The 115343-nt window shown below is 39.1% G+C and carries 118 protein-coding genes, 2 riboswitches and 4 other annotated features (2 of these 124 running past the window's edge); of the genes, 41 read left to right on the forward strand and 77 right to left on the reverse strand.

Annotated features, from left to right (window positions below):
- The 21 genes from cobU to ACAN53_RS10925 form a co-directional block, all read right to left on the reverse strand.
- Positions 1–158, reverse strand: the 5' portion of a protein-coding gene (cobU, locus tag ACAN53_RS10825; RefSeq protein ID WP_379969817.1) for a bifunctional adenosylcobinamide kinase/adenosylcobinamide-phosphate guanylyltransferase. The gene continues 367 nt to the left of window position 1, outside the view; 158 of the gene's 525 nt are visible here — the first part of the coding sequence; its start codon is at positions 156–158; the stop codon falls past the left edge of the window.
- Positions 155–1255 (reverse strand): threonine-phosphate decarboxylase CobD, encoded by a 1101-nt coding sequence (gene cobD, locus ACAN53_RS10830; protein WP_379969819.1) that lies wholly within the window; start codon positions 1253–1255, stop codon positions 155–157. The genes cobU and cobD overlap by 4 nt, the downstream gene beginning before the upstream one ends.
- Positions 1255–1812: a cob(I)yrinic acid a,c-diamide adenosyltransferase gene (gene cobO / locus ACAN53_RS10835; RefSeq protein WP_379969821.1), complete on the reverse strand. Its 558-nt coding sequence runs from the start codon at positions 1810–1812 to the stop codon at positions 1255–1257. Before cobO ends, cobD begins: the two co-directional genes overlap by 1 nt.
- Positions 1813–1824: 12 nt before the next feature.
- Positions 1825–2394, reverse strand: a complete 570-nt coding sequence (locus ACAN53_RS10840; protein ID WP_379969823.1) for a nitroreductase family protein — start codon at positions 2392–2394, stop codon at positions 1825–1827.
- A gap of 1 nt (position 2395) precedes the next feature.
- Positions 2396–3181, reverse strand: a complete 786-nt coding sequence (gene cobA, locus ACAN53_RS10845) for a uroporphyrinogen-III C-methyltransferase (protein WP_379969825.1) — start codon at positions 3179–3181, stop codon at positions 2396–2398.
- Between the two features lie 47 nt (positions 3182–3228).
- On the reverse strand, positions 3229–4269 hold the full coding sequence (gene cobT, locus ACAN53_RS10850; RefSeq protein WP_379969827.1) for a nicotinate-nucleotide--dimethylbenzimidazole phosphoribosyltransferase: 1041 nt from the start codon (positions 4267–4269) through the stop codon (positions 3229–3231).
- Complete coding sequence (locus ACAN53_RS10855) at positions 4266–5780, reverse strand: cobyric acid synthase (RefSeq protein WP_379969829.1); 1515 nt, start codon at positions 5778–5780, stop codon at positions 4266–4268. Before ACAN53_RS10855 ends, cobT begins: the two co-directional genes overlap by 4 nt.
- Positions 5773–7137, reverse strand: a complete 1365-nt coding sequence (locus ACAN53_RS10860) for a cobyrinate a,c-diamide synthase (RefSeq protein ID WP_379969831.1) — start codon at positions 7135–7137, stop codon at positions 5773–5775. Before ACAN53_RS10860 ends, ACAN53_RS10855 begins: the two co-directional genes overlap by 8 nt.
- 26 nt (positions 7138–7163) lie before the next feature.
- On the reverse strand, positions 7164–8285 hold the full coding sequence (locus ACAN53_RS10865) for a cobalt-precorrin 5A hydrolase (protein ID WP_379970308.1): 1122 nt from the start codon (positions 8283–8285) through the stop codon (positions 7164–7166).
- Positions 8285–9058, reverse strand: coding sequence for a precorrin-4 C(11)-methyltransferase (gene cobM, locus ACAN53_RS10870; protein ID WP_379969833.1), 774 nt, complete (start codon positions 9056–9058; stop codon positions 8285–8287). The genes ACAN53_RS10865 and cobM overlap by 1 nt, the downstream gene beginning before the upstream one ends.
- Entirely contained in the window at positions 9055–9756 is a 702-nt protein-coding gene (gene cobI, locus ACAN53_RS10875) for a precorrin-2 C(20)-methyltransferase (RefSeq protein ID WP_379969835.1), read from the reverse strand. The genes cobM and cobI overlap by 4 nt, the downstream gene beginning before the upstream one ends.
- 2 nt (positions 9757–9758) lie before the next feature.
- Positions 9759–10949 carry a precorrin-6y C5,15-methyltransferase (decarboxylating) subunit CbiE gene (gene cbiE / locus ACAN53_RS10880; protein ID WP_379970309.1) on the reverse strand — a complete coding sequence of 397 codons (1191 nt, stop codon included), beginning with the start codon at positions 10947–10949 and terminating at the stop codon, positions 9759–9761.
- Positions 10949–12031, reverse strand: a complete 1083-nt coding sequence (locus tag ACAN53_RS10885; protein WP_379969837.1) for a cobalt-precorrin-5B (C(1))-methyltransferase — start codon at positions 12029–12031, stop codon at positions 10949–10951. Before ACAN53_RS10885 ends, cbiE begins: the two co-directional genes overlap by 1 nt.
- Before the next feature lie 2 nt (positions 12032–12033).
- The gene (locus ACAN53_RS10890; RefSeq protein WP_379969839.1) at positions 12034–12681 is read right to left on the reverse strand and encodes a precorrin-8X methylmutase; all 648 of its coding nucleotides are present in this window, start codon (positions 12679–12681) and stop codon (positions 12034–12036) included.
- Between the two features lie 27 nt (positions 12682–12708).
- Positions 12709–13482 carry a precorrin-6A reductase gene (cobK, locus tag ACAN53_RS10895; RefSeq protein WP_379969841.1) on the reverse strand — a complete coding sequence of 258 codons (774 nt, stop codon included), beginning with the start codon at positions 13480–13482 and terminating at the stop codon, positions 12709–12711.
- Complete coding sequence (locus tag ACAN53_RS10900) at positions 13479–14390, reverse strand: sirohydrochlorin chelatase (protein WP_379969843.1); 912 nt, start codon at positions 14388–14390, stop codon at positions 13479–13481. Before ACAN53_RS10900 ends, cobK begins: the two co-directional genes overlap by 4 nt.
- A 25-nt stretch (positions 14391–14415) precedes the next feature.
- Entirely contained in the window at positions 14416–15987 is a 1572-nt protein-coding gene (gene cobJ, locus ACAN53_RS10905; protein ID WP_379969845.1) for a precorrin-3B C(17)-methyltransferase, read from the reverse strand.
- A gap of 2 nt (positions 15988–15989) precedes the next feature.
- Complete coding sequence (locus tag ACAN53_RS10910) at positions 15990–16682, reverse strand: HoxN/HupN/NixA family nickel/cobalt transporter (protein WP_379969847.1); 693 nt, start codon at positions 16680–16682, stop codon at positions 15990–15992.
- 10 nt (positions 16683–16692) lie between these two features.
- The gene (locus ACAN53_RS10915; protein WP_379969849.1) at positions 16693–17064 is read right to left on the reverse strand and encodes a (2Fe-2S) ferredoxin domain-containing protein; all 372 of its coding nucleotides are present in this window, start codon (positions 17062–17064) and stop codon (positions 16693–16695) included.
- Between the two features lie 114 nt (positions 17065–17178).
- Positions 17179–17367: riboswitch (cobalamin riboswitch) on the reverse strand.
- 145 nt (positions 17368–17512) lie between these two features.
- A riboswitch (cobalamin riboswitch) is annotated at positions 17513–17687 on the reverse strand.
- 82 nt (positions 17688–17769) lie between these two features.
- Positions 17770–18411 (reverse strand): 5,6-dimethylbenzimidazole synthase, encoded by a 642-nt coding sequence (bluB, locus tag ACAN53_RS10920; protein WP_379969851.1) that lies wholly within the window; start codon positions 18409–18411, stop codon positions 17770–17772.
- A gap of 147 nt (positions 18412–18558) precedes the next feature.
- A complete protein-coding gene (locus ACAN53_RS10925) occupies positions 18559–19242 on the reverse strand; it encodes a uracil-DNA glycosylase family protein (protein WP_379969853.1) in 684 nt (227 codons plus the stop codon).
- A 300-nt stretch (positions 19243–19542) separates the two neighbouring features.
- Positions 19543–19755: a binding site (T-box leader), on the forward strand.
- A gap of 84 nt (positions 19756–19839) precedes the next feature.
- Here ACAN53_RS10925 and proB point away from each other — a divergent pair.
- The 3 genes from proB to ACAN53_RS10940 all read left to right on the forward strand — a co-directional run bounded on the left by proB (position 19840) and on the right by ACAN53_RS10940 (position 22630).
- Entirely contained in the window at positions 19840–20940 is a 1101-nt protein-coding gene (proB, locus tag ACAN53_RS10930) for a glutamate 5-kinase (protein ID WP_379969855.1), read from the forward strand.
- Positions 20941–21113: 173 nt separating this feature from the next.
- Positions 21114–22361: a glutamate-5-semialdehyde dehydrogenase gene (locus ACAN53_RS10935; RefSeq protein ID WP_379969857.1), complete on the forward strand. Its 1248-nt coding sequence runs from the start codon at positions 21114–21116 to the stop codon at positions 22359–22361.
- Between the two features lie 41 nt (positions 22362–22402).
- Positions 22403–22630, forward strand: a complete 228-nt coding sequence (locus ACAN53_RS10940; protein ID WP_379969859.1) for a hypothetical protein — start codon at positions 22403–22405, stop codon at positions 22628–22630.
- Positions 22631–22812: 182 nt separating this feature from the next.
- Here the strand turns inward: ACAN53_RS10940 and ACAN53_RS10945 are convergent, their stop codons facing one another.
- The 5 genes from ACAN53_RS10945 to cysK form a co-directional block, all read right to left on the reverse strand.
- Positions 22813–22974 (reverse strand): hypothetical protein, encoded by a 162-nt coding sequence (locus tag ACAN53_RS10945; protein WP_379969861.1) that lies wholly within the window; start codon positions 22972–22974, stop codon positions 22813–22815.
- 132 nt (positions 22975–23106) lie between these two features.
- Positions 23107–24471 carry an aspartate kinase gene (locus ACAN53_RS10950; RefSeq protein WP_379969863.1) on the reverse strand — a complete coding sequence of 455 codons (1365 nt, stop codon included), beginning with the start codon at positions 24469–24471 and terminating at the stop codon, positions 23107–23109.
- A 95-nt stretch (positions 24472–24566) separates the two neighbouring features.
- Positions 24567–24959, reverse strand: coding sequence for a large conductance mechanosensitive channel protein MscL (gene mscL, locus ACAN53_RS10955; RefSeq protein WP_379969865.1), 393 nt, complete (start codon positions 24957–24959; stop codon positions 24567–24569).
- Between the two features lie 232 nt (positions 24960–25191).
- Positions 25192–26352 (reverse strand): MFS transporter, encoded by a 1161-nt coding sequence (locus tag ACAN53_RS10960; protein WP_379970310.1) that lies wholly within the window; start codon positions 26350–26352, stop codon positions 25192–25194.
- 52 nt (positions 26353–26404) lie between these two features.
- Positions 26405–27322, reverse strand: coding sequence for a cysteine synthase A (gene cysK, locus ACAN53_RS10965; protein ID WP_379970311.1), 918 nt, complete (start codon positions 27320–27322; stop codon positions 26405–26407).
- A gap of 570 nt (positions 27323–27892) precedes the next feature.
- Between cysK and ACAN53_RS10970 the strand changes: the two genes are divergently transcribed.
- The 3 genes from ACAN53_RS10970 (at position 27893) to ACAN53_RS10980 (ending at position 30950) form a co-directional block, all read left to right on the forward strand.
- Positions 27893–28303 (forward strand): NUDIX hydrolase, encoded by a 411-nt coding sequence (locus tag ACAN53_RS10970; protein ID WP_379970312.1) that lies wholly within the window; start codon positions 27893–27895, stop codon positions 28301–28303.
- 351 nt (positions 28304–28654) lie between these two features.
- Positions 28655–29959 carry a sensor domain-containing diguanylate cyclase gene (locus tag ACAN53_RS10975; protein WP_379969867.1) on the forward strand — a complete coding sequence of 435 codons (1305 nt, stop codon included), beginning with the start codon at positions 28655–28657 and terminating at the stop codon, positions 29957–29959.
- A gap of 79 nt (positions 29960–30038) precedes the next feature.
- Positions 30039–30950, forward strand: a complete 912-nt coding sequence (locus ACAN53_RS10980) for a DMT family transporter (RefSeq protein ID WP_379969869.1) — start codon at positions 30039–30041, stop codon at positions 30948–30950.
- A gap of 142 nt (positions 30951–31092) precedes the next feature.
- On the opposite strand, the gene ACAN53_RS10985 is transcribed toward ACAN53_RS10980, so the two are convergent.
- From ACAN53_RS10985 to trpE, 11 genes are all read right to left on the reverse strand, one after another.
- Positions 31093–31227: a YrzI family small protein gene (locus ACAN53_RS10985; protein WP_379969871.1), complete on the reverse strand. Its 135-nt coding sequence runs from the start codon at positions 31225–31227 to the stop codon at positions 31093–31095.
- A 333-nt stretch (positions 31228–31560) separates the two neighbouring features.
- Positions 31561–33237: a PAS domain S-box protein gene (locus tag ACAN53_RS10990; RefSeq protein WP_379969873.1), complete on the reverse strand. Its 1677-nt coding sequence runs from the start codon at positions 33235–33237 to the stop codon at positions 31561–31563.
- Between the two features lie 156 nt (positions 33238–33393).
- Entirely contained in the window at positions 33394–34887 is a 1494-nt protein-coding gene (locus ACAN53_RS10995; protein WP_379969875.1) for an L-lactate permease, read from the reverse strand.
- 152 nt (positions 34888–35039) lie between these two features.
- Positions 35040–36458, reverse strand: a complete 1419-nt coding sequence (locus tag ACAN53_RS11000; RefSeq protein ID WP_379969877.1) for a putative bifunctional diguanylate cyclase/phosphodiesterase — start codon at positions 36456–36458, stop codon at positions 35040–35042.
- A gap of 229 nt (positions 36459–36687) precedes the next feature.
- A complete protein-coding gene (trpA, locus tag ACAN53_RS11005) occupies positions 36688–37467 on the reverse strand; it encodes a tryptophan synthase subunit alpha (RefSeq protein ID WP_379969879.1) in 780 nt (259 codons plus the stop codon).
- A 2-nt stretch (positions 37468–37469) separates the two neighbouring features.
- Positions 37470–38663, reverse strand: a complete 1194-nt coding sequence (gene trpB, locus ACAN53_RS11010) for a tryptophan synthase subunit beta (protein ID WP_379970314.1) — start codon at positions 38661–38663, stop codon at positions 37470–37472.
- A gap of 4 nt (positions 38664–38667) precedes the next feature.
- Entirely contained in the window at positions 38668–39276 is a 609-nt protein-coding gene (locus ACAN53_RS11015) for a phosphoribosylanthranilate isomerase (protein WP_379969881.1), read from the reverse strand.
- On the reverse strand, positions 39273–40034 hold the full coding sequence (trpC, locus tag ACAN53_RS11020) for an indole-3-glycerol phosphate synthase TrpC (RefSeq protein WP_379969883.1): 762 nt from the start codon (positions 40032–40034) through the stop codon (positions 39273–39275). Before trpC ends, ACAN53_RS11015 begins: the two co-directional genes overlap by 4 nt.
- A complete protein-coding gene (trpD, locus tag ACAN53_RS11025) occupies positions 40035–41060 on the reverse strand; it encodes an anthranilate phosphoribosyltransferase (RefSeq protein ID WP_379969885.1) in 1026 nt (341 codons plus the stop codon).
- Positions 41061–41087: 27 nt separating this feature from the next.
- Positions 41088–41681: an anthranilate synthase component II gene (locus ACAN53_RS11030; RefSeq protein WP_379969887.1), complete on the reverse strand. Its 594-nt coding sequence runs from the start codon at positions 41679–41681 to the stop codon at positions 41088–41090.
- The gene (trpE, locus tag ACAN53_RS11035) at positions 41678–43096 is read right to left on the reverse strand and encodes an anthranilate synthase component I (protein ID WP_379969889.1); all 1419 of its coding nucleotides are present in this window, start codon (positions 43094–43096) and stop codon (positions 41678–41680) included. Before trpE ends, ACAN53_RS11030 begins: the two co-directional genes overlap by 4 nt.
- Positions 43097–43157: 61 nt before the next feature.
- Positions 43158–43401 (reverse strand) — a binding site (T-box leader).
- A gap of 39 nt (positions 43402–43440) precedes the next feature.
- Positions 43441–43676: a binding site (T-box leader), on the reverse strand.
- A 281-nt stretch (positions 43677–43957) separates the two neighbouring features.
- Between trpE and ACAN53_RS11040 the strand changes: the two genes are divergently transcribed.
- Positions 43958–44356, forward strand: coding sequence for an Ig-like domain-containing protein (locus tag ACAN53_RS11040; RefSeq protein WP_379969891.1), 399 nt, complete (start codon positions 43958–43960; stop codon positions 44354–44356).
- Here ACAN53_RS11040 and ACAN53_RS11045 read toward each other — a convergent pair whose 3' ends face one another.
- Positions 44357–45238 (reverse strand): DMT family transporter, encoded by an 882-nt coding sequence (locus tag ACAN53_RS11045; RefSeq protein WP_379969893.1) that lies wholly within the window; start codon positions 45236–45238, stop codon positions 44357–44359. It lies immediately after the preceding gene.
- Between the two features lie 117 nt (positions 45239–45355).
- Between ACAN53_RS11045 and ACAN53_RS11050 the strand changes: the two genes are divergently transcribed.
- From ACAN53_RS11050 to ACAN53_RS11060, 3 genes are all read left to right on the forward strand, one after another.
- The gene (locus tag ACAN53_RS11050) at positions 45356–46069 is read left to right on the forward strand and encodes an alpha/beta hydrolase (protein WP_379969895.1); all 714 of its coding nucleotides are present in this window, start codon (positions 45356–45358) and stop codon (positions 46067–46069) included.
- Between the two features lie 77 nt (positions 46070–46146).
- The gene (locus ACAN53_RS11055) at positions 46147–46659 is read left to right on the forward strand and encodes a 2'-5' RNA ligase family protein (RefSeq protein WP_379969897.1); all 513 of its coding nucleotides are present in this window, start codon (positions 46147–46149) and stop codon (positions 46657–46659) included.
- Positions 46660–46785: 126 nt separating this feature from the next.
- The gene (locus tag ACAN53_RS11060) at positions 46786–49050 is read left to right on the forward strand and encodes an ATP-dependent helicase (RefSeq protein WP_379969899.1); all 2265 of its coding nucleotides are present in this window, start codon (positions 46786–46788) and stop codon (positions 49048–49050) included.
- Between the two features lie 27 nt (positions 49051–49077).
- On the opposite strand, the gene ACAN53_RS11065 is transcribed toward ACAN53_RS11060, so the two are convergent.
- Positions 49078–49221 (reverse strand): cytochrome C oxidase subunit III, encoded by a 144-nt coding sequence (locus tag ACAN53_RS11065; protein WP_379969901.1) that lies wholly within the window; start codon positions 49219–49221, stop codon positions 49078–49080.
- 70 nt (positions 49222–49291) lie between these two features.
- Positions 49292–49657 carry a DUF1360 domain-containing protein gene (locus ACAN53_RS11070; protein WP_379969903.1) on the reverse strand — a complete coding sequence of 122 codons (366 nt, stop codon included), beginning with the start codon at positions 49655–49657 and terminating at the stop codon, positions 49292–49294.
- 122 nt (positions 49658–49779) lie between these two features.
- On the opposite strand from ACAN53_RS11070, the gene ACAN53_RS11075 reads away from it, so the two are divergent.
- Positions 49780–50184: a CotY/CotZ family spore coat protein gene (locus tag ACAN53_RS11075; RefSeq protein WP_379969905.1), complete on the forward strand. Its 405-nt coding sequence runs from the start codon at positions 49780–49782 to the stop codon at positions 50182–50184.
- 86 nt (positions 50185–50270) lie between these two features.
- Here the strand turns inward: ACAN53_RS11075 and ACAN53_RS11080 are convergent, their stop codons facing one another.
- Both ACAN53_RS11080 and ACAN53_RS11085 read right to left on the reverse strand, forming a co-directional pair.
- Entirely contained in the window at positions 50271–50834 is a 564-nt protein-coding gene (locus ACAN53_RS11080) for a CotO family spore coat protein (protein WP_379969907.1), read from the reverse strand.
- Positions 50835–50921: 87 nt separating this feature from the next.
- Positions 50922–51635, reverse strand: a complete 714-nt coding sequence (locus tag ACAN53_RS11085) for a glycosyltransferase (protein ID WP_379969909.1) — start codon at positions 51633–51635, stop codon at positions 50922–50924.
- Positions 51636–51777: 142 nt separating this feature from the next.
- On the opposite strand from ACAN53_RS11085, the gene ACAN53_RS11090 reads away from it, so the two are divergent.
- The 3 genes from ACAN53_RS11090 (at position 51778) to ACAN53_RS11100 (ending at position 54343) form a co-directional block, all read left to right on the forward strand.
- Positions 51778–52752: an NAD-dependent epimerase/dehydratase family protein gene (locus ACAN53_RS11090; RefSeq protein ID WP_379969911.1), complete on the forward strand. Its 975-nt coding sequence runs from the start codon at positions 51778–51780 to the stop codon at positions 52750–52752.
- A gap of 82 nt (positions 52753–52834) precedes the next feature.
- Positions 52835–53524 (forward strand): class I SAM-dependent methyltransferase, encoded by a 690-nt coding sequence (locus ACAN53_RS11095; RefSeq protein WP_379969913.1) that lies wholly within the window; start codon positions 52835–52837, stop codon positions 53522–53524.
- Positions 53525–53572: 48 nt separating this feature from the next.
- Complete coding sequence (locus ACAN53_RS11100; protein ID WP_379969915.1) at positions 53573–54343, forward strand: glycosyltransferase family 8 protein; 771 nt, start codon at positions 53573–53575, stop codon at positions 54341–54343.
- A gap of 85 nt (positions 54344–54428) precedes the next feature.
- Here ACAN53_RS11100 and ACAN53_RS11105 read toward each other — a convergent pair whose 3' ends face one another.
- Together ACAN53_RS11105 and ACAN53_RS11110 are read right to left on the reverse strand one after the other, a co-directional pair.
- Positions 54429–55418, reverse strand: a complete 990-nt coding sequence (locus ACAN53_RS11105; protein WP_379969917.1) for a glycosyltransferase family 2 protein — start codon at positions 55416–55418, stop codon at positions 54429–54431.
- A gap of 47 nt (positions 55419–55465) precedes the next feature.
- Positions 55466–56509: a glycosyltransferase family 61 protein gene (locus tag ACAN53_RS11110; RefSeq protein ID WP_379969919.1), complete on the reverse strand. Its 1044-nt coding sequence runs from the start codon at positions 56507–56509 to the stop codon at positions 55466–55468.
- A 697-nt stretch (positions 56510–57206) separates the two neighbouring features.
- Here ACAN53_RS11110 and ACAN53_RS11115 point away from each other — a divergent pair.
- On the forward strand, positions 57207–57536 hold the full coding sequence (locus tag ACAN53_RS11115; protein ID WP_379969921.1) for a galactosyltransferase-related protein: 330 nt from the start codon (positions 57207–57209) through the stop codon (positions 57534–57536).
- 231 nt (positions 57537–57767) lie between these two features.
- Here the strand turns inward: ACAN53_RS11115 and ACAN53_RS11120 are convergent, their stop codons facing one another.
- The 5 genes from ACAN53_RS11120 to fabI form a co-directional block, all read right to left on the reverse strand.
- Complete coding sequence (locus ACAN53_RS11120; protein WP_379969923.1) at positions 57768–58964, reverse strand: Kelch repeat-containing protein; 1197 nt, start codon at positions 58962–58964, stop codon at positions 57768–57770.
- 556 nt (positions 58965–59520) lie between these two features.
- Positions 59521–60507 (reverse strand): UDP-glucose 4-epimerase GalE, encoded by a 987-nt coding sequence (galE, locus tag ACAN53_RS11125; protein ID WP_379969925.1) that lies wholly within the window; start codon positions 60505–60507, stop codon positions 59521–59523.
- Between the two features lie 50 nt (positions 60508–60557).
- Positions 60558–61838, reverse strand: a complete 1281-nt coding sequence (locus ACAN53_RS11130) for a UDP-glucose dehydrogenase family protein (protein WP_379969927.1) — start codon at positions 61836–61838, stop codon at positions 60558–60560.
- Between the two features lie 29 nt (positions 61839–61867).
- Complete coding sequence (locus ACAN53_RS11135) at positions 61868–62674, reverse strand: UTP--glucose-1-phosphate uridylyltransferase (RefSeq protein ID WP_379969929.1); 807 nt, start codon at positions 62672–62674, stop codon at positions 61868–61870.
- A gap of 173 nt (positions 62675–62847) precedes the next feature.
- A complete protein-coding gene (gene fabI, locus ACAN53_RS11140; protein ID WP_379969931.1) occupies positions 62848–63624 on the reverse strand; it encodes an enoyl-ACP reductase FabI in 777 nt (258 codons plus the stop codon).
- Positions 63625–63812: 188 nt separating this feature from the next.
- On the opposite strand from fabI, the gene prpE reads away from it, so the two are divergent.
- Positions 63813–64559 carry a bis(5'-nucleosyl)-tetraphosphatase PrpE gene (gene prpE / locus ACAN53_RS11145; protein ID WP_379969933.1) on the forward strand — a complete coding sequence of 249 codons (747 nt, stop codon included), beginning with the start codon at positions 63813–63815 and terminating at the stop codon, positions 64557–64559.
- A 10-nt stretch (positions 64560–64569) separates the two neighbouring features.
- Here prpE and ACAN53_RS11150 read toward each other — a convergent pair whose 3' ends face one another.
- The 4 genes from ACAN53_RS11150 to ACAN53_RS11165 form a co-directional block, all read right to left on the reverse strand.
- Positions 64570–65469 carry an RluA family pseudouridine synthase gene (locus ACAN53_RS11150; protein WP_379969935.1) on the reverse strand — a complete coding sequence of 300 codons (900 nt, stop codon included), beginning with the start codon at positions 65467–65469 and terminating at the stop codon, positions 64570–64572.
- A gap of 8 nt (positions 65470–65477) precedes the next feature.
- On the reverse strand, positions 65478–66275 hold the full coding sequence (locus tag ACAN53_RS11155; protein ID WP_379969937.1) for an NAD kinase: 798 nt from the start codon (positions 66273–66275) through the stop codon (positions 65478–65480).
- A 22-nt stretch (positions 66276–66297) separates the two neighbouring features.
- Positions 66298–66924, reverse strand: coding sequence for a GTP diphosphokinase (locus tag ACAN53_RS11160; RefSeq protein ID WP_379970315.1), 627 nt, complete (start codon positions 66922–66924; stop codon positions 66298–66300).
- Positions 66925–67030: 106 nt separating this feature from the next.
- Positions 67031–67402, reverse strand: coding sequence for a UPF0738 family protein (locus tag ACAN53_RS11165; protein ID WP_379969939.1), 372 nt, complete (start codon positions 67400–67402; stop codon positions 67031–67033).
- A 133-nt stretch (positions 67403–67535) separates the two neighbouring features.
- On the opposite strand from ACAN53_RS11165, the gene ACAN53_RS11170 reads away from it, so the two are divergent.
- The 4 genes from ACAN53_RS11170 (at position 67536) to ACAN53_RS11185 (ending at position 70018) form a co-directional block, all read left to right on the forward strand.
- Positions 67536–68108, forward strand: a complete 573-nt coding sequence (locus ACAN53_RS11170) for a CYTH domain-containing protein (RefSeq protein WP_379969941.1) — start codon at positions 67536–67538, stop codon at positions 68106–68108.
- 225 nt (positions 68109–68333) lie between these two features.
- Positions 68334–68729: a globin domain-containing protein gene (locus tag ACAN53_RS11175; RefSeq protein WP_379969943.1), complete on the forward strand. Its 396-nt coding sequence runs from the start codon at positions 68334–68336 to the stop codon at positions 68727–68729.
- A complete protein-coding gene (locus ACAN53_RS11180) occupies positions 68729–69619 on the forward strand; it encodes a ClpXP adapter SpxH family protein (protein WP_379969945.1) in 891 nt (296 codons plus the stop codon). Before ACAN53_RS11175 ends, ACAN53_RS11180 begins: the two co-directional genes overlap by 1 nt.
- A gap of 228 nt (positions 69620–69847) precedes the next feature.
- The gene (locus ACAN53_RS11185) at positions 69848–70018 is read left to right on the forward strand and encodes a hypothetical protein (protein WP_379969947.1); all 171 of its coding nucleotides are present in this window, start codon (positions 69848–69850) and stop codon (positions 70016–70018) included.
- Positions 70019–70300: 282 nt separating this feature from the next.
- On the opposite strand, the gene pepF is transcribed toward ACAN53_RS11185, so the two are convergent.
- The 4 genes from pepF to mecA form a co-directional block, all read right to left on the reverse strand.
- A complete protein-coding gene (pepF, locus tag ACAN53_RS11190; protein ID WP_379969949.1) occupies positions 70301–72124 on the reverse strand; it encodes an oligoendopeptidase F in 1824 nt (607 codons plus the stop codon).
- 84 nt (positions 72125–72208) lie between these two features.
- A complete protein-coding gene (locus ACAN53_RS11195) occupies positions 72209–73411 on the reverse strand; it encodes a competence protein CoiA (RefSeq protein ID WP_379969951.1) in 1203 nt (400 codons plus the stop codon).
- 92 nt (positions 73412–73503) lie between these two features.
- Positions 73504–75039 carry a cardiolipin synthase gene (gene cls, locus ACAN53_RS11200; RefSeq protein ID WP_379969953.1) on the reverse strand — a complete coding sequence of 512 codons (1536 nt, stop codon included), beginning with the start codon at positions 75037–75039 and terminating at the stop codon, positions 73504–73506.
- Positions 75040–75093: 54 nt separating this feature from the next.
- Positions 75094–75762 (reverse strand): adaptor protein MecA, encoded by a 669-nt coding sequence (gene mecA / locus ACAN53_RS11205; RefSeq protein WP_379970316.1) that lies wholly within the window; start codon positions 75760–75762, stop codon positions 75094–75096.
- Between the two features lie 348 nt (positions 75763–76110).
- On the opposite strand from mecA, the gene ACAN53_RS11210 reads away from it, so the two are divergent.
- The gene (locus ACAN53_RS11210; RefSeq protein ID WP_379969955.1) at positions 76111–76785 is read left to right on the forward strand and encodes a TerC family protein; all 675 of its coding nucleotides are present in this window, start codon (positions 76111–76113) and stop codon (positions 76783–76785) included.
- 155 nt (positions 76786–76940) lie between these two features.
- Here ACAN53_RS11210 and spxA read toward each other — a convergent pair whose 3' ends face one another.
- Positions 76941–77336 carry a transcriptional regulator SpxA gene (gene spxA, locus ACAN53_RS11215; protein ID WP_379969957.1) on the reverse strand — a complete coding sequence of 132 codons (396 nt, stop codon included), beginning with the start codon at positions 77334–77336 and terminating at the stop codon, positions 76941–76943.
- A gap of 346 nt (positions 77337–77682) precedes the next feature.
- On the opposite strand from spxA, the gene ACAN53_RS11220 reads away from it, so the two are divergent.
- Positions 77683–77886 (forward strand): hypothetical protein, encoded by a 204-nt coding sequence (locus tag ACAN53_RS11220; RefSeq protein WP_379969959.1) that lies wholly within the window; start codon positions 77683–77685, stop codon positions 77884–77886.
- A gap of 79 nt (positions 77887–77965) precedes the next feature.
- On the opposite strand, the gene ACAN53_RS11225 is transcribed toward ACAN53_RS11220, so the two are convergent.
- The 4 genes from ACAN53_RS11225 to opp3b are packed head-to-tail and all read right to left on the reverse strand — an operon-like array spanning position 77966 to position 81903.
- Entirely contained in the window at positions 77966–78901 is a 936-nt protein-coding gene (locus ACAN53_RS11225) for an ABC transporter ATP-binding protein (RefSeq protein ID WP_379969961.1), read from the reverse strand.
- Positions 78894–79937 carry an ABC transporter ATP-binding protein gene (locus ACAN53_RS11230; protein WP_379969963.1) on the reverse strand — a complete coding sequence of 348 codons (1044 nt, stop codon included), beginning with the start codon at positions 79935–79937 and terminating at the stop codon, positions 78894–78896. Before ACAN53_RS11230 ends, ACAN53_RS11225 begins: the two co-directional genes overlap by 8 nt.
- Positions 79938–79957: 20 nt before the next feature.
- Complete coding sequence (gene opp3C / locus ACAN53_RS11235) at positions 79958–80974, reverse strand: oligopeptide ABC transporter permease (protein ID WP_379969965.1); 1017 nt, start codon at positions 80972–80974, stop codon at positions 79958–79960.
- Positions 80974–81903 carry an oligopeptide ABC transporter permease gene (opp3b, locus tag ACAN53_RS11240; protein ID WP_379969967.1) on the reverse strand — a complete coding sequence of 310 codons (930 nt, stop codon included), beginning with the start codon at positions 81901–81903 and terminating at the stop codon, positions 80974–80976. Before opp3b ends, opp3C begins: the two co-directional genes overlap by 1 nt.
- A 943-nt stretch (positions 81904–82846) precedes the next feature.
- Here opp3b and ACAN53_RS11245 point away from each other — a divergent pair.
- Both ACAN53_RS11245 and trpS read left to right on the forward strand, forming a co-directional pair.
- Positions 82847–83233 (forward strand): DUF3899 domain-containing protein, encoded by a 387-nt coding sequence (locus ACAN53_RS11245; protein ID WP_379969969.1) that lies wholly within the window; start codon positions 82847–82849, stop codon positions 83231–83233.
- 104 nt (positions 83234–83337) lie between these two features.
- Positions 83338–83564: a binding site (T-box leader), on the forward strand.
- An 84-nt stretch (positions 83565–83648) separates the two neighbouring features.
- On the forward strand, positions 83649–84638 hold the full coding sequence (gene trpS, locus ACAN53_RS11250; RefSeq protein ID WP_379969971.1) for a tryptophan--tRNA ligase: 990 nt from the start codon (positions 83649–83651) through the stop codon (positions 84636–84638).
- A 65-nt stretch (positions 84639–84703) separates the two neighbouring features.
- On the opposite strand, the gene ACAN53_RS11255 is transcribed toward trpS, so the two are convergent.
- The 6 genes from ACAN53_RS11255 to ACAN53_RS11280 form a co-directional block, all read right to left on the reverse strand.
- Entirely contained in the window at positions 84704–85453 is a 750-nt protein-coding gene (locus ACAN53_RS11255; protein WP_379969973.1) for a YjbA family protein, read from the reverse strand.
- A gap of 119 nt (positions 85454–85572) precedes the next feature.
- A complete protein-coding gene (locus tag ACAN53_RS11260; RefSeq protein WP_379969975.1) occupies positions 85573–86361 on the reverse strand; it encodes a DUF2268 domain-containing putative Zn-dependent protease in 789 nt (262 codons plus the stop codon).
- Between the two features lie 105 nt (positions 86362–86466).
- Positions 86467–87708, reverse strand: coding sequence for a beta-ketoacyl-ACP synthase II (fabF, locus tag ACAN53_RS11265; RefSeq protein ID WP_379969976.1), 1242 nt, complete (start codon positions 87706–87708; stop codon positions 86467–86469).
- Positions 87709–87731: 23 nt separating this feature from the next.
- A complete protein-coding gene (locus ACAN53_RS11270; RefSeq protein WP_379969978.1) occupies positions 87732–88670 on the reverse strand; it encodes a beta-ketoacyl-ACP synthase III in 939 nt (312 codons plus the stop codon).
- Positions 88671–88791: 121 nt separating this feature from the next.
- On the reverse strand, positions 88792–89586 hold the full coding sequence (locus tag ACAN53_RS11275) for an NAD-dependent epimerase/dehydratase family protein (protein ID WP_379969980.1): 795 nt from the start codon (positions 89584–89586) through the stop codon (positions 88792–88794).
- Positions 89587–89654: 68 nt separating this feature from the next.
- Positions 89655–90380, reverse strand: coding sequence for an alpha/beta fold hydrolase (locus tag ACAN53_RS11280; protein ID WP_379969982.1), 726 nt, complete (start codon positions 90378–90380; stop codon positions 89655–89657).
- 150 nt (positions 90381–90530) lie between these two features.
- On the opposite strand from ACAN53_RS11280, the gene ACAN53_RS11285 reads away from it, so the two are divergent.
- The gene (locus ACAN53_RS11285; RefSeq protein WP_379969984.1) at positions 90531–90713 is read left to right on the forward strand and encodes a YjzD family protein; all 183 of its coding nucleotides are present in this window, start codon (positions 90531–90533) and stop codon (positions 90711–90713) included.
- 41 nt (positions 90714–90754) lie between these two features.
- On the opposite strand, the gene clpB is transcribed toward ACAN53_RS11285, so the two are convergent.
- The gene (gene clpB / locus ACAN53_RS11290) at positions 90755–93358 is read right to left on the reverse strand and encodes an ATP-dependent chaperone ClpB (protein ID WP_379969986.1); all 2604 of its coding nucleotides are present in this window, start codon (positions 93356–93358) and stop codon (positions 90755–90757) included.
- Between the two features lie 118 nt (positions 93359–93476).
- On the reverse strand, positions 93477–93656 hold the full coding sequence (locus ACAN53_RS11295; protein ID WP_379969988.1) for a YjzC family protein: 180 nt from the start codon (positions 93654–93656) through the stop codon (positions 93477–93479).
- Positions 93657–93958: 302 nt separating this feature from the next.
- On the opposite strand from ACAN53_RS11295, the gene ACAN53_RS11300 reads away from it, so the two are divergent.
- The 3 genes from ACAN53_RS11300 to ACAN53_RS11310 all read left to right on the forward strand — a co-directional run bounded on the left by ACAN53_RS11300 (position 93959) and on the right by ACAN53_RS11310 (position 95222).
- Positions 93959–94771: a Cof-type HAD-IIB family hydrolase gene (locus ACAN53_RS11300; protein ID WP_379969990.1), complete on the forward strand. Its 813-nt coding sequence runs from the start codon at positions 93959–93961 to the stop codon at positions 94769–94771.
- Positions 94772–94872: 101 nt separating this feature from the next.
- Positions 94873–95025, forward strand: coding sequence for a competence protein (locus ACAN53_RS11305; RefSeq protein WP_379969992.1), 153 nt, complete (start codon positions 94873–94875; stop codon positions 95023–95025).
- Positions 95025–95222: a DUF3813 domain-containing protein gene (locus ACAN53_RS11310; protein WP_379969994.1), complete on the forward strand. Its 198-nt coding sequence runs from the start codon at positions 95025–95027 to the stop codon at positions 95220–95222. Before ACAN53_RS11305 ends, ACAN53_RS11310 begins: the two co-directional genes overlap by 1 nt.
- Positions 95223–95250: 28 nt before the next feature.
- Here ACAN53_RS11310 and ACAN53_RS11315 read toward each other — a convergent pair whose 3' ends face one another.
- Positions 95251–96111, reverse strand: a complete 861-nt coding sequence (locus tag ACAN53_RS11315; protein ID WP_379970317.1) for a YitT family protein — start codon at positions 96109–96111, stop codon at positions 95251–95253.
- Between the two features lie 87 nt (positions 96112–96198).
- Here ACAN53_RS11315 and ACAN53_RS11320 point away from each other — a divergent pair, with 87 nt between their 5' ends.
- A complete protein-coding gene (locus ACAN53_RS11320; protein ID WP_379969996.1) occupies positions 96199–96330 on the forward strand; it encodes a DUF3941 domain-containing protein in 132 nt (43 codons plus the stop codon).
- A gap of 91 nt (positions 96331–96421) precedes the next feature.
- Here ACAN53_RS11320 and ACAN53_RS11325 read toward each other — a convergent pair whose 3' ends face one another.
- On the reverse strand, positions 96422–97273 hold the full coding sequence (locus ACAN53_RS11325) for a CvfB family protein (protein ID WP_379969998.1): 852 nt from the start codon (positions 97271–97273) through the stop codon (positions 96422–96424).
- A gap of 179 nt (positions 97274–97452) precedes the next feature.
- On the opposite strand from ACAN53_RS11325, the gene ACAN53_RS11330 reads away from it, so the two are divergent.
- The gene (locus tag ACAN53_RS11330; protein WP_379970000.1) at positions 97453–97944 is read left to right on the forward strand and encodes a YajQ family cyclic di-GMP-binding protein; all 492 of its coding nucleotides are present in this window, start codon (positions 97453–97455) and stop codon (positions 97942–97944) included.
- A 229-nt stretch (positions 97945–98173) separates the two neighbouring features.
- Here the strand turns inward: ACAN53_RS11330 and ACAN53_RS11335 are convergent, their stop codons facing one another.
- Positions 98174–100477: a glycoside hydrolase family 65 protein gene (locus tag ACAN53_RS11335; protein ID WP_379970002.1), complete on the reverse strand. Its 2304-nt coding sequence runs from the start codon at positions 100475–100477 to the stop codon at positions 98174–98176.
- Positions 100478–100658: 181 nt separating this feature from the next.
- On the reverse strand, positions 100659–101702 hold the full coding sequence (locus ACAN53_RS11340) for a LacI family DNA-binding transcriptional regulator (RefSeq protein ID WP_379970004.1): 1044 nt from the start codon (positions 101700–101702) through the stop codon (positions 100659–100661).
- Positions 101703–102117: 415 nt separating this feature from the next.
- Between ACAN53_RS11340 and ACAN53_RS11345 the strand changes: the two genes are divergently transcribed.
- From ACAN53_RS11345 to ACAN53_RS11355, 3 genes are all read left to right on the forward strand, one after another.
- On the forward strand, positions 102118–103866 hold the full coding sequence (locus ACAN53_RS11345) for a glycoside hydrolase family 13 protein (protein ID WP_379970006.1): 1749 nt from the start codon (positions 102118–102120) through the stop codon (positions 103864–103866).
- A 512-nt stretch (positions 103867–104378) separates the two neighbouring features.
- On the forward strand, positions 104379–105611 hold the full coding sequence (locus ACAN53_RS11350) for an ammonium transporter (protein WP_379970008.1): 1233 nt from the start codon (positions 104379–104381) through the stop codon (positions 105609–105611).
- A 20-nt stretch (positions 105612–105631) separates the two neighbouring features.
- Positions 105632–105994 carry a P-II family nitrogen regulator gene (locus tag ACAN53_RS11355; protein ID WP_379970010.1) on the forward strand — a complete coding sequence of 121 codons (363 nt, stop codon included), beginning with the start codon at positions 105632–105634 and terminating at the stop codon, positions 105992–105994.
- A 66-nt stretch (positions 105995–106060) separates the two neighbouring features.
- Here ACAN53_RS11355 and asnB read toward each other — a convergent pair whose 3' ends face one another.
- Positions 106061–107908 carry an asparagine synthase (glutamine-hydrolyzing) gene (asnB, locus tag ACAN53_RS11360; RefSeq protein ID WP_379970012.1) on the reverse strand — a complete coding sequence of 616 codons (1848 nt, stop codon included), beginning with the start codon at positions 107906–107908 and terminating at the stop codon, positions 106061–106063.
- A gap of 190 nt (positions 107909–108098) precedes the next feature.
- On the opposite strand from asnB, the gene ACAN53_RS11365 reads away from it, so the two are divergent.
- The gene (locus ACAN53_RS11365; RefSeq protein ID WP_379970014.1) at positions 108099–108653 is read left to right on the forward strand and encodes a DUF2777 family protein; all 555 of its coding nucleotides are present in this window, start codon (positions 108099–108101) and stop codon (positions 108651–108653) included.
- Positions 108654–108722: 69 nt separating this feature from the next.
- On the opposite strand, the gene ACAN53_RS11370 is transcribed toward ACAN53_RS11365, so the two are convergent.
- Entirely contained in the window at positions 108723–109622 is a 900-nt protein-coding gene (locus tag ACAN53_RS11370; protein WP_379970016.1) for a fumarylacetoacetate hydrolase family protein, read from the reverse strand.
- Between the two features lie 241 nt (positions 109623–109863).
- Between ACAN53_RS11370 and ACAN53_RS11375 the strand changes: the two genes are divergently transcribed.
- The 7 genes from ACAN53_RS11375 (at position 109864) to ACAN53_RS11405 (ending at position 112197) form a co-directional block, all read left to right on the forward strand.
- Positions 109864–110076, forward strand: a complete 213-nt coding sequence (locus ACAN53_RS11375; protein ID WP_379970018.1) for an aspartyl-phosphate phosphatase Spo0E family protein — start codon at positions 109864–109866, stop codon at positions 110074–110076.
- Positions 110077–110251: 175 nt separating this feature from the next.
- A complete protein-coding gene (locus ACAN53_RS11380; protein WP_379970020.1) occupies positions 110252–110473 on the forward strand; it encodes a spore germination protein in 222 nt (73 codons plus the stop codon).
- Positions 110474–110486: 13 nt separating this feature from the next.
- The gene (locus ACAN53_RS11385) at positions 110487–110696 is read left to right on the forward strand and encodes a spore germination protein GerPB (RefSeq protein ID WP_379970022.1); all 210 of its coding nucleotides are present in this window, start codon (positions 110487–110489) and stop codon (positions 110694–110696) included.
- Positions 110697–110720: 24 nt separating this feature from the next.
- A complete protein-coding gene (gene gerPC / locus ACAN53_RS11390) occupies positions 110721–111335 on the forward strand; it encodes a spore germination protein GerPC (RefSeq protein WP_379970024.1) in 615 nt (204 codons plus the stop codon).
- A gap of 5 nt (positions 111336–111340) precedes the next feature.
- Positions 111341–111529: a spore gernimation protein GerPD gene (locus ACAN53_RS11395; RefSeq protein ID WP_379970026.1), complete on the forward strand. Its 189-nt coding sequence runs from the start codon at positions 111341–111343 to the stop codon at positions 111527–111529.
- Positions 111530–111545: 16 nt separating this feature from the next.
- Complete coding sequence (locus ACAN53_RS11400) at positions 111546–111911, forward strand: spore germination protein GerPE (protein WP_379970028.1); 366 nt, start codon at positions 111546–111548, stop codon at positions 111909–111911.
- 70 nt (positions 111912–111981) lie between these two features.
- The gene (locus ACAN53_RS11405; protein ID WP_379970030.1) at positions 111982–112197 is read left to right on the forward strand and encodes a spore germination protein; all 216 of its coding nucleotides are present in this window, start codon (positions 111982–111984) and stop codon (positions 112195–112197) included.
- A 47-nt stretch (positions 112198–112244) separates the two neighbouring features.
- Here the strand turns inward: ACAN53_RS11405 and addA are convergent, their stop codons facing one another.
- Positions 112245–115343: the 3' portion of a helicase-exonuclease AddAB subunit AddA gene (gene addA / locus ACAN53_RS11410; RefSeq protein ID WP_379970032.1), read on the reverse strand. It continues 591 nt past the right edge of the window; only the last 3099 of its 3690 coding nucleotides appear in the window; its start codon lies off the right edge, out of view — the gene reads right to left on this strand; its stop codon occupies positions 112245–112247.

Raw genomic sequence — 115343 nt, forward strand, 5'->3', positions numbered from 1 at the left:
CTGCGATCCTTATGCTTCTGAATTCTGTTTTTCATTTCTTCATCGGTAACAACACCAAAGGCAACATATAACACGGAACCAGGTTGTGAGGATGCAAGTTTTTCCGCAAAGTCGCTCTTTCCGGAACGCACTCCTCCTGTAATATACGTGATTGTCAACGGATTTCCTCCTTTTCTACTTCTTGCAGTGCTTGTAGAAGACGGTCATTTTCATGCTTCGTCCGAATTGCAATGCGAACATCATGGGAGGTTAAGCCAGGATACATGCTACAGGAACGAATTAAAATCCCCTTTTTTCCAAGCTTCCACTGTAAATCTGCTGCTTCTAACTCATTCGGAAGACGAATTAATAGGAAATTCGCTTGTCCCGGAAACACAAACCAACCTAAGCGTTCTGTAATGAAACGTGTTACGTAGCTTCGTTGCTCTTCAATTAAAGTAATTGTTTGTTGTTCGTATTCCTGTTCTTCTAGACAAGCCTCTCCTGCTGCAAGGGCTAGCTGATTTACACTCCAAGTGACTTGCTTTTTTTGTAATTTTGCAATAATGTCTGGTTGTGATATGGCATAGCCGAGGCGTAAACCCGGTATAGCGTAGAATTTTGTCATAGAACGGATGAAAACAATGTGTTGAAACGCTTTCATTTTTGTAAGTAAAGTGACTTGCTTATCGACCGGAATAAAGTCGATAAATGCTTCATCCATGATGACATACGTATGTGTTTGCTGAGCAAAGGATGCGATTTGCATGAGCTCTTCTTTTGTATAGAGAATGCCAGTTGGATTATTCGGATGACCGAGGAAGACAAGATCCGTCTCTGCTAGTAACATCTGTATAGACGACATATCTGGTTTATAATTATACTCCCGTTTGCCGTAGATGGACTTAACTTTTGCACCATAGGATCGCGTCAGCTGTTCATATTCTGAAAAACAGGGATACACAATGCCGACTGTTTCTGGCTGCAATCCTAAAATTGCTAGTGCCATGCACTCCGCTGCCCCGTTTCCAATCAAAATATTCTCAGGAAGAACGGATAACTTTTCCGCTAGCTTTTGCTTTAAAAGGCGCTGCGCTGGATCCGGGTAGTGGATAATCGTTTTCAGTTGATCCTGTAGTCGTTTCATGACAAATGCCGGAGGCCCGAGCGGATTAATATTGGCACTAAAATCTAAAAAATCTCCCGCCGGCGTATCGAAGAGTTTCTCAGCTGTGAGCAAATCACCGCCATGACCGTATGTTTCAATCCATGCCATTAAAATTCAATTCCTTTCACAGCTGGTACGCCTTCCTTATAATAATGCTTCACTTCTTTCATTTCTGTAACCAAATCAGCGCAAGCAATGATCTCTTCTTTTGCTGATCGTCCGGTAATAATAAGATGCATCCCCTCTTGACGGGTTTGGATTAAGCGAATCACCTCTTCAAGGGGAAGAACGTCATCAACAGGGAATTTTGAAATGGCAAGTGCATTGTTTAACTCATCTAAAATAACAACGTCATAAGAGCCGGAAAACACCTTTTCTTTCGTAAACGCCCATGCTTTCTTTAGTGCCAAGCGATGTTCTTCTGGTGTTTTCGTCCACGTAAAGCCGACTCCTGTTTGATGCATTTCAATACCGATCTTATCAAATGTGATGTTTTCGCCGTATGTACGGTTCGGTGATTTAATGAACTGAATGACTAATACCCGTTTCCCGCGGCCAGCAGCACGTACTGCAAGACCCATAGCTGCAGTCGTTTTTCCTTTTCCATCACCTGTATACACTAACGTAAGTCCTCGTTGTTTCTTATTTTCTATTGTTTCTTCCATTCTTTCACACCCCTATAACCAAGTTGTTTTCTCTTCAAAAGGTGTCCGGGTAGGTGTCTTTTGCTTTTTCAATGACTCCTCATCCGGATAGCCGATAAACACATTTCCAATAATTTTTTTATTTTCTGGTGAACCGATGAATGCATACATACGTGCGTCTCTGACAAGACCGACACCTCTTGTTCTCCATACAAATCCTAAACCTAGTTCTTTCGCAGCTAGCCACATCGAATGAATGGCGCAGCATACAGCATACTCATTATCTTCCGATGCTTCTTCATCTCCATCGACTACATCAGACGTCACAATAATATTAACAGGCGTATGTTTCAATACTTTCAACGAACTCTCTACAAGATGAGGTTTTGTCGGAAAACGCTCCTGCAAATAAGATGTTGCGAGCTCTTCATACCGTTTCTTTGCTTCTCCCTTTATTACATAAAAACTCCATGGCTCCCTCATCCGGTCGTTTGGCGCCCATGTGGCAGCATCAAGCAAAACTTTAATTTTTTCATCTTCTACATCGCGCACTGCATAGTCTCGAATTGCTCTTCTATTTTTCAATTCTTCTACCAATGACATATTAATAACTCCCTACCTGCATTTCTTTATTTGCTTGCAAATCTTCAAACCACTGAATCTTCTTTCGTAGCCCGACCACTTCTCCGACAAGAACAATCGCTGGATGTGTTATCTTGTTCTCTTCTGCGACTGCTTCTATCGTAGTTAAATCCCCTGTTACCGTCTTTTGCTTTTCCGTTGTGCCCCACTGAATAATCGCAACAGGTGTGTGCGGATCTTTTCCATGCTCGGTAAGCTTGCTGCATATATGATGTAAATTTCCGATTCCCATGTAAAAGGCAATCGTATCAATTCCCTGGGCAAGAGCTGACCAGTTCAGATGATCTGCTCCTTTTTCCTCACGACCGTGTCCGGTTACAATAGCGAAAGAGGATGCATGATCACGGTGCGTAACAGGAATGCCGGCATAAGCAGGTGCTGCAATTCCTGCTGTAATACCTGGCACAATTTCATAGCAGATTCCCTGCTCAGCAAGTACTTCCGCTTCCTCGCCAACTCGGCCAAATACGCAAGGATCTCCTCCCTTTAAACGGACAACCGTCTTTCCTTCAAGTGCTTTTTCTACCAAAAGCTCATGAATTTGCTCTTGAATCAATGCGTGTTTACCTGGAAGCTTGCCACAAAATATTAACTCGGTATCCTTTTTCGCATAATCCAATAATTTGCTGCTTGCCAAACGATCATATAAAATGACGTCAGCCTTCTGTATACATTCCATTCCGTACACGGTGATGAGTTTCGGGTCACCAGGACCCGCACCGACCAAATATACTATTCCCTTTGTCACTATTACCCCGCTCCTCTTTATCCAACTGGTTTACTCGTACTATCAATCTATTCTTTTGAGATATTCGCAGAATCGAATGTTGCCATTTCTTTTAGCATGAGCGTTGCAGACTCTAAAATAGGAAAGGCAACTGCAGCTCCACTTCCTTCTCCTAAACGAAATCCTAAATCAAGGATTGGTTTCTTTCCTAACAGCTCAATTGCAATCTTATGTCCGATTTCAACAGAATGATGTCCGACAATCATATAGTCACCTGCATACTCACATATTTCTTTTGCAAGAAGAGCAGAAATCGTACAAATAAAACCATCAACTAAAATAGGAATGCGGTGATAAGCAGCAGCAAGCATGGCGCCTGTCATCGCACCAATTTCCAAGCCGCCTACCTTTGCAAGTACATCAATTGGATCTGATTTGTCAGGTTTTCTTGCTTCAATCCCGCGCATAATAACGTCCTGCTTATGCTGTACCTTTTCTGGTACAATTCCAGTTCCGCGTCCAACCAATTCGCTAATATCACGTCCACTTAAAACAGCTAAAATTGCACTACTAGGCGTCGTGTTTCCTATTCCCATTTCTCCAACAATCAAACATTTCACGCCTTGCTTAATCAAGTTTTCTGCTCGTTCATAACCGACTTCGATAGCCCGTTCTGCCTCATCTCTTGTCATTGCATCCTGCTTGCAAAAGTTTGCTGTACCAAAACGGACTTTTCGTTGAACCAAATCATCAGCTTCGATCGTCTGTGCTACACCAACATCGACAATTTCAAATTTAGCCCCGATTTGTCTACTGAATACATTGATTGCAGCTCCTCCATGTAAAAAGTTTTGTACCATTTGAACCGTAACCTCTGCAGGAAACGCGGATACTCCTTCTTCTACAACACCGTGGTCGGCAGCAAACGTAATGACCCCAGCTGGCGCTACAACAGGAAATGGTTCCGATGTAATTTCTGCAAGTTGAATCGCAAGTTCCTCTAATCTACCTAAACTACCAGGCGGCTTTGTTAACGTATCAATATATTCCTCTACACGTTTTCCCATTTGCTTATCTACTGGTCCTATGTTCTGGATTGTCTTTATCATTTTGCAATCTCCTTTGTTTGGAACTCTTCCATTTTTTTATTTATAAAAGCAAAGTCAACATGCTTTCTCACATGCTCAGCTACTCTGTCGTATTCTGCCTCTCGCAGTTCATTAAACGTTACGCGCTGATTGATTGGATCTAATCCCTTATGCTGTCTAATCGTATTTAACACCGTTTCGCGTAAGGCATCATTATGAAAAATCCCGTGAAAATAGGTGCCCACGACTCGTTCATCCTCACTTTTGCAGCCGTCTACTCCGCCCTCTGTCTGAATAAAAGTATGGTTGTCCAGTGCGATTGTTTCTCCCATATGAATCTCGTAGCCAGTTACTGCAAAGCCCTGCTGCGCGAAGGATGCCTGTCCCTTTGACAGTACGGTCGTTTTCTCCTCTGTCATCACCGTGCGAACAGGGAGCAGACCGAGACCTTCTATTTTTTCATACGGGGATTCTACCCTAAGTGGGTCGAAAATTTTCTCACCGAGCATTTGATACCCACCGCAAATCCCAAATATACATGATTTCTTTTTCTTATGTAAGTCTAGCAATTTCTCCGCTATCCCGCTTTCTTGTAAAAACATAAGGTCCTCAATCGTATTTTTACTTCCGGGCAAAAGAATCAAATCAGGCTCATGCACTTGATCTGCCCTCGTAACATAGCGAACATCACAGTCCGGCTCGGCAAAGAACGGCTCGGCATCAGTAAAATTCGAGATTCTTGGATATTGGATGACGACGATATCAATCTCTTTTTCTACATGCTTATCGGAAGTATATTGATTTAAAACGAGAGAATCCTCGGCATCAATCGCTAAATTTCGAATATACGGAACCACGCCAAGTACCTTCTTTCCCGTATACTCTTCAAACCAATCGAGCCCGGGTTGTAGCAGGCTGACATCACCGCGAAATTTATTAATAATGACACCAATGACACGCTCGCGGTCTTCTGGGTTCAGCAGCTGAAGCGTTCCAACTAAGCTTGCAAATACGCCGCCTTTGTCAATATCTCCAATTAAAATAACAGGAGCATTCGCAATTCTTGCTACACGCATATTGACAAGCTCGCGGTCCATTAAATTGATTTCTGCAGGACTTCCTGCTCCTTCTATTACAATTCGTTCGTACCCTTCAGATAAAACTTGCAGCGATTCCTGAATTAGCTTTACTCCCATTTTGAAGAAATCCTTCCGATAATCCCCTGCCTTCATCGTTTCAAATACTTTGCCGTGTACGACAATTTGTGATTCATAGTCGCGGGATGGTTTAATTAAAATCGGGTTCATATCGGTTGTTGCAGCGATTCCTGCTGCTTCTGCTTGCACGCCTTGAGCTCTGCCAATTTCTTTTCCATCAATCGTAATATAAGAATTGAGCGCCATATTTTGTGACTTAAACGGAGCCGTTTTGAAACCGTCCTGTGCAAAAATACGGCAAAAAGCAGTGGTGATGACGCTTTTCCCGGCATCCGAATGCGTTCCTTGCAGCATAATGGGGAGTGCTTTATTCATGCGTCTTCATCTCCTTGCAACGGTTGATCCAATTTACCACCATTTGCGGACAAGAACCAAAATGAAAATGAGTGTAACCAGCGATTAGATTTTCACGCATGTAACCTTCTTGCTTTCTGCCGCGCATCCCTTTTGTTTCGTAAGCATATGGAACCTCATCCTTTGGATGAAACGTCGAGTAATGAAATTCATGTCCTTTTGCTTGCAAGTTTCCTTCCAGTAAAAAGTTTGTTCCCGTTACTTCCCGGTAGCCAAGTGCTGCTAGCTTTGTTTGCATTTTAACTATTCCAGGAATAACACCAACCATTTCATAGGTTTCGCCATTTGTCGTTTCAATTGCTTCCGTTAAAAACATAAACCCCCCGCACTCCGCAAGTGTCGGAAGTCCTCGTTCTATCGCTGCGCGAATCGACTGCTTCACTTCTGATTGGCTCGCAAGTTCCTTCGCAAATTCCTCTGGAAACCCGCCGCCGATGTACAGACCATCGACATCTGCTGGCACTATTTCGCCCGCCAATGGAGAAAATTCTACTAGATCTGCGCCGTAAGCTTTCAATATGTCAAAGTTCTCCTGATAATAAAAGTTAAAGGCTGCATCTCTTGCCACTGCAATGCGAACCGACTTTTCTTCCTTCGTCTCAAACTGCGAACTTGGTACTTGTAAAGTCATCGTTTCTGCTAGCTCATAGAGTCGGTCAATCTCTACGGTTTCTAATACAGCATCTCCAAGCGTATCAAAGAATGGATTGAGTTCCCCACGTTCCACTGAAGGCACTAACCCTAAATGCCGTTCTGGAATCGTAAGCGCTTCATCTCGTTTCATATAACCGAGTACCGGAATGCCGCATTCTTGCTCAATTGCTGTTTTCACAATACGAAAATGTCCTTCACTACCGACTCGATTCGCAATCACACCAACAATATTTGTTTCTTCTAAAAAGGATTGAAATCCCTTCACAATCGCAGCGCTACTTCTAGCCATGCTCGCGCAGTTCACAACGAGAACAACCGGACTTTTTGTAATGATACTGATTTCGGCTGTCGTCCCTACATTATTGGTTGGATTCTTCCCGTCAAAAAAACCCATCACACCTTCAATTATGGAAATATCGGCGCCCGCGCTGCCCCGATTCACAATGTCTTTTACCATTTCATGACCGAGCATCCAGCTGTCCAAATTACGAGAATTCCTTCCTGTTACTGCGGTATGATAAGTAGGATCGATATAATCTGGCCCGCATTTAAAACCTTGAACGATATACCCTTTTTTTCGTAATGCCGACATAATCCCGATTGTTACTGTTGTTTTTCCAACACCGCTTCCGGTTCCTGCAATAACAAGTCTTCTATTTAACATGCCATTTTTCCTCCTTTCCCTGTCGATTAGTGGGGAATAACCGCTACAGAAATCGTAACATTCCCTGACTTTTTCTTCACAAGTTCTAATGCTTCCGCACCGCTATATAACAGTGCTGCTGGTTCGCTCACCCCATACGCTCCGGTGTATTTAAAGACTGTTTCAGAAGGTTGCTTTATTTTCACCCTATTTAGTACTTCAGGAGAATAATAAACAAATTCCCAGTCGTTCTTTCGCACTACCTCAAGTAAACCTTCTTCATCTTTTTTCAAATCAATCGTACAAAGGGCCTTCACGCTTTTGATAGAAACATGCAGTTCGTCTAACGTTTCATGAATGACGGATTCTATTTCCTCAAATGATGTACCGCGGTTACAGCCCATTCCAAGCACAATCACCTTCGGACGGTATAACACTCCGTTTTGTAAAATGGAGTTCTCCTCTGCATGAAGATTTCGATGGGTCACGACAAGGGCAGCATTATGCGGATGCTTTAACGCCTCAGCAACCGAATGGTAGACTTTCATATGTATAGGCAGCGGATGGTTGTAGTTCCACCATTCTTTTTCGCCAGATTCTTGCACAATTGCAATCTGTTCTTCATTCACAACCGCTGCGCTAACCGGCGTTAATTTTTCAGCAGATTCCCATACCCAGCCAAAGCGTTTGCCAAAGAGATCAACGGGGATCGTTTGTTGAACGTCCGAAGCAGTCGTAATGATAGCATTCGCACCTAAAGTTGCTGCTACCTCTCTCGTCAGTTCATTGGCTCCGCCGATGTGACCCGACAATACACTGATTACATTCTCACCTTTATCGTCGATGACCACAACAGCAGGATCTACCTTTTTATCTTTTAAAAGAGGAGCAATCATACGCACAACTGCACCAAGAGAAATAATAATTATGAGTCCTTGATACGATTTGAAAAGGGCGGGAAGCAACAAGCGGACACTCCCAGTAAACATTTGAATGTCCTTATCTTGCTCGTCTCCCTGTTCAAATTTGCTCATATAATATACATCCGTATTTTGAAACGAACGCCCTAGCTTTCTTGCAATCTGTACGCCGTGTTTCGTGATGGCAACAACCGCATACTCACCGCTTTGCTCGATTGCAGGCATTTGTCCTTCCAGAAGCGTATGAATCACGATTGTACCCCCCGGCGAAATCCGTGCGTAAATTCTTTATCATACAGCTTAGAACGGTACTCTTTATCATGTATATTTTCATCAAGCGCCCAGCCCATCAAAATCATTGCCTGCTTCCGTATACCATTTGTCCGCATTGCCTCATCCATGTTTTCCACTGTCGTACGGACAACTTTTTGGTCAGGCCATGATGCTTTATAAATAACCGCTACCGGCGTATCTTTGCTCCAACCGGCATCCAATACTTCTTTCATCACTTTTTTCGTTAAGGTGCTACTTAAGAAAAGAGCGATTGTACAATGATGCTTGGCTAAATCCCGCAGTTTTTCAAACTCAGGCACTGGCGTTCTTCCTTCAGCTCTTGTTAAAATCAACGTTTGTGTTAAGTCTGGAATGGTAAGTTCTGCTTGTGCCGCTGCAGCTGCTGCAAATACGGAGCTAACACCAGGCACGATTTCAACACCGACGCCAGCTTTTTTTAGTAACACCATTTGTTCCATAATCGCACCGTATACGGCTGGATCACCTGTGTGAACACGCACAACCTTTTTCCCTTGCTTGATTCGTTCCACCATAATAGAGACCATTTCTTCTAAATGCATGCCCGCTGTTTTCATGACTTCTGCTTCTGGCTTTGCTTTTGCAATTAATTCTTCATTCACAAGAGAATCAGCATACAATACTACATCTGCTTCCTCTAGAAGCTTTAACCCTTTTACTGTAATCAAATCTGGATCTCCAGGACCTGCTCCAATTATGTATAGTTTCATTTTCTCACCACCATTAATGTTAGATATTCCAATTCTGCGCCTTCAATTTCTTCTGCTTTCCAAATAATCTCTTCATCCGATGTCACTTTTGTCACAACAGAAGTATTCTGAAGCAAATCTAATTCACGTACCACTTGTAGCATCAAATCGATAACCTTTGCCACCTTGATAAAAATGACACAATCATGATCTTCAATGGCTTGCTTCATTGCTTCATAATTATCGTGCGCTGGAATAATTGCTACGTGCTCATCCCCGTCTGCAAGCGGAATACCTAGTCTTGCAGCAGCTCCGTTCACAGAAGAAATACCTGGAACAACTTCAATGATAGCTTCCGGATGGCGCTCTTGCATCAAAACCATCATATGGATGAATGTACTATATAATAGTGGATCGCCTTCTGTAACGAACGCAACATTCTTTCCTTCCTGTAGCTTTTCCCAAACGCTTTCAACCGTTTCGCTCCACTTTCGTTCTAAAATGGTCTCATCCTTTGTCATTGGAAACACAAGACCAAGCATTTCCTTTTCATTCGGATTCACATACACATCGATAATTTTTTGGGCATAGCTTTTGCTTCCCTTTTGTTTCTTCGGATACGCAATGACTGGTGATTCCTTTAATCTTCGAAACGCCTTAACGGTAATCAATTCCGGATCTCCCGGACCAACTCCTAAACCATATAATGTTCCTAGCATCTTTACTCTCCTCGCTCTGCGCTTATGATATAAATCGGATTGAGTGCATCAAACCGAGTTAGGTTCAAAATCGGCTTGCTTCGTGAAATTTGGACAAGCGTAATATTCGTCTTGAATCCTTGTTTTTTAAATGCTTTCTGAGCTTCCGCCAAATTTTCAATCGTTACCGCATTTAAAACAATCCGGCCTTTCTCTTTCAACCGACTGCAGCAAATGTCTAAAATCGCATCCATTCCGCCTGCTGTCCCGCCGATAAATACGGCATCCGGATCAGAGAATGTATCGAGTCCTTCTGGTGCTTTTCCTTGGACAACGGTTGCATCTACGCGAAACTTTGCTAAGTTTTGCCAGCAATTTTCTAAATCACCTTCATTCTTTTCAATGGCGAAGATTTGTCCTTCACGTGCTACTTTTGCTGCCTCAATCGCCACAGAACCTGTACATGTACCGATATCCCATACAATACTGTCCTTCTGCAAATGAAGTGCACTTATGCTCAGCGCTCGAATTTCCTTTTTCGTAATCAGCCCTTTCTCAGGCTTACGCTGAATAAACTCTTCATCCTCTATACCGATAGACCAAGATGGACCTTCAGCCGTTTTCTTCAAAACCACTACATTTAACGGCGAAAACTCGGCATCTTTCATCTCGTCTAACTCCATATGGCGACATCTTTCATTTTCGCTTCCTACATTTTCTGCTATAAATGCCTTATACTCCGTCATGCCAAACGACAATAAGTACTGTGCAATTCGATTCGGTGAATTCTCTTCATCTGTTAAAATAGCAATTTTTTCTCTTCCGTCAATGCGCTGGGCAAGCCCCTTCATACTTCTTCCATGAACGCTGGTCAAATACGCATCATTCCATCGTTCTCCCATTCTTGCAAAGGTAAGTTGGACGGAACTTACATACGGATAGATTTCAATTTCTATTTTGCTAGATAAATAGCTACCAATCCCATAAAATAGGGGATCACCTGATGCTAGAATGACAACGCTTCTCGTCTCTGTTTGAAGACGTTCTACTAATTTTGCAAGTCCGCCTTCAATCACAACCTTTTCTCCCGTATAATCTGGGAAAAAGGCAAGCTGCCGGTTTCCTCCTACTAGCACTTCACTTTCATAAATCCACTTCTCATACTTAGGAAGCAAGCTTTGCTTCCCATCATCACCAATTCCAATTATTTTCATCAATGGCGCACTGCCTTTCCTAAGCATTCTCCCTTTAACGTATATAAAGTCGTATCCACTTCCATACCACCATCCACTTCCTGAAGAGCAGACAGGCAACAATGCTCACTTAGCTTCGTGAAATATTCCACGTAGCCATGCTGCATCATCCAATCTCCAACCTGTGATGCTGTATTGGCAGCTTTAATTTCTTCGAGTAGCGGCTGCCCAGCCCCCACTTTGCAAGCAATCTGTGCTAAAAATTCAAAATCAACCGCTGCACTTTTTGAGTGGACCATCATAATCCCTTGGGCTACCTTGGAGAATTTCCCCATCATTCCAACCATCGAAACGCGCTTTGCCCCTTGCCGTTTGCACTGCTTTAACGTAAACCCAACAAAATCACCCATTTCAATAAACGCTTCCTCAGGCAAATAAGGAAATTGCTTCATCGCATACGCTTCACTGCGTCCGCCTGTCGTGATGACAACGTGGTCACAGTGGCTAGCTCGTGCTACCCGAATTGCCTGCACAATACTTGCTTTAAAAGCAGATGTAGAAAACGGGACGACAATCCCGCGCGTTCCTAAAATCGAGATTCCACCGATGATACCGAGCCGGCCATTTAACGTTTTTTTCGCAATTTCTTCCCCGCCTGGTACAGAAATCACAATGGTAATGCCTCGCTCTATACCATAATCCTGCAGAACATCACGTGCGGCCTCTAGAATCATGCGGCGCGGCACGGGATTAATCGCCGCTTCCCCGACAGCAACCGGCAATCCTTCCTTCGTGACGCGTCCTACTCCGGTGCCTCCATCTAACACGATATCTGGCTGATCTGACCAAGTCACAGTAGAAATAATGCTCGCCCCGTGCGTTGCATCGGGATCATCTCCACCATCCTTTATTACAACTGCCAATGCAGTTTGCTCGGTTCGTTCACAGCTTTCAATAACAAACGTGGCAAATCGTTTGATTGGCAAATAAATCGTCGCTTCAGTTTGCGTTTGTCCGGTAATAAGAGCAGTAAGTGCTGCTTTCGTTGCGGCTGTCGCACACGATCCGGTTGTATAGCCTTCGCGAAGCTTTTTCTCACTCATTTTTATTCCTTATCCGCTAGTAAAGAAAGAGCATTTAACGCTGCCACCGTTATCGTACTTCCGCCCTTTCTCCCTACATTCGTAATAAACGGAATATCTAGCTTTGCTAATTCTTCTTTGGATTCAGCTGCAGATACAAAACCAACAGGAAGTCCAATTATAAGATCAGGTTTTGCTTCTCCTTCTTTAATGAGACGGATGAGCTCCAGCAAGGCAGTAGGTGCATTGCCAATCGCATAAATACCACCTTCTGCTTCTTTAATCGCTTTTCGCATCGAAATGATGGCACGCGTCGTATTCAATCGCTTTGCTTCTTCTCTTACATCCGGATCCGAAATATATACTTTGATTTCCCCACCAAACTTTTCAATTCGTGTTTTGTTCGCTCCCACTTGAACCATTTGTACATCTGCTATCACTTTTTTCCCGCTTCGGATTGCACGAATACCAGCTTGGATTGCATCGGGATGAAATAGCAAGCTCCTTCCTAGATCAAAATCAGCTGATGCATGAATAACACGTTGCACGATAGGATATTGTTCCTCGGTAAAAGAATGTGGTCCTAGCTCTTCCGTAATCATAGCAAAGCTTCTTCCCTCAATTTGCTCGGGCTGAACCGTAACAGGTTTAAATTCAGTACGAAAATCCATATGCTCCATCTCCTTATTTAATGGTTTCTATTTTTTTAACAGCAAAGCTTCCTCTAACGCTTGTAATACCTCAGAAAAATGAGAATACACACAACCATATTCCATTTTTGGCCGTTCAATGAGAATGATGTCGATACCGAGTTCTTTTGCCGCCTCTACTTTCTCATCAACAGAGCCAACTTTTCCACTTTCCTTTGTAATCATCGTGGTGACGCCATATTGATTATAAAGAGCCTTATCCAGCTCCTTTGTAAATGGTCCTTGAATGGCCACAATATTTTTTTGCGGCAATCTAAGCTGTTCGCATTTTTCCATATTGTCTGTGCGTGGCAGCATACGGGCAATCAGGCGAACATCCGGAAGTGCTACTAATTTTTCCGTAAAGATTTGCAGGGTTTTGCTGCCAGTCGTTAACATGACAACCCCTTTTTTCTTTGCCGCTTCTATGGCCGCCTCTTCATAGCTGCTTACGACCGTCATTTTTTCATACGCAAATTTCTGAGATTCACGCTCATAGCGGATGTACGGAACTTGCGCCTGCTCAGCTGCATGGATAGCATTTTTGGATGCCTCTTCCGCAAAAGGATGGCTGGCATCCACGACAACTTGTACACCTTTTTCCCGAATGAAATCGGCCATTTCTTTATCTGTCATTCTTCCTGTCCTTACATCGATTCCCACCTGCTTCATTTCCGATGCAGCATTCTCTGTAACAACTGTGGTAAGGATCAAATAACCGGCTTTCTGGATTTCTAACGCCAATGCACGGGCATCACTTGTGCCAGCCAGCATGAAAATCATATCAATCCGCCTGCCTTTTTCTCCTCATGACTGTGATGATGATCATGGTTGTGATCGTGATCATGGTCGTGATCGTGATCATGGTCGTGGTGATGATGTTCAATATGTTCCATCGCATCCAAACGATATTGACAAATGTCACAATTCATACGCACTTCACCTTGCAGTGCTTCCCTAGCACGTTCTTGTAAAATAGTAAGTAAGTTTGGATGAAAACCAAAATAGCCTGCCAGCTCAAACGTAATGTCAGGGTGCAGCCCTTGAAACTTTGTAATCATCTCTTCCAAACGTTTTATTAAAATGCCTGTGAATAAAAAGTAAGGAAGAATAATCACTTTCTTTGCCCCAAGCTTGATGCACCGCTCAACTCCTTCTTCTACAAGCGGATCCGTCACACCCATGAAAGCTGGTTCGACAAATTTATAATTTGTTTTCTCCCAAAGTAATCTTGAAATCTTATATAAATCACTGTTTGCGTCGGGATCACTCCCACCACGTCCCAAAAGTAGAATAGCAGTGTCTGCCATTGGTTCATCTGGATTCTCACCAATTTCTACTAATCTCGTTTTCAAAATCCCGAAGATTTCTTCATGGACTCCTATTGGTTTACCATATGTAAAAGATACATGGGAATACTTTTGTTTTGCATCATCAATGGCTGCTGGAATATGAATTTTCGAATGCCCAGCAGGTAAAAGCATAATTGGAATCACAATTACTTCCTTTGCACCCTTTTCAACGCAGTTATCAATTCCTTGACTAACTGTCGGTCTTTCAAATTCTAAAAAGCATGCTTCTATTAAAAGTGACGGATCCCATCCTGACTTCATATTTTCTATAAACTGCAGAACTTGGCTGTTTCCTTCTGGATCTTTACTCCCATGCCCTACAAACAAAATAGCTTTCACACATCTTCCCCCTTATTTTTCCTACTTACTCTCCGCAAGCCGGTTCTTCTATTTTCAAATTCGGCGTCATATCCTGAAACTCGAAGCCCTGTACATTCTTAACGCGTTTAAAGAATTTGTAAAAGCGTTCGTTCGGATAACCTTTCTCCTTATATTCCTGTACGATTGCTTCTACAATACCGACAATTTTGTCAGGTGCAATTCCTTCTGCAACAATCTGGCCTGAATGTGCATTTCGTCCGGTTGTTTTTGCACCTAAAAACAAATCAAAGGCTCCTCTTCGAAAAACGATTCCGATATCTTCCTTCACAGCACCATAACACGCCATGGCACAGCCATTGAAGCCAATTTTCAGCTCTTTCGGTAGCTGTATTCCTCCTAGCTTTGTTTGAATTTCTTCAGCATAGGGAATGCTATCCTTTTTGTCTCCATCGCAAAAGTCGCATGCCTTAACTGTTAGCACCTCCCCTATCGGTGACAGTAAAAAGCCTGCTTCCTGTAAAGTAGTTGTAATTGAATTCGGATTATCGGTTGGAATCACAAGCTTGATCGCATGATCCGGTGTATATTCCATCGTGCCTTCGTCCGATACTAGCTCGGCAAGTGTCATCATCTGCTGTGCTGTAAATTTCTTATTAGCAACACCTGGACTTACAGCGAGCTCTAATAAGGATGTAATTGGTTGCTGGATAAATGACTTTTCATTATCGATTTCCCCCGAAACAGCTTGCAGCGCCTCTTCTGCTAATTCATGTGGAGACATCTTAACTTGATTCAATGACCAAGGCTCTGCTTCCTTTTGCAGACGCTTATGCGGCGCAAGCTTTTGCTCGGTTTGATCTAGCGTATACTTTCGTTGGTAGCCGCGCGGGGTAATCATGAGATTATCATAGACAAACGTCGATGAATTTCCGACAATCACCGTTGTAAGCATCCCAATTTCATGTTCTAGCATGTTTGCAAGGTTTGTAATAACAACATCTTGCCGGTCACGATACGCACTTTTCACAAGGCCGACCGGCGTATTTGGCGAGCGATACTTTAGTAAGATCCGCTGTGCCTCTTCAATTTGTCTCGTTCTTCTCCCGCTTTTCGGATTATAAAAGGCAATGACAAAGTCAGCCTGCGCCGCCGCATCAATTCTCTTTTCAATCAAAGTCCAAGGCGTTAAATGATCGCTTAAGCTAATCGTGCATGCATCATGCATAATCGGTGCTCCGAGCAATGAAGCACAGGAATTAATCGCCGAAATACCTGGAATAATTTCAACCTCAACGCCGGTTTCCTTTCGCCATCCAGCCCCTAGAAGAACTTCATAAACAAGACCCGCCATCCCGTACACACCGGCATCACCGCTTGAAATAACAGCAACATTCTTGCCCTGCTCAGCTTGTCTTACCGCTTCTTGCGCCCGGCTTACTTCTTCTGTCATACCAGTGCTCACAATCGTCTGTCCTACTAATAATCCTTCTATCAAATCGACATATGTTTTATAACCAATAACGATGTCACATTCCCCAATTGCTTCCTTTGCCCGTTTCGTAATATGCTCGCTACTTCCTGGGCCAAACCCAATAACTGCTACTTTTCCTTTCACGCTCATGCGCCGCCTTTCCAATAGGCTAGAAGCATGGAAACTCCCAGACCTATGCTATATATGCCCGTAACAGAACCTAAAATGAAGTAAAGTCGTTGTCTTGCTATCGTCTTCATAAAACCCCATGAAAAACATAAGGCAATCGTAATTGTGGAAATCAACAATCCAACAACAAATAAAATGAGTTGCAGCATCGCAGACGAGATATGATGCACGCCGACCGCATTTGTTAAGATGACGATTTGAGTCGGACTTTCTACCCCAATGCCATGAATGATGCCAATTATAAAGGCGCCAATCATCCCAAACTGTGTTGTAGATACTCTGTTTTCCCTTTTATTTCGTGCAAATAATTCATATACAATTCTGAACCTGCTTTTATAAACATAATCTTGTCTTTGCCAAACCATCGTAATCAACATATACGTTCCTAGTACAAGCAAGGAAAGGCTAACCAATAGCTCTAATGCTTCCCTTGAAGCTTTCGACAATTCTACCCCTAAAAATAAGGATAGGAGACCAATGAGAAAGACGATGAATCCATGACCAAAGGCATACATGACACCAAGTGACACTTGCTTGCGTTTCTGTCCTGCACTTCCAACCATATCGGCAATGGCTGCCACATGATCACCATCCATACCATGCTTCATTCCAAGTAAAATTGTTAAGCAAGTAAACGCAATCCATTCCAAACGAAACACCTCAATTATTTGATTTCAATATGCCAGCTTCACTTTTTGAACCTACTAGAGGGATAAAGCCATCCTCCTCATAATGATAGAGAACTGCTTCATCTAGTACATTGCCAGAGGCAAGTTGCTGCACAATCTGTCTTCCAATTATTTCGTCTACTTCCTTGTACCAAGTTCCTTGCGGGTAGGCGATGACAATAGGAGCATCCTTGCATCTTCCATTGCACCTTGTTCTTGTTGTATGTATAAGAGCATCAGCCCCAATTTTCGTAATCTCACCACGAATCGCCTGCGTTACCTCCTCTCCTCCTTTTCTCATACAGCTACTTCCGTTACAAACCAATACGTGATGCTTCGTTCCTGTTAGGTTCCAAGTCGTCATAGCAACTCTCCTTTCTACACTAAAAAAAGCACCCCTATCAACGGATAGGGGTGCGAATAAATACGATTGCTACAGCATTTTAGTCAGCACTTCCACCCATACTCCCGTAAGTTTAAGTAAGCCAAAAACAAGGCAGGTCTCCTGACTTAGGTTCATCATTTCATTGCGTCTTCCCAAGCATCGCTCAGTGACATGTACAACAAAACTCCCCTTTACAGTGGCGGGTACCGTGATGGATTTTCACCATCTTCCCTTTTAAACGCAGCTTGTAAATCACCGCGTACCTCATTTCTATCATTCTATTCAATTGTAAATTTACTATTTTCTCTTCCAAAACAAATAAGCCACTCAACTATTCATGAGTGACTGAAACGAAAGCTCGGAAAGGTAAGCGCATACAAACCTTTATCAATGCTGTCGCTTCACCTTCTCAATCCCCGAAGAATTTGAAACTTATAGAACTAAGACAGGTCTCCTGACTCGTGCATCTTCCTACTTTAGGTCCTTCCCGTATTCATTACAGTGGTTCACCTATTTCGTCCACACATACAGTTGCGGGTACAGTTCCGTTTTTTCACGGATTCCCTATTAAGCCTTTGTGGCATCTTATTTTATCGCTGAAACTATTCACTTTTAAAACAATTCTTGTTTGTAGTCATGATACCGCAAATTGTTTGACTTTTCAACATTTTTTTACAATTGCTGTTAATTCCCCCATGTTTCATGAAAAATTAAATCGGCAAGACTGCGGCGCTTTTCCCAATTAGCCGTCTCTAAAATAGGTTGCTTCGGATAATCCTCAGTATACCCAATGGAAAGCAAGGCAACCGGATCAATATGAGGCGGAATATGCAAAATATCGCGCACATCATTTTTCTTATAAAAGCTAACCCATCCCATCGCCAATCCTTCTGCACATGAAGCTAGCCACATATTTTCAATGGCGCATGCTGTCGATAATATATCCGTCTCTGGAATCGAATTTCTCCCAAGAACATGAGAACCACCTCGCGTCGGATCGCATGTCACACAAATCGTGAGCGGAGCTTGTTTGATTCCTTCTATTTTCAATTCCAAGAACTTGGCTGAACGTTCATCTTCGTAATGAATCGAAAGCGCTTTCCTTTCCTTCTCCGCTGCCCATGCTAATTTCTCTTTCACGGGCGAAGACGTAACCATAATAAAATTCCATGGCTGCATAAACCCTACCGAAGGAGCATGATGCGCCGCTTGCAAAATCCGCTCGACTGCATCTTCTGGTATCGGATTTGGGAGAAAACTACGTACATCTCTCCTTCTATAAATCACATTGTATACCGCATCTTTTTCAACTGAATCTCCAATCATTAAACCATCCCCTCTTTTCTAGTATAACATCTCACCTATATTAGATTACATATTTCCCTAATGCAATCCTTTATCTTGTATGAGGTTTTTTTCTTTTGAAATCAAAACAGCCTGAGCCCCGTGAAATCAGACTCAGGCTACTCTATACTATTGTATTCTTCCTTGTTCTATAAACTGCGTAATAACATTGATATATTTTTCCCGCCCTTGTTCTATATTTTGTGGCATAGAGCACCAATATGGGTGAGGGATACGCTCTGCAATTTTGATATCCTGAGGGAGACGCCCATCCTCTTTCATTTCGTAAAGTGTTTCCTCTACTTTCCTACTAACTGGTATAATGTAGCTTGGCATGAGCAAATTCATTTCTTTAATAAATCCTTTGGTAAACAATTTTGCTACCCATCCAGCTAAATCATAGTAATGAAAAGCACTCCGATGCCGTTGGAAACCAAACCAGGATAGATTTGTCATATATACATGCTGAAAGAATGCTGTTGGACCGAAATGTTGGATGATACTGTAGATAAATTGTGAGCTGACTTCAGATGTAGTACGAGGGACGTTTCCTAGTAACACCGATAGCGACTTAAAATCTAGAAATGGTACACCTGTTTTACTAGCGCGGTTGTTAGGATTCATGCCGACTAACGCAATTCGTTTTTCAGCTTGAGGCTTATAATACAAGGCGTAAAATTGTTTTGCTAATTCCTTAAATTCTTCACAATCCGCAATAATAGAAATGTTCCTCTCTTCTAATGTTTTCATAATCCTTCGATTTTTCCTTGCATCTCTCAAAAAATTAAAATGTTCTTCAATAATCTGATCCATTCTTCATCTCCCCTTTTCTCTGTATTCAACTTCAAAGGTATTATAATATAAACATATAGAGGTAAAAGAGAAATACACCAAATCTAAAACTATTTTTACAAAATTAGGAATCATGTAAAAGAAGGTCTAAATTTGAAATGATAACTTAATACGAAATTAGGTTGACATTTCTGTTTATTTCATGGTAAAAATCCTGGAATTATGTAGAATGTGACTTCATTTTGCTTACTAATTCAATCGTACCTTCTTATCTTGACATTCCCTCTTTTTCTAGTGCATAATAACGTCAAGTAGATACAAGGAAAAACGTGAGAAAAGGAATAGTAAGCACCTTTCAGGTGATAGAGAATGGAATCCACCGGCTGTAAGATTCCTCACCTTTGAATTTGCTGAACCTACCTTGGAGTCCTAGGCGAAAGCCATGGCGTAGCACCGACGTTACAGGTGAAAGTGGGTGTAATGATTACACCAAGTAAGGTGGTACCGCGGAACGATGACTCTTCCGTCCTTTCATAGAAAGGATGGGAGGGTCTTTTTTGCATAGAAACAGAAAATACTCTGGTACGCGCGTTTTTGATGAAGATGGAGGGAATATAGGTGAAACGGCAACGGATCGTTGTGAAAATTGGAAGCAGCTCGCTGACAACAACTAACGGAGTTTGTATGGAGAAGCTAGCCGATCATGTGGCAGCTATTGCAAAGCTTAAAGCTATGGGTCATGATGTGGTACTTATTACATCGGGTGCAGTTGCAGCTGGCTTTGCAGCACTTGGCTATCCAACTCGGCCTGTGACGATGAAAGGCAAGCAAGCGGCAGCAGCAGTTGGACAAGGATTGTTAATGCAAGCATATACAGCAGAATTTCAGAAACATAGTATTATCACAGCTCAGCTACTTTTAACGAGAAGTGATTTTTCACGAAAAGAACAATATAGCAATGCATATGCAGCATTGTCGGAGCTACTCGATCGTCATGCATTGCCAATTATTAACGAAAATGACTCAGTATCTCTCGTAGAACTCACATTTGGTGATAATGATATGCTTTCTGCACTCGTTAGTGGCCTTGTGTACGCAGATATGCTCATCATTTTAACAGATGTAAACGGCCTATATGATAGCAATCCAAGAGACAATCCAGATGCGAAGCGGTTTTCCTATCTTCCTTCCATTACGGATGAAATCGCTGCGCTAGCAAAAGGCTCAGGCACAAAAGTTGGCACAGGGGGCATGAAATCAAAGATTGATGCCGCCAAAACAGCCGTTTCACTTGGTGTAAACGTGTTTATCGGAACGGGGCAAGGCGAAGATAAATTACTAGACATCCTTCTTGGTAAAGGAGACGGTACGTACATCGGCCATACAGAACAAAAAACAGTAAATACGAATAAACAATGGATCTCCCTGCATTCCATTATTCGCGGCCGTATTTCGATTGACACCGGCGCAGCCAGAGCCGTTGTCCAGAACGGAAAAAGCCTCCTGCCTGCAGGAGTGACGACAGTGGAAGGTAACTTTGTACCTGGCGATGTTGTGGAAGTTCTCGGTCCAAAGGGAACCATCATTGGCAGAGGGCAAGTACAATATTCAGCATACGAACTAGAACAAGTCAAAGGGAAACAAAGCTTTGAAATTATGCAGCAGGAAGAACGGCACAGCTACGAAGTCATTCACCGTGACAATTGGGTTACTTTATAAAGTGAAACTTCCATCAGTGGGGGGTTTTCTTCATCCCCCACTGATGGTTAGTTGAACCAATCGGGCTTTTACGGGCAGTTAGACCCCCACTTAGCCTTTTCTGATTTTCTAATGTCTTAACGTGGGGGTCTTACTGCCCCGTTAATGCGGGATAAAATAAGGGGGCACGCAAAATGAGTGAAGTAGTGGAAAAAGGAAAACTTGCAAAAGTAGCCGCACAGCAATTCGTGACAAAAACAACCGAACAAAAAAACGCGGCACTCTCTGCTATTGCGGATGCATTGGCGTCAGAAACGTCTTATATTTTACAAGAAAATGAAAAGGATTTAACTGCAGGCAAAGAAAAAGGAATGTCTTCTTCTATGCTAGATCGTCTTCGCTTAACAGAGGAACGTCTAGCTGGAATGGCGGAAGGAATTCGTCAGTTGATTGACTTGCCAGACCCTGTCGGCAAAACGATATCCACAATCAAACGTCCAAACGGTCTTACGATTAAACAAGTAACGGTACCACTCGGTGTTGTCGGTATGATTTACGAAGCTCGTCCAAACGTAACTGTTGATGCAGCAACACTTTGTCTGAAAACAGGTAACGCGGCACTCCTTCGCGGAAGCTCATCTGCCATTTATTCAAATAAAGCCATTGTTACCGTTCTGCGCCGGGCCATTGCGAAAACAGCACTGCCAGTTGATAGCGTACAACTTATCGAAGATACATCTCGGAATAGCGCAAAGGAATTGTTCACCTTAAATGACTATCTGGACGTTCTTATTCCGCGCGGGGGAAAACAATTAATTGATACCGTTGTTCGGGAGGCATCTGTTCCCGTTATCGAAACAGGAGCTGGCAATTGCCATGTATTCGTCGATGAAACAGCAGATTTTGAAATGGCAACTGCTATTATTATTAATGCAAAAACACAGCGTCCTTCCGTTTGTAACGCCATCGAAACGATTGTTTTACACGAAGCATGGACGAAGAAATACGGAAAAACATTATTTGAAACGCTACATGACCGTGGTATAGAGCTACGCGGTGATGAAAAGGCACGCGCAATTGATAGCAGCATCCTTCCTGCAACCGAGGATGACTACTTATATGAATTTTTATCCTTAACACTAGCTGTAAAAATTGTCTCATCAGTAGAAGAGGCCATCCAGCATATTAACCATTACGGCTCCAAGCACTCAGAAGCGATTATTACAGAAAATGATGAGCACGTTGCACAGTTTTTTAATGAAATTGATGCTGCCGCTCTTTATCACAATGCATCTACTCGCTTTACCGACGGCTTCGAATTCGGCTTCGGTGCAGAAATCGGCATTAGCACGCAAAAGCTTCACGCTCGCGGACCAATGGGGTTACCAGTACTCACCACAACGAAATATAAAATTTATGGAAACGGACAAATACGGGAGTAGAACTAGCTCCCCCTCATTTATTTACTATGGAGGCCAAAGTGATGGTAAGAAAATCATTTCGAATGAATATTGCAAAAAACAGAACTATCTCCATTGAAGGATCCATTGTAAATGTAGATGTAACGCATGATGAATTTTTAGATGAATTCACCAAATGGCTCGACTCAAAAGATTGGGGATTCATGGGCTACACAAACGACACCGAAGAAGACGCAGGCGAAAGATTAAAGCATATTTTAGAAAATATGGATGAATCGGAGAAGGATTAAGGTTTTTCCCGAAGGATGATGCTTGCTTGCGTCATCCTTGTTTCGTTTGGAATGTGAGTGTATTCGGATGCGGTCCGTATTCGACACTTTGCGATCCAAACTTCAGTGCACCCGCCATTATGTGATTCCAATAAAAATCAGACCCATCCTAAGATGAATCTGCCTTACCTAGTCAATCTATACTAGTACTTAAGTAAGATATAAGCCTGTTGGCGTACATCCTCCTTACATACTTCTTTGAATCCTATTTTTCTCACTGCACGGGGATCGCTTGCCCAGTAGTAATCGAACCTTTTCGTAATTTTAGTAAGCAATACAGCCAAGCCTCTTTTTTCCTGCAACAATGCCATCCCCTCCCGTTTCTCTGATTAATTTTTTAATATTCTGATAATTATAAAATATTCTATCCTATTTGTCAATTGAAAATAAAAATGACTTCAGCTGTTATCAACGAAGTCATTTTTATTTACACTATGTTATTTCACTTGGCTTACTGTAAAGAATGCTTCATACAAAGCTTGGACTGCTTTTTTCTCATCGACACTATGAACACCAAACATCATACTTACTTCTGAAGATCCTTGGTTAATCATTTCAAGATTGACACGGGCAGCAGCAAGTGCACCTGTGGCCTTCGCCATCGTACCAACTGTGCTAATCATACCCTCGCCAACGATCATAACCATCGATAAATCATGATCAATCGTAACATTATCTACTTCCAGTTCTTCATAAATACGCTGAATGATTGCTTCTTCTTTGCCTTCACCAATCTGATCTTGACGAATAATGACAGAAATATCATCAATTCCAGAAGGTGTATGTTCATACGAAACACCGAAATCTTCTAAAATTTGAAGCAAACGACGTCCAAAGCCAATTTCACGGTGCAACAAATATTTACTTACATTTATGCTACAAAAACCATCATCACTGGCAATCCCAACAACAGGTCCGTTTGACTGCTTGCGCTTTGCCAAAATATACGTACCTGGTGCTGACGGATTATTCGTATTGCGAATGTTTACCGGAATCCCTGCGCGAAAGGCTGGAATTAACGCTTCGTCGTGGAATACGGCAAAGCCTGCATACGAAAGCTCACGCATTTCTTGATACGTTAATTCTTTAATTTCACTTGGATGGTCAATAAAGTTTGGATTCACTGCATAAACAGCATCAACGTCTGTAAAGTTTTCATATACGTCTGCTTTCACACCATTTGCAAGAATGGAACCCGTAATATCAGAGCCGCCACGTGAGAACGTAACAATCTTACCGCTCTCGGAATAGCCGAAAAATCCTGGAAAAATGACAATCCCTTTGCGGTCCCGAAGCGCAAGTAAATTGTCATACGATTGCGGCAATACTTGTGCATTTCCAGGCTCATCACTCACGAGTAAGCCTGCGTCCTTCGGATTCACATACTGTGCTTCGATTCCTTGCTTTTGGAAATAAGCAGCAACAAGCTTTGCGCTACTATCTTCCCCGTTTGCCTTAATACTATCGGTGAACGATTCCGGATTGCTTCGATCACTGTTTAGAAGCCCTGCTAAGTGCATAGAAAGTTCCTCTACAATCGATTCTCCTAATTGTAAATACGTTGCAATATCACGATACCGTTCAATTACTGCTTCAAACGCTTCCTTTGCATCGCTCGTTTCCAGCATTTGCTCTGCACATTGTATTAAAAGATCTGTGACCTTTGTATCCCCTTTATACCGTTTACCTGGAGCTGATACAACGACAACCTTTCGTTCTGGGTCATCTGTCACAATACGAAATACCTTTTCAATTTGTTCACCAGAGGCTACGGAAGATCCCCCGAACTTAATTACCTTCACATTCATCCCCACCAATTACTGAATAGTCTTAATACATATAAATTTCATTATCGCTTGTCTTGTATAAAGTTGCAATCATTTTTTGTTCTATAACCCTATCGTTCCGACTCTCTACCTGCACTCGCTTGTAACAAGTCTCGTATTTCTTCCAACAGTTGTTCCTCTTTCGGTTGCTTTGGTTCTTCTACTTCAACTGGTTTTTCTCTCTTTAGCTGCTGTAATACGCGTATGAAAAGAAAAATAGAGAACGCTACAATAAAGAAGTCAACCACTGTTTGCAAGAAGCTTCCGTATTTAATAGAGGCTTTCCCAATGGTAAATTGCAAATCAGTAAAATTAATACCACCTAGAAGAAGTCCAACTATTGGCATAATCATATCATTTACAAGAGAAGTAACAATTTTCCCAAATGCTGCCCCGATAATAACCCCGACTGCTAAATCAACAACATTTCCTTTTAACGCAAACTTTTTAAAATCATTCCACATGATAATCCCTCTCTTCTATATAACCTGCTATTATTATACAAAGAAAGAAAAGTATTGCACTACTTATTATTTGGTATGAACTAAAAAAGCATGGACTTCGAAGAATAGGTGAGATAGAAACTTATCTTTGCGGGCACGATTCCTGCTAGATTACTCCATTCCTAACTCATAAATAAGGCCACTGAAACACAGTACTGTTTCAGTGGCCCCCGCTAAGCGATTGTTTATTCTATTAGGCACGGCGATCATTTGGTAGTTTCCACGATAAAACGCCGAGCAAAGGTAAAAAGCTACATAGAATCATAATAAATGTTAAACCATATATATCAGCAAGCTTTCCGAGTGCAACTGCTCCGAGCGCGCCCATTCCAAAGGCAAGGCCGACGATCAGTCCAGAAGCTACGCCAATTTTACCAGGAAGAAGTTCCTGTGCATACACGACCGTTACACTAAAGCTACTTGATAAAATAAAGCCAATTGCAAGAAACAAAGGAATAACCACGGTCAGTGGTGCGTACGGTAATACCAAGGCAAGCGGCGCTGCTCCGAGCAAAGAAGCCATAATAATATTACGCTTTCCAAACCGGTCAGCAAGCGGACCTCCGAAGAATGTTCCGAATACACCCGCAATCATAAAAGCAAAGACAAAATACTGCGCGTGTTGAATCGACAACCCATAATGCTTGATTAAATAAAACTGATAAAAATTACTAATGCCAGCTCCGTACCATGAGCGAGCGAAAACAAGGAAAACAAGGAGAAAGATTGCAACCTTTACTTCTCTACTTATCTTGTCTGTGCCATCTTCCAGTTTTTTCTTCGCCCGCTTTGCTCCTGCAAGTAATTCCTTGCGATACCAAGTAGATACATAGAACAAAATGGCGATTCCAATTGCCGCAAGAACGGTAAAGGATAATGCCCCTCTTTGACCGAACGGAACAAATATTAACACCGTAATCATTGGTGCAAGCGCATTACCCGTATTTCCACCAACTTGATAAATGCTTTGTGCAAGTCCGCGCTTATTGCCCGCTGCCATAAATGCTACCCGCGCTCCTTCTGGGTGAAACACAGCAGATCCGAGTCCAATAAACAAAACGGACAGTAACACGAAAATAAAATTTGGTGCAAATGCCAAGCCGGCGATGCCTAGTAAACTCGATAACATCCCAAGTGGCAACAAAAAGGGCGATGGCTTTTTATCCGTATACGAGCCAAACACTGGCTGCATAATAGATGAAGTCATATTCAGCGCAAACGCAATCCCACCTATTTGTACATACGAAAGATTCATCGTATTCTCTAAAATTGGAAACGCCGCTGGCACGACGGCTTGCATGGTGTCATTTAACAAATGTCCCGCACTAATTGCGAATAAAATCGGATACATCATCGTATTCGAATAAATCTGTTTTTTTACCGCTTCCACGAAAAGCCTCCTTATCTTAGCCGAAAATTCCCATACTTAAGTACCGTTCTCCTGTATCAGGAGCCATACATAATACTCTCTTGCCTGGTCCTAATTTTTTTGCGATTTCAATCGCAGCAAAGGCAGTTGCACCTGCAGAAGGACCAACTAGAATCCCTTCTTTTCTCGCTAAATCGCGCATCGTATTAAGCGCATCTTCATCTTCAATTTGCATAATTTCATCAAAAACATGTTGATTTAATATGGAAGGAATAAAGCCTGGGCTTGTGCCGACAAGCTTATGTGGACCTGGCTTACCGCCTGATAGAACCGGAGATCCTTTTGGCTCAACAACAGTAATATGTAAGTTAGGTAAATGCTCCTTCAATACTTCTCCTGTACCCGTAATCGTACCGCCCGTTCCAGCACTTGACACAAACACATCAAGATTTCCTTCCATTTGTTCTAAAATTTCAAGCGCTGTAGTAGTACGATGTGCATCTGGATTCGCAGGATTTTCGAATTGCTGCGGAATATAGCTGTTTGGAATTTGTGCATTTAATTCCTTTGCCTTGGCAATCGCACCCGGCATCCGCTCTGCTGCAGGCGTAAGCACAACCTCAGCCCCATATGCCTTTAAAATTTGAATTCGTTCCTTCGAACTATTATCTGGCATAATCAAAATTGCTTTATACCCTTTTGCAGCCGCATTCATCGCAAGACCGATTCCTGTATTCCCGCTCGTTGGTTCAATGATCGTACCTCCTGGCAAAAGCAATCCGTTCTTTTCAGCCGTCACGATTAAATTATAAGCCGCACGGTCCTTTACACTACCAGAGGGATTAAACATTTCAAGTTTAATAAAAACATCAGCTGCGCCCTCTGGCGTAATCCGATTTAACTTCACTACAGGCGTATTCCCAATCAATTCTGTAATATCTTCATATATATGCATGACTCTCATCCTTTTTATTTGAAATAAGAAACTTACTATTTTTACGTTATCATTGTAAGGAATATCCGTCAATCCATTCGTTTCCGATTGGGATTGAAGTTGGCGGAATAGATTGAAGATAGAAAAGAAGCGGGGGGCATGATGAAATCTATCCCTTATGCGAATAGTCGATAAATTGGGATTTTCGCTGATGCATGCTTCATTGGTTACCTTAACCGGAAAAATACTACCCTCACTCACCATCATAATCCTATGCAGGGAAAACTTTTCAATCATTTCATACCCGTACGTTTCGCCTTCCGCAATAATCGCAAGTAAACAACCCTCTAAAACACCTTTTAACATTTGTGTGGATGACATGTTGTAGACCTTTCTTCACTATCTTGTATTACAAGGGAATTAAGGTATATCAAACAGTATCTTGCAAAACAATGTACTGTTTGGATATTTATTCTATTCTTATCCCACTTTTAGAACTTATAATAGAATCAAGAATATTTACAGGAGGAACTCATTGTGGCAGATTACATCTCATATCTACGAAATTTTGTTGGGCATAGCAAGGTGATTATGGTAGTCGCTGGGGTATTTATTTTGGACGAGCAAAACCGAGTTTTGTTGCAACAACGTTCAGACAACGGACTTTGGGGGCATCCGGGCGGCTATATGGAGCTTGGGGAAACGATTGAAGAAACCGCAAAACGAGAAATTTGGGAAGAAACAGGACTTACGCTTGGCAAACTCGATTTACTTGGCGTCTACTCCGGTCCAAATTTTGAACGTACCCTACAAAATGGGGATCAAGTGTCCCTTGTCAAATTTATGTTCACAACGCGCGAATTTTCCGGTAACCTCCACGAAAATAATAACGAAACACTCCAGCTTCGCTTCTATCCTCTAGATGAATTACCTGAAGTTTGGCATTTGCAGCTACCTGCATTTGAAGATTTGAAAAAGCAAGGCGGACCGTATATTCGGTAGTCGTGAAAGGAAGAAGGATTCCCCTCTTCCTTTCCCTTTGCGCTATAAAACGATGCCACCTTTCTTTCAATATCATTACAAATCTATATCGATTTAAAAACCCCGGCATGGTAACATACAATATACATAACTATTGAAAAATACGATACTTTTTTTCTGTAAAAGCTAACTAGAAATAGTGTTCCTCTAAATTTCTAACCTAGAACTTCTAATCTGTTTACAAATCATAGTAGTATGTTTCAGCTTACTACTAGTAAGCTTCAAAAAAGTATAATATGTAACTATACGTATCTAACATATCAGAATGGTTTCCGAAATGAATTTATATATACATCTAAGAGGTGAACATTTATGAACAAACAAATTGTGTCGGACTGTCGATTATTCTTTACAGCATTTTTACATGCACCCATTGGGATGGCTTTAGTAGGCCTAGATGGAAAATGGCTGAAGACAAACCCAGCTCTCTATAAAATGATCGGCTATAGTGAAGAAGAATTACTTGATATAACCTTTCAAGATGTTACGCATGAAGACGATCTAAAATTAGATAACTTCTATGTTAAACAACTGCTAGCAGGAAAAATGGATACCTACCAATTAATAAAACGGTATTATCATAAAAATGGTAAAATTATTTGGGCTCTTTTAAACGTTGCAATTGTAAAAGATAGCAAAGATGTACCGCTTTACTTCATTTCACAAATTGTCGATATCTCCGAAATGGTACGCATGGAAAAGCGATCAAATGATACATTTACACTGCTTGCTGAATATTCCAATGACATTGTATCAAAACATTCACAAACAGGCGAATTTTTGTATATCTCTCCTAGTAGCAAAAAACTGCTTGGCTATGAAACGGAAGATATACTCGAGAAATCTCTTCTTGATTTTGTTCATCCATCTGATTCTTTGTATGTGGAGGATGTGCTTCGCAGAATTATGTCTACTTCAAAAGTGCATACAGTTCGCTACCGTATAAAATGCGAGGATTATTCATACAAATGGATGGAATCGGCGTTTCGAACGATTCAAAATAAACAAGGAGACGGCATAGAAGTATTTGCTGTCACAAAAGATATTTCAGAAATTATAAATATCACGACTCAATTGCAACAAGCAAACGAAATTTCCTTCCATGACGAATTAACAGGAATTGGAAATAGAAGAGCGTTTTCAACAAGCATAGACCAACTATGTAATGAAAGTAGATTAACAAATCAGACACTAGGGGTCATACTTTGCGACATCGATCAGTTTAAACGTTACAACGATACTTACGGACATGTAAAAGGAGATACCTGTCTGAAACAAGTGGCTCACGCGCTTCAAGAAGTAAGCGAACATATTGGCGTAACAGTTACTCGGTACGGCGGAGAAGAATTTGTTATCCTTCTACCTAATACAAACAAAATACAAGCGTTGGAAGCAGGCGAGAGAATCCGTCAAAAAATAGAACAATTGCAAATCCCCCACAAAGCATCCACCGTTTCGCCCTTTGTTACGATTAGCGTAGGAATCGCTCTTACGTCCTGTCAAACTGAATCCCCAAATCAGCTCGTCGACCGAGCAGACAAAGCACTCTACGTAGCGAAACAACGGAGTCGAAATACCGTCGTACTGAGTGCATCTCCCAGTACAGAATATGTTTGACAAAGATTTGACGAAAAACAATAGATTTTTCATCTGAAATTTGAAAATAAAAATAGTAGGGGATTGTGAGGAAACATGTATGGGCTCGCACAGCATCGTTGCAACAAATGAAAGATGGAAAGGAATTGTATTTGTCATTTTAGCAGCAAGTCTTTGGGGAATTTCAGGTACTGCTGCCCAGTTTTTATTTCAAAAACAAGGATTTAATACGGAATGGCTTGTTGGGACTCGTCTCTTGCTATCGGGTATATTGTTACTTGCCTTCGATTATTCGAAACAAAAGCAACATTTTTTTGATATTTGGAAAGACAAAAAGGACCGAAACAGTCTCGTTATCTTTGGCATTTTCGGTATGCTTGGCGTACAGTATACATATTTTGCATCTATTACAGCTGGCAACGCAGCGACTGCTACTTTGCTTCAGTACATGAGTCCTGTCATTATTACACTCTACCTATCCGTTCGAACAAAGTGTCTGCCAACTTTTCAAGAAAGCTTGGCTGTGCTGCTTGCACTAGTCGGTACCTTCTTTCTTGTAACAAAGGGTGGTGGACTGCAATTATCCATAAGCACGTGGGCAATTTTTTGGGGGATATTATCAGCCCTTACTGCTGCCTTTTATACCCTACATCCATATCGTTTAATCGTAAAATGGGGCTCTATTCCGATTGTTGGCTGGGGGATGTTGATTGGCGGAGTTGGCCTTAGCCTCCTTCACTCTCCTTTTCAATTCAGTGGGCAATGGTCGACCGGAGCCGTGTTTGCCTTTCTCTTTATTGTTTTGTTCGGCACCCTTCTTGCATTTTACATGTATTTGGAGAGTTTAAAGTATATACGTGCCTCGGAGGCGAGCGTACTTGGTAGTGCGGAGCCACTATCTGCGGCCTTCGTATCCATCGTTTGGCTGAATCTATCCTTTGGCATCACAGAATGGATTGGAATGATTTGTATCATTAGTACCATTCTTATTTTATCTGTAGGAAAGAAATAATAAAGAGGGGACCCACGCGCGCGCAGAAGGTCCCCTTTCACTACCCAGAATCTACCTCTGTAATCCACACCATTTCTAAACGACGCATCATTAGCAGTCTTTTCATCGCATCTCTCTCCCTTCTTTTTAATCAATACCTATTTTATAAATTTAAAAATATGTGCCGATTTTTTAGTTCATTCATTTTCTGTTTTACTTGTTCATCGTGTTTGCATTCTTCAATCGTACGTTTTCGCTTTTCAATAATCACCGTAAAAATGAGCAGTTGTAATCGCATCGTTTTTCCTCCCTCCTTCATTCATAACTGAAAATGGCACAAAAAAGCCGCAGGATCATTCTAGCTCCTACGGCTTACATGAAAAAGCCACAAGAAACAAATCGTCCCTACGGCGTAATTTTACAAGGATTTGTGCAATTTCAGCACTCCCGCCAATTGGTCGACTGATATCGGATTGTAAATGTTATGAAATACATCATGGATGTTTTCATGCTAATCGACCTCCTTTTGGAATATTTTTCTTACATATCCTATTATAGTATATGAAAAAGTGGTTTGCAAACTGTTTTTTTCACTAAAAATTCCCATTTTTCAAAAAAGCTGCTTCCATTTCTATCCCTTACTTGTAACATTGGAAATCCTATTATTTCTGCTACCCACTCCATTTGAAATCGGTAAAGTGACTGTGGCGGTCGTTCCTTTCCCCAGCTTGCTGTCAAAAGCAATACTTCCTTTATGAAACTCAATAATCCGATAACTTACCGTAAGACCGAGTCCCGTTCCTTTCTCTTTATATGATAAGAATGGCTCACCTAAATGCTTTAAATGCTCTTGGGAAATCCCACTTCCATTGTCGCGAACCGTAACGACGATATGGGTATCATCCTGACGGTTTATCTCCACCTTTACATGAGATGCATTTGCTTCAAATGAATTCTTAATTAGGTTAATAAAAAGCTGCTTCAACTGATTTCCTTCACAATCAATAAGTGGAAGATTCTTTTCTTCCTCTTTCGTCATTTCTACACCATGAAAATTCGCCTGTGTTTCAAGCAGCGACATGACATCCTTTACAATACTACGAATATCTTCTTTCTCAAATGTTATTTTTTGCGGTTTTGCTAACACGAGAAGTTCACTAACAATATTATTAATACGATCTAACTCATTTAACATAATTTCATAATAATGCGGATCCGTCGTATCTTTTCTACGAAGCAGTTGTACAAATCCACGCAAGGCAGTAAGTGGATTGCGGATTTCATGAGCAACTCCTGCTGCAAGCTCACCAACGGTAGACAGCATTTCCGCTTTGCGTAGTTGTTCCTCGGTCTTTTTCCATTCTGTTACGTTTTGACCATAGCCGATGACACCTACCAGTTGATTCTCTACAATCATCGGAACTGTCGTACAATTTAATATCCGCTTGGACCCATCTTTATGTAAGAGCTGTACCTCGTGATTTGTCGTTCCTTCTTCATTTTTTAGCACATGCTTAAATACTTCAATCGCCTGATTGCGATATTCTTCATCGATGATGCGCAATATGGATTTCCCGATAAATTCCTCTGTTTTAAAGCCGGTAACTACTTCAAAATGGGGACTTAAATCCGTAATAACCCCATGTAAATCGACCATATACACTACATCTGGATTGTATTTAAAAAGAGATTTATAGCGTTGCTCACTTTGTGTGAGCTTCTTGTCAGCATTTTTTTGTTCCGTAATATCGCGGCCAATTACAATTAATGCTTTTCGTGCTCCGTTACTATGAAACAAGGGAGCTTTAATAACATCTAGTATTTTTGTTTTCCCATTAGGCTGGGGAATAATTTCCTCACATCGCATATTCTTACGTGCCAGCCACGTTTTTTCATCAGAAATTTCACAGTAGGAAAAAATATCTTTAAAAAAAGGGTTATGCGCTCCTAGTTCTGCATCCGTCATACCGCGGTAATCTATATTTTCAAGCTGAAACAAATGTACGCCAAAGTCATTGGTCTCGATCCATCTGCCATTCTCATCTTTAAACGTAACAAAATCAACCATGGAATGAATAAGATGACTTAATCGTTGTTCTTCCTGATGGAGCCCTTCTAGTTGCTTTTGTTTTGATAGTAAATAGTATATAAAGCCCCCTGAAATAATAATATATATCAAATCGGTAATTCTACTAAACAGCAACAGATTTTGGATTCGATTCGCAGAGGCATCCTCTAGCACGCTTACAAACAAAAACCATACAATTGTAAAAACAGCATAATAGACAACTAGTTTTTTGTTTCCCACATTGCGCTCCCCTTTACCTCTATTATTCATCATTGTAACGGAATTGTCACAATTCGACAACATGATCTGAATTACCACATTCTATGGCAGAGGAGAGCAAAATATGCCACGATTATAGAATAGAGTGGCTACTATTCCAAATACGACTCACTTTTCCTACCAGAATATACTCCATAGCATCATCTCCGCTATAAGTAGAATAATCGTTCCTCCAATTAATAGAGCCGTTTTACGAAGTAGCTCGTTTTCCCGAAATGGAATGCCGCAAATATAAGCGCCAAGCGTAATTCGGGATGGACTTGCAATCGTAGCAACGGAAGAGCTCGTATTTTGCCCCATCGTAATATATTCCCATGGCAATCCAATATGGCGTGCCGTTTGCATTTGTAACTTCATAAACATCGCATTCGAACCTGCATTACTTCCTGTTAAAAACCCACCAACCGCTCCGATGATAGGGGCAACTATAAGAAACATCCTCCCAAATGTATCACCCGCTACTTGAGCAAGCAGAGAATGCATACCAGATGCACCCATTAATTCGGATACAGAAATAAACATCGTTGTTGTAATAAAAAAGGTAATCCATTGCTTACTCGTTTGCAGTAATGATTCTTTCACAATACGAAGCGGAATCCTAAGTAAAAAAATGGTGAATATACAAGTGATAAAAAGCCAAAATCCTGGCGAATACAAAAGTTGCAGTTTATAAGAAAAGGCCGGCAGATCAACAACTGCATTGCTTACAAATATGTGCTGAAGTGCTGGAACGATCCGAGAAAGAAGAATACATACTGTTAAAAATAAGTACGGACTCATAATTTTAACAATAGATTCCCGTTCGCCTACAACGGATGCTGCTTGCTGGCCATAGGCTTTCTCATTCACATTTGATTTTGCTAGCCAAAGTCCATAGCTAGTTGTTATCATAGGGCCTAATATACCAGCTAGCTCGACACTGACATATTTACTAAATAAATAAATCGAGGATGAAAACAACAGAAAGAAGATAACGCTTTCTTTCCACTTTTGCACAACTGCAGACCAACCTCCTACGATGAAGAGTGCGGCAATGATGAAATAGGCAAAAACAGGGGTACTTAGTAGCGCTGTGCCCGCTCCCATTTTCGCTAACGGCATATTTAGAATTTGCGTTCCGATAATCGTTCCCGTGGCAAGCGCTCCCCAAGAACTTGCTAATAACCCGATAAATGAGAGCATAGCAGACTGTAATGGAGGATAACCGAGCGCCAGAAAAATCGGTGCTGCAATCATAAATCCGATTCCAAAGCCGCTTGCAGACTCGATAAGTGGACAAAGTCCGAAGCAAAGGAGAAGAGTTTGTAGCAATCGATCTCCTGTCGCATACGAAATAAAGGTAGCAATACTGCTAATACTCCCCATTTTATTCATGAGGTGAAATAATAAAATTCCAAAAAATAAAACGTAACCGACGATAAAACAAATAAGTGCTCCTTTCATTGTTGCATGCGTAATTTGTCCAACTTGTAAATGAAACGCAGGATACGAGAGTACGATACATAATGAAACGAAGTATGCAAGCAAGGAAGCTCGTAAACTCGTTTGTTTCATAACAAAAAGAAAGAAAAAGATGCTTATAATCGGCATAATTGCTAGCAAAGTTTCCACATAACCACCATCCCATGTAAAAAATAACAATTGATTTGTAAATCTATTATATAACAGTTTACCATAATATCAAATAGTATTATTACAGATTTGCAATTGCAAAAAAATAGCCCTACTTTTTCCTTTATATTTGGTAAAGGAAAGAATAGGACTTAAATAGCTCCAACAAACGAAACAAACTCGTTTGACGGAAGTGGGGGACTAAAGTAATAGCCTTGCACATGTGTACAATTTAACGAGTTGAGAAAGGCTAATTGCTCTACGGTCTCAACCCCTTCAGCAATGAGCTTTACATTACACTGCTCTGCCAAAAATGTGATAGCCGAAATAATCCATTTATTCCGGTAGCTAAATGCAAGTTCTGTAACAAATTGCGGTGCAATTTTGATCGTATGTACTTGATATTGTTGCAAGTATTGCAAATTTGAATAACCTGTTCCAAAGTCATCAATGCTAACGCGCACACCCAAGTGATGTAGCTTCTTAAGTTTTTCTATCGCTTTCGCATCTTGTTCCATACTAATGGATTCTGTTAATTCAAGCTCCAAGTCTTTAGGGTTTAGCCCCGTCTGTTTAAGCGCATCCTCAACAATTTCTATAAAATCATCTTGAACAAATTGTACAAGAGAGACGTTTACCCCTAACCTACCAATACTATACCCTTCCTCTTTCCACTGGGCACATTGGCGGCACGCCTCAAACAGCACCCATTTTCCTAATGGGATAATAAGACCCGTCTCTTCTGCAGTAGGAATAAATGTAGCAGGAGATATTATTCCCTTTTCAGGATGATTCCACCGAACTAAAGCTTCCATACCGCTCAGCTTTTGCGTACGTGTATTAATTTGCGGCTGATAATAGAGCACGAATTCTTGGTTGGTTACAGCACGCTGTAATTCTAGTGTAAGCTTGATTTGATCCGTTATTTCTTTCTTCATAGAAGGTTCGTACACGCTGATCGTCCGGCCCATTTTCTCTGCATATAGAAGGGCAAGCTCTGCACGCTGTAAGCTCTTCTCACGTTCTTCAAACGTTGATATTGCATATCCGACGCTGCAAGAAAGATAAAATAGTTGCCCTCCTATCGAAAATGGTTGTTTCAGATTGCTTTGTATCATTTCCAACGTTGGAGAAACATCTTGTACACTGCTACTTGTCACTAACAAGGCAAACCGATCTCCTGAAAGTCTTGAAAGGTAACCGATTTCACCAATTTGTTTCTTTAATCGTTCTCCTACGCTATAAAGCATCTCATCGCCTATTGCAAAGCCTAGATGTATATTCACATATTGAATTCTCTTCACATGAATGATAAGTAATGCAACCTTATTATTTTCAGTAAAGTATAGATTCGTAATCTCTTTCTCAAGCCCATAACGATTTGGCAATTTCGTGATTGTATCTAATGTGCTACGCTTTAATAATAAGGAGGAATTCTTTTTTACTAAAAGCCCAATACTAATGAGTAACGCTAGGAGAAATAGCCAAAGAATAGACTGAACCCATATCATATCCAGCTGCATTACAGTAAGAAAAGAGAGAAAAAATTGAACCAGAATAACGCCCCCCATTCCTTTCTATATAACAAATAAATTTACAATATCTTTAATCCTATTGTACTAAAAAATAAGAAAACTAGGTTGCTTATTTTATATATATACTATACAAACCTATCTAAAAAGAATAACTGTCGAACAATTTCCACATTTTGATGAATGAAACATACACAAATTACTGCTCCCTCAGCAAAAAAGGCAGAAGCAACTACGTACTTGCCCCTGCCTTTTTATCTATTTCATTTTACATCACGTGCTTAGTTGCGTGAATAAGTACTTCAATTTCCTCGTATTTTCCTTGTTCTAGCAGCTCAATAATCCGGCTTCCGACAACAACCCCATCGGTTACATCATCCATTAATTTGATTTGATCCGGTGATGAAATCCCAAATCCAGCAAGGACAGGAAGAGAACTAAGTTCCTTCACTTGCTTTAAATATGTAAATAAACTTTCTTGAAATTCTCTTCGCGCCCCTGTTACCCCTGTAACGGTTACGGCATAAATAAATCCTTGCCCTTCTTTCACAATCTTTGTAATTCTTTCAAGTGGGCTCGTTAATGTTACAAGTGGGATAAGGGCAAGCTTCCCACGCATCGCTTCCGTTAAAATTCCTTTTTCCTCATATGGAAGATCAGGTACAATCAGTCCGTCCACACCGGCTTCTTGGCATTTCGCCATAAAGCGTTCAATACCATATGCAAAAATCGGATTCATATAGGTCATAAGTACGAAGGGCAATGTTACATTTGGTCGTACTTCTTGCAATGCTTGGAAAATTCCATCCAGCGTTGTTCCTCCGTCTAATGCTCGTTTCCCCGCACGTTGAATCGTTGGACCGTCTGCAACCGGATCAGAAAAGGGAATACCAATCTCAACGAGTGTAGCTCCCGCTTTATCTAGAAATGTAATATTCTCTTGTAGCTTAGTAAGCCCGCCGTCTCCTGCCATAATATATGGCACGAATGCTTTATCGCCGCGTTCTTTTATATTTAAAAATGCTCGTTCTATATTTTGTTCTCCCATGATTATTCCCCTCCTAAGTATGCTTTTACGCTTTCAACATCTTTATCACCGCGGCCTGAAAGACAAATAACAAGTCCTTCATCCTTTTTCATCGTCGGTGCGAGCTTCATTGCATAAGCAATCGCATGCGAGCTTTCAAGTGCTGGAATAATTCCTTCCTTTTGAGAGAGAAATACGAGCGCATCAATTGCTTCCTTGTCTGTAACCGAATAGTATTCCACACGCTTGATATCCTTAAGAAGACTATGCTCTGGTCCTACGCCAGGATAATCTAAACCAGCTGAGATCGAATACGGCTCCTGCACTTGTCCATCCTGATCATGAAGTAAGTACATCATACTGCCATGCAAAATCCCAACGGACCCTTTCGTAATGGTAGCCGCATGTTGTTCTGTATCCACCCCTAGTCCTGCTGCCTCTACTCCATATAGCTTCACGTCTTCGTCTTGGATGAACGGATAGAACATGCCCATTGCATTACTTCCGCCACCTACGCATGCAACAATAGCATCTGGTAATTTTCCTTCCACCGCCGCATATTGTTCCTTCGTTTCGTTACCGATGACACTTTGAAAATCGCGTACAATTTGCGGAAATGGATGTGGCCCAAGTACTGATCCCATAATATAATGCGTATCTTGCACATGCGTAACCCAGTAGCGAAGCGCTTCGTTTACAGCATCTTTAAGCGTTCCGTTCCCTGAAGACACACTCTCTACCTTCGCACCAAGTAGTTCCATACGAAATACATTCAGACGTTGGCGGCGAATATCTTCCTCACCCATGAAAATGACACACTCAAGGCCGAGTAAGGCACAAACAGTTGCCGTAGCAACGCCGTGCTGACCTGCACCTGTTTCTGCTACAATTTTCTTTTTCCCCATTCGTACTGCAAGCAAGGCTTGTCCGATTGTATTATTAATTTTGTGTGCTCCTGTATGATTTAGGTCTTCCCGCTTTAAATAAATCTTTGCTCCGCCAAGAAGCTTCGTCATGTTTTCTGCGAAATAAAGGGGGGTTTTTCGTCCAACATATTGTTCTAAATAATAGTTCACTTTTTTAAGGAATTCTTCATCTTGCATCGCTTCCTTATAAGCTGCCTCCAGTTCCAATACTGACTGCATAAGCGTTTCGGGAACATAACGTCCGCCGTACTGACCGTAATGGCCTAATTCATCGGGATAATTATAAGTAATCATATTAGCACTCCTTCACTTTTTGAATAAATTGTCGTATCTTTTCTATGTCCTTTATTCCATTGGTTTCTAAGCTGCTGCTTGCATCGACCATGAAAGGCTTTGCAATCTTTATGGCATCTTGTACGTTATCCGTGTTAAGTCCTCCTGCAAGAATTAAGCGTTTACGCTGCTCGTTTGTGAGCATGCGCAGAATATCCCATGAAAAGGACGTTCCATTTCCGCCGTGGTATACCCCTTTTGGACTGTCCAGCAAAATGTAGGAGGCTTTACTTGTGAGTGCTTGTTCTACTTCCTGCTCGTTACTAACTCCGAATGCTTGAATGAAAGGAGTATGAAGCTTCTCTAAGTATGCCTTGTCTTCATCACCATGCAATTGAACGAAGTCTAGGTTACAAAATGAAGCAATTTCTTCTACGGATTCTACCGGTTCATTGACGAAAACCCCTACTTTCAGTACGTCACTTGGTAGCTTCTTGATAATGTTCTTTGCCTCTTCAGGTGTTATTTTCCGTTTACTCGGTGCAAACACGAAACCAAGGGCATCCGCACCATACTCACAAGCTGCTTTTGCTGTTTCTACGTCTTTTATGCCACATATCTTTACGTTCATACACCTAACACTCCGAACATATCTTCAAGGGAACCGGCCTTCATTAGTGCTTCTCCTACTAAAATGCCATTTGCGCCTGCTTCTTTTACGCGAAGTACATCGGCACGGGAATGGATGCCGCTTTCACTAATGAGTAGAATGCCTGCTTCCTTCACCTTAGCTCCTAGCTTTTCCGTTGCTTGCAAATCGACTTCAAACGTTTTTAAATTTCGATTGTTGACGCCAATAATTTCAGGATGGATTGCTAGCGCTGCGAGCAACTCTTCCTCGTTATGCACTTCCACAATGGCCTCTAGTCCTAATCCTTTCGAATAATCATACAATTCTTGCAGACGTTTTGGAGATAGCGCAGCTACAATGAGAAGGATTACATCCGCACCAGCCGCATTTGCACGTTGTAGTTGGATTTCATCAATCATAAAATCCTTACATAATAGCGGTATATCTACTACTTTCCGTACATTCGTTAAATCTTGGAACGATCCTTTAAAAAACATCGAATCTGTTAAAACTGAAATCGTACCTGCACCGAGTTGTTCATACGTTTTCGCTTGCTTTTCTACATCGACATGAACATTTAAATCTCCCTTAGACGGAGAAGCACGTTTAATTTCTGAAATGATAGTAAGACTCTTACTCTTCAGTTTTTCTACTAAAGAAGCATGTGCTCTTACAGTTTCATCCGAAAACCCATTACGACGAAGTTCTTCTACTTCAATTCGTTTTTGGGCAACAATGGTATCTAGAATCGTCGTCATTTATTTCACTTCCTCTGCCATTTTGTTACTTTCTACCGCTAGTTGCTGTAGCTTTGCTAACGCCTTACCGGAATCAATACTTTCTTTCGCAAGTTCGACCCCTTCTTGTATGCTATCTGCTTTGCCATTAGCAAACAGAGCAAGCGCTGCGTTTAATACGACTGTATCCCGATGGACACCTTGTTTTCCTTCTAGCACCTCTTTTGTAATGACTGCATTTTCTTCTGGTAATCCGCCGCGTATTTGGCTGTTATCTGCAAGTTGTAGGCCAAGTTCTTCCGGATTGACTACCATTTCTTCAATGATACCATCATGAAGAAACGTAATATAATTTTCTCCTTGCAAAGATGCTTCATCGAGAAAGCCATTTCCATTTACAACTACGGCGCGCTTTATACCGATTTTTCGAAGAACCTCTGCGATTGGAACGAGCATGTCTCGTTTGTAAATACCGACAAGCTGCGTTTCTAGCGCCACTGGATTCGTAAGCGGTCCGATAAAATTGAAAATTGTTGGAATGTTGAGCTCTTTACGTACCTTCATAATTCCCTTTAGTTTCGGGTGAACAGCTGGTGCAAATAAAAATGATATACCAACCGATTCAAGAAGCTGCTTTACTTGGCTTGGCGGACAAGTAATGTTTACACCTAACTTTTCTAACACATCTGCACTCCCCGTTTTACTGGATACAGCGCGGTTGCCATGCTTTGCGACCTTTACTCCTGCTCCTGCCAGAACAAATGCAGCAGTTGTACTTATATTAAATGTTTGCGCCCCGTCTCCGCCTGTTCCGCAATTATCCATTGCACCGCTTATCGTGTTCGAAAACGGAAGCGCCTTTTCCCGTAGTGCCTTTACAAGGCCATAAATTTCATCTGCTGTTTCCCCTTTTGACTTTAAGCCGACAAGAAAAGCAGCAATTTCCGTATCCTTCGCCTCTCCTTCTAGCATAGCTATACCTGCTTCATACGTTTCCTGTTCACTTAATTCCTTTTGTTCAATCAATTTACGTAAATATAAATTCATGATTTCTCCCCCTTAGTTTATCTTGTATTAACGCGTTTCTCCAACGGATTCAGATGCATAAGCTAGAAATTGTTCAATCATTCGTTTTCCTTCTTCAGTTGCAATAGATTCTGGATGAAATTGTAATCCAAATAAAGGATGATAATGATGTTTAATTGCCATGATTTCCCCATCATCCATGGCAGTTGCAAGAACTTCAAATGCAGATGGCAATGTTTCACGCTTTGCTACGAGTGAATGATAACGCATCGCGGTGAGTGGTTGCTTTACATATTCAAATATGGAAGTCCCTGTATGACGAAGCAGAGATGTTTTTCCGTGCTTAACATGTTTGGCACGAACGACTTCACCGCCAAATGCATGCACAATTGCTTGATGACCAAGACAGATACCAAGAATCGGAATATTCCGATAAAATTTTCGAATAACATCCACACAAATACCGGCATCCTCTGGTCGTCCAGGTCCTGGTGAAATAATGATTGCTTCCGGATTCATCGTTTCAATTTCTTCAATGGTAATTTTGTCATTGCGCACAACCTTAATATTTGTATTGCACAGTCCGATTAGCTGATACAGGTTATACGTAAAGGAATCGTAGTTATCAAGTAATAATATCATTTCAGCACCTCCAACAATGCTCTCGCTTTATTTAATGTTTCATGATACTCACTTTCCGGGTTTGAATCATATACAATACCTGCTCCTGCTTGAATGTATGCCTTCTGATCCTTAACAACCATCGTCCGAATAGCAAGTCCCATATCCATATCTCCATTAAACGAAATATACCCAACCGTTCCAGAATAGACACCGCGTTTAACCGATTCTAGTTCATCGATGATAGTCATCGCTCGTATTTTCGGAGCTCCTGATACCGTTCCTGCTGGCAAGCATTGCTTAAGTGCATCTAAGCACGTAACATCTTCCCGAAGTATGCCTGTCACTTCCGATACAATGTGCATCACATGGGAGTATCGTTCGATGTTCATAAATTTTTCAAGTGTAACCGATCCAATTTCACTCACATAGCCGACATCATTTCTACCAAGATCAACCAGCATGAGATGTTCTGCCTTTTCCTTTTCATCATGTAGTAGCTCGTCTGCAACCCGGATATCCTCTTCCTTCGTTGTTCCGCGTGGACGCGTGCCTGCAATTGGATTGGTTGTTACCTTTCTACCTTTTACCGAAAGAAGACTTTCTGGTGAGGAACCAAGCACCACGTATGAATCAAAATCTACATAGAACATATACGGTGATGGGTTGGTCACGCGAAGTCTACGATACAATCCAAATGGATTTCCTTGGAAGGAAGTATGAATACGCTGTGATAACACAACTTGAAAAATATCTCCTGCTCGGATGTATTCTTTAGCAGCTTCTACTATTTCATGAAACTGCTCCTGGGTAACGTTTGAAGTAAAAGTTCCTTCTAGTTCTGTAGTTATCTTGGCAATAGGAGATTGCTTGAATAAATGCTCCTTCGTTTTTGTGATTACTTCTTGTATTTCTTCATAGGACATCGTCTCATTCTTCCGATACACATAGACGATGCTCACCTTTTGAAATTTATGATCAAACACCACGAACATTTTGTAAAATAATAGATGTGCTTCAGGCATATCTAGTTCATCTTCATTCATCTCGCCCAGTACCTCGTATTGTCTGATGACATCATAGCCGATATAGCCAATAGCACCACCTGTAAACGGAAACGGACTTTCCATTTCTGTGAAAGCAAGTAGTTCTTCCACAACATCTAACACTTTCTGCTCTCTGTACTCTGTACCATGTTCCGTTACAATTTCTACATGCTCTCCTCTGCTTTTTACTTCTGCATAAGGATTGCTGCCAATAAATGAGTACCGTCCTTTATCTTCATGGCTGAGCGAGCTTTCTAGCAAAAATTTCTTTGTTCCTTCTAAGCGGCTATAAAGTAAAACGGGCGTTACATCGTCTCCCTCCATCTCTTCTATGATGTAAAATAACGCGTTTTCTTTTTGCTTTATTTCAAATTGCTCTTTTGTTATCATCCTTCGTCTCATCCTCTCTCAGCATGTAAAATTGTATAAAAAAAGTCCTTTTGCAATTATGCAAAAGGACGATATCTCTACCGCGGTGCCACCTCACGTTGAACTTACCTATGGCAAGTTCCTCTTTTCGGGTACAAATCATACCCTATCCTTTGTAACGGCGGAAAGCCCGGGTAAACCTACTAACTAGTTCAGAATACCTCTCGTAAGCCCATTCTGTATACCGCATCGCACCGGGCTCTCACCTATCCCCGACTCTCTGGAACGTCTCAGATATACATACTCTTCTTACTCAACGATTTGTGTCATTTAATTATTAAAAAATACAAAAGGGGCCCTCATCCAAAAAGGACGAGAAACCCCGTGGTGCCACCTTCGTTAGTTACCTTCGTAACTCACTTTGCGTATTCCTAACTCGAATACGTGTCTCTTATAACGATGAGACCGTTCGCCAAAGCCTACTCTACATTCGGTTTGGAAGCTCCGAAGCCCATTCCATATTACGCACATACTGATTTGCACCGACCATCAGCTCTCTGAAATGACGAAAATATGTACTTTTCTTCTTCAACGCTTATTCATTGTTGCCTTCGATTATACATACTTCCAAATCAAAAGTGCAACATTAAAGTAATTTCTAGTTGATTGTAGTATATTAAATTCCCTACGTCAACCATGACTTTTTTCTAAATTTATTTTTTTATTTTCTCAAATTGTGTGTAATATATACCTATTCGACAAATATAGTGATATTCCTCTGTTTTTCTTAAAAAACTTAATATTTTCTTCATTTTTATTTAAATGTACTGTAACACTTATTATGTAATATAAATTGTAATACAAGCCAAAGGGGGGATTTTCATGATTTTGAGACATAAGGAATTTAAAAGCAGTGGAAGCATCGTACATTTTCCTTCATCCGTTTCAATGCCGATGACGAATAGTGAAAACCCACATCTAATGTTAGCTTCTAATATCGTACCTGTTATTGGTGTTCACTTTAGTCGATCTAAGCTTAAATTAAAGGTTGGCCAAACAGACGATTTGTATATAACAATTCTTCCGGATCAAGCTTTGGCTCCCCAATTAAAATGGGCCATTACGAACGAAGACATTGTGGAAGCAACGTTTCATCATGATCATATTCATGTGAAAGCAAAAAACGCCGGCAAAACAATTGTAATTGTAACAACAAACGACGGACAATTTCGTGACCTTTGCATTATTACAGTTACAAGCTATCTAACTACAAACAAGTAATCAAATGCCTTCTGAAACCTCTTTGTTTCCAACCTGCTGCATGAGAAAGAAAAATACACCAGCTAATACGAGGATGCCACCAACCATTTGAATACCAATTAGCTTTTCACCAAGAAGAAGAACAGCTAAAAGGGTGGCTCCTACAGGTTCTCCTAAAATACTCATTGAAATTGTTGTAGCATTCACATAATTTAATAGCCAATTGCTAATTACATGGGATAGCGTTGGCACTGTTGCGAGTAGCACGAACATGGTCCAATCATGAGACGAATATCCAAAACATTTCGTTGCCGTCACCATGTTATAGATGGTAAGAAACAAGGCTGCCCCTGCAAACACGGTAAAACTATAAATCCAATGGGACAGTTTTTTTACTGCATTTTGTCCAATCAATAAATAGACAACAACTGCAACTACACTTAAAAAGGAAAGAAAATCTCCCAAAAGAGCGGCTTTACCTAATCCAATATCTCCCCAACCAATGAATGCAACACCCAAGATTGCAAGCACAATTGTTGCAAGCGATGCTAGCGTTGTACGCTCACGAAAAATGAAAAACCCACCAGCCAGTGAAATAAGTGGCTGCACAGCTAGAATAATTGTTGAGCTAGCCACAGTAGTGAGCTTTAAAGATGAAAACCACAATAGAAAGTGAAGAGCTAGAAAAAAACCAGATAACAGTAAGAATAGCCAATCTTTCTTCGTAATACTCCGAAACTCCCCTCTTTTTTTCCAAACAAACGGAAGCAGCAGTAAACTTGCAAACCATAAACGGTACATACTTAAAACGGAGGAAGGTGCACTAGACATTTTTACAAAAATAGCAGCAAATGAAACAGCAATAATGGAAATGGCTAACGGAAGTGCAATTGATTTATTCAAAATGAAATCTCCTCTCTTTATTTAATCTTCACAATGTCTGGTTCCTATTTTCTTTCCCAGCTATTTGTATGGTAAACTATGTAAGTAAAACATTAGTTATAGGGGAGAGAATATAAGATGCAAGGTAGCGTGCACGAAGTTACAATCCATAGTAAATCATTGCAAGAGGACATTCTTCTGCTCGTCTATTTGCCATCTGCCTACACACCGCTTTATCATCATACGGTCGTCATTGCTCAGGACGGCCAAGATTATATTCAATTTGGAAAAGTACTCCGCTTACTGGAATCCATGCAACATAAAATAGAGCCTACCATCTTTGTTGGTATTCCATACAAAGATATACAGGACCGAAGAAATAAGTATCATCCTAGTGGCATACAAAATCAAGCCTATATTCGGTTTCTCGCCCATGAGCTTACTCCGTATCTCGATTGGCATTACGCTACGCATCAGATGGGAAAAGGACGCATTTTACTGGGTGATTCTCTTGGAGCTACGGTTTCCTTATTAGCTTCTCTTATGTATCCTCATACATTTGGAAAATGTATTCTACAGTCACCCTATGTCGATGAAAGGGTCATGCAGCAAGCAAACGCCCTGTCTCCATCACATGATTTAGACATCTATCATGTAATTGGAACCGAAGAAAGTCAGGTTGCTACATCAGATGGAACATTAAAAAATTTTATCACACCTAACCGCCAACTTCGAGAACTATTAAAAACGAAACCAATTGCCTATTACTATCATGAGTTTCAAGGCAATCATACATGGAAGCATTGGCAAAACGACTTGCCAACGGCATTTTCCTCCATGCTCACACTCTAAACTTTCGGTATGTTGTTTCTTTGATATACTAAAAAAGAACTCAGCACATACATAGCTGTAACAAGGAGGCCACCAGCATGAAATTTGGTATTGTTATTTTCCCATCTCAGGAAATACAGGATCGCGCGAATAATCTTCGGAAACGATATGATACGGATTATGCACTCATTCCTCCTCATATTACTATAAAGCGTACGTTTGAGGCGGTAGACTCCGACACAACTGAAATGGTAGCGTACCTAAAGAAAACTGCAGCAGACATACAGCCATTTGGAATAAAAGTAACTAAGATTAGTACCTCTTATCCTGTTTCTAACGCACTTTATTTAAAAATTGAACCTTCTGAGCAGCTTGTAGCCTTACACGAAGCCATGTATCGTGGCTATTTTACGCAAACTCCGGCTTTTTCCTTTATACCTTGTATAACCGTAGCACAAAATCTATCTGATCAAGAACATGCAGATGTATTTGGCAGATTGAAGATGAAGCAATTTCAGTATGAACAAAATGTAGACCAATTTCACCTTATCTCTCAGCAAGAGGACGATTCATGGAAAATAATTGAGACATTTCAATTAGGAAAGAAATAAGATTCATATTCCAGAGGTGGGCTAACAGGTGAACAACCTGTTAGCCCACCTCTTTCTTTTTTAGGATCTACTATGATAATATGAAAGGTATTGAATTTTCGTTTAGAAGGAAAGGAGACTCGTGAATTGGACGTTGCACGTTATCATAATACTACTATTGATTTGCGAACTTACCCGCGCGAACACTTTCAAATATTGTATGAAGCAAGTCTGCAGTGCGAAGTAACATGTACATCGTGCCACGAGCCTGTAAAGCTATATCTTGGAATTTCCCAATCACCTCATTTTTATCATATTTCTTCTGCACATACATGCAACGAAGAAGAAATGAAAGCAAATAAAGAAGAGCCCGTCCTTGCGCATGCTTCAGTAGAACGAGATGGCTTTCGATTCCCAATATCTCGTGCGATTCACGATGAACATGTGACGTCCTCTTGGAAGAACGTACAACCATACACAGCTACTGAGCAGTTTACAGGCTCTAGCCAGCAGCCTTCTTATCACATATTAAATGAAGAGCAGATTCCGCTCGATTCCGCTCAATATGAGGCGGTACAATGTACGGAAGGTCCTCTGTTAATTTTAGCAGGGGCAGGTAGCGGAAAAACGAGAGTACTTACCGCAAGAACTGCCTATATGATCCAAGCCAAAGGAATCGATCCGAAATCCATCATGCTTGTTACATTTACTTCTAAGGCAGCTAAGGAAATGAAAGATCGCTTACATCGCTTTTCAAGCCTTTCTCCCCTTGCCCTACATTCCGTTACCGTAGGAACATTTCATAGTATTTGTTTCAAAATGCTGCTTCATTTCGATCCACAACGCTATTCGCCTAACGCCTTAATTAAATATGAATGGCAAATTGAAAGAATACTAAAGGATGCAGGGGCAGAAATTGGACTGGATGAGAAGGAGTTTCCATATGATCAAAGCATGGCGCAAATTAGCTATTGGAAAAACACGTTAACCTCTTCTACCATTACACCAAAGGATAAGTGGGAAGAACAAGTTCTTTATTTATACAAACGGTATGAGGAACAAAAAGCAAAACAAGGCCAGTTTGACTTCGATGATATGTTACTTGGCTGCTATCATATGTTGCTAGAAAATAAAGAGTTGCTAGAACGCTATCAACGCCGTTTTCAATATTTTCTTATTGATGAATTTCAAGATATTAATAAAGTACAATATGAAATTATTAAACTTCTGTCTTCTACCGCACACAATATTTGTGCAGTAGGGGATGATGATCAGTCGATTTACGCATTCCGTGGCAGTGATCCATCCTTTATCTTACATTTTGATGAGGAATTTCCGAACGCTACGGTTATTACCTTGCATGAAAATTATCGATCATCTCATAGTATCGTTACGGCCGCAAATAAAGTTATTACGCGAAATAAAAAGCGGCGGTCAAAGAAGATGAAGGCCCAATTTCAACTTTCTTCCCCTCCCACTTTCTTCTTTCCTTATGACGAGGAAGAGGAAGCAACGATTGTTGTAACGGACATAAAGGAACGAATTGAACAAGGGGCTCGTCCCTCTGACTTTGCTATTTTATACCGAACGAACACTGCTTCACGGGCTATATTTGAGCGTCTTTGTCAGTCTACCATTCCGTTTACTACGGAGCAGGGTGCAGACTCCTTTTACAAGCGCAAAATCGTACGTTATTTATTATCTTTTATGCGACTTAGCGTAAATGAAGAAGATACCTCTGCTCTAGCAGATTTACTTTCTGCTCTCTTTCTAAAGCAATCTGTTATGCAGGATTTAAAACGAATTAGCATTTTAGAGGATTGTACACTCGTTTCGGCTCTAGCCAAGCTTCCCTCCATTATGCCGTTTCAGCAAAAAAAATTACAGCGCATCGTTCCAATTTTTCGCAAACTGCGGAATCTAACTCCTGTTACTGCCATTGAAATCATTGAGAAAGATATGGGATTTTCCGAGTTTATTAAAAAACGCGGCGGTGAAGGCAATCAAATGGAGAAAGGCTCTGATGATATTCGAGATGTAAAGGTAGTGGCACGAAAATTCAAAACGCTGCCCGAACTTCTTGAACATGCGGATCATATGACTGCAATGACTGCTGAAATAAAAAAACGAAGTGCCTCCTACAAAGATGCAGTGCAAATGCTAACCATTCACAAGGCAAAGGGGCTTGAATATAAGCACGTCTATGTACTAGGAGGAGTAGATGGATCGCTTCCGCATGATTATTCGTTAGAATCATTTCGAGAAGGCGACGAAATGCCGCTCGAAGAAGAACGGCGACTCGCCTATGTAGCTATGACGCGAGCAAAAGAATCCTTGCTCGTATCCGTACCGATGATGCGCCGCGGGAAAACAGCTCATCCATCTCGCCTTCTTTCCCCACTTTTAAAATAAAAAGCAGAGCATCAATCGCTCTGCTTTTTATTTAGAGTCATTTTTGGAATCTTTCGCTTTCTTTTTTCCACCACAATTACAGCCTTTTTTCTTTACATAGCCTTCCTGCAATGCCTGCTGTTGCATTTGATAATTCCATTGATGAAGGGTTGGATTTGGACGATGCTTCATACTTCTCTCCCCCCTTTTGTACAAATTCTATTCTATTCAGTATATGACCTTACATAGATGTCTGTTCCTTTCAATCACCTAGCATTCTCGTAACAATCGTTTCTACAATCGCAGCCAAACCTGCTATCGCAAGTAAAAGGAGTAACGGTTCCGTTAAGGCTGGCATTTTATAGTAGAACAATAACAATCCTGCTGTTGTCCATATCCCTGTACACCAATAACAGCTAAGTAAATCCCCTATCCATTTTTGTAATCCCGTCCCTTTACTCTTCGTATATGTTTCTACAGATCCATCTGGTTCGGTCACTTTCTTTTCGTCTATAAAAGGAGCCCGAATAAACCGAGTAATTTTGTCATAGATAAGCAGCCGCGTCAATCGAAATGAAGCAAATATAAAAATAACAAGCAAAAACCAATTCTCTTTCAATAGATTCACTTCCTTTATCTTCGCCTCCAAAGCCCATTTCTTAAAAAGCAAACCCAGTATAGTAACCGATTCTAATCAAACTCAATATCTTAGTAGTGTAAAACAAAACTAAATGATAAGGAGTGAAATTCATGACAAATCATTCTAACATTGGCTGCGTTTGCGATGTTGTAAAATTCATCAATGAAATTCAAGATGTAAATACAGATCCAGGCTGCACTACCAATTGCTTAAACCCCGTGCTTGGCGCATCCACAAACGGCCTAACACCTAATACAAGAGTATTCTCTTTATACACAAAAGAAGGAGAATTATTTTATGCGGAATTCTTAACTGAAGGTTGTGATACGGATTCATCACAATTCTTCCGCGTAGAGAGTGTTGAGGACTGCTGCGCAGTGCTCCGAGTATTGAAAAAAGAACAAAAAAACATGGGTATTTGTGAGTTTACCGCAACTTCCCAATGCCTCATTGTAGATTTAAATGCTTTCATCGCTATTGCATGTATTGAGGATACATTTATCCCTGGAGTTTAATGTAAACCACACAAACTATGATGAGCGGTAGGAGATTTCTACCGCTCTTTTACATACGCTACAAAAATCGTATGCAAAGAGAAATTCTATGCCATTCTCATTTGAATGGATACAATGTCTGTGAATGGAATTTTTATAACCGATAAATGATTATAAGCTCGTAATGTTACGATTTGATTTTCAAAGCTTTTCAAATATCCAATATACATTCCTGTATGGGTTTTACACTCACACAATACAGCCGGAATATAATGCGGGCGATTTAAGAGATAATAAATCTTCTGTTTATTATCTAGATCTTTAAATGATTTTCTGATCGTCTCTTCGGCTTCTTGTCTCTTTTCCGTTTGCTCTAGCGTTTCTTCTAACGTTTCTTCTAACGTTTCTTCTAACGTTTCTTCTAACGTTTCTTCTAGCGTTTCTTCTAGTGCACTCACCACATCGTTTTTTGTATCGTTTCGTTCATTTTTATCATCCTGTATCTCTTGCTCTTGAAGTAAAGACTCAACTTGCTCAGTTGGTTCTTCTCTTACTTGTTGTTTATCTGACTTTATAATAAATGACTGCTGCATGAAAATTCTTGCTTTTTGAACCTGCGTGTTCGCAATGTACAAAAGAGGTTCTTGCTCGAGTTGACTTTTCTTACCCATGTTTTTCCCCCCAGACATGATCTATCCACTCTACAAACAATCTATGATTCACTCTAAAGTTATAGTTCTTATTCTTTCTTTTTACTCTTAAACTGGACGAATGATTGCATCTTGAAAATCGTTCATCAAACCAACGCGATTCGACTTTTCTAGCAGCTTGTATTCCCAAAATGTTGAGGTATGATGAGATTTATTGGGATACCGCATATACACGTAGTTATAGCGTGATGTGCCATACAATAGTAGATTGCTTTGTAAACAAGCTTCTAAAAATCTAGTATCCTCGCCTACATTGATAGCTTCGAATGAAACAGTAGGAAAAATATCCTTTCGAAATAGTAGAGTAGCACCTACTAAATAGTTCGTAGCTAACTCTTTTTGATTACGAACATAGACAAATTCTTTATTTTCATTAAATAGCGTAAGAAGCTTATAACGTAAATAGTAGATAAAAACCGTGCTTTTTCCAACAACAGCAGCATCGCTATCTCGGAATCCTTTCGCTGCTTCTACTAGATAGTATGCAGAATAGTAGTCATCATCATCAAACTTAACGATATATGGATACTTAGCTTGAGGTATAGCTATGTTATAGCATTCTCCAAGCGTCACATGCTCCGGTTGTTGAAGGACTGTAACATTCGGGTAGAGCGCAGCCTCTTGTTTCCATCGATTCACATCCATTTGATCGTTATTCAATACAATGATTAATTCCTTCTCTTTAAATAGCTGGCGTTCATAGTTTTTAAAAACGTTTTGCATGGCATATTGTCGGTTTGTGCATGCAATAATGCTGAACAACCAATCACCCCCTTTTTAAAAACGAAAACGCAGTTATTTCATCTTATTCCCTTATGTAAGATAGTATGCAATCGCCCACACATTCCAAAATAAATTCCATATAGTAGAATTAGAATTCTTTTCAAATATTGAGGTGAACCCCTTGAAAAAAACCGTTCTCATTACGGGAGTTGCAGGATTTCTCGGTTCTCATTTAGCAACAGTACTCCTGCGCAATTCCGAAATCACGGTCATTGGTCTCGATAATTTATCCACAGGAACAATGAAAAATATTGATCATTTACTCCCTTTAAATACATTTCGATTTATTCATTGCGATGTAGCAAAATCAGATGTATTACATCTGGATGATATAAACAAGGTACATGAGATTTATCATCTAGCCTCTCCTGCCTCGCCAAAATTCTATCAATCGATTCCCTTTGACACGATCGACACAAACATCCAAGGAACAAAAAATATGTTAGAGTTAGCAAAGCAAACTGGTGCTAAGCTCGTATATACGAGCACAAGCGAAGCTTACGGAGATCCCGATGTACACCCGCAACCCGAAATCTACAGAGGAAATGTAAATACATGGGGCCCTCGTGCTTGCTATGATGAAGCAAAACGTATGGGAGAGGTTCTTTGTTATTTATACTACACTCTATATCATATTCCCGTAAAAGTAGCCAGGTTGTTTAATACGTACTCCGCGGGGCTTCGAAATGATGATGGAAGGGTTATATCTAATTTTGTTACCCAAGCCTTAACATGTGCTGATATAACCGTATATGGAGATGGTAAGCAAACTCGTTCGTTTTGTTATGTAACGGATACAATACGCGGACTTATGTTATTGATGGAAAAAAATGAGGCAAACGGAGAAATTATTAATATTGGGAATCCTGTTGAATATACCATTCTTGATGTGGCTCATATGGTGAAGAAGTTAACAAATTCGCAGAGTAAGATTACGTATCATCCCCTTCCTCAGGATGATCCAAAGCAGCGTAGACCAGATATTGGGAAAGCATGGAAAATTCTTAAATGGTCGCCAAACATCACATTGGAATCAGGTTTACAACTTACTATTCAGACATACATCCAAAAAGGTCAAGTAAATCATATAGAATAACAATCCGTGAATGTTATGAGATTTGTAATATGCTATTCTTCCTTTCATTACAATCATTTTTTAATTCAGTAGGAGGTCTTACATGAATATTGAAACGTACCTTTCTAATATTTCCTTTCAGTATATTAAGCCTAACACACCTGTAGAGTCAGACAGAACCGCATTAGAGATGCTAAATACCGTTCTTCCTGAAGACAATAAATACTTACAATCCATTTATAATCTTTGTAGTATACCCAAGATGTCTACGTTCACAATTGGCACCATTATTAATAAAATTGTTTCACAAATGAAAGAAAATCAATATTTTGTAAACGTAGGAGTTTGGCATGGTTTTACCTTTTTATCAGGTGTAGTAAATAATCCTTCAAAGAAATGTATAGGTATTGATAATTTTTCAGAATTTGGTGGTCCTCGCGAAGAATTTCTCCAACGATTTCATTCCTATAATAGCAAAAACCATTTATTCTATGAAATGGATTATATAGATTACTTTTCACATATTCATAAAGGTGAAATTGGCTTCTATATATATGATGGAGAGCACAGCTATGAAAACCAATTAAAAGGTTTACAAGTGGCAGAGCCCTTTTTCGGTGAGGACTGTCTAATAATGATTGATGATACAAATTGGGAGCAAGTACGTAAAGCAACCTTTAGTTTCTTGTCCAGTAGCAAAAATAAATATCAAGTATTAGCAGACATACCCACCTATCACGATAGTCATCCTACTTATTGGAACGGAATCATTCTTCTAAAAAAAATAAAATAATGAGCTAAAGTCAATAACTAAGCAAGCAATAGAAGGTGGGTGATGATTTTGGAAGAAATTCATATTGTGGTAGCTACAAATAATAACTATTTTAAACCGTTAGTAACAATGTTATATTCTCTCTACGATCACATTACTTCAAAAAATCTAGTGAACATTTACATTATTGACGGTAATATTTCCCCTAAAAATAAATTGATATTAAAAAAAGCTTTATCTAGATTTAAACCTACCCTGAAATATTTATCAGTAAATGAATCTTTATACCAAAACTGTAATGCTTGGGAACATGTTAGTAAGGAGAGTTATTATCGTATTTCTATACCTGATCTTCTCGATAGTGCCATTCCAAAGGTCTTGTATTTAGACTGCGATTTAATCATAAAAGATGACATTACAAAATTATGGAACATAGATATTGATCCTTATTTCATTGCTGCTGTTGAAGATCCGAATGGTGAAAATAGATATACAGATCTTCTTTTTCCTGCATGTTCAGGTCATTTTAATTCTGGTGTGATGTTAATCAATCTTGAAAAGTGGAGAAACCATCATATATCAAATAAAGTTCTTCAATTTATCAAGGATAACCCTGACAGAATCTTATGGGGTGACCAAGATGCGTTAAATGCTATCCTTCATGATAAGTGGCTTAAACTACATTATAAATGGAACTTTCAAGTATTTCGTATGAGCCACTTAGTAATGAAACCAGCAATTATTCATTATAATACGAATATAAAGCCTTGGAATGGTATTACTCCCCTTCAAGAAGAATATCAAAAATATTGGTTTCTTTTAAAAAGATATCTTAAATAATTTAGGAACCTTTTTTAATAACCCCATTACTAGTTACAGAAACTAGGTAAGGCATGAACATAGACTCTTGATCTTTGTACACCTATTAGTTGATTTTAAAAAATTCCTTCTCTATTTTTAACCTCTTTTGAACTAGAATCCTTAGAAATTGTTCCGAGATTGTATCACTCATTGTAATAATTGCATCAATCTTGCCTTGTTTTATTAATTTATTTATTTCTTTCTTTTTAAATTTAGAGCGATTATATATGAATTCATGTATATGAATATCAATTCTTGGTAAAATATATTGTTCAAAAAAACGGCATTTTTCTTCTGAAGTTGCTAAAATACAGTTTGGATTGCGATTTGTTCTGGCATAAATTATTTCTTGAACCCTTGTTAAAACAGCTAATGTGGATTCGATAGAAAATTCAATCAAATTTGAATGACTAAGAGAATCATGTACAATACGATATTGATACAGAACCTTAGGTATCTTCTCAATAGGTGCAATTTCAAATAGACGCGTCCATAAATTATAATCATAAGTGATTTTGAATTTGGTATTATATCCCCCCACCTTATGAAAAGCAGCCTTTGAAAATATTGCGCTTCCATGACATAAATAACATCTATATAACCTAGATTCATATATTTCTTTTTTAGTAAGGGTTACATTAAAATATTCAGTATTCCATCTGAGAATACTTTCATGCACAAAGTTCTTTCCAGGAATACATTCAACATACGAACCGACACCTACAGCTCCAGGATTATTACGTAAATATTGAATTTGTTCCTGTAGTCTGGTAGGCATGCTTATATCATCAGCATCTTGAATCGCAATCCAATCCCCAGTTGCTTTTTCTATTCCGAGGTTAAGACAAGCAGCTGCTCCCTGATTTTTTTCTAAATGGACAACCTTTACTCTAGTATCCTGAATAGAATCTAATATTTTTCTTGTGTTATCTGTAGATCCATCATTTACAATCATATATTCAAAGTACGAATATGTTTGATTCAATATACTATCGATACACTCTTGCAGGTACTGTTCTCCATTGTACACAGCTGTTACTACAGTTATCAGCATATAAAGCCTCCCTCACGGCTACATATTTAATCCAACGAAAAGGAATCTTATAAAACATTTGCTAATTGTAATGTTTTAAATAAATCTTCAAGTTTTATTTCGATATGATCACAGATTGCTAACGGAAATAGAAGTCCTGATTCAAACATTGGTCTCACACCTTTTCCTACTAAATAGTGGTAATTTAAATCTATATGGTAACTTAGTACCCTATAATGTGGATGTATATAGGTCCCTGGAAACAACTCAATCACCTTTGTTCCTGGTTTACAGAAAACCAAATTGGCAAGAGCAGCTCCATGTGGAGAAATAACCACTTCTGCTGACGAAAATAGACTGATTTGCTCTTTAACTGACATATTTTCCAATGTAATTTTCTTAAATCCATATCTTCCAAGGAATTCTATAACTTCATTTTCATTTGCTACCTTACGACACATGGATTCTCTGCTTATATAAAGACGCTCATACCCTTGTCTTTCTTCACGATATTTTAAAAGTTCATTTCGTAAGAACTCACATGCCCACTTAGGCATGTAACCCAAATAGCTTGGTAAGAAAGGAATCTGTAGCTGATTCACTTTCACATGCAAGTTCTGATGACATGCCACTAAGCTGCTATCATGTATACCTAACATGTGCAGAGTTTCATACTGAAAAGGAACTCGTAATGGATTAATAATTATTCTTTGAAAATCCAAATGGCTTTCTCTGAGTATATATAAACGAGGTAAAATATCGAACATCCAATGGTAATAATTATAAGGCTGACAAAAGGAAAGAAGTGCTACTTGATCTAAATCCCCACTAATTCTTGGTAGCTTATTGTAAGTAAAAATAGAATGATTTTGCGGCTTCTTTCCAAATTCAAAAGATACTTCAGATAACAAGTTATTATCACGCGTTATAACAGTTCCGCTTACTCCACAAACCCTAGCATTTTTTAACACCATCATATGTGATGGAAAGTATGGTTTCTTCCTTTCTTGAATAAAAACATGATGCGGCTCATCATATATTGCTTTAGGAAAATCTATACCTTGCGGATCTACACCTCCATATTCTATATATTTCTCTTCTAACTTGTTCATATTTAGTTTCCATTCTTGTATTGTTGTATATACACCCGTTGGTGGTTTTCTGATTTTCTTCATATTATTCTCCTAAAAAAGAATATTTCACTTGAAAATCTAACAAAATCACCGTCAAATTAAATCATGAACAATTACTCCTACATATATATTCAGCTGATTACAGAATTTTGCTAGTTGATTATATTTCCGAATTTTTTATTGCTACATATTAACAGTCATAAGTACGATACCTCTATGGCTCTCTCATTTGTTTCAATCTGTTTTGCCCACACATTATGCAACAAATTTCATATAATAATAGCATCATTGTAGAGAAACATGCTTCATAAAGGCTACACAATTAAAAAAATCAACATATAATATTATTTCAAATAATAGATTATCCACGCCTATAACAGTGATTAAATATTTGAAAAAAATGCGAAAGAAATCATTCTAAGGATTAGTGTAGTGAAAAACATTTCCATACTTTTACAGTGTCAGCCGGATAACGGAGCAAGAGATATCGCATTCAGATGGATAATAAAATTTTATGAAACAGCCATGCCTGATGCTGAACTTTGTTTTAGTAGACGGAGATATTATTTTTAGCCCATCCATACTTCTTGAAGCCATAAATCTATTACACAGTTACAAATAGGTTATCCCATTCCGTAATGTAGTAAATCTATCACCAGAAAATACAAATTCATTGTTGGAGACTCAACCAAACTGGCCATTAAACACTTCCATAAACAACTACTATGTAGATAGTTATTATGATCGTTTTGCTGGCAAACTGTCCGTTATGTCACGTAATACTTTCATAGTTGCAGGCGGTTTTGACGAAAGATTTATTGGTTGGGGTGGTGATGATGATGCCTTTGTCCATGCTTTAGAAACATTATGTGGAAACTATATAAAACTAGGCAGAGAGGTATTCCATTTATGGCATCCACGAACGGATTGGTGTTGCTTTAAAATAAAGTTGGATCATTTCATAATCGTGTTGCTCCACAAATTGCGCCCGATTGTTGAAGATTGAATAACACGAAGGAGCTGCATCAGTGGGCTCCTCAGTTATTTTACTAACGCCCCCTTTGGCTTAAGTACAATATTTCACAAACTTATCTAGACAAAATTCATTAGAAAAAGTAGAGAAAAAGTTGGAATATGACAGGAACTTTTGTTGATGAAAGATAAAAATTAATAAACCTTAACCAATTTGGTCAAGGTTTTTTCTGTCGGATAATCAGCTAAAAAAATCTATTTTAAGCTAAACAGATACACATGGAAAGAGAGCCCGTGCAGTTGGCATTGGTGCAACATTCGTACGCCATGTATTAGTAACTGGGTTATAAGCTTCTACAATGTTTAAATACGAAGGAGACAAATTAGGATTAAATCCACCCATTACAAAAATTTCTGAATCACAAACACAAGCAGCAGTACCCCAACGACTTGTTGGCATGGATGCACCTGTAGACCAGGTATCTGTGGTTGGATCATAGATGAACACGGTGTTAGTAGCTGTACCAGATACCCGCCCACCAAACACATAGATTTTTTCGTTAAATACTGCAGCAGAAGGGAATGCTCTTGGTTGTGGCAACGGTGCTCTAGGGGACCAAAGGTTTGTAGTTGGATCATAAGCATCATGGTTTGCAAGTTCACTTGTTCCGTCAAAACCACCAATTGCATGCAGCAATCCATTCAATGACACAACAGCCAGCTCAGATTTTGCGGAAGGGAGTGACTGAACCATTGACCAAGCAGTACCATTAAATGCTTCAACGGTAGCAAGTTGATCAGCCGGAGCAAGTCCTGTGTTGCCGCCTACGGCATAAAATATACCGTTTAGCACATCTCCACCTAAAGAACCACGAGCTACGTTGGCACTAGGAGCAAACGTCCATGTGTTCGTGGCGGGATCAAAAAATTCTGCCCTATTTGTTGCAGTAAAAGGAGCAGGAGTAAAACCATGGCTGACTATGACCTTTCCATTTGGCATCAATCCTCCTGCAAGTGCATCAAGAGGTTCTAGCAAGGGAGCACGAGTTTGCCATGTATTCTGTTCACAAAAGAATATATCTACATTGCTAATCGCGCTACCATTTAGTTCTCCACCTATTGCCAAAATATGAGTTGGGGGAGTCGGTAGGGTCGAAATGAGGTCTAAGACATTTTCAAATTTAAACTCCAGAAGCATTTCCTTTTTAATGACATCACGAAGGGTTCTTACAACACTTACATTGACATCACGAAGATCACCTACTGAAACCTCTGGCGGAGAAAACGTAACTCCTGTGCCATCTAATGTTCCTAGAATAAATTGAAGCTTCTCCGCCTCAGCGTTCATGATGTGGGCAAGAGATAATTCCTCAAGGGCAATAGAAGCCAAAAGCAATGGAACAGTCTGTCCAACACTAATCGAAATAGCAGGCGTCATATTAGGAATATTAGGAAACGACAAAATTATTCACCTCCTTGGTATAGGGTATATAGAAAATTAGAAAACAAAGACTTGTTAAGCATTTGTTCTCTATATTTTATTCAACTAGATTTTAAGAGACTGTATACTTGTCTACTTGTCTATGTATAAATGCCAATTTTATTGCAAAAATCCTTTGGATTGAACCCATGACAATTTTGGTAGTAATAAAAATACCTTCAAGAACATGGTCTAATTTATTTTGAGAAAAAAATCATATTTTATGGACGCTGTTGAACTACCTGCCCCGTTAAGTGAAAACTTTCACAATACTCAACATGCTTTTTACATAAATCTCCAATATCATTAAAAACATTCTTCAACAATCTGGCCCTATTGTGGAATAAGAAAAAATCCTGTATATCAACACAAGATTTTTAATCAAACTTTATTATAAATGATCAATCTTTATTTTAAATAATCGAACTTTGTTTTAAATGATCAATCTTTTTTATAGGGAGGGTGTCTTTCTAAGTTGGATAGATTCATAATTAATGACACCTCATTTTGATTCAAATACTTTTTTCAAATAAATTTCTCAGTTTTTATATTTATTCGGATTTTCCTTATAACATTTCCATGCGGAACGAATCATGTCTTCTAAAGAATATTTAGGAACCCAACCTAGTTCCTCATAAATTTTTTGGGCAGATGCAACCAAATAAGGAGGTTCTCCATCTCTTCTTCTCTCGTATACTACGTTAGCCTTCTTCATGGTTAATCTCTCACACTGTTCAATAATCTGTTTGACAGAATACCCTTTATGGTTACCTACGTTGTAAACCCTTCCCACAGGTGAAGAATGTAACAATTTTTGTAAAGATAATATATGGGCCTCTACCAAATCAAGAACATGAATGTAATCACGTATACTTGTTCCATCAAAAGTATTGAAATCATCTCCGAATACAGATATATGTTTAGATTTTCCTAGTAGGTGAAAGAGGATATTAGGAATAAGATGTGTTTCAGGATTATGATATTCACCAATTTCACCTGTGAAATCAGCTCCAGCTACATTAAAGTAACGAAGAATAATATAATCTAACCCATAGGTCTTAAAGCAATCCTGTATCATTTGTTCAACCATTAACTTTGAACGCCCGTATGGATTAATAGGAAATGTAGTAGATTCTTCAACTAAATATTCATTCTCTGATAAACCGTAGGTAGCACAAGTAGAGGAAAAAATAATTTTCTTAACATTATGCTTGATCATAGCTTTTAATAGAACAAAAGAATTACAAACATTATTCTCATAATACTGAAGAGGATTGAACATAGATTCGCTAACTATACAACTTGCTGCAAAATGAATAACTGCCTCAATTTTGTATTGTGTAAAAATATGTTCCAACAAAGTAAAGTCTCCTATATTTCCCTCAATAAATATGGCCCTTTCGTCTAGTAACCATCTATGCCCTGTTGAAAAATTATCTAACACCAAAACAGGATATCCTTTATCTAATAATTCTTTTACAGCATGGCTGCCTATATAGCCGGCTCCTCCCAGAACCAGTATCATATGGTCACCTCCCTCCTATTACATATAGTTATAAAATAAGGTCATAGAAATTAAAAATTGGAAACACCTGTATAAGTAAATCCTAAACGCTTCAGTTCTTCAGCATTTAAGCAGTTGCGTCCATCCAAAATAATAGATTGTTTCATTTTCTCTTTTACAGATTCCCATGCAAATTTCTTATACTCCAACCAATCCGTACAAATAAAAGCAGCATCTGCATCTGAAACAGTTTCTTCTATACTTTCATATTGATTTACTTTCTCCGACATAAGGTTTGCAACAGGATCATGAACTTTTACAGTTACTCCTTGTTTAAATAAGAATTCTACAATACGTAAAGAAGGAGACTCTCTCATGTCATCTGTATCAGCTTTAAAGGATAATCCAAGCACTGCAATCGTTTTCCCCTTCCAACCCCCTACTACATGCTCCATCCGCTCTAAAACATAAAAAGGCTGTGTCTGATTCACCTCTATGGCACTTTTTAAAATTGTTAATGGAACAGAATAGGACTGCGCTGTATCCAATAACGAATTTACATCTTTTGGAAAACAAGACCCCCCATACCCGATTCCTGCACCTAAAAAACTCGTTCCAATCCGTTTATCTAATCCCATTCCTTTTGCTACATCTGTAACATTTATATTCAACTGATCACATAATCTTGCTAATTCATTACTATATGAGATTTTTAATGCTAAAAAAGAATTAGCTGCATATTTAATTAATTCTGATGACCTAGTTGTTGTCTCCAAATATGGACACATAACTTCACCAAAAAGCTCTCTCATTTTTTGAAACGCCCTTTCGGTAGAAGCTCCCACTACAATACGATCAGGATGTAGTGCATCATAGAGTGCTGATCCTTCTCGTAAAAATTCAGGATTGGATACAACATCAAATTCATGTGATTTTTCTTGAGATTCCTTAATCCAACCTGTTATTTTTTCTGCCGTACCTACAGGAACTGTACTTTTTGTTACAATTGTTTTATATCCATTCATCCATGTTCCAATTGATTTAGCCACTTGTTCGATATACATTAAATTTGCGCTACCGTCTTCTTGTTGCGGTGTACCTACACAAATATAAATCATATCGTTATTTATAATTCCTTCTTCAATATTCGTGGTAAATGAAATATTTTTTTGCTTCAATTGTTGCTTTAATAAGTCTTCAAGTCCAGCTTCATAAAAATGAAGCTTTCCTGTTTGTAAATGCTCAATTTTTTTGACATCTATATCATGGCCCGTAACTTTGTGACCAAGTTGTGCGAAAAGTAAAGACGTCGTAGTGCCAACATAACCTGTACCAACAACTAAGATGTTCATCTGCTCCTCCTTACCAACTACAATAAAACTTATTGGGGTTTGAACATATAATGCAACAATGCCATGTATTCTTCTTCCTTACCTAAGTCATAACAATCCATATCAAGCACTTGCGCCTTGTATGAATGCACAGCAAGCATATCTTGAATGGCATCCGTTAATTGAATCTCATTTCCAACACCTGGAGATGTTTGATGTAAAAAAGGGAAAAGATCAGGGGTGAATATATAACGACCCATTACAGCTAGATTTGAGGGGGGAAAATGTTGAGGCTTTTCCATAATATTCGTAATAGTATATAATCCTTCGGAAAGTTGCGTTCCTTCTATTACGCCATATAGCTTTAAATCTTCTTGTTTCACAGTCTTTACACCAATAATATTTTCTTTATGTTGCTTGTAGGTTGCAATTAATGTTTGGAGTGCGTTTGTTGTTTCATTTATAAATAGTTGATCAGGCAGTAACACTGCAAATGGCTCATTTCCTACAAATCTCTCTGCTAAGCGAATGGCATCTCCTAATCCCTTTGCATAGGATTGCCTACTAAATTGAATATGGACATTTGGTTGCTTCAGTAATGGTAGTAATTCTGATTTATTAGATTGTATTAGGTATGTTTCTAACTCTAAAGATCGATCAAAATAATCCATAATCATTGTTTTCGAACGAGATAATATAATTAAGATTTCTTCGATTCCTGCTTCCACAGCTTCTTGCACAATATAATCAATGGCTGGCCGTCCACATATCGGAAACATTTCTTTTGGTAAGACCTTAGTAATAGGAAGATTTCTTGTTCCATATCCCGCTGCCGGTATAACAGCCTTTTTCACCAAACTTTTTCACCTCATTAAATCTTTTTAAATTTTTCCGTATTTTAAATCTCACTACTCAATATATTTATACTTACATAAATTGGTGACAGCCTATCCTCGTTATCAATTTATATTTAAGCAATAAAAAAAGGCAATCGGCTTCTTCATGCCGATTGCTTCAAACCAAATTCATTTTATCCTAAAATATGGTAACCAGAGTCAACATGCAAGTTCTCTCCCGTAATACCACGAGACATATCACTAAACATAAAGGTTGCTGCATCGCCCACTTCTTCTTGTGTAACATTGCGACGAAGCGGTGTTTTTTCTTCAATTTCTTTTAGAATACTATTAAATTCTCCAATCCCTTTTGAAGAAAGCGTACGGATTGGACCTGCAGAGATGGCATTGACGCGAATATTATGCTGACCTAAATCATTTGCTAAGTATCTTACACTTGCATCAAGTGCAGCTTTTGCAACACCCATTAAATTGTAGTTTTTCACGACACGTTCGCCGCCAAGATACGTTAGTGTTACAATGCTTCCGCCTTCAGTCATCAATTCCTTTGCTGCTTTTGCAACAGCCGTTAATGAGTATGCACTAATATCTAGCGAAAGTTTAAAGCCATCACGAGATGTGTCGACAAACTCTCCTTTTAAATCTTCTTTATTTGCGTAGGCGATACAATGTGCAACACCATGGATTGTTCCAACTTTTTCTTTAATTTCCGTAAAACAACGGGCAATATCCTCATCACTCGTTACATCGCACTGAAGAATATGTGAATGTTGACCTTCCAATGTTTCTGCTAAATCACGTACATTTTGTGCCATTCGTTCTCTAGCGTATGTAAAAATCAAGTTTGCACCTGCCTCGTGAAGAGAACGTGCTATTCCCCAGGCAATACTTCTTTGATTCGCAACACCCATCACGACGATATTTTTCCCTTTTAAGTTGAGAAGAGTCATTCTGTCATCCTCCTATTATATATAACACTAGTTATTAGCACCTGATACTATAAAATAGTGTACCATATTTCTCATACCCTGCAAATGAGAAATGTTATGTTGCTTTCCTCTTACTACTTATATATATTTATGGTGATGAAATCGTTAGAAGTAAGTGTGCTCATATATAGTGAAAGGAAGCGGACGGAATGAAGGTATATTACGATATAATTGGAGATATTCACGGATGTTATAACGAATTCCTGATTCTGACCAAGATGCTTGGCTATGAATGGACAAACAAGATTCCCATTCATCCAGAGGGACGCCAACTTGTATTTGTAGGAGATATTACCGATCGTGGACCCGATTCCTTACGAATGGTAGACATCATTTATCGTCTTGTCATAAATCATAAAGTTGCACAGTATGTACCAGGTAACCATTGTAATAAATTATATCGTTATTTTTTAGGACGGAATGTACAAGTTAAGCATGGACTGGAGACAACTGTCGATGAATATATGACGCTTTCCTCTAAGGAACAAGACGATATTCGAAATAAGTTTCTCCAGTTGTATAAGCAATCTCCTCTTTATCATCTGCTTGATGATGGACAACTAATCGTTTGTCATGCGGGAATGAAAGAAGAATTTATTGGTCGAAGAGATAATGAGGTAAAAACATTTGTCCTTTATGGCGATATTTCTGGGAAAAAGCATAAGGACGGTTCTCCCGTTCGAGGAGATTGGGCTAAATCCTATAATGGCGGTGCATGGATTGTATACGGCCATACCCCAGTTCTGAAACCTCGCTTTATGAATCATAGTGTAAACATCGATACAGGAGCTGTTTTTGGGGGAATGCTAACCGCCCTTCGTTATCCCGAAATGAAGACGGTAAGTGTTCCCTCCTCCATGCCCTTTGTACAAGAGAAATTTCGTCAATTTGATTAAGAAGAGCGACCTACTTCGTAGCTCGCTCTTTTTCTATTGCTGCTTGCATATCTACAGGAACCAAACAAGTAAAAGATAGCATTTTATTCAGCATAGGATGATAAAACGTAAGAGATGTACTATGAAGTGCTTGTCTGTTAATCAACTTTCTATCGCCCCCGTACAGATCATCACCAACGAGAGGATGACCAATGTGTGCCATATGTACACGAATTTGATGGGTTCGACCAGTTTCAAGCCGGAGTGCAACCCGTGTACTGTTTGGCAATCGTTCAATGACGCGAAAATGTGTAATTGCCTGCTGTCCTGACGGAGAAACCATTCGTTCAATGATGCTCTCTCCTTTTCTCGCAATCGGTGCACAGATAGTACCCACATCCTCCGACACAACGCCATGAACGAGTGCTTCATACGTTCTTACAATCGATTTTATTTGCTGTTGCTGTGCAAAGGCATGATGAATGAAACGATTTTTTGCGATGAGCATAAGCCCTGAAGTATCCCGGTCCAGCCTTGTCACAATATGTACCGTACTCGCTAAATGTTGCTGATCATAATGGTGCAGCAAAGCGTTTGCTACCGTTCCATGTGGATGTTCGCGAGAAGGAATGGATGACATATTTGGCCTTTTGTTAATAACTAGCACGTACTCATCTTCATACACGATGTGAAGGGGAATCGATTCGCTCTCCATCCCTTCACTACGCTGTTCAGGCGGAAATGTAACTTGCAGCAGTTCGCGTGCTTGTAACATATGACGAACCGTTACTTGTTCACCACCCACGGTAATGTTCCCACCATGAAATTTAATATCCGTAAGAGCTGCTCTTGAAATCCCTTTTGATCGCAGAAATTCACGAACGAGTATGCCTGCTTCTTGCTCTGTAATATTCCATTTTAATACGATCATACTATCTCCTATCGATCTGCTACAAATGAGTCACGTACCCGCTTCCAAAACGGAAACGGACGGTAACGAACGAATCGCACCTTTTGCTGTGCAACGCGGTATTGAATCGATTTTACATCTTCATGAAAAATACTTAAATGGTCAATGCTTATTTGCAAATCCATATGGGTCACCGGTTTTATCACACATGTGTGATGTTTCGGAAGAACAAGGGGAGAGCCTACGGTTCGGAACACCCGATTATTTATGGATGCCATTTCCGTTATTTGCAAAGCTTCAAGGGACGGATGAATGATTGCTCCCCCTAATGCTTTGTTATAGGCCGTACTACCTGATGGAGTGGAAACACACAAGCCATCTCCCCGAAACGTTTCAAAATAATCCCCACGAATTTCTACATCCACCACAAGCGTACCATCTGGACGTCTCACTGTCGCTTCGTTTAAAGCCAAATATTGTGATTCCTTGCTACCATCTAAATAGCGAACAATCACTTCAAGAAGAGGGTATTCCACTACGTGATAAGGCGTTTTCGCAACCGCGATAACCAGTTTTTCTACTTCGCTTGGAAGCCAATCGGCATAAAAGCCGAGATGTCCCGTATGAACGCCTACAAAAGCCGTCTTATCTAGCCGTTCACAATATCGGTGAAAGGCATAAAGTAATGTCCCGTCCCCACCAACAGAAATCACAATATCGGGTTCTTCTTCATTGCTTACAAATCCAAAATCCTCCAAATAATGCCGCATTTTATCCGCAAGCTCATTTGACGCTTGATCTCCCTTTGATGTGATTGCAAAATTCATCTACAACACCCTTTAAATTTTATTATTCTAACTCTGTTTTTCGAGAGAAAACCTTTTGTGCTTCTTGTATTTCAATACGTATGGATGACATCTCTTCATCAAGTCGAAAGGCCGCTTCTGCTGCACGCTGCAAGCGTTCCCGAATGTCTGTTGGAAAATTCCCTTTATACTTATAATTTAAGGAATGCTCAATCGTTGCCCAAAAATTCATCGCTAACGTTCGAATTTGAATTTCAACGAGTACTTTCTTTTCTCCTTGAATCGTTTGTACCGGGTATTCCACAACGACATGATACGAGCGATAACCACTTTCCTTATTCTGCGTCACATAATCTCGCTCTTCCACTATTTCAAAGTCATTTCGTCTACGTAAAATCTCTACAATAGGCTTTATGTCATCAACAAATTGGCACATCATACGAAGACCAGCTATATCCTGCATCTCTTCTTCCAATTTATCGAGAGAAATATTTCGTTTCACTGCCTTATCAAGAATGCTTGCTTCGGATTTAACTCTTCCCGTTACAAACTCAATAGGAGAATGCTTCGTACTCATTTCAAACTGCGAGCGCATTCCTTTTAATTTAACCTTTAATTCTGATACTGCTTGTTCATAAGGCGCTAAAAATTCTTCCCAATTGCGCATAATTACCACCATCCAATACATAATCCCGCTTTAATGATTGGCAGTTCCTTTACTTCCGAACATTAAAGTTTGATCCTTCATTCTCACTCGTCTTCCTCTTCTGAATAGACTACAGAAAAATTTCCTCTACCGTCTTCACGAGTGTCTCCCCATAATTTGCGTTACCTTCAATATTTCGAATTAAATACTGCAGTTCTTCTTTCATCATCTTTAGCTCAAGTTCTTTTCCATCCAATCTTATGTATGCCTTCTTCTGCTTTACCATCAGCGTTTTACAAAATTCCCAATACGTATGCGGAATCGCCACATAGCAATAATCCTCTTCACTTTCTAACATATATAAAAATGTAAGATGATTAGAATCTACTAGCATATGTTCATGCGGCTTCCACTCGTCTAAAACAAAATCTGTATATTCAGTGGAAAGGATAAGACGATCTTCAATCCATTCGGCACTGCTAATTATAATTTGTTTGTGCATGTATCATTGCCTCCAATAATTCCAACTGCATCATGCATATTTATTGTAACATAACAGAGTAGATTACAAATAAAACATTGAATCAATTTACGTGAAAAGGGATAATAAGAACCAAAAGAAGGAGAGAATACCGATGAGTCAAGAAACTGAAATTGAAGTGAAAAATTTAATTACAAAAGAAGAATTTGAAACACTCTGTGCATTTTTTTCCGTTACAACCTTTACAAAGCAAGTAAATCACTATTTTGAAACAAAAGATCAGGCTATCAAAGATCATGGATGTGCTCTTCGAATTCGGTTCAAACACGACACCTATATACTGACATTAAAGCAGCCCCTTGCAATTGGATTATTAGAAACACATCAAGAACTAACAAAGGATGAAGCTGCGCAAATGATGGAAACTGGACAGATAGTTGAAGGACAAGTGGCAACGATTCTAAAGAGTATGAATATCACGACTCCCCTTACATACTATGGCCGTTTAACGACCGAACGTGCTGAAATCAAATATAAAGGTGGAGTACTTGTTTTTGACCATAGCTTTTATTTTCAAGAAGACGATTATGAACTCGAATATGAAGTAGATGAAGAATATAAAACAGAAGCCTTTTTTCAACTGCTATCACACTACAAAATCCCTATACGTCCAACTAAAAACAAAGTGCAACGCTTTTTTCTTGCCAAACAAAAAAACGTCAACTAGTATAAAGTAAATCTTTCCTCTCGGATTGGCATGAAGCTTATCCCCGTACACAAACTTTATGCTGCTATAGTACAACAGGTCACTTTAGTTGCTCTATATGATACACTATTGCTACAATATAGGTATCTTCTATTTCCAGTATAAAATTACCGGATAGATTGTTAAATAACGCTAAACCCATATGCACAAAAATAGATATATAAACGGAAGAAGGAGTAGCCAAGTATGAATCAAAATTCAATTACACCATTCGATGCAATTGGCGGCGAACACGTCCTTGCAACATTGGTTGATACCTTTTATTCGTACGTGAGTCAGCATCCAGATTTAGCTCCCATCTTTCCGAATGACTTGACGGAAACAGCCCGCAAACAAAAACAGTTTTTAACACAATACTTCGGCGGACCGGCTCTTTATACGACAGAGCATGGTCATCCGATGCTTCGTGCCCGTCATCTTCGGTTTGAAATTACACCTAAGCGTAAAGATGCGTGGCTTTCTTGTATGGAACGTGCACTAGATGACGTTGGAATAGAAGGACCAATTCGAGAATTTGTGAGGGAGCGTTTGCAATTAACTGCTACGCATATGGTCAATACTCCTGAAACAGGTGAGGAATAATGAACAAACCAGAATCTGACAAAGTTCTACCCATGCCTTTTCACCGGTGTGTAAAGAAGCCAATCGAAGCATTTCTATTTATCGACCCTCTTTGCGGAGATTGTTGGACGATTGAGCCGCTTATTATTAAGTTTATTCTCGAATATGGTGACTATTTTTCACTTCGTTATATTTTAACAGGAAAAGCAGAATCTTCCTGTTACAATCCACACACATGGAATAAACCCGCTAATATTCGATTTGTGTGGGAAAAAACGTCAAGTCTCCACGGATTTTCTTGCGATGGTAAAATCAATATGTACCATTTTGATTCTTCTCCTTATGTTTGTTCTTTTGCTGTGAAAGCAGCTGAATTGCAGGGAAGAAAAGCAGGTTCAATCTTTCTACGTAAGCTACGTGAGCATTTGTTTTTGCACCACGTAGAAGTACCGGATCGTGAAATATTGATTTCCATCGCTAAACATAGTGGAATTGACGTTGAAGAATTCACGCATGATTTACACTCGGCTAGTGCAGCAAAAGCATTTCAATGCGACTTAAAATTTACAAATGAAATGCATATAACAGAAGTTCCTTCACTTATATTTTTCCAAGCAAATTCTGATGAAGAAGGCGTTAAAGTAGCGGGTATCTATTCATATACAGTATACGCACAAGTGCTGAAGGAAATGATGAATGAAGAATTATTACCAAAACCTCTTCCTACCATGGAAGAAACGATAAAACGATTTGAATTTTTGACGACAGATGAAATTGCTACCATTTATGAGCTATCTGTTGTGGAAGCAGAAATGGAACTAAAAAAACTTCAACTTAAACGGAAAGTCGCGCAATATTCGACAGAAAAAGATATATATTGGATGCTCGTAAAAGAAAACGACTCTGTTTAAAAACAGAGTCGTTTCTTTTACGGCTTATAAAATTTTAAAGGGGATGGGAGAAATTTCACGTTCAAACAAAGGGGTATATGTTTGTTTGTGAATTAGTTCACGGATATTATGTTACAGCATCCGACTCATTATGACAACAGTTTTTATTTTTAATTCACAAAAAAGTCACATTCTAACTCTTTTTCCCTATGAATATATTATAAAAGCGTAAATAGGGGGTATATACACATGATTCAAAAAATATTGATTAGTCTTGTAATAATCAGTTTTGTATTTCTGTTATACTTACTTTCCTTACTTCAGCTCTTTCCGATCCTACTTGCCGTCCCGCTATTATTTGCCAGCATTGTTTTTTCTATCTCACTCGTAAACGGACACAAACGATTTCGAGGGTTTTAGTCTTTATTCCTAACCAATAAAAAAAAGACGCAATCTGCGTCTTTTTTTAGGCTGTTTTCGTAATGTTTGTTGCTAATTAGATGTTTTTATTTTATCTATCTGAGTTGATTGGAGCGGAAGGCACTTGACTCCTGCGGGAAAAGAGGGAAGTGGGAGACCCCGCAGGCGGTAACGCCGAGGAGGCTCCCCTCCCTCCCCGCGGAAAGCAAGTGCCTGGAGCGGAGATCAACGGGCAAAGTATAGTCTAAAAACAACAATTTATGCGAAAAGAGCCTTTTTTTATTACTTTTCAAACAAAAGCTGTTCAAATTCATTTAATTTTTCTTCAAAGACTTGCAAAGCCTCTTTCACAGGTTCAGGAGACGTCATATCAACGCCAGCCTTCTTTAACACTTCAATCGGATAATCTGAGCTTCCTGCCTTCAAGAAGTTTGAAATATAACGTTCTACTGCCGTTTCCCCTTCGTCTAAAATTTGTTTGGATAATGCAGTAGCGGCACTATATCCTGTTGCGTATTGATATACATAATAATCGTAGTAGAAATGCGGAATGCGGGCCCATTCCAAACCAATTTCTTCATCAATAACTAAATTTTCTCCAAAGTATTTCTTATTTAAATCATAATACAGCTGCGTAAGGAAATCTGGTGTCAATGCTTGCCCTTCCTGTGCCTTCTTATGAATAAGATGCTCAAATTCAGCAAACATCGTTTGACGGAATACGGTGCCTCGGAAACCTTCTAGATAGTGATTTAGCAAATAAATGCGTTTCTTTTTATCATCAGTCGTTTTTAATAAATAATCATTCAATAACGCTTCATTACATGTAGAGGCAACCTCTGCTACGAAAATAGAATAGTCACCATAAACATATGGTTGATTGTTTCGTGTATAGTAGCTGTGCACCGAATGTCCGAATTCATGAGCTAGTGTAAATAAACTATTCACATTATTTTGCCAGTTCATTAACACATAAGGATTCGTACCATATGCTCCTGAAGAATAAGCACCACTTCGTTTTCCACGGTTTTCATACACATCTACCCAACGATTTTCGAATGCATCCTGTAAGATTGCTACATACTCATCACCAAGCACCGTAAATGCCTTAAGTAATGTCTCCTTGGCTTCCTCATATTTAACTTCCATTTTTACTTCTTTCACAAGCGGTGTATACAAATCATACATATGAATGTCATCCAGCTCCAAGGCGCGTTTTCGAATATCCACATAACGATGAAGCAAGGAAAGATTATCATTTACCGTGTTTACGAGCTGATCATAGACACTTTCAGGAATATTATTGTTACTAAGCGCAGCTTCTCTTGCAGAGCTGTATTTACGAACGCTTGAATAGAAATTATTTTTCTTAACAGCTCCGCTTAATGTACTTGAAAATGTATTTTTGTATGCACCGTACGTACTGTATACAGCCTTAAAGGCATCCTCACGAACACGTCGATCATCACTCTCTAAAAATTGAATATAGCGGCCATGTGTTACTTCAACTTGATTACCCGCTTCATCTTTTATTTCTGGAAACTTTAAATCGGCATTATTTAACATACCAAACGTATTACTAGAACTACGAAGGACTTCAGACGCCTGAGCTAAAATAGCTTCTTCGCTTTCTGTTAGTACATGCGGACGCTGACGATTAATTTCATCTAAAGCATGTGTATATAACTTCAAATCATTATTTTCTTGTAGAAAGGATGCAACTGTTTCTTCTGGAATCGCTAAGATTTCAGGAACAATATATGCCATTAAGCTAGATGCTTGAGCGTAAAGACCTGTAGCTCTATCATTCAATGCTTGATACACTGAATTCGTTGTATCTTCATCATAGCGCATATGAGCATATGTATACAGCTTACCAAGACGAAGCATGACTTCATCTTCAAATTTAAAAACAGCTAACAAATCATTTGCAGATTTTCCGAGTTTCCCCTTAAAATCATTTACTTTTGGTAATATATCTTTCACATTAGAAAACTCTTGCTCCCATTGCTGATCAGACGTAAAGATGTCTTCTAATCGCCATGTATATTGCTTTTCCGCATCTTTACGACTTGGCAATGTCTTAGTTACTTGTTGTTCACTCATCTAAAAAGCCTCCTTTTTCTAACACAATACTATATTTCGCCTTGCCTAACAGGATTCCTGCTACTTCCCTTCGTACTCTTCCTATTATATCCTTTTTCTCTCAGATGATGTTACTGGTTGCCCTTGAAAAAGCGAAAGCGCCCTCTGCATAGCTATATCGTCGGATTTCAATGCTTCTTCTAAAGTTACAGGAATTCTGACATTTGCAGTCTTTTGAAATGAAACTTGTGATAGGCTGCGAATAATCCCTGATTGTTCTAAAAATCGTCCATATTCCATGAAAGCCAGCTTAGGAAAGGCTGGAGGAAAATATGGTAATAGCCTTGGCTTCCATCTCTTCTTTGCTGTTAACCTCGCATAAATTGTTAACCAAGAGAAAGATTCCCCGATCTGAAGCCTTTCCAGTTCTTCAAGAAGAACATAGCTTTGCCAAAGAAGCGCGGGAGTGTGAATACTAACAAGAGAAGGAAGAGGAACAGCAATCTCAGAGGGAAAAAGCGACGGAGGTATGCTCTTTTCATATAAAAACCGTAGAAAATGGGAGTGATTACGCATAGAGAACAGACCTGATTCTCGCCATCGTCGTTTTTTCTTATTCCATTGTATTGCTAAATGATTAGGTTGCATGAAGGATGGGGACAAAAGAGAATGGATGGATGTCGTTTTTACAGGAAGATATTGAATATGAGAGAAGGATTGTGAGGTAGAGTAAGGTGTGATATGACTACAACGATAAAAGGCGGCCGCATTTGGGCAAAAGTAAACCAGAAAAGGCGGATTTCCTTGTGTAAATAGTGTATGAAACGAGGTAGTATGAAGAAAGTTCGATCCGTTACGTTTAAATTGGTTTCCACCTAAAATCCACAACACTCGTATTCCTTCGTTCCAATACGAAGTCGTACGCTTCACAAATTCATCAGGCTGTATAATCGAACATTGAAATTCAACAGCTACGCGAGTTTTTCCTGATATGAGCAATAAATCGGGCCTCTGTTTAATACTGCTTATATAAGACTCAAGCTCGACATTCATATTTTGCGATACAAACCAGTTATAAAGCAATTCCTTTCCATACAGATGATAGGGTGATTCACGTTCCTGCTGCAAAAGACAGTTGTTTCGTCTGTGAGCGAAATGAGGTTTGTTCTTCTCCCCTATCTTCATAAGCACTTGTTGCTGGCAAATCGGACAAAAGAAATGTTCATTTTGCTTCACAATAGGAAGATTTTCTTTGCAAAACTGGAGGGCGTTTATTCGTTCCCCTTTTTCATTTACCGCAATAAACAATCTATCACGCTCCTTTCGTTATCTATCTTTTTCTACACAGATAGACACTGCTCCTACTTCCAAACATAAAAAAACCGCTATTTGCAAAAAATTTACAAAAGCGGAGAAAGTAAGCGATAGGTTGATTCAATAACCCGTAGAAAAATCGACCGATTCTGAAATTGATCTAAATCGATTTCCTCTGAAACGAGCAAATCATTTTCAAAGTCTTGGACAAGCTCCTTCACGCTCGGCGTACCATATAAAAAAGCATTGACTTCAAAATTTAGATGAAAGCTACGCATATCCATATTTGCGGTTCCTATGGAGGCAATTTCACCATCTACAATTACAATTTTACTATGCATAAATCCTTTGGTGTATTCGTATATTTTCGCACCTACCTCTAATAATTCTGGGAAGTATGAACGTGAGGCATAAAATACCGTTTTCTTATCTGGCTTGCTTGGAACAAGAAGTCTAACATCAATTCCAGCAATTGCCGCCATCTTAAGTGCCCCTAAAACATCATCGTCCGGAATAAAATAAGGAGTCGCAATCCAAATGGACTTGCGCGCTGACGAAATCATTGCAAAGTACAAAATTTTTATCGTTTCCCACTTATTATCCGGTCCTCCGGCAACGAGCTGAACAGCGCCAAGATTATCATCTTGAACTCGTTCTGCGCATAAAAACTTTTCGTCTTGCAATGTCTGCTCTGTCATATAAAACCAATCTTGCATAAAGAGAAGCTGCAAGCTTTGCACTGCCTCACCGCGCATATACAGATGCGTATCTCTCCAAAATCCGTAGAATGGATTTTTTCCTAAATACTCATCCCCAATATTTAGCCCTCCAACAAACCCTTTATTTCCATCAACAACAATTATTTTTCGATGATTTCGATAATTAATTCGATCATTTAAAATGGGAAAATGAACAGGAAAGAAAGGCACAATATCTACACCTGCCATGCGTAAATCTGCAATGTACTGTTTAGAAAGATGGAGGCATCCTACTGCATCATATAAGAAACGAACTTGCACTCCTTCTTTTACCTTCTGTATTAATAACTCTTTTATCTCAGTACCAAGCGTATCATGGCGCACAATATAAGATTCCATATGTATGTGATGCTTTGCCTTTTTCAACACTGCTAATATTTTTGCAAAGGTTTCTTCCCCGTTCGTAAGCACCTTTGTTTCCGTACAATGGGATAAGGCTAGCTTTCCATAGGATTCTGCTAAACGAAATAACAGCTCTTGATGCTTTTGTGGCGTTATATGATTATCTTCCGTTTCCTTATACCGCAAAAATTTTTTTTCATCTAATACTGCTTTCTTTTGAAACATTCTTTTTTTTCGGTAGTTTTGTCCAAATAATAAATAGGCAAAAAAACCAACAACCGGAAAAATACCGAGTACAATAAGCCACGTTAATGTTTTCGAAGGATTTCGATTTTCTAAAAAGATGACGCATCCAATAAGAAAAGCAGAAAGAGTAATCAAGATACTGAGTGCTTTCACAATTGATGCTCCACGAAGTTGCGTAATACCTGAATAAATAACTGAATCATTGTACATTCGAAGGACAACAAACAAAACGGACAGTACGATAAATAGAAAACCAAGCTTTAGTATATTCTTCATACTTGTGCATCCCTTCTTCATAAAAAAAGTCGATTTCATTAGTAAGAAATCGACTTATGATACGGGTGGGAAATTTGAATGAATAACATCTAATGCATTCTGTGCAATGATTTGCTTTCCGTATTCTTGAACACGATAGATGGTCATAGCAGATTCTTCCCCATATTCTAACAAGATACTAAGAATCATATCAATTTCCTCTTCTTCATGCTCTGTTTCATCGAATTCTACATATAAATAGTAGCGTCCCTCATATGAATACAATTCGTTTTTACTATCCGCAAGTTGTAGACGATGGCTTAGAGTTATAACATCATCGAAGTCTGCAAATTTAACAAGAAAGCCCAACATACCATCTTTATTTAAGTACATGAAATCCTCTTGCTCTAATTGTTCTTCAAATAATGCTTCCAATCGCTCATCCATTGGAATATCGATGACTTTATCAAGAAGTGGCAATTCTAATTTCTTTCCATCCTTTGATAACTGGGCCTTCGTAACAATCACTTCAATCCCTTTATCAAGCGCTTGCACCTGTATCCAAAGCGGACCATCAACAAAGAAATCGTCTTGATCACGAACTTCATCCATCATTTCCCAGAATAATTGTTCGCTTCGTTCTCGATTGTACCAAATTTCTTCGCGATTAAATCCCCGCTCCTCTATATCGATGTAAGATATATAAAACTTAACAGTGTTCTCATTAATTCTTTCAATTTCCATCATTAGATCTCTCCCTTCTTTCTTTTAAATGTTCTATGAAGGGAAGCCCCTTAGCATGTAGTGACATCATTATACATCGTTTGTTGCTAATAGAAAATCTTGTACTTTCATTTTATGATAAGACGAGGAAGAATGGAAATAAAATCATTGTTTTTTAGAAAAAACAGTCATTTACCCATTATTTATCGCCTAAGATTAAAAAGAAGAACACCTTTACATTCCTTGACAGATTGAATACGCTCCCTTATATTGATGAGAGAACTTGGACATAGGGATTACTATGTACCTGAAAATTTTTAATGAGGTATTATACCTTTCAGAATATTTTAATATGACGGGGGAAACAAAATGGATTTTGATATTATCATGTCGATATTAATAATTATTGGCATCGATATTGTACTTGGAGGAGATAATGCCATTGTCATTGCCTTAGCTAGTCGCAATCTCCCAGTTAGCGTTAAAAATAGAGCGATATTTTTCGGTACGGGACTAGCTGTAATTATACGAATCATTTTAACCATTCTTGCTGTCTTTTTATTAAAAATTCCATTTTTACAATTTGTCGGTGGCATGCTCCTGATCTTTATTGCTTATAATCTCCTTACCGAAAATGGGGAAGATACATCCTCAATTAAGCCGGCATCAACACTACTTAGTGCAGTAAGAACGATAGTATTCGCCGATGTTGTAATGGGGTTTGATAATGTATTAGCCATTGCAGGTGCTGCAAATGGTCACATTGTGCTTGTTATGATTGGCTTATTATTTTCTGTTCCTATCATCGTCGGAGGAAGTAAAATCATTTTAATTTTTATGGAAAAGCATCCTTCTCTTGTTTATTTTGGAGCGGGTATACTCGGATACACTGCAGGAAATATGATCGTACATGAACCGAGACTTTCCGTTTTCTTTTCTACCTACTCATTCTTGCAAGTAGTTGTACCAATTGCAACGATTGTACTTATTCTATCGGCAGGCTACCTTACAAACATAATGAAGCCGAAAAAAATTCATCATTAAAAGCAGGGTGGAAACTTATCTTAGCGGTGACGGAAAATTCTCACCGCTATTTTATTTTTTCATTGTTTGCGGGTATAATCGAAGTTCTCATGTGCCCGTCATCTCAATTCTAAAAACATAAAAAAAAGCCCTGATAACAGGACCCTTTCACACTTTTAATTAACAAGTCTTTGTGCTTCGCGCAATTGAAAAGTACGAACAGTACGAGGTAAAAAGCGACGAATTTCGTCTTCATTATACCCAACTTGTAGGCGCTTTTCGTCAATAATAATAGGTCGACGAAGAATACCCGGATACTCTTGAATAATCTTATACAACTGCTGCAATGGTAATGATTCTAAATTAACATTCAACTCTTGAAAAATTTTCGAACGTGTTGAAATAATTTCATCTGTTCCACTTTCTGTCATACGTAAAATCTCTTTTATTTCGTCAATTGATAACGGATCGGAAAAGATGTTTCTTTCTGTATATGGAATGTTATTTTCCTCTAACCAAAGCTTAGCCTTTCTACAAGACGTACAACTTGGTGAACTATATAATTTTACCATCTGGTACTCACTCTCCCTAGTCATGAGTATTAACTAACATAAATTCTAAAATCATCCACTAAGTGAAATTAATTTTCATTTTACAATTACTATAAATAAGAACCTGTTGAAATTATTATACAATAAGTTGAAAAAGAAATATATACTTATTTATTTAAAAATTAAAAAAACCTATACAAACATTGTACAATTATGAGTAATCGAAGAATTTTGCTGTATATTGTCATATTTATTATTTTGAATTTCTATCTCACTCGTAAATCCTAAAATTTTTGTTTCATTTTCTTTTCTTCTTAAAGCGTTTCCACTACAATAGATAGTAGATATTCGTTGGGAGGAATGAATCATGGTAGGATATTTTGTTGATCTTATTATTGTAGCGATTTTAATTATAGGAATAACGGCTACTATAGGTATAATTACAAATGGCATCGGAGAAAAATTCTTTGGTGGAAGAAAACATCGTGAATTTATTGATCAAAGTGCTAAAACGCAAATTGGCTGGAATACAGTTGGTGGAAAAGGAATTTATAAAAAACATACGTATTAATGTTGTATAAGTGTTGTACAAGTATAGGTTTAAAAAGAGGTAGCATGATTATCATGCTACCTCTTTTTTAGTTTTGTACTTACTTATATAACTCTTTGTATGTTTTAAACTCCGCTTCCGAGCATAAAACCCAATGTCCCGGACGAATCTCACGCATTTGCGGCTGTTCGTCACCATAGTTATGAATAGATGGATCGTATTTAATACGTCTACGATTGCGTTCATAAGCAGGATCTGGTAACGGAATAGCTGATAATAACGATTTTGTATAAGGATGAACGGCGTGAGAATATACTTCATCACTATTCGAAAGCTCTACAAGCTTCCCACGATACATTACACCAATTCTATCGCTAATATATTTAACCATAGATAAATCATGGGCGATAAATAAAAACGTTAACCCTTTTTCTGCTTGCAGTTTCTTTAATAAGTTTACAACCTGTGCTTGGATTGAAACGTCAAGAGCAGAAATTGGTTCATCGGCAATAATAAACTCAGGATCAACAGCAAGTGCACGTGCAATGCCAATACGTTGTCTTTGACCACCAGAAAATTCATGTGGGTAACGACTCGCATGTTCACGATTTAGTCCTACTGTTTCCAATAGTTCATAGACGCGGTTCATACGTTCTTCCTTCGTTTTTGCCAACCCATGAATATCAATTCCTTCTGCTACGATGTCTGCTACAGTCATACGCGGGTTTAACGAAGCATACGGATCTTGGAAAATCATTTGCATTTTACGATTAAATTTCTTTAATTCTACCCTAGATTTTTTTCCATGTACATCAACGCCGTCAAATTTCACTTCACCATCTGTTGCATCGTATAAACGAATAATGGATCTTCCTGTTGTCGATTTACCAGAACCTGATTCTCCAACAAGTCCGAACGTTTCGCCCTTATAGATATCAAATGTAATACCATCAACAGCCTTTACGACCCCACCGCTTACAGAGAAATGTTGCTTTAAATTTTTAACTTCAATCAATTTTTCATTGTTATTATTCATTATTCGCACCTGCTTTCATTTGGCGGATACGATTTTTAACAATTTCAGGAGGCTCCATATCCGGTGCATTTTCATGGAGCAACCATGTTGCTGCATAATGAGTTGGACTTACCTTAAACATAGGTGGTTCCATTTCGTAATCAATCTTTAATGCCCGCGGATTACGTGCTGCAAACGCATCACCTTTTGGCGGCTTAATTAAGTCAGGAGGTGTACCTGGAATTGCATATAACTCGTCTTCTCCTCCGTCTAAACTTGGCATAGACGCAAGCAATCCCCATGTGTATGGATGCTTTGGATTGTAGAATATTTCATCTACCGTTCCAATTTCTACAATTTTCCCGGCATACATAACAGCAACGCGATCGGCTACGTTGGCTACAACACCAAGATCATGGGTAATAAAGATGATGGATGATTCTGTTTTTTGTTGAATGTCTTTCATAAGCTCCAATATTTGTGCTTGAATGGTCACGTCAAGAGCAGTTGTTGGTTCGTCTGCAATTAATAGCTTTGGATTACAAGAAAGAGCCATTGCAATTACTACACGTTGTCTCATACCACCAGAAAACTGGTGAGGATATTGTTTCACGCGTAATGCTGAATCAGGAATTCCAACAAGATCTAAAAGTTCAATTGCTACTTTTCGTGCATCTTGTTTATTCATATTCTGATGCTTAATAAGGCCTTCCATTATTTGAACTCCAACTGTCATAGTTGGATTTAACGACGTCATCGGATCTTGGAAAATCATCGCAATTTCTTTTCCACGAATGGATTGCAATTCTTTTTCATTCATCTTAGTAATATCTTTACCATCAAATAGGATTTCTCCGCCCTTAATGCGTCCAGGGGGGCTCGGAATAAGTCCCATTAATGCCTTAGAAGTGACTGATTTACCGGAACCAGATTCTCCAACAATGGCTAATGTTTCTCCCTTTTTCACATCGAAGTTTACTCCGCGCACCGCTTGTACTTCACCGCCATGCGTTTCAAAGGAGACTTGCAAGTCTTTTACTTCTAACAGCTTTTCCATTCTATTCTCTCCTTCCTATATTACTTACGCATTTTTGGATCGAGTGCGTCGCGCAAACCATCTGCAAATAAGTTAAAGCTTAAAATAAGCAAACTAATAACAATAGATGGAACGATCATCATATGTGGATATGTTTGTAGTGATTTGAATCCATCACTTACAAGTGATCCAAGAGATGCAAACGGAGGACGAATCCCTAATCCGATAAAGCTTAAGAAGGCTTCGGAATAAATCGCCGTAGGAATAGTAAACATTGTCATAACAATAATAGGACCCATTACATTTGGAATCAAATGTTTGGCAATTAGCTTACTATTAGAAGCTCCTAATGTACGCGAAGCAAGAACATATTCTTGTCCTTTTAATTTCAACATTTGACCACGAACAATCCGTGACATATTAATCCACCCAGTAATAACCATCGCCAAGGATATCGATAATATACCTGGCTGTAAGACGAGCACAAACAAGATAACAATAATCAGGAATGGAATCCCATTCAATACTTCTACAATACGCTGCATGATATTATCCACACGTCCGCCGTAGAAACCAGATATACCACCATATGTGACCCCAATGACCATGTCAATAATTGCAGCTAAAAAGCCGATATAGATAGAAACGCGTGTACCTTCCCATGTTCTTGCCCAAAGATCACGTCCTAAATCATCCGTACCAAACCAGAAGTATTCAGTTACTTCTTTCTTTTCGTACTGATTCACACCGTATTGATCTGTCCCATTAAAAGGAAGCCAAGATACTTGTTCTAAAACTGGAATTCTTGGTGGAAGCTTCGCACGATTTAAATCTTGATCTTTATACGAATACTTACTCATCGCAGGGCCAAATGCCGCAAAGAAGAAAACGATAAGTAAGATGACAAGACCTACAACTGAACCTTTATTTCGGAACAAACGTGCTCTTACATCTTGCCAATAGGTTAAGCTCTTACGAACAATTTGTTCATGATCTCCAGCGTTTTTATTAGCAGGCTGAAACAAATCAGGAGATAAATTATATTGTTTTTCTTCCATCAGTTTTTCCCTCCTGCTACTCGAATACGAGGATCAACTACTCCGTATAGCATGTCTACAAGGAAAATAACAAGGACAAATAATGCACTATAGAAAATAGTCGTACCCATAATCACTGTATAGTCGTTCAAAATAATAGATTGAACAAATTGTTGCCCTAATCCCGGAATAGAAAAGATTTGTTCAATTATTAGTGTTCCTGTCATTAAATTAACTGCTAATGGGCCTAGAATTGTAATAACTGGGATTAATGCATTTCTTAGTGCATGTTTGATAATAACACCTAATTGACCAATCCCTTTTGCCTTTGCAGTAACAATATAATCAGAAGCAAGTACTTCTAATAGCTCTGATCTTGTAAACCGCGCAACATTCGCAATTACGACAGCAGACAATGCTATCGTTGGAAGAATGGTATAGGAAAATCCCTTCCAGAATGCTACTGGCAAAATTTCTAGCTTAACACCTACATAATATTGTAATAGTCCTGCAAATACAAAGGAAGGAATCGATATACCTAGCACAGAAATAACAGTTGCCGTGTAATCAACCCACGTGTTATTTCGCAGTGCAGCTACAATTCCGAGCAATAGCCCAATTATAGTTCCAAACACAAGTGCTTGAAATCCTAGATATGCAGATGGTCCAATTCGAGTCCCAATTAACTCAGTTACTGGACGATTGTCATATTTAAAAGATACGCCTAAATCACCTTGTACAAGATGTACCATATATCTTCCATACTGAACTGGTACAGGGTCATTTAGTCCATACTTTTCCAAAATGATTTGACGTTGCTGCGGTGAAAGTTTTTCTTGGTTTTGAAGCGGGGAACCTGGAAGAAGCTTCATCAAGAAGAACGTAAAGGTTGTAATCAAAAACAAAGTAATAATCATGTACACGAAACGTTGAAATATATAACGTCCCACACTAGCACCTCCCTATATTTTGCGAAATGTTCTAACAATTAACCCTCCGAAATACACTTTTCTTTATATATAGTAAAAGAAGAGTACACATCGAAAATGAGACATACTCTCTTGGACTATTAAAACAAATACTCTTTTCCTTCATTACTCGGATTAACTCCTGTAGAGCTTGATGATGATAGGATGAACGTATAACAACAGTAGCAAGCGTGTCAAAGGAGATAAAAATGATTTATACTTTTCATCAAGAAAAGTCTCTCACTTACTATGCAATCGGTTGTTGTTTATTCCATAGATGACGTAAATGTAGCATCCATGCTATCCATGCAGAGTAATCTACAGTATCAAATTTTAACAATTAGAGTCGAACCGTGTCAACATCAAAAGCTTACCATTTATTGAAGTCTTCACTCATTCATCGCCCGTTTTCATTCTTATAAATAATCTAATTTGTATACTATATAAGGAATGAAAACAGTTACTTTTTCTTAACATCTACTTCATTTAAAACAGTTCACACAATTGACATTTTCATTCGTTTAAACGAACAAAAATTACAAGAAACACGTATTGATATCTTTTATCAATAACGTATATTCGTATTCACGTAAATCCCTATGTATGATTACAAAGGTTCAAAGTAGAATCTTTGTAAAATAAAAAAAGCCTCTTGCCTTCGATAGATGCACCATTTTTTTAATATAACGGTTTTATACAATAGTTCTCGCAATTATTAGCCAGTTATTACAATTTTAATTATACATATAATCTGACAGTTGTGAATAGTGATTTTTCGGTTTTTCGAAATCTTTCTACATTTTACTCTGTTAATGTTCGTGAATTCGACGAAAATTCTTACTATTTCCGTATTGGAAATACTCCTCTTTTTATTTTATATAGTATAATGTTCCTACTAGTCCTTATGTAACGGAGGTTGAGTCAATTGAATCGCAATATTGTTCTAACGAGTATACTTTCTTTAGCTACTTTAGTACTATCAGCAATCTTAGCTTTCGTATACGGCCGTTCCCTATTTTTACTTCATTTTGTTAATATAATGTTTTACATTGCACTCTTACTTGTCATAATCGGTGGGTTTTTGTTTATCTTTGAACGAGGCGGATATAATGTGATACGCTACGCTTTCCATAAGGCCCGTTTTTTTATAAAACCGAAAGAAGAAGCAATGATTGCTGAAGTAGAAGGGGAAAAAAATGAAAAGAAAATGCTTTATCAAACATATTCCTTTACGTTCACATATCCGATTTTGCTAACAGGGATTTTTTCTGCACTGCTTTCCACTATCATTAGCTTCATGTTTCTTGTATAGGTTGCAAGATAATAAATATTTTTGTTATAATGGAATGCAAAGAATAACGAACTGCTTACCTATTTTATCTAACATTAAGCGCAGCATCATTACTGCGCTACTTATACGAAGCGTTGAGAAAGAAAAGTACGTATTGCAACAATTTATAGAGAGCTTGTGGCTGGTGTAAACAGGCATTTGTGCAATACGGAATGGGCTTTTGAGCACCAAACCGAAATTAAGTAGGCTTTGGCGTTTCATCTAACGTTAGCAGATGCCGTTTTAAACGGAGTAAGAGATTTTGCGTAAAGCAAAATAAGTAGGGTGGCACCGCGGTCCATTCGTCCCTAGATAGAGGGATGTTTGGGCTTTTTTTATGCCGTTATTTGGATGAACTAGCGCTTAATTAAATTAACGTATCTTAGGAGGTTATAAAATGTCAGTTATATTTTCAGGAATTCAACCAAGTGGTTCGATTACAATTGGAAATTATTTAGGGGCAATGAAGCAATTTGTTGAATTGCAGGATGAACACGATTGTTATTTTTGCATCGTGAATTTGCACGCTATTACCGTACAACAAGATCCTATTGCCTTACGTAAAAATATACGAAATCTTGCTGCCCTATATCTTGCATGCGGAATTGATCCAGAAAAATCTACCTTATTCGTTCAATCCGAAGTTCCTGCACATGCCCAGCTCGGATGGATTATGCAATGTACCTCTTATATTGGTGAATTAGAACGCATGACACAATTTAAAGATAAATCGAAGGGGAAAGATTCTGTTTCTTCAGGGTTGCTTACCTATCCACCGCTTATGGCAGCTGATATTCTTCTCTATAACACGGAGTTGGTTCCTGTTGGAGATGATCAAAAGCAACATATTGAAATTACACGTGATCTTGCTGAACGCTTTAATAATCGGTATCGTGAGGTCTTTACAATTCCTGAGATTCGCATATCAAAGGTAGGCGCGCGCGTTATGTCTCTTGCTGAACCAACGAAAAAAATGAGCAAATCAGATGCAAATGTAAAAGCAATGATCAGTCTTCTTGACGATCCAAAAGCAATTGAAAAGAAAATAAAGAGTGCTGTTACAGATTCCGAAGGCATTGTAAAATACGATAAAGAGAATAAGCCAGGCGTTTCCAATCTTCTTACCATTTATTCTTCCTTCAGCGGAAAAACAATTGAACAGCTAGAAGTACAGTACGAAGGAAAAGGATATGGCGATTTTAAAGCAGACTTAGCACAGGTTATCATTGATGCACTTGCACCAATTCAATCACGTTATCATGAGCTAATTTCCTCTCCTGAACTTGACGATATACTTGAAGCCGGTGCTGAAAAAGCAAACCGCGTAGCAATGAAACAACTTCGAAAAGTAGAAAATGCAATGGGTCTTAGCCGTAAGCGTAGATAACAGCTTAATGTAAGAAAGACCGTCATTCAAATTCTTCGTTTGAATGACGGTCTTTCTTTATCTTCTTATCCTTTTTGCGGTAGTTCCTTTTCAATTTCCCACAGTTTTTCAAAGAAAGGTTGTCCCTTAACGAGACGTTCACACAGATGCTCATGCTTACCCGACCATCCATATTTCACTTCTTCAAATAATTGCTTCCAAACATTATCAAAAGATAAACCTTGAATATCGGAATAGGCACTGGGATTCCATTCCGTATACCAATATCGAATTTCTGCTGCATTCTTCGTTGTATGTAATTGATCTAGTGCCATAAACAATAACTGCTTAAGCTGTCTTTCTTTTCTCGTGAGACCTCTCATCGTAATAGGGGAAGGGGATAAAATATGGTAGTCCTTCCTTTCTTCCGATTGATTAAATGTGTACGACTCAGTTTCTGAATGTTCAATCATGTCATACACCATTTGCTCCTGCCTCGGAATGAGTCTACTTTTACGAATCGGAATATTATATCCGATTGTATCAATTGCGAGAATACCGAATCCATCGGTAATGATGAAGCAATAATCAAGTTGCAATCGTTCATGATTTTTACGAATATACGCTTTTTGATGAATATTCTCCAGTAATGTCACGGGTATATCTAACAATTCGTTCTCCAAATAATGATACAGATCAGAGTCTACTTTTAAAAGCGGGACTTGATCCAGTAGCTCGATTGAATCATCTTTCCGCCACTCAAAGAAATGACATACATTGTAGCCATTCTCTTCACCTTCAAACCAGTTAACCCACACATCATGCAGATATAACATGTTCACCCCTCACTTCACAACTGTTTGTAGCTATCAGTATAAGCAGATAGCAAGGAGTTTATTCCAGTATCTAGAATTTATTACAAAGATACTTGAATTGTTTTTATTGCCTGTTCCCACTACTCGATCGATAGGGGGAACGATTTCGCATACTGTAAAACCTGCATAGCGTTCATAGTAAGCAATTGCTTGCTCGCCACATGTTCCCGCTGTATACAATCCTGTACAATATGAAATCCTACACCATAGCCAAGCATACGCGGATATCCTCTTGAACCGATCAGTAACCGATCGTGTAATGTTTCACCCTTCTTGATATGGCAGGATTGTTTTAGAAACAAGTTCCAGTATCTTACACATTCTTCTTTTGTATAATAGAAAACCCACGGAGCATGCCACTCATATCCGTGTCTCTCCCGAACTGCAGCTTCCGCCAAGCCTTCCATAATCATCGACTCTAGCAACGTACATTCTTCTACCGAGCTGCTTGCATGAAGACGGCACACATGATGATACTCATGGGTAAGCATTGCTTGCATTTCCTTATCTGTGTTCCGGCTACTGGCGAAAAGAAAGATACATGACGATAAAGCAAGGCCAGATTTACCATTATACTCACGTTCCATACTACGATTATAAATATTCGAGGGTAAAAGGTAGACGGGTATATTTGGTCCGTTCAGCCAAACTCTTATACTAGCAAATTCCCTTTGCAACGTTCTATATAGGTGCACTAATTTTTTTAATTCCTCACGCCCCTCTTCATAGGGACGATACATCCCCCATGACAAAAGAAATGCATATATTTCCCGCGGAGAAAGAGGCAAGTGCTCGGTAAAATGCTCGCATATTTTTTCCGGTTGCTCGTAATGTGCTACCAACCATTCATAGGTGTTTTGAACCGTCATCCTTTCACTCCTCTTCTACCATACCGTATAATCCATAATATGTAGGGAGCGTGAATTTGATAAAAAAATCGCCCTCGTCGCTAGAACGAGGGCGATTTTTACTTCTTATGCTTCGTACTTCTTAAAGATAAGTGCTGCGTTATGACCACCAAATCCAAGAGAATTGCTTAGAACTACGTTTACATCTTGCTTACGTGCTTCATTTGGAACGTAATCTAAATCACATTCTGGATCCGGTGTTTCATAGTTAATTGTTGGCGGAATCAATCCGTCTTTAATAGCTTTAACAGAGAAAACAGCTTCTACTGCTCCAGCCGCTCCGAGCATATGACCTGTCATCGATTTCGTTGAACTAATCGCTACATGCGAAGCATGTGCGCCGAATACTTCTTTAATGGCCATTGTTTCATACTTATCATTTGCATCCGTACTCGTACCATGAGCATTAATATAATCAACGTCTTCCGGATGTAAGCCAGCATCTTTAATTGCCTTTTTCATCGCACGTGCGGCACCTTCTCCGCCAGGTGCTGGAAGTGTAATATGGAAGGCATCGCCTGTAGCGCCGTATCCGACGATTTCTGCATAGATATGGGCACCACGCTTTTGCGCATGTTCTAATTCTTCAAGTACTAAAATACCAGAGCCTTCCCCCATAATAAAACCGCTACGGTTTTTATCAAATGGGCGACAAGCTGTGCTTGGATCTTCATTTGTAGATAATGCCTTTGCAGAGCAAAATCCTGCGACTGACATGTTCGTAATTGGCGCCTCTGCACCACCTGTAATCATAGCAATTGCATCTCCGCGTTGAATTGCTTTGAACGAATCACCAATTGAGTTTGCACCTGATGCACAAGCTGTTACAGTACAAGCATTAATCCCTTTTGCTCCTAAGATAATGGACACTTGTCCTGCAGCCATATCTGGAATTAACATTGGAACGAAGAAAGGACTAACACGACGTGCACCTTTATTCATGTAAGTAGTAAACTGCTCTTCATATGTTTCCATACCGCCGATACCAGATCCAATCCAAACTCCAATATCTGCAGCATTTTCTTCGGTTATATCTAATTTTGCATCTTCAACAGCCATTTTGGCAGCAGCAACTGCAAATTGTGTAAAACGATCCATTTTACGTGCTTCTTTTTTATCAATAAATTCTTCGACTTGAAAATCTTTAATTTCAGCAGCAACTTTTGCTGTAAATTTCTCTGCATCTAGACGTGTAAGAGGACCTATTCCTGATATTCCATTACGAATACTATTCCAAGAAGCTTCTACACTATTGCCAACTGGCGTAACAGCACCTAATCCAGTAATAACTACGCGTTTTGGTTCCATAACTTTACCGACACCCCTTTAAATTATTTGCCCCAACGAATAACGACTGCACCCCATACTAAGCCGCCACCAAATCCAACTAGTACAATAACATCATCATCTTTAATTCTACCATTATTTAGTTCTTCCACAATTGCAATAGGAATTGAAGATGCAGACGTATTACCGTATTTTGCAACCGTTTTACTCATCTTCTCTTCTGGAAGACCCAAACGTTGTCTTGAGGATTCCATAATTCTAATATTCGCTTGATGTGGTACGAGAAAATCTACGTCTTCTTTCGTTAATCCTGCTTTTTCAATAACAGAAATTGCAGAATCCCCCATTTGGCGTACGGCAAATTTGAATACTTCTCTACCGTTCATAATGATATGTTTTTGTTCATCTTCATATAAATGCTTACCGCCGCTTCCATCCGCTCCAAGTTCGAATGAAAGAATCCCTCTACCTTCAGAAACAGGTCCGATAATGGCAGCACCTGCACCGTCACCAAATAAGACTGCTGTATTACGATCCGTCCAGTCTGTGATCTTAGATAATTTTTCTACTGCTACCACCAACACATACTTATAGGTTCCGGATTCAATAAATTGCTTAGCAGTAATCATGCCATACATAAAACCGGCACACGCTGCACTAATATCCATTGCCGCAGCATTCTTAGCACCTAGCTTTTCTTGAATCATACATGAAACGGTTGGAAATGGTTGATCAGGCGTTACAGTGGAAACTAAAATTAATTCTATATCTTCAGCGCTGATTCCTGCATCTTTAATTGCTGCTTCAGCTGCTTTTAATGCCATATCTGACGTATTTTCATCATCACTAGCAATGTGTCGTTCTTCAATTCCGGTTCTCGTACGAATCCACTCATCTGAAGTTTCTACTATCTTTTCAAGATCGTGATTTGTGAGCACCTTTTCTGGCACATGTCTTCCAATTCCTACTATTCCAGCATTCACGCTGCACTCCTCCAATTTATATCAATTATTATGACTTGGTACTAATTTTAGCGAAAAAAAATCCATTTGTCTAGAAAAAGTGATAGTGCATTCTTTCTATCCATTTCTCACGACCTGCGTTTCATTTCAAATCATATAGGTACTTATATTGCAGAATATGATGTTTTTGTTCTTGTAGTCCTTGTTCGATTGTATACATAGGTTCATAATCAAAGCATTTTTCTCTTTTATACCTTCCCTTTTCCGATAATTCTACTGTACCACCTAGTATCCTTATCCCTTTTTCCCATGCATCCGCCTCCTTGCTCTCTACATGAAACGTTCCACACTCCTTTGAGCTGCTACACTGAAATAGACATGCAGCTACATCTTCGACAAATATAACATCATCCATGCACTCTTTTACAACAGGAATCGTTTCTTGTCGTAGCTGTGCTTCAAGTAGTTGTTGAAAAACCATGGATCGCGGCTGCCATGGGCCATAGACCGCCGGCACACGAAGAATAAGATAGTTGGGTAAAGTGGCCACTTTTTCTTCTAATGTTGCAAAAGAAAGATTATCGAGATCTTCATTTTCTTTATTGGAAGGAATAGATGACAGTAATATAACTCGTATGGACTGGCTCTCATACAAATTCAAGAAGCTCTGAATAGCAGTCTTATCATAATCATTTGAATTTAGATAACAAATATAAATACAGTCTACTTCTTGATTCCATTCATTCCGTTCTTGCACACAATGATAGGTAAAGCTTGCATTTCTACCAATTAGTAACATTTTTTCCTCGTTCCACATAGAAAAGTGCTGCAAATCCTCTACACCTAAACCAATTACCTCAATCCCCTCCTGCAGCAATCGCTTGACAAGGGCATACCCAATAAACGTAAATGCTCCTACTACCATTACACGCTTCATTTTTTTCCTCCTCTCGTATGATTTTCATATATCTTCGTATGTAGCAAGCCCCTTATGTAAGGAGCTTGCTACAATTTTTCATTATTTCTATAAAACTGACTGATGGCATCAGCCATATTGTATTTGCTTTCAGGAAAGTGAAAAAGAAGAAATACGTCACCTGTCTTGCTATGAAATTGTTCGAAATCACGAATTACCATTTTTCGTTCATTCTTTTCATGAATCGGAACCAATAATTGTACTGGAATTGAAGAAGGATTGTTTTGAAACGTTTTCGAAGAAATCGCTTGGATCATATTGTCTTCCGATTGATAAGCAATCGTTAGTTCTCGCAAGAGCCGCTTATAAAAAAACTTATGCTCTCTTTCCAGTTCAATATGACGCGGAAGATGTAAACAAGGATTTATTAATACGGCAGACCGAATATAAGATGGATTATTATGCATAATTTGCAAAGCAACAAGTGCTCCCATCCCTTCTGCTATAATATGAATGTTTTCATTTAAAATTTCCTTTTTCATTACAACATGATACAAACGTTTTGCAAGTGTAACGGCAGCATTACTCCCCCAGTGTCGTCCATATAAATTTGAAGTAAAAATTGTATATCCTTTTCTAACTAAAGCGTTCAAGAGCTTTGCTTTACCATTATGCTGCATCCATAAACTTGTACGATTATCAACAAAATGATTATAATCACCGAGTAATAAAATTCCAAATCCATTCGGTCGATCTGACAAATGAATGACACACGGTTCATTTTCTAAAGTAAAGAAACGCTCTACAATGCTCATATTATCCCTTCCTTACTTACATACGTGACATATTTCCTACTAATACTGTATGTAGTAGAATGCGTTTTGCCTTCTCTAAAAAATATTTTTATAATCTTCATTCATTTGTGTTACAATAAATGAAGAATGAACAATAGGGGTGTGGAGAATATGAAATACATTTCTTCTTTTTTCTGGTCATTTGTTCTTGTACAAATGGCAAGCTATGTAATTAGCAGTATGACTAGTACGAAATACGACTTTACACAATCTACACTTATGTCGGTTGTAATTACTGTATTAATTCTTCTTATTGCAAGCTTAGTTCCAAACGAACCTTCAAAACAACATTAATAAAAAAAGGCTGACAATATGTCAGCCTTTTTTATATCCATTTACTTTGTTTTCACTGACAATTCTCCTTTTTCAGCATCTATAACAACCGTACTATCATCATGAATGGTACCGGCTATTAACTCCCGTGCTAGCTTTGTTTCCACTTGTCGTTGAATAAATCGTTTTAATGGACGCGCTCCGTATGCAGGATCAAATGCTGAATCTGCAATAAATTGCTTAGCTTCTACTGATAATGTAATCTGAATGTTTCGTTCTGCTAACCGCACTCCAAGCTCTTGAATCAATTTATCAATGATGGCAAGTATTTCTTTCATCGTTAATGGCTTAAACAAAATTGTCTCGTCAACGCGATTTAGAAATTCTGGACGAAAGTGAGTACGTAATTGTTGAAAAACTTGCTTACGTGCTTCTTCTTTTATACTGCCATCATCCGCAAGTCCTTCTAATAAATAATGAGATCCAATATTAGATGTCATAATAATAACAGTATTTTTGAAGTCAACCGTTCTTCCTTGCGAATCGGTAATACGCCCATCATCTAGCATCTGCAATAAGATATTAAATACTTCTGGATGTGCCTTTTCAATTTCATCTAGTAGGATAACCGAATACGGTTTGCGCCGAACGGCTTCCGTCAGTTGACCGCCCTCTTCATACCCAACATATCCTGGAGGAGCTCCGACAAGACGGGAGACAGAATGTTTTTCCATGTATTCAGACATGTCGATACGAATCATGTGCTCCTCACTATCAAACAAAGACTGTGCAAGTGTTTTAGCAAGTTCTGTTTTACCAACACCTGTTGGACCAAGAAATAAGAAGGAACCAATGGGGCGATTCGGATCTTTAATACCTGCACGTGCACGAAGTACCGCATCCGCTACAAGCTGAACAGCTTCTTCTTGTCCCACAACACGCTGCGACAAAATGTCCTCTAAGCGAAGAAGTTTTTCCCGTTCTCCTTCTACCAGCTTGGTCACTGGAATCCCTGTCCAGCGCGATACAATGGAGGCAATTTCTTCTTCTGTTACTTCTTCCCGAAGCAAGCGATTATCACTTTGTTTTTCTGTTGCTTCTTCTTCCGCTTGCTTGATTTCTTTCTCAAGCGCTGGAATGCGCCCATGCCGAAGTTCCGCTGCTTTATTTAAATCATATTTTCCTTCTGCTTCCTCTAAATCACGTCGAAGGGCTTCAAGTTGTGTACGTAATTCACGAACATGCTGAATTTCACCCTTTTCTTGCTGCCACTGTGCCCGCATCGTATGAGCTTGATCCTTCCACTCTGCTAGTTCACGTCGCAAAGCATCAAGACGTTTCTTACTTCCTTCATCCTTTTCCTTGCTAAGTGCTGCTTCTTCAATTTCGAGTTGCATAATTCGTCTTGTTACCTCGTCAAGCTCTGTTGGCAAAGAATCAATTTCAGTACGAATTGTCGCACATGCTTCGTCCACTAAATCGATTGCTTTGTCTGGTAAAAAACGATCAGAAATATACCGATCTGATAATGTTGCTGCTGCAACTAGTGCACGGTCATGAATATTTACGCCATGATAAATCTCAAATCGTTCCTTTAATCCACGCAAAATTGAAATTGAATCTATGACAGTTGGTTCTTCGACAAGCACTTGTTGAAAACGGCGTTCAAGTGCTGGATCTTTCTCGATATACTTTCGATATTCATCAAGTGTTGTAGCACCAATGCAGTGGAGTTCCCCCCGTGCAAGCATTGGCTTTAGCATATTACCAGCATCCATGGCACCTTCTGTTTTTCCAGCCCCCACGATTGTGTGCAACTCATCAATAAATAGAAGAACTCGTCCTTCACTTTTTTTCACTTCATTTAATACGGCTTGTAATCGTTCTTCAAACTCTCCTCGAAACTTAGCACCCGCAACAAGAGCACTTAAGTCAAGAGAAAATACCGTTTTATCCTTTAGTCCTTCTGGAACATCTTTGCGAACAATACGTTGGGCAAGACCTTCTACAATTGCGGTTTTCCCTACCCCTGGTTCCCCGATAAGAACCGGGTTGTTTTTCGTTTTTCTTGATAATATACGAATCACACGGCGAATTTCACTATCACGCCCAATAACAGGATCAATTTTTCCCTGGCGTACCTCTTGTACGAGATCACGGCCATACTTTTCCAATGCTTCATACGTAGTTTCTGGATTTTGACTCGTCACGCGCTGATTCCCCCTTATTTCCATTAAAACAGTTAGCATCTGCTCTTTTTGTATATGAAACGAATGTAATAACTGAACAATATCATAGTTTTTCTTTTCATCGCATAACGCCAGCATCACATGTTCAACCGACAGATAATCATCATGTAAATGGTTTTTCTCTTGTTCCGCTCTTCCAAAAAGCTCTTCTACATTAGCGGTAATATACATCTTTCCTATTTCAGAACCCGCTCCCGTAACACTTGGTTTTTTAGCAAGTAGCTTTTGTAATTGATCTGTAAAATTAGAGATGGAGACACCAAGCTTCGTTAGTAAACGAGAGGCTAAATCCTCTTGCTCAACTAATGCGAAAAGAATATGAATCGTATCCACCTCTTGATGATGATGAGATGTTGCAATCTTCTGCGCCTTGACAAACGCTTCCTGTGTCTTTTGCGTCATTTGATTGAAATCCATATGCATTCCCTTCTTTCAAAAAGTTTGACCTTTTTTGACCTTTACACATTTATTATATTCTGTTTTGTAAATTTTACAATAAAAAGCTGTCTCTTTTTTAAAAAGAGACAGCTTTTCGTTACGGTTTTCGTTTATATGTCCATTGCCGATTATGATTACTTACATCTGGAAATACATCACCGGCTTGTAGTGTTACTTTTTGTGGATCTTTCACCATACTACCTGTTTCCCCAACTTCTACATATTCCCCATTATTTGGTGCTTTCTGCCCTGGTCTAAATCGATGACTTTGCCCCATCCTATCTCTCCTTACTATTTTATTTACCTTAGTATGTCCCTTTTTGCGCAAAAAAAAACTGACCATTCAGGTCAGCTCATAAAGGAGAGTCAAACAACTTATACGAGAAGATTACATTAGTTATTATAAGCGCTTTCTTTTTTGAATGTAACCCCTTTCACAAAGTATACATAATTTTCACTCTTTTTATGATGAAATTCAATTCCCATCTTGACTAAACTTATCTTTCGCGCCTAGACAAATATGTAAACATGGACGTAATATAAAATAGAATACCAAATAATTACTAAAAAGGTGAACCTATGACTGATAAACATTTAATCGCACTTGATTTAGATGGTACTTTACTAAAAGATGATAAAACAATTTCATTAAGAACTAAAATTGCCCTTCAAAAAGCGCGTGAATTAGGTCATATCGTTGCCATTTCAACGGGTCGACCATACCGAGCAAGCAGCCTCTACTATCATGAATTACAACTTGATACTCCGATTGTAAATTTTAACGGTGCCTATGTACATCATCCATTAGATGCATCATGGGGACAGTATCATACTCCCCTACATGTCAGCACATCAAAGGAGATTATTGAAGCCTGCTCCCAATTCGGTATTAAAAATATGTATGCCGAAGTTGGTGATGATGTTTACGCAAACTTCAAGGATGAAGGTCTCAACCATATTTTCCAATTAGGATCACCGAAGATTTATACCGGGGATTTACTTCATATGTTAAACGATCATCCAACGTGCTTGCTTATCGATGCAGAGGAATCAAAAGTTGAAAATATCCGCCAACATTTAACAAACGCACATGCCGAAATCATTGATCATCGCCGCTGGGCAAGTCCTTGGCACATTATTGAAATTGTAAAAAGCGGCATGAACAAAGCGATTGGGCTTCAAAAGCTAACTGAGTATTATGGAATACCGAAAGCAAATGTCATTGCCTTTGGTGATGAAGATAATGATCTTGAAATGATTGATTTTGCAGGACGGGGAATTGCGATGGGAAATGCGATTGACCGGCTAAAAACAATTGCCAATGATGTTACCCTTACAAACGAAGAAGATGGCATCGCCATTTATTTAGAAAGCCTTCTTAACTTGAAGTAACTTCCAATTGTAATTTATTATTTCTGACACATACTATATTTGACACATTCATACCGTGTGTCCAGTATAGTATGTAAATTGCTTGAACTGGGGGAATAATGATGGGTAAAAAAAACAAGTCGAAACGTTTTATCCAACAAGGTTGTGACTCTGTAAGCAAGCATGATGAACAGTTTCCATATCGACATACTCTTGCCGAAGCAGAAGCAGAAGCAGAAAAGATGAGAAATCAATCCTTTTCCGGAGGTTTCTAATGGGGAATATGCTCTTTCAACAAGCTAGAGATGCAGTAGGACATGCAGTTTCGTGTAATGATTCCAATGAACAATCGGTTCTTATCGAAAAAGCTAAAAATGCACTTTCCTCTGCCTACAGTAATTCAACAACTGCTGAAAAACAGCAGCTACGCCAATTGCAACAGGAAATACAAGCAATTGAACACATTCACTAAGAGGGCGATTTGCCCTCTTTTTCCTCTTCTAATCCTTGCGAAACAAACCAAAAACTGATTCTGTATGAACAACATTCGTAAAAGCATGAGGGTCAACTGCTTGAATAATCTTCATTAATTCATATAACTCGTACCGTGAAAATACAATCATCAGCAATTCCTTCTGACTATTTGTATATGCTCCCGTTGCCGGAACCGTTGTAATTCCCCGAACGAGATTCGATTGAATTGCTTTGCGTAACGCATCGCCTTGCTGCGTCACAATAAACGCCGTAAGCTTTACATAACGTGTGTGAATCGTATCAATTACACGTGTAGACGCATACAAGGAAACAAGGGTGTATAAAGCCTTCTCCCAACCAAAAAGGGCCCCTGCACATAGAATAATGATGGCATTAAAAAGGAAAAAATATGTTCCAATCGGCTTTCCTTTCTTATGAGACACGATCATTGCGATAATATCTAATCCCCCGGTAGATGCCCCCCATTTCAAAGCCAAACCCGTTCCAATTGCAACAATTACACCACCAAATACTGCATTTAAAATAATATTATCCGATACGCTTTGTACAGGGATTATTTCTAGAAATAACGTAGTAAATACAATGCTTAAAAAACTAAAAAAGGTAAATGATTTTCCTACCTGTTTCCAGGCAACGAGAACAATAGGAATATTAAACAAAATATATAACGTTCCAGTTGAAATGGATACATGCATATAATCCGCTAGCACCCGAGAAAGCAATTGGGCCAGCCCTGCAAACCCACTTGCATATACATTAGCAGGAATTAAAAATAAATTCATCCCAAGTCCTGCTAATATACCTCCAATTATGACAATACCTAGCTTTTGAGCTTTTTCAAAATAGCCTTGTTTCCGCTCCGACATTTGCCCCATCCTTTCCCTTCTATCTCATACATAGTCTATACGGAATCGGAAAAGCTAAACGTACGGAATGATAAGGAGGAAAGAAGTATGGCAAAGACAAGCGATAACGATAAAAAAGCAAAGGATAATCAAGCAAAACGTGAGAAAAAAAATGAAGAAACGCTAAGCAATGCGAGCAAGGGAAAGCATTCTTATTCTGAAAAAACAGATCATCTATAAAGAAAAGGGCTATCCAAAATTAAAAGATGGCACTGAAATTGTCATTCAGTGCCATAATTAAATAGGAATAGCCCTTTTCTTTTCGTTTTACTTACTTTTTAAAATACGTCCATCCCTCTTCTTGATATACCTTTTCTTCCTTCATTAATTTACCGAGTGCCCGTTTAAATGCAGCCTTGCTCATTCCAAAACGCTCGGAAATATCTTCAGGTGAGCTTTTGTCCCAAAACGGCATAGCCCCCCCGCGCCCTTCCATATATAAGTAAATAAACTCAGCATCTGTATCCATACCTTCTTGCTTGAGAGGCAAAAGAGAAATGTTGATCGTACCATCTTCTTTCACATCAATAACCCGCCCTGTTACTCTTTCTCCCAAACGGGGCTCTTGCTTACGCTGTGAACTATGAAGGAACGCAATAAAATGCTCATCTGTGTATACACTAGAACCGACATGCATCGTTCTAAATACACGGCCGCTTATGCTTTTATTTAGCATAGAAGGCGTTGCCTTCACAGCATTTTCCTTACATATTTCAGGACTTGCGACAATCGCAATCAGACGATTCGTATGCGTTTCCTTTAAACGGCAGTACAGTTCGTCTCCTTCTTCTGGCCATACTCCTATAAAGCCCGGTAATTCATCGAATGGCACAAGAATATCCTTCGAAACACCAATATCAACAAATGCTCCCGTACGATTAACAACCTTTACAACCTTCGCCCAGCTATAACCTTCCGTTGTAACATACGGTGTTTTCATTGTGGCAGTTACACGACCTTGATGATCATAATACAAAAAAGTTGAAATGCTGTCGCCTTCTTCAATTTCACCAATTACTTCATTTTTATGTAAAAACACTTGTTCCGCTTCATTTCCTACCATATACCCAATTTCAGTTTCACGGAGCACAGTTACAGTTACCATTGATCCTAATTTTAACATGTACACAATCCTTTCTTTTCAAACTACGTTAGTGTTTTGAATTCACAATTTGTAGCGTTCCAAACAACGAACCATTATATCATGTTTTCACTCCTGATTGTTACTTTCCCCTAATTTTCGTATAATGATAACTACATGAGTTTATTAGTCTTTAGAAATAAAGGTTGGAGGTGCTTTACATGGCAAAGGATATCTCGTTTGATGTCGTTTCAGAAGTTGAAATGCCAGAGGTAACAAATGCTGTAAACTTGGCATTAAAAGAAATACTGAACCGCTATGATTTTAAGGGAAGCAAATGTGATATTACGTTAGAAAAAGAAAATTTAGTTCTTGTCGCAGACGATGAATATAAGCTCGGACAATTAAAGGATGTACTGCTTAGCAAGCTAATCAAACGCGGGGTGGCCATAAAAAATTTAGACTATGGAAAAATCGAAAATGCTACCGGTAGTACGATACGCCAACGCGTCGTCTTAAAACAAGGAATTGACAAAGACGATGCTAAAAAAATTAACACACTTATTAAAAACAGTAAATTAAAAGTAAAAAGCCAAATCCAAGATGATCAAATACGCGTCTCAGGAAAAAGCCGCGACGACCTACAAACCATCATCGCAGCCATACGCCAAGAAGACCTATCAGTAGAAGTACAATTTATAAATTATAGATAGAAAAGCGGAGCCGGCTCGTTCAGCTCCGGAGGGCAGAGGTTCTCTGACCGGAAGGAGCTAGCCGGCGAAGCTAGATCAAGAAAAGCGGAATCGACTTGTTCAGCCCCATAGGGCGAGGGTTCTCTGACCGGAGGGGCTAGTCGATGGAGCTAGATCAAGAAAAGCGGAGCCGGCTTGTTCAGCTCCACAAAAAAATCGCCCTTTCAAGGCGATTTTTTTATCCTAATGATTAATTATTGTGAATAATAGCCTTGCTAAGGGATCCGTTTGCTGGGAGCACAAAGGTTTCTCCGTAAAGGGACAATGGTAATTCCATCCCTTCATCCTGCGTAAGTACTACTGTTTCTTTCGTTACGTTCACTTTTATTTGATGTCCGCGATACACAATACGAAACGAGTAACTATCCCACGCAGATGGAATAAACGGTGCAAAAGAAATGGATTCATGATCCGTTCTCATCCCTGCGAATCCTTGCACAATAGCAAGCCATGAACCCGTCATGCTCGTAATATGCAATCCATCCTCAGTATCATTGTTATAATTATCTAAATCAAGACGAGCCGTTCGATTGTACATTTCATATGCCTTTTCTTCCATACCTAACTCTGCAGCAAGAATGGAATGAACACAAGGTGACAAACTAGACTCATGCACCGTCATTGGCTCATAAAATTCAAAGTTACGGCGCTTCTCTTCTATTGTATACCGATCATTAAAGAAATAGATTCCTTGCAGAACATCTGCTTGTTTAATAAAGCAGCTGCGCAGTACTTTATCCCAAGACCAGTTTTGATTAAGCGGCTGTTCTTCTAAAGAAAGCGTGTCAACCGTACGCAAATCCTTATCTAAAAACGTATCATGCTGTACAAATACTCCTAGCTCTTCGTCATATGGATAATACATATGATTTACAATATGATTCCATTTCGTTTTTTCTTCTTTTGTGATAGCAAGATCTTTCAGACGTTCTTCACCGCCACTTTGTTGCAGATAGTCTACCACTTGTAGTGTATACTGCAAGGTCCATGCTGCTATCGTATTTGTATACCAGTTGTTGTTACTATTGTTTTCATACTCATTCGGACCGGTTACCCCATGAATCATATATACTTGTTTCTTTTTATTATAGTGAACACGATCTGCCCAGAAGCGAGATATCCCTATCAGTACATCGATACCATATTCTTTTAAATACAGCTTATCCCCTGTATAGTTTACATAATTATATATACCATAAGCAATCGCACCATTACGATGGATTTCTTCAAATGTAATTTCCCATTCATTATGACATTCAATGCCCGTAAAGGTTACCATCGGATACAATGCGCCTGCAAGTCCTTGCTTCTTTGCATTTACGTATGCTTGTGGCAGCTGATTATAACGATAAATTGCTAGATTACGAGCAACTTCGGGCTCTGCTGTTCCTAAGTATAAGGGTAAGGCATACGCTTCCGTATCCCAATAAGTCGCACCACCGTACTTCTCACCTGTAAATCCCTTTGGGCCGATGTTTAGCCGTGCATCCTCCCCGTAATACGTGGAAAATAGCTGAAATAAATTGAATCGAATCCCTTGCTGCGCCTCTTCGTCCCCTTGTATTTCAACATCCGCCATGCGCCAACGTGAAAGCCAGCCACCTGTATGTTCTTCCAATATAACAGCATACCCTTTATCAATGTTCCTCTGCAGTACTTCATTCCCTTTATGAACAAGATGTGTTCGGTCGTAGTCTCGGTCCGTCGTTATGGCTATATATTTATAAAGAGTAATACGTTTGCCGCTCCTTCCTTCTATATCAAAACGATTCTCGATATATTCATCCTTACTTAGAGTCCTAACTGCTTTCACATTTCCCTCTACTCTAATCTTCATAGTAGCCGCTACTTCAAAAGTAGGTGTTCCAAACGAATTATCCTTTGTACGCATCACAAGCGATCCTTCATAAGGCTTGACAACCTTACTCACTTCCACCCAAAAATCTTCTTCATAATTCGAATCTTCATTTCGTACATCTCCGTCAAGATACGGCACAAACGTAATCGTTCCATCATAATTTATAGGCGTAGCAGAATAGGAAATAACAGCAAGTTCTGCATCAGAAACGGACAAGAAACGAACAACTTCAAATTTTGTTTTCTTTCCTTCTTGATCGACTATAAATGAGCGAGAAAGTAGACCATGCTGCATATCCAAATTGCGGTGATACTCTACCATTTCGGACTTAAATAAATCAATTTCTTCCCCGTTTACAAATACGCGAATGCCGATAAAATTAATTGCATTAATTACTTTTCCAAAATAATCTGGGTAGCCATTTTTCCACCAGCCGACACGTGTTTTATCTGGAAACCAAACTCCTGCTACATAGGAACCACGATGTGAATCGCCTGAATACGTTTCTTCAAAGTTTCCACGCATCCCCATATGACCGTTTCCAATACTAGTCATACTTTCAGCAAGTCGAAATTCTTCTTTATTCAGCTTATTCTCAATAATTTTCCAATAATCTACATCAAATAATCGTTTCATACGATTCTCACCTTTTCTTATAAAATTAGTGCAATCGGTTGCACTTATATCTATACCCTATCCCATTTCCCTTTCACTTTATATCCGTCTCTATCAGTAAAAAGAGAATCGTTTCGTGATTTGTTCAAGAAACACTTTATTTCTCGTTTAACATACTAAATTTTTTAAACTACAACCTGATCTATATCGTTTTAAATTGATTTTTGTTATAAACTTTGCATGTTTGTCTGATTACAAGCTTGTGCGGTACGATAATACTCTTTGGTGAAAGATTCGGAGTTTCCACTTTTTCAATTAGGCTTTTTACTGCCTCATACCCCAGTTGATAAATTTTCACATCCACAGATGTTAATGGCGGGTATGCAAGTTCTGCAAAAATGACGTTGTTAAAGCTAATGACAGAAACTTTATCAGGAACACTGTAGCCTTTTTCAGAAAGTGTACTTAAAACCCCAAGGGCCATTATATCGTCTGTTACTACAATTGCTGTAGGCGCAGTAGCATACTCCATAAGATGCTCCACAGCAAGTTGTCCTCCCTCTCGCAAAAGCTCCATATAGCATACATATTCATTTGGTAACTCAATATTAGCAAGCCTTAAAGCGGCTTTATATCCTGCTAGCCGCTCCTTTGTTACCATCAAATTCGGACTACCTCCAATGAATGCAATTCGCTTATGACCAAGAGAAAGCAAATATTCGGTCACTTCTCGTCCAGCTACGTAGTTATCATTATCAATGTACGTAATGTTTTCAATCGTATGATTTGGCTTTCCAATCAAAACAAAAGGAAATTGCTGTTCATTTAAATACATCACAACTTTATCATCAATACGGGAATACAATACAATGATGCCATCTACCCGTTTTCCTTGTACCATTTTAACAACACCATCAAAGATTTCCTCTTCCGTCTCTCCTGTAGACATATATAAAGAATAATCTTTCATATGTGCATAGGAGCTAATCCCTCTTATTACCTCTGGGAAGAAAGGATTTTGAAATGATGTATTAGCAGAACTCGGCATGACTAAACCAATTGCTTGTGTCGTTTGATTTGCTAAACTACGGGCATTCATATTTGGATGATAGCCAAGTTCATCCATGATTTTACGAACCCTTTTTTTTGTCTTTTCACTAATGCGAGGACTATTTGCAATAACGCGAGACACTGTGGATGGTGCGACATTAGCTTTTTTAGCGACATCTTTAATTGTAATAGCCATTTCACACCATCCTTTCTCTGTTTCAATCTTGTGCTACAGATTAACGGTTCACCTCTTTCAAGTGATGTTAACCTTTATAGCCGCCTGATTTTGTGTAACTCCATTCAAGGTAGCTTCTGAAATAAGTTTCACTTTTGATTAGGTTTATTATACCATTAAGAACCTTGAGTTTTATAAATTTCAAGCGTTTTCTTTATCTTCCTAACTATAGATATATGACTTACCCTTTTTCAAAATTCATTGACTTTAGACTCCCTGAATACTACTCTTAAAAAGAAAGAGCAATCGTTTGCTCATCTATCCTTTATCCCACATTAGCTAGGATTTTGAACGTTCACTTTAATAACCTCTATAAGTAAGACGACGTATGAATTTGTATATATAGAATACGATCCCTTTATAGGAGGAATGTAGCATGCTTAAAGAAGCTATTTATCATCGTCCAAAAAATAATTATGCATACGCATATAATGAAAAAACCCTTCATATACGTTTGCGTACAAAAAAAAATGATATACACGAAGTGTCACTTCTTCATGGTGATCCATACGATTGGAAGGATGAAAAATGGAAATATAATACGTCTCCTATGAAAAAATTGGCCACTACGGAGCTTTATGATTATTGGTCGATTACCATTACTCCAGATTTTCGTCGTCTACGCTATGCCTTTTTGCTTCGGGATCATTGTGAAACTACTATTTTCACTGAAAAAGGCTTTTACAAAGAGCCCCTCACCGACGATATAGCTCCCTATTTCTGCTTCCCCTTTATCAATCCTGAAGATGTATTTTCTGCCCCTTCGTGGGTACAAGATACGGTTTGGTATCAAATTTTTCCAGAACGATTTGCCAACGGGGATTCTTCCTTAAATCCTGATGATACACTGGCGTGGGGAAGCACCGATCCAACACCTATTAATTTCTTTGGAGGAGATTTCGAAGGGATTATTAATCATATTGACTATCTCGTTAAATTAGGCATTTCCGGCATTTATTTTACCCCTATCTTCAAAGCTACATCCAACCATAAATACGATACTATTGACTATATGGAAATTGACGCTCAATTCGGAGATAAGGAAACATTCAAGCGTCTTGTGGAAGTGTGCCATAAAAATGGCATACGAGTCATGTTAGATGCTGTCTTTAATCATAGTGGCTTCTATTTTCCTCCGTTTCAAGATGTAATAAAAAACGGGGAACTTTCCCTCTATAAGGATTGGTTTTATATACATAAATTTCCAATCGTTACCGAGCCCATCCCGTCCTATGATACATTTGCATTCACATATATGATGCCAAAGCTTAACACCGCTCATCCTACTGTTCGCGACTATTTACTAGAGGTAGGTCGTTACTGGGTTCGTGAATTCAATATTGATGGTTGGCGCCTTGATGTTGCAAATGAAGTAAGTCATGACTTTTGGCGGGAATTTCGAAAGGAAGTAAAGGCAATCAAGCCCGATGTATATATTCTAGGAGAAATATGGCACGATAGCATGCCATGGCTGCAAGGAGACCAATTTGATGCCGTCATGAACTATCCGTATACAAATGCTGCCATTAAATTTTTTGCAGAAAATACGATTCATGCCGAAGAGTTTGTATACAGAACAGCAGAAGCAATGCTCATGTATCCTACCAATGCAACGGAGGTTACTTTCAACTTACTTGGCAGTCATGATACACCTCGTATTTTAACAGTTTGTAAAAATAATAAGGATATAGTAAAGCAGTTATTTGCGTTCCTCCTTTCCTCTTCTGGATCTCCTTGTATTTACTACGGAGATGAAATAAGCATGAAAGGGTCAATGGATCCCGGTTGTCGTGCATGTATGATATGGGATAAAGAGAATCAAGATTTAGATATGTTCGAATTTATTTCACATCTCATCCTACTCCGCAAAACAATTCCTGCATTTGGTAACAAAGGTACAATTGATTTTATCAAAGCAGAAGGATCTCTCGTCATGTATAAAAAAACGTTTGATGGACAAAAGATTGTATTTGCCTATAACAATTCTTCTGGCCCATTGCGAGTAAACGTACCATCCGATTCTCACATCAAACAATTTCTTTATGCAGATTTCCGATTAAAAGAAAAACTACATTCTGCTGAGATTACATTAGGTGCACATGGCTTAACAATATGGGAATGCTAAATAATGACTGAGGTAAGTGGAACGACTTATCTCAGTCATTCACTTTCTTCTATTCACACCTCATCCGGCAATTAAGCTATCGCTAGCTATAACGTGCATTTCATGTTCATTTTCACATTTTGTGCTTTCTGAAATGTGAAATTTCCTACCATGATAGAAAGTTTCTCCATACGGAATATTCATAAACTACCCAGATATAGTCTTTGGAAACACGAGTGTTTATATAGCGACACAAAAGGCCTTTTACCTATTTTACATTTTATTACTTAAATGGTTTTATATTTCTAACATAATGTTATGTTTCCTTACATATGAATACGATTTCATTATAATACACTTTTAATTTATAAAATCTTTACAATTTTTCACCGATTTTATCTTGCCAAAATCCAGATTAGCCACTATGATACTAAATATAACATAAAGTGTTAGGAAAACTAACACAAGGAGATGCCAGTCTCAAGAACTCATGTATCAATTTAAAATTTTATTCATGAAATGGAGGATTCAACATGCAAGGTCTAAACGGTAGCGACACAGTCTTTATGTTCGTATCAGCAATCATTGTCATGCTTATGACACCTGGACTCGCACTTTTCTACGGTGGTATGGTAAGAAGTAAAAACGTATTAAGTACAACAATGCACAGTTATTCAGCATTGGCAATTGTTTCAATACAATGGATATTATTTGGATACTCGCTTACATTTGGTACAGATTGGAATGGAATAATTGGAGGACTTAACTTCGCAGGTTTAACCGGCGTTGGATTTGATCCTAATGCCGATTATAGTGCAACAATTCCTCATGGTTTGTTTATGCTCTTCCAACTAATGTTTGCAATTTTAACTCCAGCTCTAATTTCCGGAGCATTTGCAGAACGTATGAAATTCGGTCCTTTCCTAGCATTCATTTTCCTTTGGTCAACACTTGTTTACGATCCACTTGCTCACTGGGTATGGGGTGTAGGAGGTTGGCTTAGAAACTTAGGAGCTCTTGACTTTGCTGGTGGTAACGTCGTTCATATTTCTTCTGGGGTATCTGGTCTTGTTCTTGCAATCATACTTGGTAAACGCAAGGACTTAAAAACAGTTACACCGCATAATCTTCCTATGACCGTACTAGGTGCAGCTTTACTTTGGTTCGGTTGGTACGGATTTAACGTAGGTAGTGCTCTTTCCTTCAACTCAGTTGCATTAACAGCATTTATTAATACAAATACAGCAGCAGCTGTAGCAGCAATCGCTTGGGTTGCATGTGAATGGATTCTTACAAAGAAACCTACTATTCTTGGAGCAGTGAGTGGTGTGATTGCTGGTTTAGTAGCTATTACTCCAGCTTGTGGTTTCGTAACTCCGATGGCTTCCATTATCATTGGTTTAGTCGGTGGTATTGTTTGTTACTTCGGCGTATCTTATTTGAAGAAAAAGTTGGGATACGACGATGCACTTGATGCATTTGGTGTTCACGGTATTGGCGGAACTTGGGGCGGCATTGCAACTGGATTATTTGCTACAAAAACAGTAAATGATGCAGGTGCTAACGGCTTATTCTATGGCGATCCTTCCCTAGTTGGTAAGCAGTTGATTGCAATTGTTGCTTCCTATGCTTTTGCAGCAATCGGTACATTTGTTATCATTAAAGTGATTAGCCTCTTCACTCCGATTCGTGCTAGTGAAGAAGAAGAAGCTCTTGGTCTTGACATCTCCATTCACGGTGAAAAAGCTTATCACGAAAGTATATAATAAGAAGAGGGTGATATACGATGAGTGAAACAATTACTAAAATTGAAATCATTACACGTCCAACTAAATTTGAGGAATTCAAACAAGAATTAGCGAAAATTGGTGTTAGTGGTATTACTGTAACCCATGTATTAGGTTGTGGCTTACAAAAAGGCTTCACAGAAGTGTATCGCGGTGTTCAACGTGAAATTACAATGCATGAACGTTTAAAAATTGAAATCGTAGTTTGTAAGGTACCTGTAAAAGACGTTGTTGATACAGCAAAACGTGTTTTAAACACCGGAAAACCTGGAGATGGAAAAATTTTTATCACTGAACTTAGTAATGCAATAAAAATTCGTAATGGCGTAGAAGGTTGCGACGCTCTGCAAGACGAAAAATAAGATTACTTGTTTCCTAGAAAGGAGCTGTGGTAATAACCACAGCTCCTTTAATTTTATCTTTTCAAATTATGATTCTTTAATTGAAATATTGTAATGCGTAAACCATACATCGATCTGCGCTAGATGTGCAAGCAGTTGTGGACCTGTCATAAGCTGCCCAAACCAAGGCGTCGAAAAGGCAGTTCCTTCTGAATCAATAAGATTCTGCAGCTGCTTCGAATCAAATAATTCATGTAGCATACTGCTCTTTTTCAAAAGAATTTCCTTTAACCAAGCAACTACTGCTTTTGTATAGTATGGATTATGCGTCTTTGGATACGGGCTTTTCTTACGGTATAGCACTTCATCAGGTAATACCCCTTCAAGCGCTTTTCGTAATAATCCCTTTTCTCTTCCGTCGTGCATTTTCATCTCCCAAGGTACGTTCCATACATATTCGACTAACCTATGATCGGCAAAGGGAACACGTACTTCTAAGCTTGCCCCCATGCTCATACGATCCTTCCGATCAAGAAGTGTCGTCATAAACCAAACCATATTTAAATAGAATAATTGACGTCTCTTTGCTTCAAGCGGTGTTTCTCCATCTAGCCTAGGAGTTTCCTTCACCGTTTCTTCGTAACGTTGCTGTACATAGTCACGCAAGTTCAGCTTCTTTCTCCATTCAGATCGTAGCAGTGTTTCACGTGCTTCTGTTGAACGCATCCACGGAAAGGAATTTGCCTCCAAGTCAGTCTGTTTATGAAACCATGGATAACCCCCAAATATTTCATCTGCACATTCTCCTGATAAACTTACAACGAATTTCTCCTTAATTTCTCGGCAAAACCACAATAAGGATGAATCTACATCAGCCATACCTGGTAAATCACGAACTATTACCGCTTCTGTTAAATAAGCTGCAAGCTCTTCATTCGAAATCATGCAACGGTGATGATTCGTACGAAAGCGATCTGTCATAAGGTCAATCCAATACCCATCAGCATTTGGCTGAAATGAATTTGATTTAAAATACGTATCATTTCCTACATAATCAATCGAGTACGTATGAAGGGGGTCTTTCCCCTCATGCGCATAAGCTTCTGCTGCAAATGCTGTAATGGCGCTCGAATCAACCCCTCCAGAGAGGAATGTACACAGAGGCACGTCAGATACGAGCTGTCTTGTAATGGCATCTTCTAGTAAATAGCGAACCTTTTGGACCGTTTCTTCAAACGTATCGGTATGCTTACGACTTACCACATTCCAATAACGCCACTTCCGTAAACCATTCGTAGAAAACGTCATCACATGACCGGGACGAAGCTCATCAATCCCATGAAATACACCATGCCCTGGCGAGCGAGATGGACCTAGACCAAGTACCTCCGCTAATCCTTCATACGTTACTTCTGCACTTACAGTTGGATGAGCCAAAATAGCTTTTATCTCCGAACCAAATAACAATCTGTTTCCATCCTGCTTATAAAACAACGGTTTTACCCCAAGCCTATCCCGCGCAAGAAATACTTGTTCCTTTTCACTATCCCACACCGCAAACGCGAAAATACCATTTAAATGATCTACACATGCTTCTTTCCATTCCATATAAGCGGATAGCAATACTTCTGTATCCGAATGTCCTTGAAATGTATAGCCTCTTTGTAGCAATTCACGACGAATATCCTCTGTGTTATATAGCTCTCCGTTATAGCAAATCGTATAGAGATGATCCTTTCCTCTTGTCATCGGCTGCTTTCCGCCCTCTGGATCGACAACAACTAATCGTTTATGACCAAATATGGCGTGCGTGGATGAATATACATTCGAATCATCCGGTCCACGCTTCGAAAGTGCATTCATCATTTTCATAACTGTTTCCTGTTCATTCTTAACTGTACGTGCATACTCAACCCAACCGGTAATTCCACACATACCCCTCATCCTTTCTAAAATCTTCATATTTATAAAGATACATTGGGGTGTTCGTTTCAATCGAACAAAGCGCTGCTTTCTAACCTTGCAAGTTGGTTTCATTGTATGCCTCTAAAAGTAAAAACGTGCCTATATCGTTATAAATCGTCGGAAACTTGTCGATACCAATACTACAAAGGGAGGAGATATTATGTTAAATCGCTATCACATCATGCGCAATCAACAACGCGCCTATACAATAGGAAGTATCGAACATATTAATACAGAATGGATTTTCTTTGATGAAGAAAGTGAAGAAGCTAGCTTAGTGGCAGATATTGTTCAAGATGGATTTGAAATACTATACGAGCAACATTGGATACCAGCCCATTTGTATGAAAATGATATTATAAAAATAGAGCACACATTGCATCACCTACAAAACAAAGATATACTTCGTGTCCCTAAAAAACTACAGTATTCCTATGAGGTATGGCTAACGGAGTTATCAGATCCATCATTCTACACATTTGCAAGCATGCTACAAGAACTGGGCTATTCCGTATATGATTCGATTTTCTGTCATAATAGCTTACAATTTCAAAGTAACTTTCAGCTCAAACAAGGAGTTAACTTTATTGTATACGACAACGGCGATTTCGTCTGCTCGGTACAACATCAGTATTTACGGGGAATAGAAATAGAAAAGGACACATTTACATTCACTCGTGCCGATGGCGAAACAAGGATACAAGAAAGTATATAAAAAACGAACTGGTAAACTGACAGTTCGTTCTTTATATAAGCCAAGCTCATACTGCCCTTAAGAGAGCAATTATTTTACTTCGTTTACTAATGTCCCAATGTTTTCTATTGAAATTTCAATTACGTCGCCTGCTTTTAAATAACTTGGTGGTTGTAATCCCAATCCCACACCCGCTGGCGTCCCAGTTGTAATAATATCTCCAGGCTCAAGCGTCATTCCCTTACTTAAGATAGATAGGACCGTACGAATATCAAACATCATTTTCGATGTATGGGACGATTGACGAACTTCTCCGTTCACCTTTGTTTCAATTGTTAAATTTTGTGGGTCTTCAATGCTGGAACGGTCTACAATAACAGGTCCCATAGGACAAAATGTATCTAAGCTTTTGCCTAGAAAATATTGTTTATGCCGATTTTGCAAATCACGTGCACTCACATCATTTATAATGGTATAGCCAAATATATAAGAATATGCCTCTTCTTTCGAAATAGCAGTTCCACGTTTCCCAATAATGATGGCTAGCTCTCCTTCATAATCAACCTGGTTTGTTACGTCTGCATGACTTTCAATATAATTTCTATGTCCGATTACAGTAGTAAGCGCTTTTGTAAAAAATAAAGGATGTTCCGGAATGTCCGAAACACCCCCCATTTCAATAGCATGTTCTCTATAATTTTTACCGACACACATAATATTTTTCAGTGGGCGTGGAATCGGAGCAAGCAGCGTTACTTCTTCTAGCTGATACTGGCCAATAGGCTGTTTCTCGTTTGCCATATGTACAATTTCTTTTGCCTGTTCAAGAAAGTCTTCTCCCGCTTCTATACACTCAATCATCGTATTCGGAATGCTCACCTTGCCCATTAACGCTAACTGCGCTTCTTGCAAATGAAGTACCTTCGTGAATGTTTCATCCATAACCCCTACAAATACCGTTTCTTCTTTCTTAGCAGTTACAAAATTCATTTCATCACTCCTTTTATCTTTCTACCTTATGTACTTCGAATGGGAACAAACAAAATCCTGCTTATTTCGGCAAAAGCTCCTTCTTTCATTTCAATCAAATTATTATATTGCTAAAATTTGTAGAATTCTATACTCTTTTAGCGAAACTGTTTTCTTTTGGAAATAAAATTGTATAATAGGATATAGAGAAAGTGATAGAAGTAATTGCTCTTTATTATTTCAAAGAGATGGAGCCAAGGATATGCTACAACGAGCGATTGAAGAAAAACGAGAAATGATGAAAAACTTGGTTAATCGATATGGAATGACAGCTGAAGTCACAATTAGCTGTAGTCAAGAATTAGACAAGCTCTTAAATAGAGTATTACTAGCACAGTTAGAAGCTAACAACAGCTACAAACAGAAAAAAGGTCTTTCTCTTAAACCAACTGATTATATAGAATACAAAGGATAATCAATTTCTTTCTCGAAAAACACGATTCCTTTACATGAAAGGTGATGGAACAACGGTACTTCATACCATTGTCCCGTCACCTTTTTTTTTCGTTTTCGAAAGTTTTATACACGTTCTCAGGCATTTACCCATACAATTACATATACGAAACTTTTTTGATGAAGGATGTTAGACGATGCCTGCAATTGTAGGAAATGTAAATATTGTCAATATAGGATCGAGCGGAGTATTTCACATTGGCGATGTGTTTGTCATTCGTCCTATTTCCTACGCCAAAACGATTGCTGGTTCAGGATCCTTTAATGTCGGAGAAACGATATCCGTCTATAATTATCAAAATGAAACGAATGTAAACGATCCTGATTATAATGATCAACCCATTACCTTTACGTACTAAGGAGGAGATGATCGTGAATCTATATGTTCAGCAAAGCATTGTTATTCATAATCTTCGGGTAGGAAGCATTACTACTTCCTCTGTATTTCAAATTGGGAGCGCAGGAACGATTAAAGCACTTTCGAAATTTTCCAATACTGGTGGATTTACAGAACCTGCTCGTCCATTACAAGCAAAGGGACAAATTATTACCATTGCCTCTTCAGATGATTCTGCCAAGTAGGTTCCTTTGAGAGGAGGGAAGATTATGAATCCAGATTGGGTTACTTTTACCACACAGCTTCAGCAAGCCCTAGTACAACAACAACAACGACTAGAGGAGTTAGAAGCGATCATTCGATCCATGCGAGAGGAAATTGATGGACTAAAACGAAATCCTCCCTCTTCTATAGGAAAAGTTGAATACAAATTTGACCAACTGAAAGTTGAAAATTTAAATGGAACGTTAAATATTGGTCTTTCCCCTTTTGCAAAAAAAGAAAATGTGATTGAAGACTTTGATGTGGGTACAGAAAAGCTAAAGGTCAATCCTGAAACCGAGGTAAATCCCGACTTCTACCAAGATTTAATCCAGGAGATGAATCGTTATTTATCAGAAGAAGCATACGGGCGCATTATTCAGTTAGAAACAAATGAGCGAACATCCATTGATGATATGTACAGGCAAATGATGATTGATGACATAAAAAAACAGATGGAGCATCGACTTCCTTATTATTTATCACAGGTACAGCCATATCCGGAGATTACTTCTAATCCAGCTTATATGAAAGAGATCATTATTCAAAACATGAAGCAAGATATTGACAAGGCATTTTTAGCGTTCATTCAACACTTACCTCATCATGTCCGAAAGGAGTAATTTGCATGAATTTCACGGTTGTCAATTACGAGCTTAATGTGGGAAGTATTAAATCACTTGGAGTTTCTGCTGCATCCCTCTTTTTAGTAGGGGATGCAGATGTCATTATCATGTCCTCTATTTTGGACACACCACCTGAATCATTAGCCAAAGGACCATTCGTACCTCTCGTTTTAGGTGTACCTACATCATAGTAATAGGAGGCTAGGAATGTTTAGTCGATTTTCTGTAGTAGATCAAATAAATATCACTTCCCTCGGTCTTGATGGTGTAACGCAGCTGGGTGATACGAATACGATTGCAGCAAAGAATAGAGCAGTTGCTATTCAAAAAGAGGGAAATCAATTTTCTTTAAATGTAGCCCCCCTTACATCCTTTTCAATGTTTACAGACTATGAAATTACAATACCTACTAGAAGAAAGGAGGTACGGCTGCATACGATTAATGAATGTCCATTTATTCATGTCAATCAGATTACAGTAACGTTCATCCAAAGTGCCGCTGTTTTTCATGTTGGCAATGTAGATTATGTATTTACAAATTCTCGACTCTTACAAATACGGCAATTTGAATAAGGGAAAATAACACATAATTGATCCTTTTCATATACTACTTACAGGAAAATACGATAAGAGGGTGAAAGTATTGCCATCATTTGTAGGAAATGTAGTTGTACAATCGAGTACAGGTTCGTTTAATTTAGGTGATTTCTATAATGTATCGCCAAAGGAAAATGCAAAGACATATAACGGTTCAGGTGCATCCAATACAGGCTTTGTCATCAATACATTTAACGGCATTAATGCGACGAATACATTGGATCCAGATGTAAACGATCAGAATACAGCTGGAACTGCTTAATGTAATCCAAACAGCCCGTTACAAGAGTAACGGGCTACCCTCCTTTATTAGTCAACTTGTAGTATATGATGACCATCAAAAAAGTACAGGTATTTTTCCTTCACCTTTTTATGGATTCCTTCTTCAACCGCTTTACTATAAAGAACCAGCTGCATTTCATAACGCTTCAGCAGTTCTGACCGTGCCTGTTCAAAGCCACCAGGAAATTTACCTGTAATACGGTCGGTTTTAAAATCAATCAATACGATTCCATCCTCTTCTTCAATCATACAGTCAATAACCCCTTGCACCAGTACTTCTTCCTCTTCCCTTCCGTTCCAATCTGCGTAGGATTCACTTGCATGTACCGTCATCGAAAAAGGAACTTCACGCTCTGTTTTTCCGTTTAGCATACGTTGACCGAGTGGGGAGTGGAAAAATGTAACGATGTCTTGCGGAACAATAGTTACAGCTTGTTCATATGTTAAAAGTTCATTATTTACCATCTTTGCTAATAGTTCTTCTATATAATCAGTGGTAACCATTTCCCGAAGCGAGATATGCTGCATCACAAGGTGAACTGCTGTCCCGTATTCAGCACCTGTTAGCCCAGTACGCTCCATAAATCTCGGTCTCGTGCCGATTGGAGTCATCGCCTGACTAGAAGTTCGTCCCTCTTCTTCAATTTGATAATTCCGTTTGATTTCAGTTACAGTCTGCTTTGCACGATGCTCGGTCGCTGCTTGAAAAGGATAGGTCCATGTAAGACGAGCTAGCACTTCATCATGCTTATCCGAGATTACATCAACTTCCTGATGCTTTTGAAGAGAATCTACTAATGAACGTTGCACGTCGTCCAGCTGCTCGGCAGGAGATAATATCGCTGCCTGAACAGGGCGTATCGTCCATGATGAATCATCATTATATACAAAGGACGGGATGCTAGTTGTAAATTCCGCAACCGAACTACTCGCTTTATGGCGCAGCAATGCATATCCGATCCAGTCCATATAACAGGATGATCCAGCTCGAATGTAGTCAGGAAGCAACCAATTCTCATGCTCCCGCATATCTCTCCATTTGCTAAGGGAGTCTTCCATATCTTTCACCGTTCCAATTAAAATGAGCTTTTCTTTTGCTCGTGTTAACGCTACATAAAGTACACGCATTTCTTCGGCAATCAAATCCAATTTCATTTTTCGTTTTATTGCAAGCTGCGGCAATGTTTTATATTGAATCCTTTTCTTCGGATCAATGAACGGGGAACCAAATCCTAAATCTTTATGAAGCAAATAACGGCGATTTAAGTCTTGTACATTAAACTGACGATTTAAACCTGCAACGAATACAATTGGAAACTCTAGTCCTTTACTTTTATGAATCGTCATAATCCGAACAACATCTTCTTGTTCTCCAATAGAACGTGCTGTCCCCATATCATCACCGCGCTCTACGATTCGCTCAATAAAGCGCAGAAATCGAAACAGCCCCCGAAAAGAAGTTGCTTCATATTGACGTGCACGATCATACAGAACACGTAAATTTGCTTGGCGCTGCTTACCGGATGGCAATCCTGCAACAAAATCGTAATACCCTGTTTCACGGTATATCTTCCAAATTAAATCTGAAAGGGGCTGCTGGCGCGCAAAGCTCCGCCATTCTTGCAGAAGCTCATAAAAAGAGGAGATTTTTTCATACATATTCTCTCCTTCATCTCCTTCATGTAAATAAGCAAGAAGGACTTGATAGAAGGAGCCTCTCTTTTTAAATATTCGCAAATTCGCCAATTCTTCATCCGTTACCCCTACAATCGGTGAGCGAAGAACAGAAGCAAGTGGAATATCCTGAGCGGGATTGTCAATCACACGAAGTACATTAAGCATAATATGAATCTCGGTCGCCGCAAAATAACCCGTGGAAAGCTCTGCATACACAGGAATGCCTAGTTGCTTACATTCTTCCACCATCACTGGGGCCCACGGCATCGAGCGAAGTAAAATAACAAAGTCACGATAGGAAACCGGACGCATTGTATTCGTCTTACGGTCGAACACCTCATAGCCAGATGCAACCATTTCTTTTATGCGCCGTGCAAGGAACCTAGCTTCAAGCTGTGACGCTTCCCATTCCGTTTGCTCATCCTCTTCTTCGTCCGAGTCCTCCTTGTGCTGATCAATAATAACCCATTCAGCTGCCGCGTTCTTAGATTCTGGATAACTTGCCCCTAACTTTAGCTCAGCATCCGCATTGTACTCAATTTCGCCTACGGTTTCCCCCATAATTTGCCGAAAAATAAAATTCGTTCCTGCCAATACTTCTTGCCGGCTTCGAAAGTTTTTCGCTAAATCAATACGCATACCGCCGTCCTTACCATCTGGCGTAAACGCTTTGTATTTTCCTAAAAAGAGACCCGGCTCTGCAAGGCGAAAGCGATAAATAGACTGCTTTACATCCCCTACCATAAATAGATTTCCATTACGTTCCGATTCCTTCGTTACAAGCTGCAGAATACGTTCTTGCACCATATTTGTATCTTGATATTCATCCACAAGCACCTCTAGAAATTTATCTTGGTACTGAATAGCAGCAGATGACGGCTTCATTCCATCAGATGAATCAGAAAGTATTTCCAAGCAATAATGCTCGAGATCCGTAAAATCAACAATGCCTTTGTCACTCTTACTTGCTTGAAATCTCACGCTAAATTCTTTTACAAGTTCAACAAGCTTGGCTAACACTGGCTTCATTTTCAATATATCCTGGATAAAATAAACAGGGCTTCTACTAAAACATTCTTCCTTTAGGTTTTTCACCATCTCCTTTGCTTTATTTCGAAGCTTCTCTGTTCGGCTAAGCAATTCCTCATCATATTCGCTTTTTTTAATTCTCGGCAAGGTAGCCCATTTTACCTGTTGCATCAACTCATATGTTTCGGTCCAAGAATGACTAGCTGCATCTAATAATGACTGAATTACTAGTTGGTCTCCTTCAAACACAGAAGCCCTAGGCACCGGACCATCTGGCAACGTAGTAAGTAGGAGTGCTTTCTTTATACAATCATAAGCGCCTTGTAGCGTAATTCTCGTGTCATTAAGAAGAGTTTTTGTATACGGTAACTCTTCAATCGTTTTCCCTTCTACGTCATACATCGAAACGAGCTGGTCTAG

Origin of the sequence: Ectobacillus soli, from assembly GCF_042610425.1 — a bacterium.
Classification (GTDB): domain Bacteria; phylum Bacillota; class Bacilli; order Bacillales; family Bacillaceae_G; genus Ectobacillus.

What these genes read in the sequence shown, in the direction of transcription:
- cobD (WP_379969819.1), bottom strand. Translation starts at nt 1,255, where the DNA reads ATGGCATGGATTGAAACATACGGTCATGGCGGTGATTTGCTCACAGCT.
- cobO (WP_379969821.1), bottom strand. Translation starts at nt 1,812, where the DNA reads ATGGAAGAAACAATAGAAAATAAGAAACAACGAGGACTTACGTTAGTG.
- ACAN53_RS10840 (WP_379969823.1), bottom strand. Translation starts at nt 2,394, where the DNA reads ATGTCATTGGTAGAAGAATTGAAAAATAGAAGAGCAATTCGAGACTAT.
- cobT (WP_379969827.1), bottom strand. Translation starts at nt 4,269, where the DNA reads ATGATAAAGACAATCCAGAACATAGGACCAGTAGATAAGCAAATGGGA.
- ACAN53_RS10855 (WP_379969829.1), bottom strand. Translation starts at nt 5,780, where the DNA reads ATGAATAAAGCACTCCCCATTATGCTGCAAGGAACGCATTCGGATGCC.
- ACAN53_RS10860 (WP_379969831.1), bottom strand. Translation starts at nt 7,137, where the DNA reads ATGTTAAATAGAAGACTTGTTATTGCAGGAACCGGAAGCGGTGTTGGA.
- cobM (WP_379969833.1), bottom strand. Translation starts at nt 9,058, where the DNA reads ATGAAACTATACATAATTGGAGCAGGTCCTGGAGATCCAGATTTGATT.
- cobI (WP_379969835.1), bottom strand. Translation starts at nt 9,756, where the DNA reads ATGCTAGGAACATTATATGGTTTAGGAGTTGGTCCGGGAGATCCGGAA.
- cbiE (WP_379970309.1), bottom strand. Translation starts at nt 10,949, where the DNA reads ATGAAAATAATTGGAATTGGTGATGATGGGAAGCAAAGCTTGCTTCCT.
- ACAN53_RS10885 (WP_379969837.1), bottom strand. Translation starts at nt 12,031, where the DNA reads ATGAGTGAGAAAAAGCTTCGCGAAGGCTATACAACCGGATCGTGTGCG.
- ACAN53_RS10890 (WP_379969839.1), bottom strand. Translation starts at nt 12,681, where the DNA reads ATGGATTTTCGTACTGAATTTAAACCTGTTACGGTTCAGCCCGAGCAA.
- cobK (WP_379969841.1), bottom strand. Translation starts at nt 13,482, where the DNA reads ATGATTTTCATGCTGGCTGGCACAAGTGATGCCCGTGCATTGGCGTTA.
- ACAN53_RS10915 (WP_379969849.1), bottom strand. Translation starts at nt 17,064, where the DNA reads ATGACGACTTGGAACCTAACAGGAACGAAGCATCACGTATTGGTTTGT.
- bluB (WP_379969851.1), bottom strand. Translation starts at nt 18,411, where the DNA reads ATGATTGGAGATTCAGTTGAAAAAGATGCGGTATACAATGTGATTTAT.
- ACAN53_RS10925 (WP_379969853.1), bottom strand. Translation starts at nt 19,242, where the DNA reads ATGGATCAGATTATTGAAGAACATTTTAATTTTTTGAGAGATGCAAGG.
- ACAN53_RS10935 (WP_379969857.1), top strand. Translation starts at nt 21,114, where the DNA reads ATGAGTGAAGTAGTGGAAAAAGGAAAACTTGCAAAAGTAGCCGCACAG.
- ACAN53_RS10940 (WP_379969859.1), top strand. Translation starts at nt 22,403, where the DNA reads ATGGTAAGAAAATCATTTCGAATGAATATTGCAAAAAACAGAACTATC.
- mscL (WP_379969865.1), bottom strand. Translation starts at nt 24,959, where the DNA reads ATGTGGAATGATTTTAAAAAGTTTGCGTTAAAAGGAAATGTTGTTGAT.
- ACAN53_RS10960 (WP_379970310.1), bottom strand. Translation starts at nt 26,352, where the DNA reads ATGATGTATCCGATTTTATTCGCAATTAGTGCGGGACATTTGTTAAAT.
- cysK (WP_379970311.1), bottom strand. Translation starts at nt 27,322, where the DNA reads ATGCATATATATGAAGATATTACAGAATTGATTGGGAATACGCCTGTA.
- ACAN53_RS10970 (WP_379970312.1), top strand. Translation starts at nt 27,893, where the DNA reads ATGGTAGTCGCTGGGGTATTTATTTTGGACGAGCAAAACCGAGTTTTG.
- ACAN53_RS10975 (WP_379969867.1), top strand. Translation starts at nt 28,655, where the DNA reads ATGAACAAACAAATTGTGTCGGACTGTCGATTATTCTTTACAGCATTT.
- ACAN53_RS10980 (WP_379969869.1), top strand. Translation starts at nt 30,039, where the DNA reads ATGGGCTCGCACAGCATCGTTGCAACAAATGAAAGATGGAAAGGAATT.
- ACAN53_RS10985 (WP_379969871.1), bottom strand. Translation starts at nt 31,227, where the DNA reads ATGCGATTACAACTGCTCATTTTTACGGTGATTATTGAAAAGCGAAAA.
- ACAN53_RS11000 (WP_379969877.1), bottom strand. Translation starts at nt 36,458, where the DNA reads ATGGGGGGCGTTATTCTGGTTCAATTTTTTCTCTCTTTTCTTACTGTA.
- trpA (WP_379969879.1), bottom strand. Translation starts at nt 37,467, where the DNA reads ATGGGAGAACAAAATATAGAACGAGCATTTTTAAATATAAAAGAACGC.
- ACAN53_RS11015 (WP_379969881.1), bottom strand. Translation starts at nt 39,276, where the DNA reads ATGAACGTAAAGATATGTGGCATAAAAGACGTAGAAACAGCAAAAGCA.
- trpC (WP_379969883.1), bottom strand. Translation starts at nt 40,034, where the DNA reads ATGACGACGATTCTAGATACCATTGTTGCCCAAAAACGAATTGAAGTA.
- trpD (WP_379969885.1), bottom strand. Translation starts at nt 41,060, where the DNA reads ATGAATTTATATTTACGTAAATTGATTGAACAAAAGGAATTAAGTGAA.
- ACAN53_RS11030 (WP_379969887.1), bottom strand. Translation starts at nt 41,681, where the DNA reads ATGATATTATTACTTGATAACTACGATTCCTTTACGTATAACCTGTAT.
- trpE (WP_379969889.1), bottom strand. Translation starts at nt 43,096, where the DNA reads ATGATAACAAAAGAGCAATTTGAAATAAAGCAAAAAGAAAACGCGTTA.
- ACAN53_RS11040 (WP_379969891.1), top strand. Translation starts at nt 43,958, where the DNA reads ATGATTTTGAGACATAAGGAATTTAAAAGCAGTGGAAGCATCGTACAT.
- ACAN53_RS11050 (WP_379969895.1), top strand. Translation starts at nt 45,356, where the DNA reads ATGCAAGGTAGCGTGCACGAAGTTACAATCCATAGTAAATCATTGCAA.
- ACAN53_RS11055 (WP_379969897.1), top strand. Translation starts at nt 46,147, where the DNA reads ATGAAATTTGGTATTGTTATTTTCCCATCTCAGGAAATACAGGATCGC.
- ACAN53_RS11065 (WP_379969901.1), bottom strand. Translation starts at nt 49,221, where the DNA reads ATGAAGCATCGTCCAAATCCAACCCTTCATCAATGGAATTATCAAATG.
- ACAN53_RS11075 (WP_379969905.1), top strand. Translation starts at nt 49,780, where the DNA reads ATGACAAATCATTCTAACATTGGCTGCGTTTGCGATGTTGTAAAATTC.
- ACAN53_RS11080 (WP_379969907.1), bottom strand. Translation starts at nt 50,834, where the DNA reads ATGGGTAAGAAAAGTCAACTCGAGCAAGAACCTCTTTTGTACATTGCG.
- ACAN53_RS11095 (WP_379969913.1), top strand. Translation starts at nt 52,835, where the DNA reads ATGAATATTGAAACGTACCTTTCTAATATTTCCTTTCAGTATATTAAG.
- ACAN53_RS11105 (WP_379969917.1), bottom strand. Translation starts at nt 55,418, where the DNA reads ATGCTGATAACTGTAGTAACAGCTGTGTACAATGGAGAACAGTACCTG.
- ACAN53_RS11110 (WP_379969919.1), bottom strand. Translation starts at nt 56,509, where the DNA reads ATGAACAAGTTAGAAGAGAAATATATAGAATATGGAGGTGTAGATCCG.
- galE (WP_379969925.1), bottom strand. Translation starts at nt 60,507, where the DNA reads ATGATACTGGTTCTGGGAGGAGCCGGCTATATAGGCAGCCATGCTGTA.
- ACAN53_RS11130 (WP_379969927.1), bottom strand. Translation starts at nt 61,838, where the DNA reads ATGAACATCTTAGTTGTTGGTACAGGTTATGTTGGCACTACGACGTCT.
- fabI (WP_379969931.1), bottom strand. Translation starts at nt 63,624, where the DNA reads ATGACTCTTCTCAACTTAAAAGGGAAAAATATCGTCGTGATGGGTGTT.
- prpE (WP_379969933.1), top strand. Translation starts at nt 63,813, where the DNA reads ATGAAGGTATATTACGATATAATTGGAGATATTCACGGATGTTATAAC.
- ACAN53_RS11150 (WP_379969935.1), bottom strand. Translation starts at nt 65,469, where the DNA reads ATGATCGTATTAAAATGGAATATTACAGAGCAAGAAGCAGGCATACTC.
- ACAN53_RS11155 (WP_379969937.1), bottom strand. Translation starts at nt 66,275, where the DNA reads ATGAATTTTGCAATCACATCAAAGGGAGATCAAGCGTCAAATGAGCTT.
- ACAN53_RS11165 (WP_379969939.1), bottom strand. Translation starts at nt 67,402, where the DNA reads ATGCACAAACAAATTATAATTAGCAGTGCCGAATGGATTGAAGATCGT.
- ACAN53_RS11170 (WP_379969941.1), top strand. Translation starts at nt 67,536, where the DNA reads ATGAGTCAAGAAACTGAAATTGAAGTGAAAAATTTAATTACAAAAGAA.
- ACAN53_RS11175 (WP_379969943.1), top strand. Translation starts at nt 68,334, where the DNA reads ATGAATCAAAATTCAATTACACCATTCGATGCAATTGGCGGCGAACAC.
- ACAN53_RS11180 (WP_379969945.1), top strand. Translation starts at nt 68,729, where the DNA reads ATGAACAAACCAGAATCTGACAAAGTTCTACCCATGCCTTTTCACCGG.
- ACAN53_RS11185 (WP_379969947.1), top strand. Translation starts at nt 69,848, where the DNA reads ATGATTCAAAAAATATTGATTAGTCTTGTAATAATCAGTTTTGTATTT.
- pepF (WP_379969949.1), bottom strand. Translation starts at nt 72,124, where the DNA reads ATGAGTGAACAACAAGTAACTAAGACATTGCCAAGTCGTAAAGATGCG.
- cls (WP_379969953.1), bottom strand. Translation starts at nt 75,039, where the DNA reads ATGAAGAATATACTAAAGCTTGGTTTTCTATTTATCGTACTGTCCGTT.
- mecA (WP_379970316.1), bottom strand. Translation starts at nt 75,762, where the DNA reads ATGGAAATTGAAAGAATTAATGAGAACACTGTTAAGTTTTATATATCT.
- ACAN53_RS11210 (WP_379969955.1), top strand. Translation starts at nt 76,111, where the DNA reads ATGGATTTTGATATTATCATGTCGATATTAATAATTATTGGCATCGAT.
- spxA (WP_379969957.1), bottom strand. Translation starts at nt 77,336, where the DNA reads ATGGTAAAATTATATAGTTCACCAAGTTGTACGTCTTGTAGAAAGGCT.
- ACAN53_RS11220 (WP_379969959.1), top strand. Translation starts at nt 77,683, where the DNA reads ATGGTAGGATATTTTGTTGATCTTATTATTGTAGCGATTTTAATTATA.
- ACAN53_RS11225 (WP_379969961.1), bottom strand. Translation starts at nt 78,901, where the DNA reads ATGAATAATAACAATGAAAAATTGATTGAAGTTAAAAATTTAAAGCAA.
- ACAN53_RS11230 (WP_379969963.1), bottom strand. Translation starts at nt 79,937, where the DNA reads ATGGAAAAGCTGTTAGAAGTAAAAGACTTGCAAGTCTCCTTTGAAACG.
- opp3C (WP_379969965.1), bottom strand. Translation starts at nt 80,974, where the DNA reads ATGGAAGAAAAACAATATAATTTATCTCCTGATTTGTTTCAGCCTGCT.
- trpS (WP_379969971.1), top strand. Translation starts at nt 83,649, where the DNA reads ATGTCAGTTATATTTTCAGGAATTCAACCAAGTGGTTCGATTACAATT.
- ACAN53_RS11255 (WP_379969973.1), bottom strand. Translation starts at nt 85,453, where the DNA reads ATGTTATATCTGCATGATGTGTGGGTTAACTGGTTTGAAGGTGAAGAG.
- ACAN53_RS11260 (WP_379969975.1), bottom strand. Translation starts at nt 86,361, where the DNA reads ATGACGGTTCAAAACACCTATGAATGGTTGGTAGCACATTACGAGCAA.
- fabF (WP_379969976.1), bottom strand. Translation starts at nt 87,708, where the DNA reads ATGGAACCAAAACGCGTAGTTATTACTGGATTAGGTGCTGTTACGCCA.
- ACAN53_RS11275 (WP_379969980.1), bottom strand. Translation starts at nt 89,586, where the DNA reads ATGAAGCGTGTAATGGTAGTAGGAGCATTTACGTTTATTGGGTATGCC.
- ACAN53_RS11280 (WP_379969982.1), bottom strand. Translation starts at nt 90,380, where the DNA reads ATGAGCATTGTAGAGCGTTTCTTTACTTTAGAAAATGAACCGTGTGTC.
- ACAN53_RS11285 (WP_379969984.1), top strand. Translation starts at nt 90,531, where the DNA reads ATGAAATACATTTCTTCTTTTTTCTGGTCATTTGTTCTTGTACAAATG.
- clpB (WP_379969986.1), bottom strand. Translation starts at nt 93,358, where the DNA reads ATGGATTTCAATCAAATGACGCAAAAGACACAGGAAGCGTTTGTCAAG.
- ACAN53_RS11295 (WP_379969988.1), bottom strand. Translation starts at nt 93,656, where the DNA reads ATGGGGCAAAGTCATCGATTTAGACCAGGGCAGAAAGCACCAAATAAT.
- ACAN53_RS11300 (WP_379969990.1), top strand. Translation starts at nt 93,959, where the DNA reads ATGACTGATAAACATTTAATCGCACTTGATTTAGATGGTACTTTACTA.
- ACAN53_RS11305 (WP_379969992.1), top strand. Translation starts at nt 94,873, where the DNA reads ATGGGTAAAAAAAACAAGTCGAAACGTTTTATCCAACAAGGTTGTGAC.
- ACAN53_RS11310 (WP_379969994.1), top strand. Translation starts at nt 95,025, where the DNA reads ATGGGGAATATGCTCTTTCAACAAGCTAGAGATGCAGTAGGACATGCA.
- ACAN53_RS11315 (WP_379970317.1), bottom strand. Translation starts at nt 96,111, where the DNA reads ATGTCGGAGCGGAAACAAGGCTATTTTGAAAAAGCTCAAAAGCTAGGT.
- ACAN53_RS11320 (WP_379969996.1), top strand. Translation starts at nt 96,199, where the DNA reads ATGGCAAAGACAAGCGATAACGATAAAAAAGCAAAGGATAATCAAGCA.
- ACAN53_RS11325 (WP_379969998.1), bottom strand. Translation starts at nt 97,273, where the DNA reads ATGTTAAAATTAGGATCAATGGTAACTGTAACTGTGCTCCGTGAAACT.
- ACAN53_RS11330 (WP_379970000.1), top strand. Translation starts at nt 97,453, where the DNA reads ATGGCAAAGGATATCTCGTTTGATGTCGTTTCAGAAGTTGAAATGCCA.
- ACAN53_RS11335 (WP_379970002.1), bottom strand. Translation starts at nt 100,477, where the DNA reads ATGAAACGATTATTTGATGTAGATTATTGGAAAATTATTGAGAATAAG.
- ACAN53_RS11340 (WP_379970004.1), bottom strand. Translation starts at nt 101,702, where the DNA reads ATGGCTATTACAATTAAAGATGTCGCTAAAAAAGCTAATGTCGCACCA.
- ACAN53_RS11345 (WP_379970006.1), top strand. Translation starts at nt 102,118, where the DNA reads ATGCTTAAAGAAGCTATTTATCATCGTCCAAAAAATAATTATGCATAC.
- ACAN53_RS11350 (WP_379970008.1), top strand. Translation starts at nt 104,379, where the DNA reads ATGCAAGGTCTAAACGGTAGCGACACAGTCTTTATGTTCGTATCAGCA.
- ACAN53_RS11355 (WP_379970010.1), top strand. Translation starts at nt 105,632, where the DNA reads ATGAGTGAAACAATTACTAAAATTGAAATCATTACACGTCCAACTAAA.
- asnB (WP_379970012.1), bottom strand. Translation starts at nt 107,908, where the DNA reads ATGTGTGGAATTACCGGTTGGGTTGAGTATGCACGTACAGTTAAGAAT.
- ACAN53_RS11365 (WP_379970014.1), top strand. Translation starts at nt 108,099, where the DNA reads ATGTTAAATCGCTATCACATCATGCGCAATCAACAACGCGCCTATACA.
- ACAN53_RS11370 (WP_379970016.1), bottom strand. Translation starts at nt 109,622, where the DNA reads ATGAATTTTGTAACTGCTAAGAAAGAAGAAACGGTATTTGTAGGGGTT.
- ACAN53_RS11375 (WP_379970018.1), top strand. Translation starts at nt 109,864, where the DNA reads ATGCTACAACGAGCGATTGAAGAAAAACGAGAAATGATGAAAAACTTG.
- ACAN53_RS11380 (WP_379970020.1), top strand. Translation starts at nt 110,252, where the DNA reads ATGCCTGCAATTGTAGGAAATGTAAATATTGTCAATATAGGATCGAGC.
- gerPC (WP_379970024.1), top strand. Translation starts at nt 110,721, where the DNA reads ATGAATCCAGATTGGGTTACTTTTACCACACAGCTTCAGCAAGCCCTA.
- ACAN53_RS11395 (WP_379970026.1), top strand. Translation starts at nt 111,341, where the DNA reads ATGAATTTCACGGTTGTCAATTACGAGCTTAATGTGGGAAGTATTAAA.
- ACAN53_RS11400 (WP_379970028.1), top strand. Translation starts at nt 111,546, where the DNA reads ATGTTTAGTCGATTTTCTGTAGTAGATCAAATAAATATCACTTCCCTC.